The organism is Pseudomonas sp. Sample_20 (assembly GCF_004307585.1).
In the GTDB taxonomy this organism is placed as follows: domain Bacteria; phylum Pseudomonadota; class Gammaproteobacteria; order Pseudomonadales; family Pseudomonadaceae; genus Aquipseudomonas; species Aquipseudomonas atacamensis.
This window is the reverse complement of sequence record NZ_RCOA01000022.1, coordinates 1-114155: the sequence shown is the minus strand read 5'-3', so window position 1 is coordinate 114155 and position 114155 is coordinate 1. Positions and strand designations below refer to the sequence as shown.

Annotated in this window: 107 protein-coding genes, 1 tRNA gene, 1 other RNA gene and 1 pseudogene (1 of these 110 running past the window's edge); 73 read left to right on the top strand and 37 right to left on the bottom strand. The window is 59.9% G+C overall.

Going from position 1 to position 114155, the window contains the following annotated elements; genetic code table 11:
• A protein-coding gene (locus D8U70_RS06525) for a penicillin-binding protein activator (RefSeq protein ID WP_130928509.1) crosses the window boundary here: on the bottom strand, positions 1 to 188 show its start. It extends 1624 nt beyond the left edge of the window; the window shows 188 of its 1812 coding nt (coding positions 1-188); its start codon is at positions 186 to 188; its stop codon lies beyond the left edge, outside the window.
• A gap of 209 nt (positions 189 to 397) precedes the next feature.
• Here D8U70_RS06525 and rsmI point away from each other — a divergent pair, with 209 nt between their 5' ends.
• From rsmI to lpxC, 18 genes are all read left to right on the top strand, one after another.
• Positions 398 to 1270: a 16S rRNA (cytidine(1402)-2'-O)-methyltransferase gene (gene rsmI, locus D8U70_RS06520; RefSeq protein ID WP_130928508.1), complete on the top strand. Its 873-nt coding sequence runs from the start codon at positions 398 to 400 to the stop codon at positions 1268 to 1270.
• 73 nt (positions 1271 to 1343) lie between these two features.
• Positions 1344 to 1697, top strand: an RNA gene (gene rnpB, locus D8U70_RS06515) — RNase P RNA component class A.
• 402 nt (positions 1698 to 2099) lie between these two features.
• Positions 2100 to 2555, top strand: coding sequence for a division/cell wall cluster transcriptional repressor MraZ (gene mraZ, locus D8U70_RS06510; RefSeq protein WP_007917012.1), 456 nt, complete (start codon positions 2100 to 2102; stop codon positions 2553 to 2555).
• Between the two features lie 2 nt (positions 2556 to 2557).
• Positions 2558 to 3499: a 16S rRNA (cytosine(1402)-N(4))-methyltransferase RsmH gene (gene rsmH, locus D8U70_RS06505; RefSeq protein WP_110603100.1), complete on the top strand. Its 942-nt coding sequence runs from the start codon at positions 2558 to 2560 to the stop codon at positions 3497 to 3499.
• A complete protein-coding gene (gene ftsL, locus D8U70_RS06500) occupies positions 3496 to 3789 on the top strand; it encodes a cell division protein FtsL (RefSeq protein WP_016773269.1) in 294 nt (97 codons plus the stop codon). Before rsmH ends, ftsL begins: the two co-directional genes overlap by 4 nt.
• Positions 3789 to 5528: a penicillin-binding protein 2 gene (locus tag D8U70_RS06495; RefSeq protein ID WP_174823877.1), complete on the top strand. Its 1740-nt coding sequence runs from the start codon at positions 3789 to 3791 to the stop codon at positions 5526 to 5528. The genes ftsL and D8U70_RS06495 overlap by 1 nt, the downstream gene beginning before the upstream one ends.
• A complete protein-coding gene (locus tag D8U70_RS06490; RefSeq protein WP_016773271.1) occupies positions 5528 to 6991 on the top strand; it encodes a UDP-N-acetylmuramoyl-L-alanyl-D-glutamate--2,6-diaminopimelate ligase in 1464 nt (487 codons plus the stop codon). Before D8U70_RS06495 ends, D8U70_RS06490 begins: the two co-directional genes overlap by 1 nt.
• Complete coding sequence (murF, locus tag D8U70_RS06485) at positions 6984 to 8351, top strand: UDP-N-acetylmuramoyl-tripeptide--D-alanyl-D-alanine ligase (RefSeq protein ID WP_024014246.1); 1368 nt, start codon at positions 6984 to 6986, stop codon at positions 8349 to 8351. The genes D8U70_RS06490 and murF overlap by 8 nt, the downstream gene beginning before the upstream one ends.
• Positions 8351 to 9433, top strand: coding sequence for a phospho-N-acetylmuramoyl-pentapeptide-transferase (gene mraY / locus D8U70_RS06480; RefSeq protein ID WP_016773275.1), 1083 nt, complete (start codon positions 8351 to 8353; stop codon positions 9431 to 9433). The genes murF and mraY overlap by 1 nt, the downstream gene beginning before the upstream one ends.
• A gap of 5 nt (positions 9434 to 9438) precedes the next feature.
• On the top strand, positions 9439 to 10785 hold the full coding sequence (gene murD / locus D8U70_RS06475; RefSeq protein ID WP_071173551.1) for a UDP-N-acetylmuramoyl-L-alanine--D-glutamate ligase: 1347 nt from the start codon (positions 9439 to 9441) through the stop codon (positions 10783 to 10785).
• A gap of 2 nt (positions 10786 to 10787) precedes the next feature.
• On the top strand, positions 10788 to 11999 hold the full coding sequence (gene ftsW, locus D8U70_RS06470) for a putative lipid II flippase FtsW (protein WP_172667897.1): 1212 nt from the start codon (positions 10788 to 10790) through the stop codon (positions 11997 to 11999).
• Positions 11989 to 13059 carry an undecaprenyldiphospho-muramoylpentapeptide beta-N-acetylglucosaminyltransferase gene (gene murG, locus D8U70_RS06465; protein ID WP_016773277.1) on the top strand — a complete coding sequence of 357 codons (1071 nt, stop codon included), beginning with the start codon at positions 11989 to 11991 and terminating at the stop codon, positions 13057 to 13059. The genes ftsW and murG overlap by 11 nt, the downstream gene beginning before the upstream one ends.
• Entirely contained in the window at positions 13052 to 14512 is a 1461-nt protein-coding gene (gene murC, locus D8U70_RS06460; protein ID WP_024014243.1) for a UDP-N-acetylmuramate--L-alanine ligase, read from the top strand. The genes murG and murC overlap by 8 nt, the downstream gene beginning before the upstream one ends.
• A complete protein-coding gene (locus tag D8U70_RS06455; protein ID WP_016773280.1) occupies positions 14509 to 15483 on the top strand; it encodes a D-alanine--D-alanine ligase in 975 nt (324 codons plus the stop codon). The genes murC and D8U70_RS06455 overlap by 4 nt, the downstream gene beginning before the upstream one ends.
• A gap of 4 nt (positions 15484 to 15487) precedes the next feature.
• Positions 15488 to 16354 (top strand): cell division protein FtsQ/DivIB, encoded by an 867-nt coding sequence (locus tag D8U70_RS06450; protein ID WP_073473459.1) that lies wholly within the window; start codon positions 15488 to 15490, stop codon positions 16352 to 16354.
• Positions 16355 to 16369: 15 nt separating this feature from the next.
• A complete protein-coding gene (gene ftsA / locus D8U70_RS06445) occupies positions 16370 to 17629 on the top strand; it encodes a cell division protein FtsA (RefSeq protein WP_016773282.1) in 1260 nt (419 codons plus the stop codon).
• A gap of 103 nt (positions 17630 to 17732) precedes the next feature.
• On the top strand, positions 17733 to 18929 hold the full coding sequence (ftsZ, locus tag D8U70_RS06440; protein WP_016773283.1) for a cell division protein FtsZ: 1197 nt from the start codon (positions 17733 to 17735) through the stop codon (positions 18927 to 18929).
• 112 nt (positions 18930 to 19041) lie between these two features.
• Positions 19042 to 19953 carry a UDP-3-O-acyl-N-acetylglucosamine deacetylase gene (gene lpxC / locus D8U70_RS06435; RefSeq protein ID WP_007916984.1) on the top strand — a complete coding sequence of 304 codons (912 nt, stop codon included), beginning with the start codon at positions 19042 to 19044 and terminating at the stop codon, positions 19951 to 19953.
• Positions 19954 to 20132: 179 nt separating this feature from the next.
• On the opposite strand, the gene D8U70_RS06430 is transcribed toward lpxC, so the two are convergent.
• The 7 genes from D8U70_RS06430 to D8U70_RS06400 all read right to left on the bottom strand — a co-directional run bounded on the left by D8U70_RS06430 (position 20133) and on the right by D8U70_RS06400 (position 30182).
• Entirely contained in the window at positions 20133 to 21641 is a 1509-nt protein-coding gene (locus tag D8U70_RS06430) for a sensor domain-containing diguanylate cyclase (RefSeq protein ID WP_130928507.1), read from the bottom strand.
• A gap of 199 nt (positions 21642 to 21840) precedes the next feature.
• On the bottom strand, positions 21841 to 23157 hold the full coding sequence (locus D8U70_RS06425; RefSeq protein WP_130928506.1) for an OprD family porin: 1317 nt from the start codon (positions 23155 to 23157) through the stop codon (positions 21841 to 21843).
• Positions 23158 to 23351: 194 nt separating this feature from the next.
• Complete coding sequence (locus tag D8U70_RS06420) at positions 23352 to 23573, bottom strand: hypothetical protein (protein ID WP_016773285.1); 222 nt, start codon at positions 23571 to 23573, stop codon at positions 23352 to 23354.
• A gap of 299 nt (positions 23574 to 23872) precedes the next feature.
• Complete coding sequence (locus tag D8U70_RS06415; protein WP_130928505.1) at positions 23873 to 25237, bottom strand: heavy metal sensor histidine kinase; 1365 nt, start codon at positions 25235 to 25237, stop codon at positions 23873 to 23875.
• Complete coding sequence (locus D8U70_RS06410; protein ID WP_016773287.1) at positions 25227 to 25904, bottom strand: heavy metal response regulator transcription factor; 678 nt, start codon at positions 25902 to 25904, stop codon at positions 25227 to 25229. Before D8U70_RS06410 ends, D8U70_RS06415 begins: the two co-directional genes overlap by 11 nt.
• 7 nt (positions 25905 to 25911) lie before the next feature.
• Entirely contained in the window at positions 25912 to 29025 is a 3114-nt protein-coding gene (locus D8U70_RS06405) for a multidrug efflux RND transporter permease subunit (RefSeq protein WP_130928504.1), read from the bottom strand.
• Positions 29022 to 30182 (bottom strand): efflux RND transporter periplasmic adaptor subunit, encoded by a 1161-nt coding sequence (locus D8U70_RS06400; protein WP_130928503.1) that lies wholly within the window; start codon positions 30180 to 30182, stop codon positions 29022 to 29024. Before D8U70_RS06400 ends, D8U70_RS06405 begins: the two co-directional genes overlap by 4 nt.
• A gap of 191 nt (positions 30183 to 30373) precedes the next feature.
• Between D8U70_RS06400 and D8U70_RS06395 the strand changes: the two genes are divergently transcribed.
• From D8U70_RS06395 to D8U70_RS06385, 3 genes are all read left to right on the top strand, one after another.
• Positions 30374 to 31003, top strand: a complete 630-nt coding sequence (locus tag D8U70_RS06395; protein WP_071173543.1) for a nucleotidyltransferase domain-containing protein — start codon at positions 30374 to 30376, stop codon at positions 31001 to 31003.
• Complete coding sequence (locus D8U70_RS06390; RefSeq protein WP_130928502.1) at positions 30966 to 31385, top strand: hypothetical protein; 420 nt, start codon at positions 30966 to 30968, stop codon at positions 31383 to 31385. Before D8U70_RS06395 ends, D8U70_RS06390 begins: the two co-directional genes overlap by 38 nt.
• A gap of 139 nt (positions 31386 to 31524) precedes the next feature.
• Positions 31525 to 31764 carry a hypothetical protein gene (locus tag D8U70_RS06385; protein ID WP_039761398.1) on the top strand — a complete coding sequence of 80 codons (240 nt, stop codon included), beginning with the start codon at positions 31525 to 31527 and terminating at the stop codon, positions 31762 to 31764.
• 123 nt (positions 31765 to 31887) lie between these two features.
• Here D8U70_RS06385 and D8U70_RS06380 read toward each other — a convergent pair whose 3' ends face one another.
• The 5 genes from D8U70_RS06380 to norR all read right to left on the bottom strand — a co-directional run bounded on the left by D8U70_RS06380 (position 31888) and on the right by norR (position 36460).
• On the bottom strand, positions 31888 to 32637 hold the full coding sequence (locus tag D8U70_RS06380; protein WP_110646181.1) for a YkgJ family cysteine cluster protein: 750 nt from the start codon (positions 32635 to 32637) through the stop codon (positions 31888 to 31890).
• 83 nt (positions 32638 to 32720) lie between these two features.
• Complete coding sequence (locus D8U70_RS06375) at positions 32721 to 33047, bottom strand: hypothetical protein (RefSeq protein WP_130928501.1); 327 nt, start codon at positions 33045 to 33047, stop codon at positions 32721 to 32723.
• 145 nt (positions 33048 to 33192) lie between these two features.
• On the bottom strand, positions 33193 to 33675 hold the full coding sequence (locus tag D8U70_RS06370) for a GNAT family N-acetyltransferase (protein ID WP_122706632.1): 483 nt from the start codon (positions 33673 to 33675) through the stop codon (positions 33193 to 33195).
• Between the two features lie 3 nt (positions 33676 to 33678).
• Positions 33679 to 34581 carry a chemotaxis protein gene (locus D8U70_RS06365; protein ID WP_016773296.1) on the bottom strand — a complete coding sequence of 301 codons (903 nt, stop codon included), beginning with the start codon at positions 34579 to 34581 and terminating at the stop codon, positions 33679 to 33681.
• Positions 34582 to 34897: 316 nt separating this feature from the next.
• Entirely contained in the window at positions 34898 to 36460 is a 1563-nt protein-coding gene (gene norR / locus D8U70_RS06360) for a nitric oxide reductase transcriptional regulator NorR (RefSeq protein ID WP_130928500.1), read from the bottom strand.
• Between the two features lie 163 nt (positions 36461 to 36623).
• Here norR and hmpA point away from each other — a divergent pair, with 163 nt between their 5' ends.
• Both hmpA and D8U70_RS06350 read left to right on the top strand, forming a co-directional pair.
• On the top strand, positions 36624 to 37805 hold the full coding sequence (hmpA, locus tag D8U70_RS06355; RefSeq protein ID WP_130928499.1) for an NO-inducible flavohemoprotein: 1182 nt from the start codon (positions 36624 to 36626) through the stop codon (positions 37803 to 37805).
• A gap of 223 nt (positions 37806 to 38028) precedes the next feature.
• Positions 38029 to 38538 carry a disulfide bond formation protein B gene (locus tag D8U70_RS06350; RefSeq protein WP_016773299.1) on the top strand — a complete coding sequence of 170 codons (510 nt, stop codon included), beginning with the start codon at positions 38029 to 38031 and terminating at the stop codon, positions 38536 to 38538.
• 141 nt (positions 38539 to 38679) lie between these two features.
• Here the strand turns inward: D8U70_RS06350 and D8U70_RS06345 are convergent, their stop codons facing one another.
• A complete protein-coding gene (locus tag D8U70_RS06345) occupies positions 38680 to 39015 on the bottom strand; it encodes a hypothetical protein (RefSeq protein WP_130928498.1) in 336 nt (111 codons plus the stop codon).
• 350 nt (positions 39016 to 39365) lie between these two features.
• Between D8U70_RS06345 and cyoA the strand changes: the two genes are divergently transcribed.
• The 6 genes from cyoA to D8U70_RS06310 all read left to right on the top strand — a co-directional run bounded on the left by cyoA (position 39366) and on the right by D8U70_RS06310 (position 44928).
• Entirely contained in the window at positions 39366 to 40307 is a 942-nt protein-coding gene (gene cyoA / locus D8U70_RS06335) for a ubiquinol oxidase subunit II (protein WP_024014231.1), read from the top strand.
• A 3-nt stretch (positions 40308 to 40310) separates the two neighbouring features.
• Positions 40311 to 42341 (top strand): cytochrome o ubiquinol oxidase subunit I, encoded by a 2031-nt coding sequence (gene cyoB / locus D8U70_RS06330; protein ID WP_016773302.1) that lies wholly within the window; start codon positions 40311 to 40313, stop codon positions 42339 to 42341.
• 3 nt (positions 42342 to 42344) lie between these two features.
• On the top strand, positions 42345 to 42968 hold the full coding sequence (gene cyoC / locus D8U70_RS06325) for a cytochrome o ubiquinol oxidase subunit III (RefSeq protein ID WP_024014230.1): 624 nt from the start codon (positions 42345 to 42347) through the stop codon (positions 42966 to 42968).
• Positions 42968 to 43303, top strand: a complete 336-nt coding sequence (gene cyoD / locus D8U70_RS06320) for a cytochrome o ubiquinol oxidase subunit IV (RefSeq protein WP_011335842.1) — start codon at positions 42968 to 42970, stop codon at positions 43301 to 43303. The genes cyoC and cyoD overlap by 1 nt, the downstream gene beginning before the upstream one ends.
• 10 nt (positions 43304 to 43313) lie before the next feature.
• Positions 43314 to 44201, top strand: coding sequence for a heme o synthase (gene cyoE / locus D8U70_RS06315; RefSeq protein WP_016773305.1), 888 nt, complete (start codon positions 43314 to 43316; stop codon positions 44199 to 44201).
• A 235-nt stretch (positions 44202 to 44436) separates the two neighbouring features.
• Entirely contained in the window at positions 44437 to 44928 is a 492-nt protein-coding gene (locus tag D8U70_RS06310) for a RidA family protein (RefSeq protein ID WP_110646186.1), read from the top strand.
• A 258-nt stretch (positions 44929 to 45186) separates the two neighbouring features.
• On the opposite strand, the gene D8U70_RS06305 is transcribed toward D8U70_RS06310, so the two are convergent.
• The 3 genes from D8U70_RS06305 to D8U70_RS06295 form a co-directional block, all read right to left on the bottom strand.
• A complete protein-coding gene (locus tag D8U70_RS06305) occupies positions 45187 to 45888 on the bottom strand; it encodes a hypothetical protein (RefSeq protein ID WP_016773307.1) in 702 nt (233 codons plus the stop codon).
• 133 nt (positions 45889 to 46021) lie between these two features.
• Positions 46022 to 46426 carry a GNAT family N-acetyltransferase gene (locus D8U70_RS06300; protein ID WP_110646187.1) on the bottom strand — a complete coding sequence of 135 codons (405 nt, stop codon included), beginning with the start codon at positions 46424 to 46426 and terminating at the stop codon, positions 46022 to 46024.
• Between the two features lie 38 nt (positions 46427 to 46464).
• Entirely contained in the window at positions 46465 to 47385 is a 921-nt protein-coding gene (locus D8U70_RS06295; RefSeq protein WP_110646188.1) for a LysR family transcriptional regulator, read from the bottom strand.
• Between the two features lie 102 nt (positions 47386 to 47487).
• Between D8U70_RS06295 and D8U70_RS06290 the strand changes: the two genes are divergently transcribed.
• Positions 47488 to 48675, top strand: a complete 1188-nt coding sequence (locus D8U70_RS06290) for an aspartate aminotransferase family protein (RefSeq protein WP_130928497.1) — start codon at positions 47488 to 47490, stop codon at positions 48673 to 48675.
• Here the strand turns inward: D8U70_RS06290 and D8U70_RS06285 are convergent.
• The 5 genes from D8U70_RS06285 to D8U70_RS06265 all read right to left on the bottom strand — a co-directional run bounded on the left by D8U70_RS06285 (position 48669) and on the right by D8U70_RS06265 (position 52612).
• Entirely contained in the window at positions 48669 to 48923 is a 255-nt protein-coding gene (locus D8U70_RS06285; RefSeq protein ID WP_073473381.1) for a Txe/YoeB family addiction module toxin, read from the bottom strand. The two genes, D8U70_RS06290 and D8U70_RS06285, sit on opposite strands and share 7 nt — an antisense overlap.
• Positions 48920 to 49174, bottom strand: coding sequence for a type II toxin-antitoxin system prevent-host-death family antitoxin (locus D8U70_RS06280; protein ID WP_042608352.1), 255 nt, complete (start codon positions 49172 to 49174; stop codon positions 48920 to 48922). The genes D8U70_RS06285 and D8U70_RS06280 overlap by 4 nt, the downstream gene beginning before the upstream one ends.
• Positions 49175 to 49404: 230 nt before the next feature.
• Positions 49405 to 51324, bottom strand: coding sequence for an alkaline phosphatase D family protein (locus D8U70_RS06275; protein ID WP_130928496.1), 1920 nt, complete (start codon positions 51322 to 51324; stop codon positions 49405 to 49407).
• A 71-nt stretch (positions 51325 to 51395) separates the two neighbouring features.
• Complete coding sequence (locus tag D8U70_RS06270; RefSeq protein ID WP_130928495.1) at positions 51396 to 52148, bottom strand: hypothetical protein; 753 nt, start codon at positions 52146 to 52148, stop codon at positions 51396 to 51398.
• Between the two features lie 92 nt (positions 52149 to 52240).
• Entirely contained in the window at positions 52241 to 52612 is a 372-nt protein-coding gene (locus D8U70_RS06265) for a hypothetical protein (protein ID WP_110646191.1), read from the bottom strand.
• 162 nt (positions 52613 to 52774) lie between these two features.
• On the opposite strand from D8U70_RS06265, the gene D8U70_RS06260 reads away from it, so the two are divergent.
• Positions 52775 to 53143 (top strand): PH domain-containing protein, encoded by a 369-nt coding sequence (locus tag D8U70_RS06260; RefSeq protein ID WP_130928494.1) that lies wholly within the window; start codon positions 52775 to 52777, stop codon positions 53141 to 53143.
• An 18-nt stretch (positions 53144 to 53161) separates the two neighbouring features.
• Here D8U70_RS06260 and D8U70_RS06255 read toward each other — a convergent pair whose 3' ends face one another.
• On the bottom strand, positions 53162 to 53491 hold the full coding sequence (locus tag D8U70_RS06255) for a hypothetical protein (protein WP_122706599.1): 330 nt from the start codon (positions 53489 to 53491) through the stop codon (positions 53162 to 53164).
• Positions 53492 to 53712: 221 nt separating this feature from the next.
• On the opposite strand from D8U70_RS06255, the gene D8U70_RS06250 reads away from it, so the two are divergent.
• The 4 genes and pseudogenes from D8U70_RS06250 (at position 53713) to D8U70_RS06235 (ending at position 55171) form a co-directional block, all read left to right on the top strand.
• A complete protein-coding gene (locus D8U70_RS06250; protein ID WP_232245565.1) occupies positions 53713 to 53931 on the top strand; it encodes a DUF6429 family protein in 219 nt (72 codons plus the stop codon).
• Positions 53932 to 54131: 200 nt separating this feature from the next.
• Positions 54132 to 54251: pseudogene (locus tag D8U70_RS06245) on the top strand (PAAR domain-containing protein); the annotation flags it as partial.
• A gap of 67 nt (positions 54252 to 54318) precedes the next feature.
• Complete coding sequence (locus D8U70_RS06240; RefSeq protein ID WP_130928493.1) at positions 54319 to 54675, top strand: hypothetical protein; 357 nt, start codon at positions 54319 to 54321, stop codon at positions 54673 to 54675.
• Positions 54676 to 54883: 208 nt separating this feature from the next.
• Entirely contained in the window at positions 54884 to 55171 is a 288-nt protein-coding gene (locus D8U70_RS06235; protein WP_130928492.1) for a hypothetical protein, read from the top strand.
• Between the two features lie 211 nt (positions 55172 to 55382).
• Here D8U70_RS06235 and D8U70_RS06230 read toward each other — a convergent pair.
• Positions 55383 to 55467, bottom strand: a tRNA-Leu gene (locus tag D8U70_RS06230).
• 108 nt (positions 55468 to 55575) lie between these two features.
• Between D8U70_RS06230 and queA the strand changes: the two genes are divergently transcribed.
• From queA to D8U70_RS06200, 6 genes are all read left to right on the top strand, one after another.
• Positions 55576 to 56640, top strand: a complete 1065-nt coding sequence (gene queA, locus D8U70_RS06225) for a tRNA preQ1(34) S-adenosylmethionine ribosyltransferase-isomerase QueA (RefSeq protein WP_016773315.1) — start codon at positions 55576 to 55578, stop codon at positions 56638 to 56640.
• Positions 56641 to 56654: 14 nt separating this feature from the next.
• Positions 56655 to 57770: a tRNA guanosine(34) transglycosylase Tgt gene (tgt, locus tag D8U70_RS06220; RefSeq protein WP_160768392.1), complete on the top strand. Its 1116-nt coding sequence runs from the start codon at positions 56655 to 56657 to the stop codon at positions 57768 to 57770.
• Between the two features lie 43 nt (positions 57771 to 57813).
• Positions 57814 to 58152, top strand: coding sequence for a preprotein translocase subunit YajC (yajC, locus tag D8U70_RS06215; protein ID WP_016773317.1), 339 nt, complete (start codon positions 57814 to 57816; stop codon positions 58150 to 58152).
• Positions 58153 to 58217: 65 nt separating this feature from the next.
• Positions 58218 to 60086 carry a protein translocase subunit SecD gene (gene secD, locus D8U70_RS06210; protein ID WP_016773318.1) on the top strand — a complete coding sequence of 623 codons (1869 nt, stop codon included), beginning with the start codon at positions 58218 to 58220 and terminating at the stop codon, positions 60084 to 60086.
• Positions 60087 to 60095: 9 nt separating this feature from the next.
• Positions 60096 to 61010, top strand: coding sequence for a protein translocase subunit SecF (gene secF / locus D8U70_RS06205; RefSeq protein ID WP_016773319.1), 915 nt, complete (start codon positions 60096 to 60098; stop codon positions 61008 to 61010).
• 121 nt (positions 61011 to 61131) lie between these two features.
• Positions 61132 to 61680 carry a glycine zipper 2TM domain-containing protein gene (locus tag D8U70_RS06200; RefSeq protein ID WP_007916907.1) on the top strand — a complete coding sequence of 183 codons (549 nt, stop codon included), beginning with the start codon at positions 61132 to 61134 and terminating at the stop codon, positions 61678 to 61680.
• 237 nt (positions 61681 to 61917) lie between these two features.
• Here the strand turns inward: D8U70_RS06200 and suhB are convergent, their stop codons facing one another.
• Positions 61918 to 62736: an inositol-phosphate phosphatase gene (suhB, locus tag D8U70_RS06195; protein ID WP_016773320.1), complete on the bottom strand. Its 819-nt coding sequence runs from the start codon at positions 62734 to 62736 to the stop codon at positions 61918 to 61920.
• Positions 62737 to 62881: 145 nt separating this feature from the next.
• On the opposite strand from suhB, the gene trmJ reads away from it, so the two are divergent.
• The 21 genes from trmJ (at position 62882) to D8U70_RS06090 (ending at position 81877) form a co-directional block, all read left to right on the top strand.
• Positions 62882 to 63652, top strand: coding sequence for a tRNA (cytosine(32)/uridine(32)-2'-O)-methyltransferase TrmJ (gene trmJ, locus D8U70_RS06190; RefSeq protein WP_041479930.1), 771 nt, complete (start codon positions 62882 to 62884; stop codon positions 63650 to 63652).
• Positions 63653 to 63655: 3 nt separating this feature from the next.
• Complete coding sequence (gene cysE / locus D8U70_RS06185) at positions 63656 to 64432, top strand: serine O-acetyltransferase (RefSeq protein ID WP_024014221.1); 777 nt, start codon at positions 63656 to 63658, stop codon at positions 64430 to 64432.
• 176 nt (positions 64433 to 64608) lie between these two features.
• The gene (iscR, locus tag D8U70_RS06180) at positions 64609 to 65100 is read left to right on the top strand and encodes a Fe-S cluster assembly transcriptional regulator IscR (RefSeq protein WP_016773323.1); all 492 of its coding nucleotides are present in this window, start codon (positions 64609 to 64611) and stop codon (positions 65098 to 65100) included.
• Between the two features lie 50 nt (positions 65101 to 65150).
• Positions 65151 to 66365, top strand: a complete 1215-nt coding sequence (locus tag D8U70_RS06175; RefSeq protein WP_016773324.1) for an IscS subfamily cysteine desulfurase — start codon at positions 65151 to 65153, stop codon at positions 66363 to 66365.
• Positions 66366 to 66465: 100 nt separating this feature from the next.
• The gene (gene iscU / locus D8U70_RS06170; protein WP_003227907.1) at positions 66466 to 66852 is read left to right on the top strand and encodes a Fe-S cluster assembly scaffold IscU; all 387 of its coding nucleotides are present in this window, start codon (positions 66466 to 66468) and stop codon (positions 66850 to 66852) included.
• 34 nt (positions 66853 to 66886) lie between these two features.
• The gene (gene iscA / locus D8U70_RS06165; RefSeq protein ID WP_003227904.1) at positions 66887 to 67210 is read left to right on the top strand and encodes an iron-sulfur cluster assembly protein IscA; all 324 of its coding nucleotides are present in this window, start codon (positions 66887 to 66889) and stop codon (positions 67208 to 67210) included.
• Positions 67211 to 67218: 8 nt separating this feature from the next.
• On the top strand, positions 67219 to 67740 hold the full coding sequence (hscB, locus tag D8U70_RS06160) for a co-chaperone HscB (protein WP_016773325.1): 522 nt from the start codon (positions 67219 to 67221) through the stop codon (positions 67738 to 67740).
• Positions 67741 to 67786: 46 nt separating this feature from the next.
• The gene (hscA, locus tag D8U70_RS06155) at positions 67787 to 69652 is read left to right on the top strand and encodes a Fe-S protein assembly chaperone HscA (RefSeq protein ID WP_130928491.1); all 1866 of its coding nucleotides are present in this window, start codon (positions 67787 to 67789) and stop codon (positions 69650 to 69652) included.
• The gene (gene fdx / locus D8U70_RS06150; RefSeq protein ID WP_076564048.1) at positions 69652 to 69993 is read left to right on the top strand and encodes an ISC system 2Fe-2S type ferredoxin; all 342 of its coding nucleotides are present in this window, start codon (positions 69652 to 69654) and stop codon (positions 69991 to 69993) included. The genes hscA and fdx overlap by 1 nt, the downstream gene beginning before the upstream one ends.
• 14 nt (positions 69994 to 70007) lie before the next feature.
• Positions 70008 to 70208, top strand: coding sequence for a Fe-S cluster assembly protein IscX (iscX, locus tag D8U70_RS06145; protein WP_122507802.1), 201 nt, complete (start codon positions 70008 to 70010; stop codon positions 70206 to 70208).
• A gap of 87 nt (positions 70209 to 70295) precedes the next feature.
• Positions 70296 to 70721, top strand: a complete 426-nt coding sequence (ndk, locus tag D8U70_RS06140; protein WP_024014216.1) for a nucleoside-diphosphate kinase — start codon at positions 70296 to 70298, stop codon at positions 70719 to 70721.
• Positions 70722 to 70749: 28 nt separating this feature from the next.
• A complete protein-coding gene (gene rlmN / locus D8U70_RS06135) occupies positions 70750 to 71898 on the top strand; it encodes a 23S rRNA (adenine(2503)-C(2))-methyltransferase RlmN (protein WP_024014215.1) in 1149 nt (382 codons plus the stop codon).
• Between the two features lie 12 nt (positions 71899 to 71910).
• A complete protein-coding gene (gene pilW / locus D8U70_RS06130; protein ID WP_073473307.1) occupies positions 71911 to 72669 on the top strand; it encodes a type IV pilus biogenesis/stability protein PilW in 759 nt (252 codons plus the stop codon).
• On the top strand, positions 72669 to 73688 hold the full coding sequence (locus D8U70_RS06125) for a RodZ family helix-turn-helix domain-containing protein (protein WP_130928490.1): 1020 nt from the start codon (positions 72669 to 72671) through the stop codon (positions 73686 to 73688). The genes pilW and D8U70_RS06125 overlap by 1 nt, the downstream gene beginning before the upstream one ends.
• 3 nt (positions 73689 to 73691) lie before the next feature.
• Positions 73692 to 74801 (top strand): flavodoxin-dependent (E)-4-hydroxy-3-methylbut-2-enyl-diphosphate synthase, encoded by a 1110-nt coding sequence (ispG, locus tag D8U70_RS06120; protein ID WP_016773332.1) that lies wholly within the window; start codon positions 73692 to 73694, stop codon positions 74799 to 74801.
• A gap of 22 nt (positions 74802 to 74823) precedes the next feature.
• Positions 74824 to 76113: a histidine--tRNA ligase gene (gene hisS / locus D8U70_RS06115; protein WP_024014212.1), complete on the top strand. Its 1290-nt coding sequence runs from the start codon at positions 74824 to 74826 to the stop codon at positions 76111 to 76113.
• Positions 76114 to 76154: 41 nt separating this feature from the next.
• Complete coding sequence (locus tag D8U70_RS06110) at positions 76155 to 76796, top strand: tetratricopeptide repeat protein (protein ID WP_056790153.1); 642 nt, start codon at positions 76155 to 76157, stop codon at positions 76794 to 76796.
• On the top strand, positions 76789 to 77940 hold the full coding sequence (gene bamB, locus D8U70_RS06105; protein WP_051600540.1) for an outer membrane protein assembly factor BamB: 1152 nt from the start codon (positions 76789 to 76791) through the stop codon (positions 77938 to 77940). The genes D8U70_RS06110 and bamB overlap by 8 nt, the downstream gene beginning before the upstream one ends.
• Positions 77941 to 78075: 135 nt before the next feature.
• The gene (der, locus tag D8U70_RS06100; RefSeq protein ID WP_024014210.1) at positions 78076 to 79548 is read left to right on the top strand and encodes a ribosome biogenesis GTPase Der; all 1473 of its coding nucleotides are present in this window, start codon (positions 78076 to 78078) and stop codon (positions 79546 to 79548) included.
• A gap of 401 nt (positions 79549 to 79949) precedes the next feature.
• Complete coding sequence (locus D8U70_RS06095) at positions 79950 to 81098, top strand: pyridoxal phosphate-dependent aminotransferase (protein ID WP_130928489.1); 1149 nt, start codon at positions 79950 to 79952, stop codon at positions 81096 to 81098.
• Positions 81086 to 81877: an amidohydrolase gene (locus D8U70_RS06090; protein ID WP_130928488.1), complete on the top strand. Its 792-nt coding sequence runs from the start codon at positions 81086 to 81088 to the stop codon at positions 81875 to 81877. The genes D8U70_RS06095 and D8U70_RS06090 overlap by 13 nt, the downstream gene beginning before the upstream one ends.
• Positions 81878 to 82056: 179 nt before the next feature.
• Here the strand turns inward: D8U70_RS06090 and leuA are convergent, their stop codons facing one another.
• The 3 genes from leuA to xseA all read right to left on the bottom strand — a co-directional run bounded on the left by leuA (position 82057) and on the right by xseA (position 86404).
• Positions 82057 to 83736, bottom strand: a complete 1680-nt coding sequence (leuA, locus tag D8U70_RS06085; protein WP_016773339.1) for a 2-isopropylmalate synthase — start codon at positions 83734 to 83736, stop codon at positions 82057 to 82059.
• Positions 83737 to 84199: 463 nt separating this feature from the next.
• Positions 84200 to 85021: a peptidoglycan DD-metalloendopeptidase family protein gene (locus tag D8U70_RS06075; RefSeq protein ID WP_073473296.1), complete on the bottom strand. Its 822-nt coding sequence runs from the start codon at positions 85019 to 85021 to the stop codon at positions 84200 to 84202.
• Between the two features lie 3 nt (positions 85022 to 85024).
• A complete protein-coding gene (xseA, locus tag D8U70_RS06070; RefSeq protein ID WP_024014206.1) occupies positions 85025 to 86404 on the bottom strand; it encodes an exodeoxyribonuclease VII large subunit in 1380 nt (459 codons plus the stop codon).
• A 223-nt stretch (positions 86405 to 86627) separates the two neighbouring features.
• Here xseA and D8U70_RS06065 point away from each other — a divergent pair, with 223 nt between their 5' ends.
• The 4 genes from D8U70_RS06065 to guaA all read left to right on the top strand — a co-directional run bounded on the left by D8U70_RS06065 (position 86628) and on the right by guaA (position 91357).
• Positions 86628 to 87395 (top strand): sulfite exporter TauE/SafE family protein, encoded by a 768-nt coding sequence (locus D8U70_RS06065; protein ID WP_130928487.1) that lies wholly within the window; start codon positions 86628 to 86630, stop codon positions 87393 to 87395.
• Between the two features lie 135 nt (positions 87396 to 87530).
• Complete coding sequence (locus D8U70_RS06060) at positions 87531 to 88079, top strand: sugar ABC transporter ATPase (RefSeq protein ID WP_073473288.1); 549 nt, start codon at positions 87531 to 87533, stop codon at positions 88077 to 88079.
• Between the two features lie 105 nt (positions 88080 to 88184).
• Positions 88185 to 89654 (top strand): IMP dehydrogenase, encoded by a 1470-nt coding sequence (gene guaB, locus D8U70_RS06055; RefSeq protein WP_016773343.1) that lies wholly within the window; start codon positions 88185 to 88187, stop codon positions 89652 to 89654.
• Between the two features lie 125 nt (positions 89655 to 89779).
• Positions 89780 to 91357 carry a glutamine-hydrolyzing GMP synthase gene (gene guaA / locus D8U70_RS06050; protein WP_016773344.1) on the top strand — a complete coding sequence of 526 codons (1578 nt, stop codon included), beginning with the start codon at positions 89780 to 89782 and terminating at the stop codon, positions 91355 to 91357.
• Between the two features lie 77 nt (positions 91358 to 91434).
• Here the strand turns inward: guaA and D8U70_RS06045 are convergent, their stop codons facing one another.
• From D8U70_RS06045 to treR, 3 genes are all read right to left on the bottom strand, one after another.
• Positions 91435 to 94563 (bottom strand): membrane-targeted effector domain-containing toxin, encoded by a 3129-nt coding sequence (locus tag D8U70_RS06045; RefSeq protein WP_130928486.1) that lies wholly within the window; start codon positions 94561 to 94563, stop codon positions 91435 to 91437.
• Between the two features lie 116 nt (positions 94564 to 94679).
• A complete protein-coding gene (locus D8U70_RS06040) occupies positions 94680 to 96890 on the bottom strand; it encodes a TerD family protein (RefSeq protein ID WP_241664636.1) in 2211 nt (736 codons plus the stop codon).
• 83 nt (positions 96891 to 96973) lie between these two features.
• Positions 96974 to 97678, bottom strand: coding sequence for a trehalose operon repressor (gene treR / locus D8U70_RS06035; RefSeq protein WP_110647051.1), 705 nt, complete (start codon positions 97676 to 97678; stop codon positions 96974 to 96976).
• 235 nt (positions 97679 to 97913) lie between these two features.
• Between treR and treP the strand changes: the two genes are divergently transcribed.
• From treP to tadA, 7 genes are all read left to right on the top strand, one after another.
• Positions 97914 to 99356, top strand: coding sequence for a PTS system trehalose-specific EIIBC component (gene treP / locus D8U70_RS06030; protein WP_130928485.1), 1443 nt, complete (start codon positions 97914 to 97916; stop codon positions 99354 to 99356).
• Positions 99357 to 99377: 21 nt separating this feature from the next.
• Positions 99378 to 101024, top strand: coding sequence for an alpha,alpha-phosphotrehalase (gene treC / locus D8U70_RS06025; protein ID WP_130928484.1), 1647 nt, complete (start codon positions 99378 to 99380; stop codon positions 101022 to 101024).
• 107 nt (positions 101025 to 101131) lie between these two features.
• On the top strand, positions 101132 to 102355 hold the full coding sequence (locus D8U70_RS06020; protein ID WP_122706574.1) for a carbohydrate porin: 1224 nt from the start codon (positions 101132 to 101134) through the stop codon (positions 102353 to 102355).
• Between the two features lie 50 nt (positions 102356 to 102405).
• A complete protein-coding gene (gene ptsP, locus D8U70_RS06015) occupies positions 102406 to 104934 on the top strand; it encodes a phosphoenolpyruvate--protein phosphotransferase (protein WP_130928483.1) in 2529 nt (842 codons plus the stop codon).
• Positions 104935 to 104936: 2 nt separating this feature from the next.
• Entirely contained in the window at positions 104937 to 105227 is a 291-nt protein-coding gene (locus tag D8U70_RS06010; protein ID WP_076564036.1) for a PTS transporter subunit EIIB, read from the top strand.
• Between the two features lie 117 nt (positions 105228 to 105344).
• Positions 105345 to 106721 (top strand): multicopper oxidase family protein, encoded by a 1377-nt coding sequence (locus D8U70_RS06005; protein WP_024014196.1) that lies wholly within the window; start codon positions 105345 to 105347, stop codon positions 106719 to 106721.
• Positions 106721 to 107221 carry a tRNA adenosine(34) deaminase TadA gene (tadA, locus tag D8U70_RS06000; protein ID WP_071173476.1) on the top strand — a complete coding sequence of 167 codons (501 nt, stop codon included), beginning with the start codon at positions 106721 to 106723 and terminating at the stop codon, positions 107219 to 107221. The genes D8U70_RS06005 and tadA overlap by 1 nt, the downstream gene beginning before the upstream one ends.
• A gap of 166 nt (positions 107222 to 107387) precedes the next feature.
• Here the strand turns inward: tadA and cmoB are convergent, their stop codons facing one another.
• From cmoB to lon, 6 genes are all read right to left on the bottom strand, one after another.
• Entirely contained in the window at positions 107388 to 108344 is a 957-nt protein-coding gene (gene cmoB / locus D8U70_RS05995; RefSeq protein WP_130928482.1) for a tRNA 5-methoxyuridine(34)/uridine 5-oxyacetic acid(34) synthase CmoB, read from the bottom strand.
• The gene (cmoA, locus tag D8U70_RS05990) at positions 108341 to 109084 is read right to left on the bottom strand and encodes a carboxy-S-adenosyl-L-methionine synthase CmoA (RefSeq protein ID WP_016773355.1); all 744 of its coding nucleotides are present in this window, start codon (positions 109082 to 109084) and stop codon (positions 108341 to 108343) included. The genes cmoB and cmoA overlap by 4 nt, the downstream gene beginning before the upstream one ends.
• Positions 109085 to 109272: 188 nt before the next feature.
• On the bottom strand, positions 109273 to 109692 hold the full coding sequence (locus D8U70_RS05985) for a hypothetical protein (RefSeq protein WP_073473263.1): 420 nt from the start codon (positions 109690 to 109692) through the stop codon (positions 109273 to 109275).
• A gap of 164 nt (positions 109693 to 109856) precedes the next feature.
• Complete coding sequence (locus D8U70_RS05980; RefSeq protein WP_073473261.1) at positions 109857 to 110249, bottom strand: protease inhibitor I42 family protein; 393 nt, start codon at positions 110247 to 110249, stop codon at positions 109857 to 109859.
• 299 nt (positions 110250 to 110548) lie between these two features.
• Positions 110549 to 111553 carry a hypothetical protein gene (locus D8U70_RS05975; RefSeq protein ID WP_130928481.1) on the bottom strand — a complete coding sequence of 335 codons (1005 nt, stop codon included), beginning with the start codon at positions 111551 to 111553 and terminating at the stop codon, positions 110549 to 110551.
• A gap of 169 nt (positions 111554 to 111722) precedes the next feature.
• Entirely contained in the window at positions 111723 to 114137 is a 2415-nt protein-coding gene (gene lon / locus D8U70_RS05970) for an endopeptidase La (protein ID WP_024014191.1), read from the bottom strand.
• Positions 114138 to 114155: the final 18 nt, after the last annotated feature.

Sequence of the window (114155 nt, the reverse complement as noted above, 5' to 3'; positions counted from 1 at the left end):
GCCGCGCTCAGGCGCAGCAGCGCGGCTTGTTCCGGGGTTTTAGCCTGGGCAGCCTGTTCGAGCAGTTGCTCGATGCTGGCGTCCGGAGTCCGTGGAAGTTCGCCAAGGCTGGAGGAAGGGGAGCTGGCACACGCGGCCAACAAGGCAGCGAGGCAGAGGGCAGTGAACAGCCGCAGGCAAGCGATCATGTAAGTGTTCCTGATACTCGATCAAATTAGCGTGGAATTGTACCCAAGCACTGGCCGGGGCGCGATGTTAGTGGCGTGAATCGATCAATTTAGCTTGCGCAATTGTTGCTGTGCGGCACAAAACGCGGCAAAAGCGAGCATTGCTCACGCGTATCGCAAGCGCCGCTACGGGTTACAATGCCCGCTTTATCGATCATGAGGTGTGCGCTTTGACTGCTCCAGGTGCTTTGAATTCCGCTGCTGGCTCGCTTTATGTGGTGGCGACGCCCATCGGCAACCTGGACGACATCAGCGCCCGGGCCTTGAAGATCCTTCGTGAGGTGGCCCTGATTGCAGCGGAAGACACGCGGCATTCGGCGCGCCTGATGCAGCACTTCGGCATCGGCACGCCGCTGGCCGCATGTCACGAACACAACGAACGGGATGAGGGTAGCCGCTTTATTACCCGGTTGCTGGCGGGCGACAACGTCGCGCTGATCTCTGATGCCGGCACGCCGCTGATTTCCGATCCGGGTTATCACCTGGTGCGTCAGGCCCGTGCGGCCGGCATCAACGTGGTGCCGGTGCCGGGTGCCTGCGCGTTGATCGCGGCGCTGTCGGCGGCGGGATTGCCGTCCGACCGTTTTATCTTCGAAGGTTTTCTGCCGGCCAAGTCGGTCGGGCGCAAGGCGCGTCTGGAAGCAGTCAAAGAAGAGCCGCGCACCCTGATTTTCTATGAGGCGCCGCATCGCATTCTCGAATGCCTGCAGGATATGGAAGCGGTGTTTGGCGGCGAGCGTCAGGCTCTGCTGGCGCGGGAAATCACCAAAACCTTCGAAACCCTCAAAGGCCTGCCGCTCAGCGAACTGCGTGCGTTCGTCGAGTCCGACAGCAATCAGCAGCGCGGCGAGTGCGTGGTTCTGGTGGCCGGCTGGACCGCGCCGGAGTCGGAGGACGCGGTCAGCAGCGAAGCCATGCGCATCCTCGATCTGCTATTGGAGGAAATGCCGCTCAAGCGCGCCGCCGCACTGGCAGCGCAAATCACCGGCGAGCGCAAAAACGTGCTGTATCAGGTCGCGCTGGATAAACAGAAAGGCGTGTAAGCCGTCGCCCATGGCGGTCTGGAGGGTTTTAGCGCTTGTTCTTCCGGCGCTCTGCCGTTAACCTTCGCGGCGGAGAGTCGATCGGACAGTCGCTGCCCTCTATGAAAATTAGGGGGGGGAGGAAAGTCCGGGCTCCATAGGGCGAAGTGCCAGGTAATGCCTGGGAGGCGTGAGCCTACGGAAAGTGCCACAGAAAATAACCGCCTAAGCGCGCAAGCGCCGGTAAGGGTGAAAAGGTGCGGTAAGAGCGCACCGCACGTCTGGCAACAGTTCGTGGCTAGGTAAACCCCACTTGGAGCAAGACCAAATAGGGTCCCAAGGCGTGGCCCGCGCTGGGACCGGGTAGGTTGCTAAAGATGTCCAGTGATGGCCATCGTAGACGAATGACTGTTCAAGACAGAACCCGGCTTACAGATCGACTCTCCACCTTTTTCTTTCCCTGCTTGAAACAAAGAAGACGCGGCTGTGTAATATCAGCCGGCCTGGTCTGAAACTCCGGCAGCGGCAAACGCGGTAATAGCCTTTTCCCACCCTGCTTCAATCAACAGCCGAAGCGCCTTTGTAATACCGAAAAAATCTTACTCTTAACAAACTACTTTAACTTTCGAGCGCAGCGTTCAGTGCTGCATCAAGTTATTGGTCGAAACTTCACGTCAGATTCTCGTTGAGCCTCCTTTTACGTCGCTAAATCTCCGTTCTGTAAGGCTTTTCCTTTAATCCGCGCCTTGACGGTGTGGTGGGCGCATTCCTATAGTGTGCGCAAGTGGCGGAAAGTGGCATGAAGTGGGTTTTTTGAGCTCAAAACGATAAAAATTGGAGAAACGCTGACGTGTTTCGCGGAGCTAACGCTATCAGTCTCGATGCAAAGGGCCGTCTCGCCATGCCGAGCCGGTACCGTGACGAGCTCGATTCGCGCAGTTCCGGCCAATTGATCGTGACCATTGATGCCGTTGATCCATGCCTGTGTGTCTATCCGCTCGATGAGTGGGAAATTATTGAAACCAAGTTGCGCGCACTCCCTTCGCTTCGCGAAGAGAACCGTCGCCTGCAACGTTTATTGATTGGTAATGCCGTCGACCTCGAACTCGATGGCAGTGGTCGTTTCCTGGTTCCGCCGCGTTTGCGCGAATACGCCAAGCTCGATAAGCGCGCGATGCTGGTCGGCCAACTGAACAAGTTCCAATTGTGGGACGAGGATGCATGGAACGCGGTATCTGCCGCTGACCTTGCTGCTATTCAACAACCGGGCGCGATGCCTGATGAACTGCGTGATTTGATCCTGTGACTATTGATAGCGGCTTTAACCACATCACCGTACTGCTTGACGAAGCCGTCGAGGCTCTCGCCGTACGTCCTGATGGCTGCTATCTGGACGGCACGTTCGGGCGCGGCGGGCACAGTCGGTTGATCCTTAGCCAGCTCGGGCCGGACGGTCGACTCATCGGATTCGACAAGGATCCTCAAGCGATTGCCACCGGGCAAACGCTAGCGGCCGAAGACGGCCGCTTTGTCGTTGTGCAGCGCAGCTTTGCCGAGCTCGGTTCGGTGGTTGCCGAGCAAGGCCTGACCGGCAAGGTCAGCGGCATTCTGCTCGACCTCGGCGTGTCGTCGCCGCAGCTCGATGACGCCGAGCGCGGCTTCAGTTTCCTCAATGACGGGCCGCTGGACATGCGCATGGACCCGTCCCGTGGCATCAGCGCTGCCGAATTCGTCAACACCGCGCCGGTGGAAGAAATCGCCCGGGTGTTCAAGGAATACGGCGAAGAACGTTTCTCCGGGCGTATGGCCCGTGCCGTTGCCGAGCGCCGTGACATCAAGCCGTTCGAGCGCACCGCCGATCTGGCCGAAGTGCTGAAAGTCGCCAACCCGGCGTGGGAAAAGGGCAAGAACCCGGCCACCCGCGCATTCCAGGGTTTGCGCATTCACGTCAATAACGAACTCGGCGATCTGGAAGCCGGCCTCGACGCCGCGCTGGAAGCGCTGGAAGTTGGCGGCCGTCTGGTGGTCATCAGCTTCCACTCGCTGGAAGACCGCATCGTCAAACTGTTCATGCGCAAGCTGGTGAAAGGCGAGGCCGACAATCTGCCGCGCAACCTGCCGGTTCGCCACGTCGCCTTCGAACCGAAAATCAAAATCCACGGCAAAGCGCAGACGGCCTCCGACGCCGAACTCAAAGCCAACCCACGTTCCCGTAGCGCCGTCATGCGTGTCGCGGAGAAGTTGCGGTGAGCAAGCTTTTCGCCAAACCACTGCCCGGCGGCAGCTTTCTGATGCTGCTGCTGTTTATCGGCGTGCTGTTTTCGGCCATTGCCGTGTCGTACAGCGCGCACTGGAACCGGCAGTTGCTCAACACCCTTTATAACGAACTCAGCGTGCGCGACAAGGCGCAGGCCGAGTGGGGGCGGCTGATTCTCGAGCAGAGCACCTGGACCGCGCACAGCCGCATCGAAGTGCTGGCCACTGAACAACTGAAAATGCACATCCCTGGCGCGGCTGACGTGAAGATGGTGGCGCCATGATGAAACTCGAAGGCGCACTGTTCCCATGGCGCTTCCGCCTGATGGTGGCGCTGCTCGGTCTGATGGTCGCGGCGATCTGCTGGCGCATCATCGACCTGCAAGTGGTCGACCGTGACTTCCTCAAAGGGCAGGGCGACGCGCGCAGCCTGCGGCACATTCCGATTCCGGCGCACCGTGGCCTGATCACCGACCGTAACGGCGAGCCTCTGGCGGTCAGTACGCCGGTGACCACGCTGTGGGCCAACGCCAAGGAAATGCAGTCGGCCAAAGAGAAGTGGCCGGCACTCGCCGCCGCGCTGGGCCAGAACCCGAAAGCCCTGAGCGAACGCCTCGAAGCCCAGGCCAACAAAGAATTCATTTACCTGGTGCGCGGGCTGACCCCCGAGCAGGGTCAGGCTGTGCTCGATCTGAAAGTGCCGGGCGTCTACGGCATCGAAGAATTCCGCCGCTTCTACCCGGCCGGTGAAGTCACCGCGCACATGGTCGGCTTTACCGACATCGACGATCACGGTCGCGAAGGCGTCGAGCTGGCCTATGACGAATGGCTGGCCGGGGTGCCGGGCAAACGACAAGTCATCAAGGATCGCCGTGGCCGGTTGATCAAGGATGTTCAAGTCACCAAGAACGCCAAGGCCGGCAAGCCCTTGGCGTTGTCGATTGACCTGCGTCTGCAATACCTGGCCAACCGCGAGTTGCGCAACGCGATCATCGAGAACGGCGCCAAGGCCGGCAGTCTGGTGATCATGGACGTGAAGACCGGCGAGATTCTGGCCATGGTCAACCAGCCGACCTACAACCCGAACAACCGTCGCAACCTGCAACCGGCGATGATGCGCAACCGCGCCATGATCGACGTGTTCGAGCCGGGTTCGACCATGAAGGCCATTTCCATGAGCGCGGCGATCGAAACCGGCCGCTGGAAACCGAGTGACACCGTCGAGGTGTATCCGGGCTCGTTGCAGATCGGCAAATACACCATCAAAGACGTGTCGAAGACCGAAGGGCCGGTGCTCGATCTGACCGGCATCCTGATCAATTCCAGTAACGTCGGCATGAGTAAAGTCGCCTTCGATATCGGCGGCGAAACCATTTTCCGTCTGGCGCAGAAAGTCGGCCTCGGCCAGGACACCGGCCTAGGCTTCCCCGGCGAACGTGTCGGCAATCTGCCCAACTACCGCGAATGGCGCAAGGCTGAAACTGCAACCTTGTCTTACGGCTACGGTATTTCCGTGACTGCGATCCAGCTGGTGCACGCGTTCTCGGCACTGGCCAACAACGGTCGTCTCGCGCCGCTGACCCTGATCAAAACCGACAAGATGCCGCAGACTACCCAAGTGCTGCCGGAAGCCGTGGCGAAAACCATGCAGGGCATGTTGCAGCAGGTAATCGAAGCGCCGCGCGGCGTGTTCCGTGCGCAGGTGCCGGCTTATCACGTCGGCGGCAAGTCGGGTACCGCGCGCAAGACCTCGGTCGGCACCAAAGGCTACGCGGAAAACTCCTACCGTTCGCTGTTCGCCGGCTTCGGCCCGATGAGCGATCCGCGTTACGCGATTGTTGTGGTGATTGATGAGCCGACCAAGGCCGGTTACTTCGGTGGTCTGGTGTCGGCGCCAGTGTTCAGCCGTGTGATGTCCGGCACCCTGCGCCTGATGAACGTGACCCCGGACAACCTGCCGACCACCCAACAGGCCAATGCCACCCCGGTCGTTCCGCTGAAAGCCAATGGAGGGCGCGGCTGATGTCATTAAGTCTGAACAAGATATTTCCCCACGCCGGCCACGATCTGTTGATCCGTGAACTGGCGCTGGACAGCCGCAACGTGCGCGCCGGCGACTTGTTTCTCGCCGTGCCCGGCGGCCGTTTCGATGGCCGTGCGCATATCGCCGATGCCTTGCAACGCGGCGCAGCTGCCGTGGCGTATGAGGTCGAAGGCGCCACCGTATTGCCGATCACTGACGTGCCGCTGATCCCGGTCAAGGGCCTGGCGGCGCAGCTGTCGGACATCGCCGGGCGTTTTTACGGTGAGCCGAGTCACCATCTGAACCTGATCGGCGTCACTGGCACCAATGGCAAGACCAGCGTGACCCAATTGGTCGCGCAGGCGCTGGATCTGCTCGGCCAGCATTGCGGCATCGTCGGTACGCTGGGTTCCGGTTTCTATGGCGCGCTGGAAAGCGGCCTGCACACCACGCCGAATCCGATTGCCGTGCAAGCAACCCTGGGTGACCTGAAAAAGGCCGGCGCGAAAGCCGTGGCCATGGAAGTGTCGTCCCACGGTCTGGATCAGGGCCGGGTCACCGCGCTGGCGTTCGACGTGGCGGTGATGACCAACCTGTCCCGCGATCATCTGGATTATCACGGCACCATGCAGGCGTACGCCGAGGCCAAGGCCCGGCTGTTCGCCTGGAATGACCTGAAGTGCCGCGTGGTCAACCTCGACGACGATTTCGGCCGGCAACTGGCGGCGGAAAAGCGCGAGTCGCGTTTGATCACCTACAGCCTGCTCGACAGCAGTGCCTACCTGTTCTGCCGCGAAGCGCAGTTCGACGACCATGGTGTACGCGCCACGCTGGTCACGCCGCAGGGCGAGCATCACCTGCGCAGCACATTGCTCGGGCGTTTCAACCTGAGCAACGTGCTGGCCGCAGTCGGCGCCTTGCTTGGCCTGGATTACGCCCTCGACGAAATTCTCAAAGTGCTGCCGAAGCTCGAAGGCCCGGCCGGGCGCATGCAGCGTCTGGGTGGTGGTACGCAGCCGCTGGTGGTGGTCGATTACGCCCACACGCCCGATGCGCTGGAAAAGGTTCTCACTGCGCTGCGCCCGCACGTCAAAGGCCAACTGCTGTGCCTGTTCGGCTGCGGCGGTGATCGCGATCGTGGCAAACGTCCGTTGATGGCCGAAGTGGTCGAGCGCCTCGCCGACCAGGTGCTGGTCACCGATGACAACCCGCGCACCGAAGATCCTGCGGTGATTTTCGACGACATCCGTGCCGGTTTCACCGCTGTGGATAAGGTCACCTTCGTAGCCGGTCGCGGTCAGGCCATTGCGCAATTGATTGCCGGCGCAACCGCTGACGACGTGATTGTGCTGGCCGGCAAAGGTCACGAGGACTATCAGGAAATCAACGGCGTGCGCCATGCGTTTTCCGATCTGGTCGAGGCCGATCATGCCCTGACCGCGTGGGAGGTGGCCCATGCTTAAGGCCCTGACACTCAGTGAACTGACCAACGCCCTCGAAGCCCGTTTGATCGGCGCTGACGCGAGTTTCGACGGCGTCAGCATCGACAGCCGCGCCATTCAGCCCGGCCAGTTGTTCATCGCCCTGACCGGCCCGCGTTTCGACGGTCATGACTACCTGAACGACGTCGCCGGCAAAGGCGCCGTAGCGGCACTGGTCGAGCGCGAAGTCGCCGACAGCGCGTTGCCGCAATTGCTGGTCAAGGACACCCGTCAGGCCCTCGGCCAACTCGGCGCGTTGAACCGTGCTGCGTTCACCCAGCCAGTGGCGGCGGTGACCGGTTCCAGTGGCAAGACCACGGTCAAGGAAATGCTCGCGAGCATCCTGCGCACGCGCGGTCCGGTGCTGGCGACCCGTGGCAATCTGAACAACGACCTCGGCGTACCGCTGACCCTGATCGAGCTGGCGCCGGAACACACCTCGGCTGTCATCGAACTGGGCGCTTCACGTCTGGGCGAGATCGCTTACACCGTCGGCCTGACCAAGCCGCACGTGGCGATCCTGAACAACGCCGGCACCGCTCACGTCGGTGAGTTCGGCGGTCCGGAAAAAATCGTCGAAGCCAAAGGCGAAATCATCGAGGGTCTGGCCGCCGATGGCATCGCCGTGCTCAACCTCGATGACAAGGCTTTCGGTATCTGGAAGACCCGCGCTGCCGGTCGTCAGGTGCTGACCTTCGCCCTGAGCAACAGCGAGGCGAATTTCCACGCCAGCGATCTGGCCACCGATGCCCGCGGTTGCCCGGCGTTCAATCTGCACACCCCTGAAGGCAGTGAGCGCGTGCAACTGAATCTGCTCGGTACCCATAACGTCGCCAATGCCCTGGCTGCCGCCGCTGCTGCCCACGCCTTGGGCGTTTCGCTGTTCGGCATCGCCACTGGGCTGGGCGCGGTGCAACCGGTCAAGGGGCGCACCGTCGCGCAACTGGCGAAAAACGGCATGCGCGTGATCGATGACACCTACAACGCAAACCCCACCTCGATGTGTGCGGCCGTTGATATACTCGCCGGCTTTTCCGGCCGCACCGTCCTGGTGCTCGGAGATATCGGCGAGTTGGGCGACTGGGCGGAGCAGGGGCACCGCGACGTGGGCGAGTACGCCCGAGGCAAGGTTTCCGCGCTTTACGCGGTCGGGCCGAACATGGTCCACGCGGTAAACGCTTTCGGTGAGCAGGCGCAGCACTTCGGCACCCAGGCCGAGCTGATCCAGGCCCTCGCCGCCGAGCAGGACACAAACACCACCATTTTGATCAAGGGTTCGCGCAGCGCAGCGATGGAAAACATCGTTGCGGCTCTGTGCGGGTCCAGTCTGGAGAAACATTAATGCTGCTGCTGCTAGCGGAGTATCTGCAACAGTTCTACAAAGGCTTCGCGGTCTTCCAGTACCTGACCCTGCGCGGGATTCTCGGTGTACTGACCGCGCTGGTCTTGTCGCTGTGCTATGGCCCGTGGATGATCCGTACTCTGCAGAACCGTCAGATCGGCCAGTCGGTACGTAACGACGGCCCGCAATCGCACCTGTCCAAATCCGGTACGCCGACCATGGGTGGCGCGCTGATTCTGTCTTCGATCGGCGTCAGCACTCTACTCTGGGCTGACCTGAGCAACCGCTACGTCTGGGTGGTGCTGCTGGTGACCCTGCTGTTCGGCGCCATCGGCTGGGTCGACGATTACCGCAAAGTCATCGAAAAGAACTCCCGTGGCCTGCCGAGCCGCTGGAAATATTTCTGGCAGTCGGTGTTCGGCCTCGGCGCTGCGATCTTCCTTTATATGACTGCCGCGACGCCGGTGGAAACCACGCTGATCCTGCCGATGCTCAAGGACTACAGCATTCCGCTGGGCGCCGGTTTCATCGTGCTGACCTACTTCGTGATTGTCGGTTCGAGCAACGCGGTCAACCTGACTGACGGCCTCGACGGCCTGGCGATCATGCCAACCGTGATGGTCGGCGGCGGCCTGGGGATTTTCTGCTACCTGTCGGGTAACGTGAAATTCGCCGAATACCTGCTGATTCCTTACGTGCCGGGCGCGGGCGAGCTGATCGTGTTCTGCGGCGCGCTGATCGGTGCCGGCCTCGGTTTTCTCTGGTTCAACACCTATCCAGCGCAAGTGTTCATGGGCGACGTCGGTGCCCTGGCACTCGGCGCGGCACTGGGCACCATCGCGGTGATCGTCCGTCAGGAAATCGTCCTGTTCATCATGGGCGGCGTGTTCGTGATGGAAACCCTGTCAGTGGTCATTCAGGTTGCCTCCTTTAAGCTGACCGGTCGCCGCGTGTTCCGCATGGCGCCGATACACCACCACTTTGAACTCAAGGGCTGGCCCGAGCCGCGCGTGATCGTCCGTTTCTGGATCATCACCGTGATTCTCGTACTGGTCGGCCTTGCCACCCTGAAGCTGAGGTAGAACGAGTGTCTCTGATCGCTTCTGACCACTTCCGCATCGTTGTCGGCCTCGGCAAGAGCGGCATGTCCCTGGTTCGCTTCCTGGCGAACCGGGGCACGTCGTTCGCTGTGGCCGACACGCGGGAAAATCCACCGGAACTGGCCACGCTCAAGCGTGACTATCCGCACGTGGAAGTGCGTTGTGGCGAGCTGGACGTCGAATTCCTCTGCCGTGCCGACGAGCTCTACGTGAGCCCCGGCCTGGCGCTGGCGACCCCGGCCCTGCAAGCCGCCGCCGCCCGTGGCGTGAAAATGTCCGGCGACATCGAGTTGTTCGCGCGTAACGCGCGGGCGCCGATCGTGGCCATTACCGGCTCCAACGCGAAAAGCACCGTGACTACTCTGGTTGGCGAGATGGCGGCTGCGGCCGGCAAGCGCGTCGCCGTTGGCGGCAACCTCGGCACCCCGGCGCTGGACCTGCTCAGCGATGACGTCGAGTTGTATGTGATGGAGCTGTCGAGTTTTCAACTGGAAACCACTGACCAGCTCAACGCCGAAGTCGCCACCGTGCTGAACATCAGCGAAGACCACATGGATCGCTACAGCGGTCTGCCGGCCTATCACCTGGCCAAGCACCGGATCTTCCGGGGCGCGAAGCAGTTTGTGGTCAACCGTCAGGACGCCCTGAGCCGTCCATTGATCGGCGAAGGCCAGCCATGCTGGACCTTTGGCCTGAGCAAACCGGATTTCAAAGCGTTCGGGATCCGCGAAGAAGACGGCGAGAAGTACCTCGCCTTCGAATTCCAGAACCTGATGCCCGTGCGTGAACTGAAGATTCGCGGTGCGCATAATCAGTCCAACGCTCTCGCCGCATTGGCACTGGGTCACGCGGTGGGCCTGCCGTTCGACGCCATGCTCTCTGCATTGCGTACGTTTGCCGGCCTCGAGCATCGCTGCCAGTGGGTGCGCGATCTCGACGGCGTGGCCTATTACAACGATTCCAAAGCCACCAACGTTGGCGCCGCTCTGGCGGCCATCGAAGGTTTGGGCGCAGACATCGACGGCAAGGTCATTCTGATCGCCGGTGGTGACGGCAAGGGCGCCGAATTCAATGATCTGCGTGATCCGGTGGCGGCCAACTGCCGCGCCGTGATCCTGATGGGCCGCGACTCCGACAAGATCGGCGCAGCCATCGGTGATGCCGTGCCGCTGATCCGCGCGTCCTCGCTGGTCGACGCCGTCGCGCAATGCCGCGCCGCTGCCCAACCGGGCGATGTGGTGCTGCTGTCTCCGGCCTGCGCCAGTTTCGACATGTTCAAGAATTACGAAGACCGTGGTCACCAGTTCGTCCGCGCTGTGGAGGAACTGGCATGAACCTGAGAAACATCATCAAGCCGTACCCGTCGCCGCTGATCACCGGGCGTGGCATCGACCTCGACTTCCCGATGCTCGCCGGTTGCCTGGCGCTGCTTGGTCTGGGCCTGATCATGATCGCCTCGGCGTCCACCGAAGTGGCGGCGGCGCAGTCGGGCAGTCCGCTGTATTACATGATTCGCCACCTTATCTATGTAGTGCTGGGCCTGGGTGCGTGCATCGTCACCATGATGATCCCGATCGCCACTTGGCAGCGCCTCGGCTGGATGATGCTGATCGGTGCGTTCGGCCTGCTGGTGATGGTGATCATCCCCGGCATCGGCCGCGAAGTGAACGGTTCGATGCGCTGGATCGGTTTCAGCTTCTTCAACGTGCAGCCGTCGGAAATCGCCAAGGTGTTCGTGGTGATCTACCTCGCCGGTTATCTGGTGCGCCGGCAGAAAGAAGTGCGCGAGAGCTGGATGGGCTTCTTCAAGCCGTTCATCGTCCTGCTGCCGATGGCCGGTCTGTTGCTGATGGAGCCGGACTTCGGTGCCACCGTAGTCATGATGGGCGCGGCGGCGGCGATGCTGTTCCTTGGCGGGGTCGGGCTGTTCCGTTTCTCGCTGATGGTGGTGCTGGCGGTTGGCGCGGTGGTTTTGCTGATCCAGATGCAGCCCTATCGAATGGCGCGTCTGACCAACTTCGCCGACCCGTGGGCCGACCAGTTCGGCGCCGGTTATCAGTTGTCGCAGGCCTTGATCGCGTTCGGTCGCGGCGAGTGGCTGGGCGTCGGCTTGGGCAACAGCGTGCAGAAACAGTTCTACCTGCCGGAAGCGCACACCGATTTCGTGTTCTCGGTACTCGCCGAAGAACTGGGCGCCGTGGGTTCGTTGTGCACCGTCGCGCTGTTCGTGTTCGTGTGTATTCGCGGCATGTACATCGGCCTGTGGGCGGAGAAGGCCAAGCAGTTCTTCGCCGCTTACGTGGCTTACGGCTTGTCGTTCCTGTGGATTGGTCAGTTCCTGATCAACATCGGTGTGAACGTCGGCCTGCTGCCAACCAAGGGTCTGACCTTGCCGTTCCTCAGTTACGGCGGCAGCTCGCTGGTGATCTGCTGCGCCTGTCTGGGCCTGTTGCTGCGCATCGAGTGGGAGAGTCGGACCCACCTGGGCAGCGAAGAGATGGAATTCCAGGAGAGCGACTTCGCCGAGGAGCCGACTCATGGGCGCTAACGTATTGATCATGGCCGGCGGTACCGGCGGCCACGTGTTCCCGGCGCTGGCCTGTGCCCGCGAGTTTCAGGCGCGCGGCTACACCGTGCACTGGCTCGGCACGCCACGCGGGATCGAAAACGAACTGGTTCCGGCGGCAGGGCTTGAACTGCACCGGATCAATGCCAGCGGTCTGCGCGGCAAGGGCAAGCTGTCGCTGCTCAAGGCGCCGCTGATGTTGCTCAAATCGGTGTGGCAGGCGCGGGCGATCATGCGCCGCCTGAAACCGGTGTGCGTGGTTGGCTTTGGCGGATATGTGACCGGCCCTGGTGGTCTTGCCGCGAAACTGGCTGGCGTGCCGGTGATCGTTCACGAGCAGAACGCTGTCGCCGGCACCGCCAATCGGTTGCTGGTGCCGTTCGCCGCCCGAGTGTGTGAAGCGTTCCCCGACACCTTTACTCTGTCGGACAGCCGCCGTACCACCGGTAATCCGGTGCGCAGCGAGCTGTTCCTCGACACATCGCGACCGGCGCTGGCCGGGCGCAAAGCGCGTTTGCTGATCCTTGGCGGCAGCCTGGGCGCAGAACCGTTGAACAAATTGCTGCCTGAAGCCCTGGCCCAAGTCGCTGCCGACCTGCGCCCGGAAGTGTTTCATCAGGCCGGCAAAAATCACGATGAAGTGACTGCCGAGCGTTACCGCGCCGTGGGTGTGGAAGCGCAGGTGCAGCCGTTCATCAAAGACATGGCCCAGGCCTATGGCTGGGCTGACCTGGTGGTGTGCCGCGCTGGCGCGTTGACCATCAGTGAGCTGGCGGCCGCCGGTCTGCCCTCGATGCTGGTGCCCTTGCCCCACGCGATCGACGATCACCAGACCCGCAACGCCGATTATTTGGCCCGCGAAGGCGCTGCCTTCCTGATGCCGCAAAGAACGACTGGTGCCGCGGATCTTGCCGCGCGCCTGACAGAGGTCTTGATGCAACCGCAACGACTCGAAGCAATGGCCCAAGCGGCCCGCCGACTGGCCAAACCCGATGCCACCCGTAGCGTGGTCGATACCTGTCTGGAGGTGGCCCATGGTTGAGAATCAGAAAGCCATGCCACAACCGGAAATGCGCCGCATCCGCCGCATCCACTTCGTCGGCATCGGCGGCGTGGGCATGTGCGGCATCGCTGAAGTGTTGTTGAACCTGGGCTATCAAGTCTCCGGTTCCGACCTGAAAGCGTCGCCGGTCACCGAGCGCCTAGAAACCTTCGGCGCGCAGATCTTCATCGGTCACCGTGCCGAGAACGCCGCTACCGCCGACGTGCTGGTGGTGTCGAGCGCAGTGAACACGTCCAACCCGGAAGTGGCGACTGCCCTTGAACGCCGCATTCCCGTAGTGCCGCGTGCAGAAATGCTCGCCGAGCTGATGCGCTATCGCCACGGCATCGCCGTCGCCGGTACCCATGGCAAAACCACCACCACCAGCCTGATCGCTTCGGTGTTCGCGGCCGGTGGTCTGGACCCGACATTCGTGATTGGTGGTCGCCTGAATGCGGCAGGCACCAATGCCCAGCTCGGCACCAGCCGTTACCTGATCGCCGAAGCCGACGAAAGCGATGCGAGCTTCCTGCATCTGCAGCCGCTGGTGGCCGTGGTCACCAACATCGACGCCGACCACATGGCGACCTACGACGGTGACTTCAACAAACTGAAGAAAACCTTCGTCGAATTCCTGCACAACCTGCCGTTCTACGGTTTGGCGGTGATGTGCCTGGACGATCCGGTGGTGCGTGAAATCCTGCCGCTGGTGAAACGTCCGACCGTGACCTACGGCTTCAGCGAAGACGCCGACGTACGCGCAATCAATGTCCGTCAGCAGGGCATGCAGACCTTCTTCACCGTGCTGCGCCCGGATCGCGAGCCGCTGGACGTGTCGGTGAACATGCCCGGCAACCACAACGTGCTCAACTCGCTGGCGACCATCTGCATCGCCACCGACGAAGGCGTCAGCGATGAAGCCATCGTTCAGGGCCTGTCAGGCTTCCAGGGTGTTGGCCGACGCTTCCAGGTCTACGGCGAACTGCCGGTAGACGGCGGCAACGTGATGCTGGTCGACGACTACGGTCACCACCCGACCGAGGTCGCTGCGGTGATCAAAGCCGTGCGCGGTGGCTGGCCGGAGCGTCGTCTGGTGATGGTCTACCAGCCGCATCGCTACAGCCGCACCCGTGATCTGTACGACGACTTCGTCAATGTACTGGCCGACGCCAACGTGCTGCTGCTGATGGAAGTCTATCCGGCCGGCGAAGAGCCGATCCCGGGCGCCGACAGCCGCAAGCTGTGCAACAGCATCCGTCAGCGCGGTCAGCTCGACCCGATCTACATCGAGCGTGGCGTCGATCTGGCACCGCTGGTCAAGCCGCTGCTGCGCGCCGGCGACATTCTGCTGTGCCAGGGCGCTGGTGATATCGGCGGTCTCGCGCCGAAGCTGTTGAAAAGTGAATTGTTCGCCGGCGCCGTGGCGGCGCCGGTCGAGGGGAAGTTGAAATGACTGCTGCCTACGCCAAGCTGTTCTCCACCATCGCGCCGAAAGACTTCGGCCGCGTCGCCGTGCTCTTCGGCGGCCTGAGTGCCGAGCGTGAGGTTTCGCTGAAATCCGGCAACGCCGTGCTCGAGGCGCTGCAAAGCGCTGGCGTCGACGCGTTCGGTATCGATGTGGGCGAAGACTTCCTGCAGCGTCTGCTCAGCGAAAAGATCGACCGCGCGTTCATCATTCTCCACGGTCGCGGCGGTGAAGACGGCAGCATGCAGGGCCTGCTCGAGTGCGCCGGCATCCCGTACACCGGCAGCGGCATTCTTGCTTCCGCACTGGCGATGGACAAGCTGCGCACCAAGCAGGTCTGGCACAGCCTCGGGATTCCGACGCCGCGTCACGCCGTACTGTGCAGCGAAGCCGATTGTATTTCCGCAGCGACGGAACTGGGCCTGCCTTTGATCGTCAAACCGGCGCATGAAGGTTCAAGTATCGGGATGGCCAAAGTGAATTCTGCGTCCGAGTTGATCGACGCATGGAAAGCGGCCAGTACCTACGATTCGCAAGTGTTGGTCGAGCAATGGATTCAAGGTCCGGAGTTCACCATCGCCACCCTGCGTGACCAGGTGTTGCCTCCTATCGCCCTGGGTACACCGCACACGTTCTACGACTACGACGCCAAGTACATCGCCAACGATACCCAGTACCGCATTCCGTGCGGGCTCGACGCGGCCAAGGAACAGGAACTCATGGAACTCACGGCCAAGGCCTGTGAGGCGCTGGGTATCGCCGGTTGGGGCCGGGCGGACGTGATGCAGGACGCCGACGGGCAGTTCTGGTTCCTCGAAGTCAATACCGCACCGGGCATGACCGATCACAGCCTGGTGCCGATGGCGGCGCGGGCTGCCGGTCTGGATTTCCAGCAACTGGTTCTGGCCATTCTGGCCGCCAGCGTTGAAGACGCAGGCGCAACAGAGGCGCGAGGTTAAGACCATGCAAGGCGCTCATCTCAGACATCAGCCACCCGCACCCGGCCGCAAGCCGGTGCCGCGGGGTGCCAGCCGAATGGTGGCGAAAGAGCCGATGTCCGCGCGCCTGCCGAAAGCCAATTTCGGCTTTCTGAAAAGTCTGTTCTGGCCGGTGCTGCTGGTAGCACTGGGCTTTGGTACGTACGAAGGCGCGCAGCGTTTGCTGCCGTACGCCGACCGGCCGATCAGCAAGATCGCGGTGCAGGGCGACCTCAGCTACATCAGCCAGCAGGCGGTGCAGCAGCGGATCGCGCCGTTCGTGGCGTCGAGCTTCTTCACCATCGACCTCGCCGGTATGCGTACCGAGCTCGAGCAGATGCCCTGGATCGCCCACGCCGAAGTGCGTCGGGTGTGGCCGGATCAGGTAGTGATCCGCCTCGAAGAGCAATTGCCGGTGGCGCGTTGGGGCGACGAGTCGTTGCTCAACAACCAGGGCCAGGCGTTCACGCCCAAGGAACTGGCGAATTATGAACACCTGCCGCAGCTGTTCGGCCCACAACGGGCTCAGCAGCAGGTGATGCAGCAGTATCAGGTGCTGAGCCAGATGCTGCGGCCGCTGGGTTTTTCGATCGCACGCCTGGAATTGCGTGAACGCGGCAGCTGGTTCCTGACCACCGGTGCAGGCAGTTCCGGCCCCGGCATCGAGTTGCTGCTGGGACGCGGCAACCTGGTGGAAAAGATGCGCCGCTTCATCGCCATCTATGACAAGACGCTGAAAGAGCAGATTACGAACATTGCGCGCATCGATCTGCGCTACGCCAACGGCCTCGCTGTTGGCTGGCGGGAACCCGTAGCGCCGACGACAGCCCAACCCGCTGTCGCAAAGAATTAAGAAGAGGCAGGACCCATGGCAAACGTGCAAAGCGGCAAAATGATCGTCGGTCTGGATATCGGCACCTCCAAAGTGGTGGCGCTGGTAGGCGAGGTCGCGGACGACGGCCAGCTGGAAATCGTCGGGATCGGCACGCATCCGTCCCGCGGCCTGAAGAAGGGCGTGGTGGTCAACATCGAATCCACCGTGCAGTCGATCCAGCGCGCGATCGAAGAAGCCCAACTGATGGCCGGCTGCCGCATTCACTCCGCGTTCGTCGGCGTGGCCGGCAATCACATCCGCAGCCTGAATTCTCACGGCATCGTTGCGATCCGTGATCGCGAAGTCAGCTCGGCTGACCTTGAGCGTGTGCTCGACGCCGCCCAGGCCGTGGCGATCCCGGCGGACCAGCGCGTGCTGCACACCCTGCCGCAGGATTACGTGATCGATAACCAGGAAGGCGTGCGCGAGCCACTGGGCATGTCCGGCGTGCGTCTGGAAGCCAAGGTTCACGTGGTCACCTGCGCCGTCAACGCTGCACAGAACATTGAAAAATGCGTGCGTCGCTGCGGTCTGGAAATCGACGACATCATTCTCGAGCAACTGGCCTCGGCCTACTCGGTGCTGACCGACGACGAAAAAGAACTGGGCGTGTGCCTGGTCGACATCGGCGGCGGCACCACCGACATCGCGATCTTCACCGAAGGCGCGATCCGTCACACCGCCGTAATCCCGATTGCCGGTGATCAGGTGACCAACGACATCGCCATGGCGTTGCGCACTCCGACCCAGTACGCCGAAGAGATCAAGATCCGTTACGCCTGCGCCCTGGCCAAACTGGCCGGTGCCGGTGAAACCATCAAGGTGCCGAGCGTTGGCGACCGTCCACCGCGCGAACTGTCGCGTCAGGCCCTGGCCGAAGTGGTCGAGCCGCGTTACGACGAACTGTTCACCCTGATCCAGGCCGAGCTGCGTCGCAGCGGCTACGAAGACCTGATTCCGGCGGGCATCGTGCTCACCGGTGGTACGTCGAAAATGGAAGGCGCCACTGAACTGGCCGAAGAAATCTTCCACATGCCGGTGCGCCTTGGTGTGCCGCATGGCGTGAAAGGTCTGGATGACGTGGTGCGCAACCCGATTTATTCCACTGGCGTCGGTTTGTTGATGTACGGCCTGCAGAAGCAGTCCGACGGAGTTTCGTTCTCCGGCATCGGCAGCCGCGACAGCTACAGCAGCGAAGAGCCTCAGGCGCCGCTGCTGGACCGACTGAAAAAGTGGGTTCAGGGCAATTTTTAAAAGCAGCCTGGAGCGACAAGCTTCAAGCGGCAAGCAACTGCAGTAGATACACCGCTACAAACAGCAGTAGGCGAAAAAACTAGAGAATGTAAGGAGAGGGAAAATGTTCGAACTCGTAGACAACATCCCCGCAAGCCCGGTAATCAAAGTTATCGGTGTCGGCGGTGGCGGCGGCAACGCTGTCAATCACATGGTCAAGAGCAACATCGAAGGCGTTGAGTTCATCTGCGCCAACACCGATGCTCAAGCGCTGAAAAACATCGGCGCGCGGACCATCCTGCAACTGGGCACTGGCGTGACCAAGGGCCTGGGTGCCGGCGCCAATCCTGAAGTCGGCCGTCAAGCCGCTCTGGAAGACCGCGAGCGCATCGCTGAAGTGCTGGCCGGCACCAACATGGTGTTCATCACCACCGGCATGGGCGGCGGTACCGGTACCGGTGCAGCGCCGATCATCGCCGAAGTGGCCAAGGAAATGGGCATCCTGACCGTTGCGGTCGTGACCCGTCCGTTCCCGTTCGAAGGCCGCAAGCGTATGCAGATCGCCGATGAAGGCATTCGCATGCTCTCGGAAAGCGTCGACTCGCTGATCACCATTCCGAACGAAAAACTGCTGACCATCCTCGGCAAAGACGCAAGCCTCTTGTCGGCTTTCGCCAAGGCTGACGATGTACTGGCCGGTGCCGTTCGCGGTATCTCCGACATCATCAAGCGTCCGGGCATGATCAACGTCGACTTCGCCGACGTGCGCACCGTGATGAGCGAAATGGGCATGGCGATGATGGGCACTGGCTGCGCCAGCGGTCCGAACCGTGCACGTGAAGCCACCGAAGCGGCAATCCGCAACCCGTTGCTGGAAGACGTCAACCTGCAAGGCGCGCGCGGTATTCTGGTGAACATCACCGCCGGTCCTGACCTGTCCCTGGGTGAGTACTCCGACGTTGGTTCGATCATCGAAGCCTTTGCTTCCGAGCACGCGATGGTCAAGGTCGGTACCGTTATCGATCCGGACATGCGCGACGAGCTGCACGTGACTGTGGTTGCCACCGGTCTGGGCGCGAAAATCGAGAAGCCTGTGAAGGTCATCGACAACACCGTTCACACCTCCATGGCCTCGGCGCAGGTGCAACAACCGGCTCCGGCCCGTCAGGAGCAGCCAGCGGTTAACTACCGTGATCTGGACCGTCCGACCGTCATGCGCAACCAGGCTCAGGCCGGTGCTGCGGCTGCCGCGAAGATGAATCCGCAGGATGACCTGGATTACCTGGACATTCCGGCATTCCTGCGTCGTCAGGCCGATTGATGGAATGTATCAGGGCTATGAAGGTGATTGGTGTTCAGCAAAGGCATGGTCTGCTATCATCGCCAGCCTTTGTTGATACCAGTTCGCAATTTGCGCTGAAGCGGCCCAAGCCATGATTAAACAACGCACACTGAAAAATATTATCCGTGCCACAGGTGTAGGCCTGCACTCCGGTGAGAAGGTCTATCTGACCCTCAAGCCTGCGCCTGTCGACACTGGCATTGTGTTTTGTCGCGCTGACCTCGACCCTGTGGTGCAGATTCCTGCCCGCGCGGAAAACGTCGGTGAAACCACTATGTCGACGACGCTGATCAATGGCGACGTCAAAGTGGACACGGTAGAGCACTTGCTCTCGGCCATGGCTGGCCTGGGCATCGATAACGCCTACGTCGAGCTCTCCGCGTCCGAAGTCCCGATCATGGATGGCAGCGCTGGACCCTTCGTATTCCTGATTCAATCGGCAGGCCTGGAAGAACAGGACGCCGCCAAGAAATTCATCCGCATCCTGCGTGAAGTGACAGTGGAAGATGGCGACAAGCGCGCCACTTTCGTCCCTTTCGAAGGTTTCAAGGTGAGCTTCGAGATCGATTTCGATCACCCGGTATTCCGGGACCGCACCCAGAGTGCAAGCGTGGATTTTTCCAGCACTTCGTTCGTTAAAGAAGTCAGCCGCGCTCGTACCTTTGGTTTCATGAGTGACATCGAGTACCTGCGCAAGCACAACCTCGCACTCGGCGGCAGCGTGGAAAACGCGATCGTGGTCGACGCTGATGGCGTGTTGAACGAAGACGGTCTTCGTTATGAAGACGAATTCGTCAAACACAAGATCCTCGACGCGATTGGCGACCTGTACCTGCTGGGCAACAGCCTGATTGGTGAGTTCAAAGGCTTCAAGTCCGGTCATGCACTGAACAACCAGCTGCTGCGCAAATTGATTGAGCAGACAGACGCTTGGGAAGTGGTGACGTTCGAAGACGCCAGCACCGCACCAATCTCTTACATGCGCCCGGTTGCGGCGGTGTAAGTAAAAAACCTCTCTAGTTTTTTGAAGGCCATCCTCGGATGGCCTTTTTTTATGCCTGTGGTTTCTCTAGTGCCTGATCAGGCCTCTTCGCGAGCAGGCTCGCTCCCACCTTTGAAAAGCATTCCAACCGTGGGAGCGAGCCTGCTCGCGAAGGCGCCGGTGCCTTCACCCTGGAAACATCAGGCTGACACCACAACGCGATTACGCCCGCCTTCCTTGGCCTGATACAACGCCTTGTCCGCTGCAAACAACAACTGCTCCAGTGTCATCTCGCTTGCCGATGTCCAGGTGGCGATGCCGATACTCACGGTCATCGCCCGCTCAGCGCCTTCGACCAAGGGCAAGTCTTCCACAGCCTGGCGAATCTGCTCGGCGATCTGCTGCGCTCCTGCGCTGTCGGTCTCGGCGAGAATCACCGAAAATTCTTCACCGCCATACCGCGCGACCAGATCCGCCGGACGCCGCACGTTCGCGGTGATTACCTTGGCCAGTTCGCGCAACACCTGATCCCCAGCCTGATGGCCATGGCGATCATTGAAGGCCTTGAAGTGGTCGGCATCGATCATCATCACCGACAGCGGCTGGCCCGAGCGTTGCGCGCGGAACCACTCATGGCGCAGGGTCTGGTCGAGCATGCGTCGGTTGGCAACGCCGGTCAGATCATCGGTGGCAGCCAGTTGCGCCAGTTCGCGTTCGGCGCGATGGCGCAAACGCAGTTCCCGAGCGAGCAGCCACGTCAGCCACAACAGCCCCAGGCACAACACGCCGGTGGCGCCGCTGATCAGGATCGCCGTGCGCCGCCAGGTGCCGAACACTTCCTCGCTGGACAGCGCCACCATCACGGTCAACGGCAGATTGCCGACCCGCGAGTAGGTATAGAGCCGCCGTTGTTTATCCATGCTAGAGGTGCTGGTGAAACTGCCGCTGCCATCGCGGTCGCTGAGAATCCGCACGACGTTGGGCCGGTTGCCGAAACTCTTGCCGACCGAATCGCTCTGCAGATACGGCTTCTGCGCAAGCAGCACGCCATCGCTATTGATGATGTTCAACGTGCTGTCGGTGCCGATGTCGAGGCTTTTGAACAGGTCGTCGAAATAGTCGAGTTTCAGCGACGCCACCGCCACGCCGAGGAATTCACCGGTCTGCGAGGAGATGCGCCGGCTGAAGCTGATGCGCCACTGATCGGCCTCTTCGCAATCGCAGCGGGTCTTGAACGGGCGGCTGATGAACATGCCGATATCGCGGTTGAATGCGTGAGCGAGAAAATAATCGCGGTCGGCGAAATTGCCCGGTTTCGCTTCGATGCGCGAGGAATCGGCGATCACCTCGCCATGCTTGTCGAGCAGCAGGATGTCGCCCTTGAAGCGCGCGGTGGCAGAGCGATCGAACAGCGCCAGATGACGGATCTGCGGCGAGACGTTCTGCAGGTCGTCACGCTGAGCGGCGGCGATCAGCCCTTGCAGCGTCAGGTCGTACAGCTCGACGGTGCGCAGCACATCGGCATCGATCAATTGCGCGATGGTCGTGGCGCGGCGCGTGGCGACTTCCTGCGCACTGGCGTACTCGCGGATCAGCAGGAAGGTGACGATGCACACCATCGCAATCACGGTCAGCAGGCTGCCGAGGATCAGCAGGCGCTCGGGGCGACCGGTAAGGCCTGTGATGGAAGGCGTGCGGCTGGCGATCATGATGGGGAGCCGGTTGAAGTGGTTTCATAAGCTTAGTTGGGCTGACGCCGGACGAACCTGTGGGAGCGAGCCTGCTCGCGAAAGCGGTGTGTCATTCAACACAGATGTTGACTGACAATCAGCTTTCGTCGGAACGCCGCCCGGAGCAGGCTCGCTCCCACAGGGTAGATCACAGGATCTGAAAAACGCAGCGCCGATCTTAGAAGACGTTGACCGGGTAGTCGATGATCACGCGGTATTCATCTGTATCCGAATCAATCGCGCCGTAGCCGTTGCCGCCCCGGTTGGTGGCCCATTGCAGGCGCACCGCGAGATCCTTGGCCTGGCCGCTTTGCACGACGTACTGCAAATCGATGTCGCGTTCCCAATGCTTGGCGTTATGGCCGTCGGCGCTGTACCAGCTGGAATAGCCTGCGCTGTTCGGGTCGGCTTTGGTCAGATCCACCGTGCCGCGTGAATAGGACAGCGCCGAGGTCAATCCGGGCATGCCGAGGCCAGTGAAGTCGTAAGCGTACTTGAGCTTCCAGGAGCGTTCGTTCGGGCCGTTGAAGTCCGAATACTGCTGCGAGTTGTCCAGATAAACGCTGTCGCCCTGGCTGATGTAGTCGAACGGCGTGTTGCCGTTGACCCGCTGATACGCGGCAGTGACGCTGTGGTTGCCGATGCCGACGGTGAGATGCGTGCTCCAAGTGTTGTTGTCGATGTTGCCGAGCAGCGCATCACCGGTGTCTTGCGTGTGATAGAAGTGCAGGCCCGGGTTGAGGCTGACCAGATCGTTCAGTTGCCAGGTGTAGTCGAGGTCGTAGTAGTACTGGTTCCAGATGTCCTTGAGCTCGGAGGCGTAAAGACTGCTGGTCAGGCCCTCAACGCCGCTCCAGGCCACACCGGCCCAGTTCAGGTGCTGGCTTTCGTCGCCGTCGGCGAGGGTGCCGTATGACGTTCCGATGCGGGTATGACCACTCTGGTTATAGGGCTTGGTGAAACTGGCCTGGCCACCTTCGATCAGCCAGCCGTCGAAGCTGCGGTTACTCAGGCTGATGCCACGAAACGTCTGCGGCAGCATCCGCGTGTCGCCGCCGGCAATCACCGGGTTGGTGAGGAACAGGTCACCGGCCTTCAGCTCGGTATCGAAGGCGCGCATCTTCAACGTCCCGCCTGCGGTGGAGAACGAGCCCGGCGCTTTGCCGTTGCCATCGCTGATCGGCAGGATGCTCGAACCGTCGGTACCGCCACCACCGTCGAGTTTCAGGCCGAGCATGGCGTGGGCATCGACGCCGAAGCCGACCGTGCCTTCGGTGTAGCCGGACTGGAACACGCCGAGAAAACCCTGACCCCACTCGATATTGTCGTCCGCCTTCTGCAAGCGGTTGCGATTCATGTAGTAGTTGCGGGCGTTGAGGTTGAGGCTCGAGCCTGCGACGAAGCCCTGTTGGGCAGACTCGTCGGCGTGGGTGGCGGGAGCAATCGTTGCGGCAATTGCAATGAACAGCGGGGTGAGGCGGGCAGGGTAAAACACGTGCGGTGGAGCTCCTTGGGTCAGCGGGCCGCTCTGGTTCTTGAGCGGCTTGATGTTTCTTGTTGTTACAGACGCGCCAGACGGCTTTCAGACCACAACGAAAAAAGGCCGCTGAATAACAGCGGCCTGGAGTGACGACGGTTGAACGGGAAGAGCCAAACAACCGCGTCGAGGGAAACCTTTCGCGGTGCGACTCAGCTGTCTTTCTCGAGCGCTTGAGCCTGGGAAGTGGCGGCCTGCGGGGATTGCGTCGCGTCTTGAGCCTTGGCCATCACTTCGGCCTGATGCTGATCGAATGCCTGCGCGCGAGCGACGTTGTGCGCCACGAACGCTTGCGATTCTTCAGCCATCGCCATCGGCGACAGGATCAATGAGGACAAAACGAATGCGCTGGCAATACCCATACTGTTGGACATCTTGAAAACCTTCTCGCTTGGCGAGTGCTGTTTGGTGCGGGCAAAGATAAGGTTGCCGGGGTTTGGGAAACAGCGTGATTTTCATAAATGACTGTTACAGCAAAAGCAAAGATCGGCACGGGTAACAACCCGGTCTGTGCGTGATGGTGGCCTGTGGCGAGGGGATTTATCCCCGTTGGGCTGCGAAGCGGCCCCAAGAATTCCAGCCTCAAAGATTCTTGGACCTTGTGCACAGGATTTGCGACTGCTGCGCAGCCGAGCGGGGATAAATCCCCTCGCCACAGGGCTTGGCTGAGCATTCAGACCGGAAGGTGAATGCCGAAGGTGTTCATGCCCCGGTCACTGCGCACAAACACATCCCCGCCATGCATCAGCGCAATCGCCTTGACGATGGCCAGCCCCAGCCCGTGGTTATTGCCGCTGTTGCTACGCGAGGCATCAACCCGATAAAACCGCTCGAACAACCTCGGCAGATGCTCGCTGGCAATCGGCGTCCCGGGATTGGCCACGCCAATGCTCACCTGGTGTTCTTCAACCTCGATGCGCACCTCGATCACCTGGCCCGGTTCGGTATGCTGCACCGCGTTGCTGAGCAAGTTGATCAACGCCCGGCGCAGGTGTGCGACCTCGATCTGCACTTGCGCATCGCCGCTGACCTGCACTTCAACCTGCGCGTCTTCAAGGATGAAATCCAGATAGTCCAGTGTCGTCGCGACCTCATCAGCCAGTGACGTCGAGGTCAGTTTGGTCGCCTTGTTGCCTTGATCGGCGCTGGCCAGAAACAGCATGTCGTTGATGATCGAGCGCAGTCGCTCCAGCTCTTCGAGGTTGGATTGCAGCACTTCGAAATAGTGTTCGGCGGAGCGCCCGCGAGTCAGCGCGACCTGGGTCTGGCCGATCAGGTTGGTCAGCGGCGAACGCAGTTCATGGGCGACGTCGGCGTTGAACGATTCCAGCCGCGAATAGGCCAGTTCAACCCGTTCCAGAGTTGAGTTGAACGATTCGACAAACTGCTCCAGTTCCGGCGGCAGCGGCGACAGACGCAAGCGCCCGGCGCGCAGCGGTGGTGCCAGACGCTGGGCTTCCTGCGATAGTTTGATCAACGGCTTCAGACCGATTCTTGCGACCCAATAGCCCAATGCAGAGGCCAGCAGCACCCCGACAATCGCCAGACTGATCAGGGCGATGAGCAAGTGATGCTGGGTCTGATGCAATGTCTCGGTGTCTATGCCGATCATGAAGCGCAACGGCGGGCGCTGGTCCTTGGCGGGGAACTGACTGACCAGCACTTTCAGTGGGTAGGATTGATCGGGCAGTTGCAGATCGTGCATGCCCAACGGGCCGTTGATGGCCGCGCGAATCTGCGGCGTAAGGTTGCCGTATTCGTAGCGCGGATCACCGCTGCTGATCCAGAAGCTGATGCGCTTGTCTTCTTCGCCGAGCAGCTTGAGCTTGTTGTTGATCTTCACCCAATGCTCCGGCGTGCCGTAACGGCCGACGGTGGATTCGAGCACGCTGTACCGCGCATCCAGCTCGGCTTCGGGCAACAATCCCAAGCCCTTGTCGACCTGCTGATACAGCGCGCCGCCAATCAACAGAAACACCACCAGCGCCACCAGCGTGAACATGCCGCTCAGGCGCAAGGCAATCGAGTTACTGGACACCACGGCTCTCCAGCACATAACCCATGCCGCGGATCGTGTGCAGCAGCTTTTCGTTGAACGGCCCGTCGAGCTTGGCGCGCAGGCGTTTGATCGCGACTTCGACGACGTTGGCGTCACTGTCGAAATTGATGTCCCAGACCATTTCCGCGATTGCGGTCTTCGAAAGGATTTCGCCCTGGCGACGGGCGAGCACGCTGAGCAGGGAAAACTCTTTCGCGGTCAGATCCAGGCGCGTGCCGGCGCGGGTGGCCTTGCGGCTGATCAGGTCGATCCACAGGTCGGCGATGGTCACTTGCACCGGCTCATGGCCGCCGCTGCGGCGAGTCAATGCTTGCAGGCGGGCGACCAGTTCGAGAAAGGAAAACGGTTTGCCGAGGTAATCGTCGGCGCCGTCGCGCAGGCCCTTTATCCGATCTTCGACGCGCTCGCGGGCGGTGAGCATGATCACCGGGGTCTGCTTGCGCGCACGTAATGCGCGCAGTACGCCGAAGCCATCGAGCCCCGGCAACATCACGTCGAGGACGATTACGGCGTAGTCGCATTCCAGCGCCAGATGCAGGCCTTCGACACCGTCGCGGGCAAGGTCGACGGTGTAGCCCTGTTCGGTCAGGCCACGGTGCAGATAATCCGCGGTTTTTTCTTCGTCTTCGATAATCAGAACGCGCATGACCGCCTCAGTCTGTGGTCGCCAGTGCCGTTGCGGGCGTTGGAGCTGGTGGGTGTGAGTGCCGGTGAAACAGCCGCTCGAGCCATAAGTATATGACCGGCGTGGTGAACAGCGTCAGCATCTGGCTGACCAGCAAACCGCCGACCACGGCAATGCCCAACGGCTGGCGCAGTTCGGCGCCGGTGCCGTAACCGAGCATCAGCGGCAACGCACCGAGCAGGGCGGCGAGGGTGGTCATGATGATCGGCCGGAACCGGGTGATGCACGCTTCGAAAATCGCCTCCTGCGGCGGCAGACCGCGCTGGCGCTGCGCCTCGAGCGCGAAGTCGATCATCAGGATGCCGTTCTTTTTGACGATGCCGATCAGCAGCACCAGGCCGATCAACGCCATGATCGAAAAGTCCTGGCCGCAGATCCACAGCATGATCACCGCGCCGAGGCCTGCCGCCGGCAGGGTCGAAATGATCGTCAGTGGATGCACGAAGCTTTCATAAAGCACTCCGAGAATGATGTACACCGCCACCAGCGCCGCCAGAATCAGCCACGGCTGGCTGGCCAGAGAACTCTGGAACGCTTGCGCCGCACCCTGGAAATTGCCGCTGATCGCGGTGGGCATGCCGATCTCGGCCTTGGCCTGGTTGAGCTGAATCACCGCATCGCCCAATGCCACGCCGGGGGCGAGGTTGAATGACATGTTGGCGGCGGGGAACATGCCGTCATGGGCAATCGACAACGGACCGATGGTTGGCGCGTCAAACCTTGCCAGCGCCGACAGCGGCACCATCTCGCCGCTCAGTGGCGAGCGCAGGTAAAAATAGTTGAGGCTTTCGGCCTTGCCGCGCTGCTTGGTGTCCAGTTCCAGAATCACGTTGTACTGGTTGACCTGGGTCTGGAATTCATTGATCTGCCGTTGGCCGAATGCATCGTACAGCGCCTCGTCAACATCGCTGGCGGTCAGGCCGAAACGCGCGGCGGCGCTGCGGTCGATGCTGATGTGAGTGATGCTGCCGCCCAGTTGCAGATCGTTGGAAATGTCGCGAAACGCCGGGTTGCTGCGCAGTTTCTCGGTCAGGCGCTGGGTCCAGGTGGCGAGGGTCGCGCCGTCGTTGCTCTTGAGTACGTATTGGTACTGCGCACGGCTCGGGCCGGAGCTGAGGTTGATGTCCTGCCCGGCGCGCAAATAAAGGACGATGCCGGGCACTTTCATCAGTTGCGGGCGGATGCGATCGATGAACTGGCTGGCGCTGACATCGCGATCGCCACGTTTTTTCAGGGCGATCCAGAAGCGCCCGTTGGCGATAGTCTGGTTGCTGCCGGAAACCCCGACGGAGTGCGAGAAGGCCTGCACCGCCGGATCGGCCGCGACGATTTCGGCCATCGCCAAGTGTTTTTTCACCATATCGCCGTAGGAGATATCCGCAGCGGCTTCGGTGGTGCCGAGGACAAAACCGGTGTCCTGCACCGGGAAGAATCCCTTGGGAATGAAAATGTACCCGGCGACCGCCAACGCCAGCGAGAGACCGAACACGCCGATCATCAATTTCTGATGATCGAGGGCGCGGCGCAGGCCCTTTTCGTACCAGCCGAGCAGGCGTTCGCTGAAACCGGGTTTGGCGTTGGCGTGATGTACCGGCTTACGCATAAACAGCGCGGCAAGGGTTGGCGCCAGGGTCAGCGACACCACCACGGAAATCATGATCGTCGAAGTCGCTGTCAGGGCGAATTCCTTGAAAAGGCGCCCGACCACACCGCCCATGAACAGCAGCGGAATGAACGCCGCCACCAGTGAGAAACTGATCGAAACGACGGTGAAGCCAATCTCGCCGGCTCCCTTGATCGCCGCCTCGCGCATATCATCGCCGGCCTCGAGATGGCGATGGATGTTTTCCACCACCACGATCGCATCGTCCACGACGAAGCCGACCGCGACGACGATCGCCACCAGCGTCAGGTTGTTCAGGCTGAAACCGAGGACGTACATCAGGGCGAAACTGGCGATCAGCGAGACACCGAGCACCGCCGAGACAATCAGCGTCGCCGACAACTGGCGCAGGAACAGCGCCATCACCGCGACCACCAGCAGGATCGCGATCAGCAAGGTGATCTCGACTTCGTGCAGCGAGGCGCGAATGGTCTGCGTGCGGTCGATCAGGGTTTTCACCTGCACCGAGGCCGGCAGCATCGCTTCGAGGCCGGGCAGGGCGGCCTGAATGCGGTCGACGGTTTCAACAATGTTGGCGCCGGGCTGGCGGAAAATCACCAGATTCACACCGGGGCGATCTCCGGCCCAGGCCTGCACGTAGGCATCTTCCGCACCGTTGACGACGTTGGCGACATCGCGCAGGTGAACCGGGGCGCCATCCTTGTAGGAAACGATGAGCTCGCTGTAGTCCTCGGGGTGGAACAACTGGTCGTTGGTCGACAACGTGGAAATGCTCGACTCGCCGTACAGCGCACCTTTGGCCAGGTTGAGGCTGGTCTGCTGAATCGCCAGCCGAATGTCGGCCAGCGTCAGGCCAATCGCCGCGAGTTTGTCCGCCGAGGCCTGTACTCGGATCGCCGGGCGTTGCTGACCGGTGATGTTGATCTGGCCGACGCCGTCGACCTGACTGATCTGACGCGAGAGCAGGGTTTCCACCAGGTCGCTGAGTTCGGTGCCGGGCATCTGTGTCGAGCTGACGCTGAGAATCAACACCGGACTGTCGGCCGGGTTGACCTTCTTCCACGTGGGCAGTGTCGGCATGTCTTTGGGCAACTTGCCGGCGGCCGTGTTGATCGCCGCCTGTACTTCCTGGGCGGCGGTGTCGATGCTTTTGTCGAGAGTGAACTGCAAGGTCAGCAGGGTTGAGCCCAGCGCGCTGCTGGAGGTCATCTGGGTCATGCCGGGGATGGCGCTGAATTGCACCTCCAGCGGCGTGGCCACCGAGGAAGCCATGGTGTCGGGGCTGGCGCCGGGCAACTGTGCCGAGACCTGGATCGTAGGAAATTCCGCTTCCGGCAGTGGCGCAATCGGCAAACGCGGGAAGGCAATTACACCGACCAGTACCAGAGCGAACGTCAGCAAAATCGTCGCCACCGGGTGATCGATGCACCAGGTCGAGATGCCTTTGTGCGAGTTCATGGCTTCGGCTCCGCCTGCACCACTTGCGGCGGCTCGCTCATGACTTGCACGCTCGAGCCCGGCTTGAGTCGCGACTGGCCGTCGGTCACCAGCACGTCACCAGCGTTGACACCTTTGATGATGTCCTGGCCGCTGCCCTGATAAACCATTTGCACCGGCACCGCCTCGACCTTGTCGTCCTTCACGCGGTAAACAAAGTGTTGTTCGAGGCCACGCTGTACGACGGTGGGCGGAACCACCAGCGCATCTTTATCCACAGCCGTCTGAATTTTTACCGTCACCAGCAAACCCGGCCAGAGCTTCTGGCTGGCATTGGCGAATTCGGCCTTGGCGCGGATGGTGCCAGTGTTGGCGTTGATCTGATTGTCGATCAGGGTCAGCTGACCTTCGCCGAGCAGATTGCCGGTTTCGCCATCGGTGTCGGCGCCGATGTAAGCCTTGACCAGTGCGCGTTGCGGATCGCTGATCAGACTCTGCAGGGTCGGCAGCATCTGCTGCGGCAGGGAGAATTCGACGGCGATCGGGTCGATCTGCGTGACGGTGAACAGGCCCTGGGTGTCGGTCATGCGCAGGAAATTGCCTTCATCGACCGTACGAATACCGACGCGCCCGGTGACCGGGGAGCGAATCTGCGTGTAGGACAGTTGCACCTGCGCCGCATCGATCGATGCCTGATTGCCTTGCGCAGTGGCTTTGAGCTGGTTGACCAAGGCCTGTTGCTGGTCGAAGGTCTGTTTCGATACGCCGTCGTCGACGCTGAGCAGTTTGTAGCGCTTGAGATTGACCAGCGCGACCTGCAACTGCGCCTGACTCTCGCCCAACTGCGCCCGGGCCTGGTCGAGGCTGGCGCGGATCGAGCGGTCGTCGATGGTGGCGAGCAGGTCGCCTGCTTTGACCCGTTGGCCTTCCTTGACCAGAATCTTCGTCAGAATGCCGTCGATCTGCGGGCGCACCACCACGCTGTGCAGCGAGAGCACCGAGCCGATGCCGCTGGTGTAGCGCGGCACGTCTTTGGCGCTGACCGTCACCACCCGCACCGGGATGGCAGTCGGTGTAGCCAGTTTGGCCGGCGCCGGTTTCAGCGCGAACCACAGGCCGGTGGCTGCCAGCAGAATCAGGAGAGTGGCCAGCAGGATTTTGTTTTTCTGGATGGACATGCGCGGCGCCGAAGTCTGGAGTTTGGGCAGATTGACCAGTTATAAACCGCTCAGGCGGTCGGCAGGGTGACGGCTGGCTGTCAGGATTGTCAGTTTCCGACGTTAATTGCAGTGGCTGCGATTACCGTTGAGTTGATAAGTCCCTAAAAGGGACCTATCGTTCCTTTTTTGGGACTCTTCGGTTTGCGCCAGTGGAAAACCTTTCTTTAAGCGAAGCCCTGTTCACCGCCACCCAGCAAAAAGTGTTGGGATTGTTGTTCGGCAAGCCTGACCAGACGTTCTACGCCAACGAAATTGTGCGCTGGGCACAGGTTGGCAAAGGCGGCCTGATGCGTGAACTCGATCGATTGCAACGAGCCGGGATTCTCAGCATGACTCGAGTGGGTAACCAGACCCATTACCAGGCCAACCCCGCATGTCCTATCTACGCGGAGCTTCTGGGCATCACGCGCAAGACATTCGGTTTTGCCGAGCCTCTTCGTCAGGCATTAGAACCGTTTGCCGAACAGATCACTTGGGCGTTCGTGTATGGCTCCATCGCCAAAAACTCGGCGAACACACTCAGTGACATAGATCTCATGCTGATTGGCGAAGGCCTGCACTACAGTGAGTTGATGGAGCGACTCATGCCGTTGGAGGAGCAATTGGGGCGTCCCATCAACCCGACGCTATACACCCCGCAAGACTGGGCCAGGAAGCTGGCGGCACAGAACAGTTTTGTCACGCGGGTGATGCAGCAGGAAAAAATCGATCTGTCAGGGGCAAACCCTTTGGAGTCCAAGGATGGGCAGCAACGAGAGTCTGGAGAATCTTCTACGTAGCGGTGTACTGAAAGCGGAGCCACCTGACCGCAAGGAGTGTGAGGGGCTGATGCGCTCGGCTCTGGATAGGCTCAAGGATGCGCACACCTGCACACTGTCGTTTTCCAGCCGGTTCGATTTGGCCTACAACGCCGCTCACGCGCTGGCGCTGACAGCTCTTCGCTTGAGTGGCTATCGATCGGACAAGCGCTATCTGGTATTCCAGTGCCTGATCCATACCACGCAAAGCAGCAAAATTCAGGTGCGATTGTTTGCGTTGTGCCACGAGCGGCGCAATCTCGCCGAATACGAAGGCTATATGGATGAAGATGACGCGCTTCTTGAGCAGTTGCTGGAGAGCACCTCGCAATTGGTGGGTGACGTTCAGCATCGCATGAACTGAAATATCATCACGCAGTGTCAGTGCCAGGCAGCCATTCAGCGCATCGCGCAAATCTTCAGATGCCGAGCCAGAGCGCACAGGTATACTGCGCGCCTTTGCGGCTCACTGATCGGGCCGACTTTTTGTTCCCGGAGCTTTTATGACTTCCCCGACCCAACCGCCGGTTGACGACGCTGTGAGCGACGTCCCGGCTGAAGTGGCTGACACCAGCGAAACCAAGGCCGAGATCCCGGCGTTCAAGTTCCCGTTCAAGCCGGGCGAGCTGGCTTCGGCGAAAGGCTCGAATCAGCCGTGGTACAAGAATGGCGCGAAGAATGGCCACACCAAAACCCCGGGCATGGCGCCGCCGGGTACGCGTCGGTCGATGGGCAAGCGTTGAGATAACGCGCTGTGTGGGTATGGGTGCCGGCCTCTTCGCGAGCAGGTTCTCTCCCACGCGCAGATCCAATGTGGGAGCGAGCTTGCTCGCGAAGGCGGCAGCCGCTACACGACGAATGTCAGATCAAGCCGCGCGCAATGAAATAAACGCATAAGTCTGCGCCGGTTCCGTCACCACTTGCCCGCCCGCAGCCAGCACTTGCCCGGCGACATCATCGCCAGACAAATGAAACAGCCATTCACTGGTTCGCGCCGCCAGCGGTTGCGCGCTCACTTGGTCAATCACTGCCGCAAAGGCATCCATGTTCGGCAAGTACGCGGTGAACCCGTCGCCCTTGAGCGCCGTGGTGCGAATTCCCAGGGTTGCGCAGATCGCATCCTTGAGTCTGATGTCATCCCGATCCGCCTGACGTGAACGCTGAATCAACTCAACCAGTTCCCGATCAACCAGCTCGCCTGCCACAATCAACTCCGGCCCCTGCTCCCAGGACTCTGGCGGGCAATCCTTGGCAGCTGGATTGAGCGGGATGTGCGGATTGATTTCCGCCGGGTAAATCCGGCACACCAGCGGGCGCCGCTCGTAGATCCGGCAGCGCTTTTCGTCGTCAAGATTCCGGCAGGGGCCGACGTTGTAGGCGGCAAAGGTGATCGCCACGTGAGCATCAGTAGTGCCACTGCGGACCACCGCCGAACGGCGCTCGGCATGTTCGCGCTGCTGCGCCGGCAGGCCCAGGCCATTGCCGAGAAACGCCTCGACCAGCACGATCACCTGACCGCCATCGGCCGCCCACATGCGGGCTTCGGCGAGCGTCAGCGGGACATGGTGGTCGGTGCAGCATTTGCCGCAACCTACGCAGGAAAATGTCGTATTCATTGAGCGATCTGTCTTCAATCAGGGTGTGAAACGGTGGCGGAAAACCACCGCACAGGGCCGGGTCGAAGCAAGTTGTGCGCCATTCACTGAGGTTTGGCGGTCGGGCGAATCGAATCCCACTCGGTGACGTACGCGGTTTTCGACTGTTTGTTGTACAGGCACAGCTCGCTGCCTTGCTGGCCTTTCATGTGTTTTTGCGGGTATTGGCCTTGCAGCAGGACAGCGGTGTAACCGACGCGGTCATCGAATTGCGCAGGTGTGCCGACCGGTTTGACGTTTTTCAGGCCACTGGCCTTGGTGCAACTGGCGAGTACGGTCTTGTCATAGGCAGCCCAGGCGTCGGGGCTGGAAGCGTGGGCCTGGGAGGCGAGGGTGGTGAGGCTGAGCAGGGCCAGGGTGATGGCTTTCATGGTTGGGGCATCCTTGGGTATGGCCAAGGTTGGAGTCTGTCGGATAGCGGAAGTTGCCAGTGCTGCCCCTTTGCGAGCAGGCTCGCTCCCACAGTTTGAAATGCAATCCATCTGTGGGAGCGAGCCTGCTCGCGAAAGCGGTAGATCAGTCGGGCACAAGCTCGCGCCGAACCACAACCATCCCGACACTCTCATACAACCGCCGCGCCCGCAGGTTGTCCTCCAGAACCCTTAAATCGACAAATCCCTCGCGGCGCTGTTGAAAGACGCTGAAGGCATGCAACAACAACGCGCGTCCAAGCCCCCGGCCCTGCATTCGCGGGTGCACCACCAGATTCTTGATATAGGCACTGGTCCAGCACTGCGCCACGCCCACCACGCCCTCGGCATCGCAGGCCACGAAACACAGCGCTGGATCGTATTCGGGGTCGCTGGCAAAGCGCTGACGCCAGTCGTGCAGTGACGGCACTCGACCGCCACCTTCCAGCTGTCCGAGCTGCATCAACTGGTGCACTGCTGGCGCCAGTTCCTCGCGGTAGACGGACAGCTCAATCCCGTCCGGCCACTGCGCGTCCGGCAGAACCCCACTCAAGTCGCGCCGCAGCAGAAAGCAAAACGTCTCGGCCAAGACTCAGTGCCCATTGGCCGCGACGTGCTTGGCGGCTTCGATCAGACGTTGGGTCAGCTCCGGCGAGGAGAACTTGGTCAGTACCGCATTGGCACCGGCCAGTCGGGCCTTTTCACTGTTCATCGCGCTGTCGAGCGAGGTGTGCAGCAGCACGTACAGGTGAGCAAAGTCCGGGGTCTCGCGCAGGGTACGGGTGAAGGCGTAGCCGTCCATTTCCGACATTTCGATGTCGGAGACGATCAGGTTGATCTGCTGCGCGGTGCCTTGCAGGTCGAGCAGGCAGTCGATGGCTTCCTTGGCACTGCGCGCGGTGTGGCATTGCAGGCCGAGGTTGCGCAGGGTGTGTACCGATTGCTGCAGGGCCACCTGGCTGTCATCGACCACCAGAATGCGCGCGTTGCCGAGCACTTCAGCGTCTTCCATGGTCAGGTCGGTCGGCGCCATTTCGATCTGCGCCGGGGCGATGCTGTGGATGACTTTTTCGATATCCAGCACCTGTACCAGCGTGCCGTCCACCGAGGTCACGCCGGTGATGTAGGCGCGTGAGCCGCCAGAGCCGAACGGTGGTGGCTTGATGTCGGTGGTCAGGCAATGGACGATCTTGCTCACCGCCTGCACATGCAGACCCTGCTTGGAACGGCTGACATCGGTGACGATCAGGCAGCCACCGTTGGGATCTTCCAGCGGCCGCTCGCCGATCGCGCGGCTGAGGTCGATCACCGACAGCGATGCACCGCGCAGGGAGGCGATGCCTTTGACGTGCGGGTGCGACTCCGGCAGCTTGGTCAGCGGCGGGCAGGGGATGATTTCACTGACTTTCAGCAGGTTGATCGCCATCAGCTTGCCGCTGCGCAAGGTAAACAGCAGAAGCGAAAGTGAATCTGCGCGGGCTTTGGTGGAGGACATAAGAACCTTCTGTGGGGCGAGAGTGGAAATCGCCAGAAACCTTTGATGCCGTGTTATCGGCGTTAAAGGGGTGGGCTTTAGGTAAGTTGTCGGGTAGTCGGCTTGAGTTGATCGCTGTTCTCTCTATCACTGCCCCTCACCCCAGCCCTCTCCCAGAGGTAGAGGGGGCCGACGGAGGTGTCTGGCGTCTTACACCGACCTGAACGACCGAGTCGATTATGGATTCGGAAGAAATCTTTCACGTCAGTGGAGTTCTTCAATATCCCCCAATCAGTCCCCTCTCCCTCTGGGAGAGGGCTAGGGTGAGGGTGTGCTTTTAGCTCTTCATGCCTAGTCGTTTGGCCATCCGCCCCAGATTCGCCCGATCCACCCCCAACTCCCGCGCCGCACTCGCCCAGTTATCCTGATGACGCTCCAGCGCTGCACTGATCAGGCGCCGCTGAAACTCATCGGTGGCAGTGCGCAGATCCCCGCTGATCATCGGCAGTACATTGGTCAAGTCGGTACTGGCAGGCGCAACCACGTTATCCACAACCTCACGGGGCAAATCCAGATCCGCCGCGCTCAAACTCAGAATTTTCGGCCGCACTTTGCAGTTACCCAGCGCCTTCAGCGCACTGCGTCCGATCAAATGCTCCAGCTCTCGGACATTGCCCGGCCAGGTGTAGGCCAGCAGTGCTTCCTGAGCATCACTGTTCAAGCGCAGGCTATTGAGGCCCATGCGCGAGCGGTTCTGCTCGAGAAAGAAGCCACTGAGCAGCAACACGTCGCGCCCGCGATCGCGCAGGGCCGGCACCCGCAGCGGGTACACGCTCAAGCGGTGATAGAAGTCGGCACGGTAGCGACCGCTGCGCACTTCTTCGGCCAGATCACGATTGGTCGCGGCAATCAGACGCACGTCGACCTGGTGCTCTTTGTCCGAGCCCAGGCGCTGCAATTGACCGCTCTGCAATACGCGCAGCAACTTGGCCTGGACCGTCAGCGACAGCTCGCCGACTTCATCAAGAAACAGCGTGCCGCCATTGGCCAGTTCGAACTTGCCGCGCCGGTCGCTGGTGGCGCCGGTGAAGGCGCCGCGCACGTGGCCGAACAGTTCGCTTTCCACCAGCGTGTCGGGGAGGGCGGCGCAGTTGAGGCTGATGATCGGTTTGTCGGCGCGCGCGGAGGCGGCGTGGATCGCTTGGGCTACCAGCTCTTTGCCGACCCCGGTTTCGCCGGTGATCAGAACGGTCAGATCACTGCCGCCGACCAGATTGATTTCTTCCACCAGACGTTTATGCGCCTTGCTCTGGCCGATCATTTCGCGGTGCTGCTGACCGCTGGCCTGACGGTAGACCTCGGCGCGCTGATGTTCGTCTTCGGCGCGGGTGGCCAGACGTTCGATGCGTTCGGCCGCATTGACCGTGGCCGAGGCGAGGCTGGCGAAGGCTTGCAGTGCGTCGAGTTCGATCGGCTCGAAACGCTCCGGGTCCAGCGCGTCGAGCGTGATCAGGCCCCAGAGTTTTTCATCGACGAATAAAGGACAGCCGAGGCAGTCGTGAACTTCAAGATGATCGTCGAGGCCATCGACCAAACCGTCATAAGGATCGGGCAAGTCGCTGTCGGCAGCGAAGCGCGTCGGCCCGGCGCCGGCCAGCAGGATTTCAAAACGCGGATGCTCGCTGACCTTGAAGCGCCGGCCGAGGGTGTCGGTACTCAAGCCATCCACCGCCAGCGGCACCAATGATTCGCCATCCAGACGCAACAACGCGGCGGCATCGCAGGGCAACAAGGCGCGCATGGCCTCGAGCAAACGCCGGTAGCGCTCACCTTCGGGCAGTTCGCGGGAGAGGTCGGCGACCAGAGGCAGCAGGGCGGTAAGCAGGGATTTAGCGGTCATGGTTATGTAGTCAAAGAGACAAGGTGTAGTCGCGATGACTATACGTTCATTTGTGTCTAAATGACTAAGTAGGTTTCAAGCTGTTGAATTCAATGGATTAATTAGTTGGCACGAAAGCTGATATCCCTAATGCAATCTTTCAAGAAAGCGCAGGAGTCACCTTATGCTTAGCGTCCAGGATCGTGCCATCATCAAATCCACCGTGCCTCTGCTGGAAAGCGGCGGCGAGGCGTTGATCACACATTTCTACCGCATGATGCTCTCCGAATACCCGCAGGTGCGGCCACTTTTCAACCAGGCGCATCAGGCCAGTGGCGATCAGCCGCGTGCCTTGGCCAACGGCGTGCTGATGTACGCCCGGCACATCGATCAGCTCGACCAGTTGGGCGATCTGGTGGCGAAGATCATCAACAAACACGTCGCCCTGCAAATTCTGCCAGAGCATTACCCGATCGTCGGTACCTGCCTGCTGCGCGCCATTTCCGAAGTGCTCGGCGAAGAGATCGCCACACCAGAGGTGATGAGTGCCTGGGGCGCTGCGTACGGGCAACTGGCCGACATCCTGATCGGCGCGGAAACCGCGATCTATGACCAGAAGGAACAAGCGGTCGGCGGCTGGCGCGGTGCGCGGGAATTCATCGTCGCGGCGAAAGTGCAGGAGAGCGCCGAAATCACCTCGTTCTACTTCGAACCGGTGGACAAAGGGCCGATTCTTGCGGCCGAACCGGGTCAGTACATCGGCATGAAATTGATCCTCGACGGAGAAGAAATCCGCCGCAACTATTCGCTCTCGGCACTGGCCAATAACGGTCAGTACCGCATCAGCGTCAAGCGTGAACCGAATGGTCGCGCGTCCAACTATCTGCATGATCAACTGCACGTCGGCGCGAGCATTCAACTGTTCCCGCCGTCGGGCGAATTCACCCTGGCGGCCAGCGACAAGCCGCTGGTGCTGATCAGCGGCGGTGTTGGCATCACGCCGACTCTGGCGATGCTGGAAGCAGCGCTGGCCACCGAACGTCCGGTGCATTTTATCCACTGCGCGCGCAACGGCAGCGTCCACGCGTTCCGCGACTGGGTCGATGGGCTGGCGGCGCGTCATCCGCAACTCAAGCGCTTCTATTGCTACGCCGAAGAAGATGGTGTCAGCCCGGCGGCGGACAAGGTTGGCCTGCTCAACGAAGAACTGCTCGGCCAGTGGCTGCCGGCGCAGCGTGATGTCGATGCTTACTTCTTGGGACCGAAAGGGTTCATGGGCGCGATCAAACGGCACCTGAAAGCGTTGGGCGTGCCGGAGAAGCAGAGCCGTTACGAGTTCTTCGGCCCGGCTGCTGCTCTGGAGTGATCCGAGACCGCCTTGTCTCGTTCGCGAGCAGGCTCGCTCCCAGCGGATTTGCGTTCGACGCAGATCCATTGTGGGAGCGAGCCTGCTCGCGAATCTTCTGCGCGCCGCAAAAGCCATGTTGGTTAATCATTCCTTAACCGCTCTATCGTTTATTGCCCCGGTGTAGACTTGCGACAATTTCAGCCGCCGGCCGGCTGGACCATGGACTTACAAAGGAAAGGCAATGAGCGAGGAAACGATGCGGTTGGGGCGTGAGCGGCGCTATCTGGTGTTGCTGGGGATCATCTGCCTGGCGTTGATCGGCGGCGCACTTTACATGCAGGTCGTGCTCGGCGAAGCACCTTGCCCGCTGTGCATCCTGCAGCGCTATGCACTGTTGCTGATTGCACTGTTCGCCTTCATTGGCGCGGGCATGCGCAGCCGTCGCAGCATCACTGTGTTCGAGACGCTGGTAGTGATCTGTGCGATCGCCGGGGCCGGTGTGGCCGGGCATCACGTCTATACACAGTTCTATCCGGCGGTGAGCTGTGGCGTCGATGTGCTGCAGCCGATTGTCGATGATCTGCCGCTGGCAAAGATTTTCCCGCTGGGCTTCCAGGTTGACGGTTTCTGCTCGACGCCGTATCCGCCGATCCTCGGTCTGTCGCTGGCGCAATGGGCGCTGGTGGCGTTCGTGCTGGTGGTGATTCTGGTGCCTCTGCTGACTTCGCGTAATCGAAAAGCGCTGCGCTGAGTCAACTTCTCGGCACAGCTGCCGATAAACAAAACGCCCCGATTTTCGTTGATGAAAATCGGGGCGTTTTGCATTTCAGAGCGTTTGTGAAAACACCGTGACGAACGGCAATGAAGCGTGCGGCAAATGTGCGACATGTTGTCACACAGGGGCTGTCGCAGTGGCTCGGGATGCGGCGGATTGGCCGCCTGTTACATAAAAACATTGGCCAGTTTTAGTGTTTTCGGGCTTGAGCACGGACGTACCAGAGCAGGCAGTTTTAACAAGCGCCGGCAGATGGACGAAGCCCTTGGAACATCGGGCTTTGCGCCGCTCCAGCGTTTGTAGATCGGGTGCAGAGCTGTCTGATTTGAGGCGGTTACGCTGGCAGATTTTGCCGCTTTTATTGAGAAACGCTTTCGATAACTTGCGCAACTTTTGCAAAAATGGCGATGGATTGTTGCTCTGAGTGATAAAAATTATTTCGGGATAAGACATGGTGTATAGGGCGCTACCTATCTACAATCGCCCGCACTGAATTCCCGACGCTGTTCAGCCTTTATCAAGGAACTGATCAGGAGGTCGGGTGTCGAGCGAGCCGCGAGGTTTTCGAGACACCCTGGTGTCGGTGCCTTTCCAATTTTCCGCACCAAATGGAATTGGTCTGTAACAAGGCCTTTGACCACGAATTCGAATAAGAACTGAACGCTGTCCCAAGGTTTTGTCGAGCGTCAGACGCGCGACGGGCGGCCCTTATTCAATCCAAAGAAAATGCCAACCCTTGGCAGGGTGAAGTGTTGGCGATCAAAACCCAACTGCATTGCGCAAGCTGCTTTAGAGGTCGTGAGATGAGTAAAAACAGGTACCCCAGATTACTAGGCCTAGTGCCGCTGCTCGGCACGTTGTTGCTGGGAGGCTGCAACATGACCTTGCTCAATCCAACGGGCCAGGTCGGCCTGGAACAGCGCAACCTGATCATCACCGCCACGCTGCTGATGCTGTTGGTCGTCGTGCCGGTCATCGTCATGACCTTCCTGTTTGCCTGGAAGTACCGCGCTTCGAACAAGAACGCCGTCTATACGCCGAAGTGGTCGCATTCGACCAAGATCGAAGTGGCCGTATGGACCATCCCGGTGCTGATCATCATCGCCCTGGGCTACATCACTTACATCTCGACTCACGAGCTGGACCCGTATCGTCCGATCGAGTCTGACGTCAAGCCGGTGACCATCGAAGTCGTCGCGCTGGACTGGAAGTGGCTGTTCATCTACCCGGAACAAGGCATTGCCACGGTCAACAAGATCGTGTTCCCGGCGCACACGCCAATCAACTTCAAGATCACCTCCGACGCCGTGATGAACTCGTTCTTCATCCCGGGCCTGGGCGGCCAGATCTACGCGATGGCGGGCATGCAGACCAAGCTGCACCTGATCGCTGACCGCAACGCTGAGATGGACGGTATCTCCGCCAACTACAGCGGTGCCGGTTTCACCGGTATGAAATTCAAGGCTATCTCCACCACTCAGGAAGATTTCGACGCCTGGGTAAGTGAAGTCAAGAAGTCGCCTAAACAGCTTGATCAGGCTGAATACGCGGCCCTGGCCAAACCGAGCCAGAACAACCCAGTCGAACTCTACTCGTCGGTCACGCCGAACCAGTTCCAGATCATCGTCGACAAGTACGAAGGTATGAAGCCGGGCAAGCCGCTGAAGCACGAGAAGAAAGAGAAAGAAGTGGCGGCCACGGATATTGACGCGGGTTCGCATTCAGCTGCCGGGGCAGAGGAGTAAACGATGTTTGGTAAATTAAGTTGGGAAGCAGTCCCATTCCACGAGCCGATCGTGATGGTGACCATCGCCATGATCGCCCTCGGTGGTCTGGCGCTGTTCGCTGCGATCACTTACTTCAAGAAGTGGACGTACCTGTGGACCGAGTGGCTGACTTCGGTCGACCACAAGAAAATCGGCGTGATGTACATCATCGTCGCCATGGTCATGCTGCTGCGCGGCTTTGCCGACGCGATCATGATGCGTACCCAGCTGGCCATGGCCACCGAGGGTTCGCCTGGCTACCTGCCACCTGAACACTATGACCAGATCTTCACCGCTCACGGTGTGATCATGATCATCTTCATGGCGATGCCATTCTTCACCGGCCTGATGAACCTTGCAGTGCCGCTGCAGATCGGCGCGCGTGACGTTGCGTTTCCGTTCCTGAACTCCTTGAGCTTCTGGCTGCTGGTGTCCGGCGTTGTGCTGATCAACCTGTCGCTGGGTATCGGTGAATTCGCCAAGACCGGTTGGGTTGCGTATCCGCCGCTGTCGGGTCTGCAATACAGCCCTGGCGTGGGTATGGATTACTACATCTGGGCGCTACAGCTATCCGGATTGGGTACGACGTTAACCGGGGTCAACTTCCTCGCGACCGTACTGAAAATGCGTACCCCTGGCATGAAACTGATGGACATGCCGATCTTCACCTGGACCTGCACCTGGGCAAACGTTCTGATCGTGGCTTCGTTCCCGATCCTGACCGCTACCCTGGCACTGCTGACCCTTGACCGTTACATGGATTTCCACATTTTCACCAATGAACTTGGTGGCAATCCGATGATGTACGTCAACCTGTTCTGGGCGTGGGGTCACCCTGAGGTTTACATCCTGATCCTGCCGGCCTTCGGCATCTTCTCGGAAGTGATCTCGGCCTTCACCGGCAAGAAACTGTTCGGCCACCACTCGATGATCTACGCCTCGGGCGCGATCTCGGTACTGGGCTTCATGGTCTGGCTGCACCACTTCTTCACCATGGGTTCGGGTGCTAGCGTCAACGCCTTCTTCGGTCTGGCGACGATGCTGATTTCCATCCCGACGGGTGTGAAGCTGTTCAACTGGCTGTTCACCATCTACCAGGGCCGTCTGCGCTTCACCAGCCAGGTAATGTGGACTTTGGGCTTCATGGTGACCTTCGCCATCGGCGGCATGACCGGCGTACTGCTGGCCATCCCGGGTGCTGACTTCGTGCTGCACAACAGCCTGTTCGTGATCGCGCACTTCCACAACGTGATCATCGGCGGTGCGGTATTCGGTTACATCGCTGGCTTCGCGTTCTACTTCCCGAAAGCGTTCGGCTTCAAGCTGCACGAAGGCTGGGGTAAAGCAGCGTTCTGGTTCTGGATCTCGGGCTTCTTCGTCGCGTTCATGCCGCTCTATGCACTGGGCTTCATGGGCATGACCCGTCGTCTGAACGCCACCACCAACCCTGAGTGGGTACCGTACCTGTACGTTGCCATGTTCGGCGCGGTGATGATTGCTGTGGGTATCGCCTGCCAACTGATCCAGCTGTACGTCAGTGTGCGTGACCGCAACAAGCCAGAGAACGTTTGCGATCACGGTGACCCGTGGAATGCACACACCCTGGAATGGTCGACCTCGTCGCCACCACCGTTCTACAACTTCGCTGTGCTGCCTAAGGCTGACTGCATCGACCCGTTCACCGAGGCCAAGGAAAACGGTACTGCGTACCAGCGTCCGGCCAAGTACGAGCCGATCCACATGCCGAACAACACCGCCACTGGCGTGGTGATGGGCGCGCTGTTGACCGTCTTCGGTTTCGCGATGATCTGGCACATCTGGTGGCTGGCGATCGCGAGCCTGGTGGGCACCGTCGTTTACTTCGTGATCCACGCTGCACGTGACGATCAGGGCTATATGGTTCCGGTTGAAACGATCGAGCGTATCGAAGCCGAGCAGCACAAGCGTCTGGTCGCGGCAGGGAAAATCCCGGCCAATGCCACCCGTGTTGAAACCTCGTTGGAACAGGCTTAAACCATGTCGAACTTAGTGACCAATGTTGGACACGCCCATGGTGACCATGGGCACGATGACCACCACCACGACTCGGGCGAGATGACCGTATACGGTTTCTGGCTCTACCTGATGACCGACTGCATTCTGTTTGCGTCGATCTTCGCGGTGTACGCAGTACTGGTAAACAACGTTGCCGGTGGCCCGTCGGGCCACGAGATCTTCGAACTGCCTTACGTGCTGGGCGAAACCGCTCTGCTGTTGTTCAGTTCGATCACCTACGGCTTCGCCATGCTGGCGTTGTACAAGGGCAAGAAGCAGGCGGTCCTGGGCTGGTTGTTCATGACCTTCCTGCTCGGCGCGGGCTTCATCGCCATGGAGATCAACGAGTTCCACCTGCTGATCTCCGAGGGCTTTGGTCCTAGCCGTTCGGGCTTCCTGTCGGCGTTCTTCACCCTGGTCGGTACCCACGGTCTGCACGTTTCGGCCGGTCTGATCTGGATGGGCATCATGATGTATCAGGTCAACAAGCATGGCCTGACGTCGACCAACAAGACCCGTCTGAGCTGCCTGAGCCTGTTCTGGCACTTCCTGGACGTGGTCTGGATCTGCGTCTTCACCGTTGTTTACCTGATGGGGACTCTGTAATGGCTAACGCACACTCCCATGACAGCCACGATGCTGGCCACGGCAGCGTCAAGTCGTACGCCATCGGCTTCATCCTGTCGGTAATCCTGACCGTCATTCCGTTCGGTCTGGTGATGTACCCGACCCTGCCGAAGTCGACGACGCTGGCAATCGTTCTGCTGTTCGCAGTGATCCAGGTGATCGTTCACCTGTATTACTTCCTGCACCTGGACCGTTCCATTGCACAGCGTAACAACGTGATCGCATTCGTCTTTACGGCGATCGTGATCGTGCTGCTGGTTGGCCTGTCGCTGTGGATCATGTTCAGCATCCACACGTACATGATGGCGAAGTGAGGTAGACCCGATGTCGCTCAAGCACTTTATCCAAATCACCAAACCGGGGATCATTTTCGGTAACGTGCTTTCTGTGGCAGGCGGGTTCTTCCTGGCCTCGAAAGGGCATGTCGATCTGGCGGTGTTTCTGGCCGCCATGATCGGTACTTCCCTGGTCGTGGCCTCCGGTTGCGTGTTCAACAACTGCATCGACCGCGACATCGACCTGAAGATGGAACGCACCAAGAACCGTGTGCTGGTCCAGGGCCTCATCTCCCTGAAACTGGCGCTGGTTTACGCGACCATTCTGGGTGTTCTCGGCGTTGCCTTGTTGTACAAGGTGGCCAACCCGTTGGCTGCCTTGTTCGCAGTAATCGGCTTCATCATCTACGTCGGCTTCTACAGCCTGTACCTCAAGCGCAAGTCGGTTCACGGCACGCTGGTGGGCAGTCTGTCGGGCGCCATGCCGCCAGTGATCGGTTACGTTGCCGTGACCAACAGCTTCGACATGGCCGCACTGACCCTGCTGGTGATGTTCAGCCTGTGGCAGATGCCGCATTCCTACGCCATCGCGATTTTCCGTTTCAACGATTACCTGGCCGCATCGATTCCGGTGCTGCCAGTGAAACGCGGCATTCAAGTGGCGAAGAAGCACATCCTGCTCTACATCCTGGCGTTCCTCGTGGCGACCTTGATGCTGACCTTCAGCGGCTACGCCGGCATGAGCTACCTCGCCGTCGCCGCCGCCATGGGCATGTACTGGCTGTACATGGCCTGGACCGGCTACAAGGCAGTCGATGACACCGTCTGGGCACGCAAGCTGTTCGTGTTCTCGATCTTCACCATCACTGCATTGAGCGTCATGATGTCCCTGGACTTCAAGGTGCCGACAGAGCTGTTGCTGACGTACGCGCCGTAAGTTTGCAGGCTTCAGGAAAAACCCCGCACGTTGAGAGATGTGCGGGGTTTTTTGTTGGTTGAAATATGCTCGTTCGGGGTGCTGCCATTCGCGAGCAGGCTCGCTCCCACAGTTTGCGGTTGCGGCCATTCGGTAAAAGACCTAGATTCGGATCCAACCACGACAGTAGTAGCTCCAAGCCATCCTTCGGTGCTCGACTGTCTCAACCCGTGCATTGATCAAAAGGCTGGGCGCAATGACCGAACGGATGACCTGCGATGAGCGCTTTATCGCCCTGGCTGAAGAACTCAACTACGACATCTATGGCGAGAACACCGCCGGTGGCAATTACGCGCCGCTGATCCGTCATCACGACGAGCTGTACATCAGCGGGATGGTGCCGCGGGCCAATGGCAAGATTCTCTATCCCGGTCGCGTGGGGCTGGAACTGAACCTCAAGGATGCACAAGCAGCGGCGAGCATCAGCGCCATGCGTTGCCTGGCGCTGATCGTCGATGCGGTCGGTTCGCTGGACAAGATTCGCGCGTTGTTGCGTGTCACGGTGTATGTGAAGTCGACTGCTGACTTTGTCGACCTGAGCGAAGTGGCGAACGGCGCTTCGGATGTGTTCAGCCATGTGCTGGGCGATGCCGGACGGCATACGCGCACGACCATCGGCGTGTATCAGTTGCCGAAGAATGCAGCGATTGAAGTGGACATGATTGCGGCGTTGCATCCTTCGGCTTGAGGGGGGGGTAGCGGTTTGCCCTCACCCTAACCCTCTCCCGGAGGGAGAGGGGACTGACTGAGGGGCTCTCAAGATATACGCCGACCTGAAATACCGAGCCGAACTCAGGTTTGAAAATCACACAAGTCGGCTCCCTCTCCCTCGGGAGAGGGCTGGGGTGAGGGGCGACGATTTTCGCTTCCTCACGAATCACAAGCCGGACAACAAAAAGCCCCGCCTGAATCTCAGCGCGGGGCTTTTTCACAAGCGCTTGGCAGATTACTGCGCCGCGATGCTGTAACCATCAAACGCCGTCTGCTGCTGCAGCGCGGTGATAATGTTCTTGCGGTTCACCGCCTGTTCCGTACCGGCGTTATCGACGAAGGTTTCGCTCTCCAGCTCGGCTTCATCGCCTTCACCGACGAAGGTGAAACCGAGGAATTCCAGTGCCTCACGATCAACATTCAGGCGCGAACGCGGCGTGCGCATTGGCAGGGTCACGCTGGCGCCGTCCTTGCTGATGGTGAAGATTTCCACTTCTTTCTTCTTCGCAGCTTTGCTCTTGCCGCCGCTCGGATTGCTGATCGCCTGATGGGTCTGATTCAGCACTTTCAGCGCCAGGCCATAAACGATTTCCTGAAACGCCGGATCGTCCTTGAAGCTGGACAGAATGCGCCCGATCGAGAACTTGCTGCTCAGGTCTTCCAGCGCGGCAATGTCCGCTGCCTCGGCGTCTTTCAGGCGCTTGAGTTCGCCCATCAGCTCGTACGCCTTGTCGTCATCAAAGCTGTCATGCGCCTGACGGATCGCCGCACGCAATTCGCGGATCTGGTCGCTCTCGCGGGTCGACTGGAACGCGTCCAGGACCATCTCGCTGATGATTTTGGCTTGTGGCAGGTGTTGTGAAAGATTGATGGAGTTTTCGTATTCCGCTTTGGACGACTGGGTGACTACGGATTCAGCGGTGTTGAAATCGGACATTGAAATTTCACTACTTTTTAACTTGAGTTTAGGCGAGAAAGCACGAGGTCTTTTTCAGGCCGACTAATTTAGGGGAGCGGGGCGGCGTTGTCACGGAGCAACGGTCTGGTGGTCGGGATTTTTCCACTGCGCGCTATTTGCGGCGCTGACGTTCCATGGCAATGACTGAGGTCTGGAAGCCCAGACTGGCGAAAAAAGCTTCAGCGCCTTCGCGTCCAGCGCGCAGCACCCAGGTTATGTCCGGGTTGTCACCCATGACGTACTCCACCAGTGCCCGCCCGATTCCTTTGCGCCGATGCTGGTCATCGACCACCACCATAGACAGATAGCCGTTGGAGACCTCATCGGTAATTGCTCGAGCGAAACCGACAATTTGCTCGCCTAAGAGCGCAACAGCTGTGCGCTGCGAATTGTGAATCAAACGAGCAAAAGAGTCGGCATCACCGGTGCGATGGCCCCAGCCATGCTGGCCAAGAAACAGCCTTGCTGATTCTGTTTCGCCGGGATGCAAGTCGCGCACGGTAAGGCTGTCGTTCATGGGATATTCAAGTCCTTATCAATTTCCATCGTGATTGATTACGGCCGGCCGACGTCAGGTTTCCCCCACGTACGCATCGCAAACTCGACAAAGCGTCTCAGCTTCGGCAATCGATAGCGATCCTGCGCATACAACAGATGCATCGGCCTGCTCGGCGGTTGGTAGTCCGTCATTACCCTGACCAGTTTGCCGTCGCGCAGATCCTGCTCCACCAGCGCGTCGGGCAGCATCATGATGCCCATGCCGTTGCGCGCCGCCTGGTGCAAACCGGCGGAGCTGTTGATCAGCATCGGCCCGCTGACGTCGACGAGGACTTCGCCTTCCGGGCCACTGAGACGCCAGCGTTTTTCCACCGATTGCCAGTCATCGCCAGCCGGATAGGCGAAGGACAGGCAATCGTGTTGCTGCAAATCCTGTGGCGTGTGCGGCATGCCGCGCCGCGCGATGTATTCGGGGGAGGCGCAGACCGTCAGGGTGTAGTCGATCAAGGGCCGGGCGATCAGGTTGGATTGGTCGAAATTGCCCAGGCGGAATGCGACATCGAGGCCGTTCTCCAGCAGATCCGGGCGGCTGTTGGTCAATACCACGTCGAGTTTCACTTGCGGATACAGCAAGGAATATTCGCTCAGGGCCGGGGTCAGTCGTTCAACGCCGAAGGTCAGCGGCGCGGTGATACGAAGCAAACCGCGCGGCTCGTCCGACGCTTGTTCAGCAAGGCGTTCGGAGTCGGCCACCAGGCCGAGCACTTCCAGGCAGCGCTGATAATAGACGCTGCCGAATTCGGTCAGGCGCTGGCGGCGCGTGGTGCGTTGCAGCAGTTGCACGCCGAGCCGTTGCTCCAGCGCGCGCAGATGATTGCCCACCATCGTCGTCGACATTTCGCACTTCGCAGCGGCGGCCGTCATGCTCCCGGTTTCGACCACTTTGACGTACACGCCCATCGACTGAAACAAGTCCATTATCAAGCCCGGCTTTTAAATGATTGAAGTTTTTCCGAGTTTATCCAGCTCAGGTGGCTAACCATACTGGAAAAACCCCGACCTGCAATGGAGTTTTACGTCATGACCGCCGCCCTGATGAACACCTACCAACCACTGGCCCTGAGTTTCACCAAGGGCCTGGGCACGCGTCTGTGGGATCAGGCGGGGCGCGAATATCTGGATGCCGTTGCCGGTGTGGCAGTGACCAATGTCGGCCACTCGCATCCGCGCATCGTTGCGGCGATCAGCGAGCAAGCGGGATTGCTGTTGCACACCTCCAACCTATACAGCATCGACTGGCAACTACAACTGGCCAAACGGCTGACGGCGTTGTCGGGGATGGAGCGCGCGTTCTTCAACAACTCCGGCGCCGAAGCGAACGAGACGGCACTGAAACTGGCGCGCCTTTACGGCTGGCGCAAAGGCATCGAGCAGCCGCTGGTGGTGGTCATGGCCAACGCGTTTCATGGCCGCACCCTCGGCACGCTGTCTGCCAGCGATGGCCCGGCGGTGCGCCTGGGCTTCAACGAACTGCCGGGGGATTTCGTCAAAGTGCCGTTCGGCGATCTCCCGGCGCTGGAGCAAATACAGCGCAAACACGGCGCGCGCATCGTGGCGATTCTGGTCGAACCGATCCAGGGCGAAAGCGGCGTACAAATCGCACCGCCGGGTTATCTCAAAGCCCTGCGCGACCTGTGCAATCGCCACGCGTGGCTGCTGATGCTCGATGAAATCCAGACCGGCATCGGCCGCACCGGGCAGTGGTTCGCCTTTCAGCACGAAGGCATCGTGCCCGATGTCATGACCCTGGCCAAAGGCCTCGGCAATGGCGTGCCGATCGGCGCCTGCCTGGCCCGTGGCCGCGCGGCGGATTTGTTCACCCCGGGCAGCCACGGCAGCACTTTCGGCGGCAATCCGCTGGCCTGCCGGGTCGGCTGCACGGTGCTGGACATCATCGAAGAGCAAGGCCTGCTGGAGAATGCGCGGGTGCAGGGCGCGCGGTTACTGGAACGCCTGCGCGCCGAATTGGCAGACAACCCGAACGTGCTGGCAATCCGGGGGCAGGGCCTGATGATCGGTGTCGAGCTGAAACAACCGGTGCGCGACCTGACGCTGATCGCCGCGCGGGATCATGGCTTGTTGATCAACGTGACTCGTGGCAAGACCATCAGGTTGCTCCCGCCGCTGACGATTGATGAGCGCGAGGTGGGGATGATTGTCAGAGGGGTTGGACGCGCTCTGATGACTGATTCAGCTCAGGTTCAATAGTGATACCGGCAACTGATGACGCAGATTTCGCCGTCCTCAACCCTGTACACCAGACGATGTTCGGCCGTTATTCGGCGTGACCAGAGGCCGCTCATATTATGTTTGAGCGCCTCTGGTTTACCGACACCCTCAAACGGTTCGCGCTTGATTGCTTTGATCAGAAGATTGATACGCTTGAGCCCAGCCTTGTCGTTTTGCTGAAACCACAAATAGTCTTCCCAGCCTGTGGGCGTGAACTCGATTTTCATTCTTCGATCAATTGCCTGACTTTGGCTTTGCCGGCGCGCAACTCACCGATGGATTTCATCAGCCTTTCGGCGTTGGCAGGGGAGCGAAGCAAGTAGGCTGTTTCTTCCAACGCGTTGTATTCGGCCAAAGACATCATCACTACGGGTTCACCTTTCTGCCGAGTGACCAATAGCGGCGCACGATCTTCATTGACACGGTCCATCGTCTCGGCCAAATGCGCACGGGCGGTGGTGTAGTTGATGGTTTGCATATTGAAGTCCTCGCTGGATGCAGAGAACGTACAGAAATGAGTACAGGATGACAAGTCGACACCTACCAGTGGTTGTGTCGCAGCAGGGCTGACTGCGACTTCAATCAGTATCGCTCAGGAATATTCGAGACGTTTCTGAGAAGGTTGTAATCCTCCTCGCTCCTGTTCAGTGTCGCGAAGCCCTTATCTCGTCATACCGTGCCCAGCCGATGTAGGAAATGGTTACTGCTTCAATCCAGCCCATCCCCCAACTCCGGCGCCAGCATCCTCGTCTTCATCGCCCCATTCGAGTTGTGCTGAACAATCTCGCTCGGCTGCCCCTGTTCATTGAAAAACACCTGTCCGATCCCCGCCGAATTCCACAACCGTTCCCCGGCCTCGGCATGTTCCGGCGTATACGGGACGATGCGCATCAGGCGGCGTTTGGTGAACCAGTTCAACGGTGAGCGTGGTGAGTAGAGCCAGCGGTTGAGGCGGTCGAACCATTCCAGCAGCGTTGGTGGGAATTCATTCTTGATGCCGCTGCTGGTGATCTGCCAGATCCGGGGGCCGGCCTTGCGGTGGCGGATCAGGACTTCGTAGACGAAGGAATAATGCACATCGCCGGACAGCACCACGTAGTTTCCGGGTGTGCGCGAGTGTCGGAAAATGTTCAGGATCACCTGTGCCGCGCCGCGATGGGCCATCCAGTTTTCCGCGTCGACCAGCAGCGGGTAACCGCACCAGCTGAACACCTTCTGCACGGTTTCAATCAGCTTCACGCCAAAGATCGGCGCCGGCGACACGATGATCGCCGAAGGGTGATCGAGCAGTTCCTGTTGCAGTTCGCTCAAGGCTTCCCAGTCGAGCAGGCCCGACGGTTGCTTGAGGGCCATCTCGCTGCGCCAGCGCCGGGTGCGCGTGTCGATCACCACCAGTGCCGGACTGCTCGGCAGCACGAAATGCCACTGTTGAAAACGCAGCAACTGATCAATCAGATCGTCCTGCACCGGCATGTCCAGATAGCCGTCGTCGCCACTGGCGCTCAGTTGCGCGGTCTGCTCCAGCATTCCTTTGAAGGCATCCGGATTGTTGCCCCAGCCCTGACACAACAGATAAGCAATCAGCGCGTTGCCGATGATGCGTTTGGAGAACGGATGGCCGTAGGCGGTTTCCTCCCATTGCGCAGAAAGATTCCAGTCATCGGTGATGTCGTGGTCATCGAAAATCATCAGGCTCGGCAGATGCGCCAGCGCCCGCGCGACGTTGCCCAGGCCCGCCTTGAAGGCATCGATGCGCGTCTGCTCGAGGTTGTAGCGCTTGCGGCGTTCCGGCGTCAGCGTCGGCGCGCTCGGATTGATCAGCGACCACGGCGTCGGCGACCACACCAGCATGTACATGGCCATGACTTCGGCGAATGTCACCAGGTGATTGTCGGCGCTGCTGCTGGTGAAAATCGGCTTACGCGCGCCACCGAAAAATCGCTCGCGCAAGGTCTCGTTGCTCTCTAGCGCCGGTAACAAATCCGCACGGTGGTAATAGCTTGCCGGGTGTTGATAGAGCTTGGCGCTGTCGCTGACCACGGCACCGTCAAGGTGCTCATCGAACAGACCCAGACGCTCTATCAAGGCATGAATCGCCCGCAGCATCGGCCCGGCGACGTCGTCGGCATAGACCTGATCACCGCTCATCATCAGCAACGCCGGACGTTGCTGCGCATCGGTTTCGTCGGCCAGCAATTGATCGACGCAGAGCAAACCGTCGGTTGCCGGATGATGCGGCTTGCGGCAGGAGCCGTGGAGCAATTGATCGATCCGCGAACGCACGACGAGGTTCGCGCAGGTGGCGCCGGGATAAAGCAGGTGCGGTGCCCACTCAGCCATACCGATGGCGTCATCGATCAGCAGGTCGTAATCGATAAACGTGTCGCAGGGCAGGGCGCATTCGAGTTGGACGTCGATCAGATGCACGAACGCATGACGGCCTACGGCAATGACCGTGCATTTCTCTGAGTCGAGCGGAATATCTCCTACACCTTGCAGGCGCAAGGTCAGCGACAGTTCACGCGAGCCCACCAGCCACAGCACCAGGCGCGTCGGCTCCAGCCGCCGCAGCAGCGGGCCGGCCAGGACAGGAGGCAGCGAGATCAGGTTATCGGGTGTTGAAAACATCGAGGGCAAAGCTCAAGGCGCACAGGCCGGCGATGATAGCGCAGCCGGCGCCTTGATCCCTTAAATGAGTCTTAAGAGTCGACCTTTTTCAACTTCAGGCCGAGCAGTCGCCATGCGGCCTTGTCAGGATTGTTGCCGTCCACTTGCTGAACTGAACAATCGTAGGCATAGGAGACATCGTCGCCCAACATGTTGCGAGCGGTCAGGGTGCCGTCAATGCTGTAAGTCTGATCTTTGAACCGATGGCTGCTGGCGCTCTCGGCACCTGCGACGGAAGTCGCTGCTGCAAAACGCATGGCGCGCTTTATGAAGGGCTCGCACATCATGAACGCCATCAACGATCTGTCCGCATTCGCATTGCTGCCCGCCAGCCGGCGCGACACGACAAAGTCATTGCCCATGATGTCCTTGAAATCCCTTTCGAGCAGCGAAGAGGGCAGGCGTTCGCTGTAGTTCGGCAACAGCGCGGACTCGGGCGGAGAGGGCTCGTTCTGAGGTGCGCTGGCGACATAGTCGACAAGGTTATCGGAGGTATCCGGCGTGGAGGCGATCACTGGCATCAACCTGGACACGGTTTGTGTAACGGGCGCGGGGGAAGAAGAAGAGATTTCAGCCTTGTCGCTTTGCGTTGGTTCCACAGGGGAGCGCGGCGCCAGAGGGAATAGGGCGAGGGTGATCGACAGTACCACTAGGGCGACGATGAACCCGGCCAGAACACCAGCGAACGTGCCCAAGAACAGGTTCCAGCTGCCGCGGTTTTTCATCACCCAGCGCCACATGAGGCCCCAGACGAGCAAAAACAACAGGAAATACAGAAACTCCATTTGATCCTTTTCCTCAAACCTTGAAATTCTTTAGATCACACACGAATCATTCCAACAGGGCTGCACGATAGCAAACCTGTTGGTCCGCCCTATCAGGCACTCAAAGGAATGAACCGAGTGAGCAGCATCAGCGTATCGAAACCAGCAAAAATGCCAAAAGCAGCGCCAATGATATGGCGTGTCAACTTGCTCGTGGGGCGTTTGCGTTGCACCACCCAAATCCAAACGCCGGCGAACGCGCCAAGGCTGCTGAGCACCATCAGCAGGGATCGCACAACGTGTGGCGACGATTGCATGCTTGTGTCGCCCACGAAACCCTCGTACACCGCTTTCACTACCAAGCCGACAACCCAACCAGCGAAACACCCGGCGAGGTTGGCCGTCACCAGGTTCCAATCACCTCGTTCGCCTACGACCCATACCCACGTTACGACCAGAGCTAGTACAAAAAGCCACCCGTCCATTGCAATCCACTCCAGAAAAACGCTTTGATCGGGTAGGCGCCAGTGCCTCTCGAAAGATTTGGGCGCAAGATAACAAAATACTGGCATCGCGCCACTTTCGCATTAAGGGCGCGTCATTGAGCCAAAGCTTTACCGGGAGTTTTTTACTCAGAGGATGGACAGATGATCGACTTCAACAACAAAGGCTTCTTCAAACTCAAGCAGAACGACGAATACGCCGAGCGCGTCACTGCGCTGCTACTGGAAGGTGAACAAGTCATCGATTCCTACAAAGCCATGCGCGACGGTGTGGTCTTCACCAACAAACGCATCATTGCCGTCAACGTCCAAGGTATCACCAGCAGCAAAAAGGACTTCACCTCCCTGCCATACAAAAACATCGTCGCCTACTCCGTGGAAACCTCGGGCACGTTCGACTTGGATTCCGAGCTGGAAATCTACTTTTCGTCGCTGGGCAAAGTGAAATTCGAATTCACCGGCAAGACCTCGATGGTGGAAATTTCCAAGTACATCTCGAGCTATCTGCTGTAAGCATCGATTGCGCGGCACTCAAAGAATGTCGCGCAGATACCCCTTCAGCGCGAGCAGCGGCTGACCCAGCTGCTCCACCGACCGTGCCTTAGCCAACTCCGCCGACAACTTGCGCAACTCCCGCCCCAACGGCTTCTCGACCCCACCCAAAGCATCCAGCGCCAGGTTCAGGCATTCGTTCATCTTGAACTGAATGGCCTCGACATCGCCGCGTTTCACCAGTAACTCGAAAACATCTTTCTGATAATTGCCCATGACCATGTCATCGCGCAGGATCGGGCTCAGGCCCTCTTCCTCGTAGGCGAGTTTGAGGGAGAAGAGGGCGACGGTTTCCAGTGAGGTTTCCATGGGGATGTCTGTCAGTGAAGTGAAGGGTTTGAAACCAATGCGCGAAAGGCCAGAGGAGGTTTGCCGTGCGGGCGTGATTATACGGGCGGGGATCGCATGCGAGGCAACCAGCAATCGGGCATCTAAAACCTACAAGCTCGCGCAGCATTGACATCCACTTTGATACGACGCTTTGATTACAAACACTGAACATCAGCGGAGTGACCATCATGGAATACGACATGAAACTGATCGACGACGCCGTCCTTGCTCTCCTGGCAGCTTATAGCTCCGACGACGGCAATGCGTGGAAGGGCTATGACTTCGAGATCATGAACCGCTTGCACGAGCAGGGTTTGATCAGTAATCCGGTGAACCGGAACAAATCGATATGGTTGACGGAGGAAGGGTTGGAGCGGGGGCGGGAGATTGCTGAGCGGATGTTTGCAGTCAAGGAGTAGGGAGGAGCCGCGTCCCATTCTGAAACCTGAGTTGATGGCAAGGTAGAAAACGCCAGCGAAGTACCAACCGCGTTAACCCAAGCAACAGGTAGCGCGGTCTGGTGATCGAGCACTTTTTTGAATGATCGGATGCGGCCGTCCAGGCTGAATTTCGTGATAGGTTTATCTTTCGAAAAGGATTTTTTTGACAGGAGTCATCCATGGCTAACCCAGCCGCTCGTAAAAGCGATCCCTCCAGCTGTCCTGTTCCAGGGCACGGAACGAACCCCATCGCGACAGGTTCGCCTGACGTTTTCTTCGATGGTTTGCCCGCAACTCGCCTGCCGGTGGTATTGCAGGCGAAGCGGTAGCGAGTTCACTGGATGAAGAGTTAGAGGAGCTCACACATTGGGACATCTTCTGACCGAGCCACAACTGACAAAAGTTAGAGCCGCTCTTTCCGAGCCATTCAATGATTTTCCCGTGGAATATGATTATTTGGCGAATAAGGTGAGAGGTGTCGACCCTGAAATCCTTTACTCAATTCTTTATTCAGAGGTCGCGCCGGTGTGCTTTACCAATCTCGTTGCACCTGTGCCTCCGATATGGACGGGTTTCGACCCCGACATACTCAGAAAATCGATTGAGGAAAGGCTGGCAGCTAGAGAGCGAAACTGGTTTCGTCGCCAGTTCGATAAAGTGCTGGTTCGTTGGTTGAAGTACAACTACGCGTACATCTGGGAGGAAATCGAAAGTAGGCTTTGAGCTCGAATTGGTATGGGAATGGGCGATGGTGACGAGGAGTTGGTTGTGGCAAAACCTGCGGCACGTAACGATCCGGCCAGTTCCCAACGCCAGGATATGCCAAGGCCATTTTTGCGGGTTTTACAGAGGTATTTTTTAATGGGCTTGCTGCGCGTAGAAGATTGGAGGCTTGGCCATGCGGTGGCGCGTTAGTTCCAGCGCCGCAAGAATGAAGAAGCTGATTGCCCTGATTGTTTTGGTTCTGGTGACAATGCTCTACGTCGGGTATTACCAAGCGCTCGATGATGGAGACATCGAAACCATCCTGTTCATCAAGAAGCATCCGACGTTTCAGATGAAGTTTTACAACATCCACGCCAATGACGGGGAGATTCGACAAGTCGAGCGACTCACGGAGCAGGAGCGTAAATGGATTATTGATTACTGCAGGTATCGGCTTGGCATCGACACCGATCTGAAAACACAAAACGATGTTGAGATCTGCCGGAAAAAATAGCTTGTTGGGATAAAGAGAGGGCCTCTTCGCAGGCCTTTTCTCATCGAGCGCTAATTGCTCAGCCTTATGCTTGGTTATCCATGCTTCCAGCATCTCGGGATTGGCCTCCTTGGTGAGCGCAAGCCTCTACGTGTCACATTGGCAAAAGCCGATCTCCACTTTTCTCCGGACAAAAAAAGGCCTTGCTTTCGCAAGACCTTTTTCTCTGTGTTGGTGCCCCGAGGGAGACTCGAACTCCCACTCCTTTCGAAAACGGATTTTGAATCCGCCGCGTCTACCAATTCCGCCATCAGGGCTCAATGGCGGCGAAGTATAGAGAGGTGATTACCGTTGGTCAATCACGTTTCATGGTCAATTTTTGATATTTCCGCTAGACTTTCCGGCCCTGCTAGACGAACCCCATCATGCGCGTTGCTGACTTTACTTTCGAGCTTCCTGATTCGCTGATCGCCCGCCATCCGTTGGCCGAGCGTCGCGGTAGTCGCCTGCTGACCCTCGATGGGCCGAGCGGCGCCCTGGCACACCGTCAATTCACTGATTTGCTTGAGCATTTGCGCCCGGGCGATTTGATGGTGTTCAACAATACCCGGGTGATTCCGGCGCGGCTGTTCGGGCAGAAAGCGTCCGGCGGCAAGCTGGAAATTCTCATCGAGCGCGTGCTCGATGCGCACCGCGTGCTGGCCCATGTGCGCTCCAGCAAGTCGCCGAAGCCGGGTTCGAAGATCCTTATCGACGGCGGTGGCGAAGCCGAGATGCTGGCGCGTCATGATGCGTTGTTCGAGCTGGGTTTTGCCGAGGAAGTGTTGCCGCTGCTCGACCGTGTCGGGCACATGCCGTTGCCTCCTTATATAGACCGCCCGGATGAAGGCTCGGATCGCGAGCGTTATCAGACCGTGTATGCCCAGCGTCTGGGTGCGGTGGCGGCGCCGACGGCGGGGCTGCATTTCGATGAGCCGCTGATGCAGGCGATTGCTGCCAAGGGTGTCGAGACTGCGTTCGTGACGTTGCACGTCGGCGCGGGGACGTTTCAGCCGGTGCGTGTCGAGAAGATCGAAGATCACCACATGCACAGCGAGTGGCTGGAAGTCGGCCAGGATGTGGTCGATGCGGTCGCTGCGTGCCGTGCGCGTGGCGGTCGAGTGATTGCGGTCGGCACCACCAGCGTGCGTTCGCTGGAAAGCGCAGCGCGCGATGGCGTGCTCAAGCCATTCAGTGGCGACACCGACATCTTTATCTATCCGGGCCGGCCGTTTCATGTGGTCGATGCCCTGGTGACCAATTTCCATTTGCCGGAATCCACGCTGTTGATGCTGGTTTCCGCGTTTGCCGGTTATCCCGAAACCATGGCCGCCTACAAGGCCGCCGTGGAAAACGGATACCGCTTTTTCAGTTACGGGGATGCGATGTTCATCACCCGCAATCCCGCTCCAACTGCCCCTGAACAGACAGGCCCAGAGGAAACAGAATGAGTCGCGAATGTCGAATGTCCTTTGAGCTGCTGGCCACCGATGGCAAGGCTCGTCGTGGTCGCCTGACCTTTCCCCGTGGCACCGTCGAGACCCCGGCATTCATGCCGGTCGGCACCTACGGCACGGTCAAGGGCATGCTGCCGCGCGACATCGTCGCCACTGGCGCGGAAATCATTCTGGGCAACACCTTTCACCTGTGGCTGCGTCCCGGCACTCAGGTGATTAAGGAGCACGGCGACCTGCACGATTTCATGCAGTGGAAAGGCCCGATTCTCACCGACTCCGGCGGTTTCCAGGTGTTCAGCCTCGGCGCGATGCGCAAGATCAAGGAGGAGGGCGTGACCTTCGCTTCTCCAGTCGACGGCGCCAAAGTGTTCATGGGCCCGGAAGAGTCGATGCAGGTGCAGCGCGATCTCGGTTCCGACATCGTGATGATCTTCGACGAATGCACGCCGTATCCGGCTGACGAAGACGTTGCGCGCGTATCGATGGAATTGTCGTTGCGCTGGGCGCAGCGTTCGAAGAATGCCCACGGCGACAACACCGCAGCGCTGTTCGGCATCGTCCAGGGCGGGATGCATGAAAACCTGCGCATGCGCTCGCTCGAAGGCCTCGACAAGATCGGCTTCGACGGCCTCGCCATCGGCGGTCTGTCGGTGGGCGAACCGAAGCACGAAATGATCAAGGTGCTGGATTATCTGCCGGGCCAGATGCCCGCTGACAAACCTCGTTACCTTATGGGCGTTGGCAAACCGGAAGATCTGGTTGAGGGTGTGCGCCGCGGGGTGGACATGTTCGATTGCGTGATGCCAACCCGTAATGCCCGCAATGGGCATCTGTTCATCGATACCGGTGTGCTGAAGATCCGTAACGCGTTCCATCGCCATGATGAATCGCCGCTGGATCCGACCTGCGATTGCTACACCTGCCAGAACTTCTCGCGCGCTTATCTGCATCACCTGGACAAGTGCGGCGAAATGCTCGGCAGCATGCTCAATACCATCCATAACTTGCGCCATTATCAGGTGCTGATGGCTGGTTTGCGCGAGGCTATTCAACAGGGTACATTGGCCGCCTTTGTCGATGCCTTCTACGCCAAACGCGGACTTCCCGTTCCGCCTTTGGACTGAGTTTTCTGACCCCAAGATTCAACATTTGCAACTGGAGTGCTAAATGAGCTTTTTTATCTCTAACGCCATGGCTGACGCAGCTGCACCGGCTGCTGCAAGCCCAATGGGCGGCGGCTTCGAGTGGATTTTCCTGGTCGGCTTCCTGGTCATCTTCTACCTGATGATCTGGCGTCCACAGGCCAAGCGCGCCAAAGAGCAGAAGAACCTGCTGAGCAGCCTGCAGAAGGGCGACGAAGTCGTCACCACTGGCGGCATCGCCGGCAAGATCACCAAGGTTGCCGATGACTTCGTGGTTCTGGAAGTGTCCGACACCGTGGAAATGAAGTTCCAGAAAGGCGCCATCGCCGCCACGCTGCCAAAAGGCACGCTGAAAGCGATCTAAGAGCAACAACTTCTACTCAATCGACGGGGCGCGCAAGGCGCCCCGCGTTCATAACGGGCGGCGTGATGCTGAACAAATACCCTCTGTGGAAATACATTCTGATCCTGGCGGTGCTGGCGATCGGTCTGATTTATTCCGCTCCCAATCTTTACCCCGATGACCCGGCGATTCAGATCAGCGGCGCCAGCACGGCTCTGCAGGTCAATGACGCCGATCTGGCTCGCGTCAGCACGGCGCTGAAAGAGTCCGGCATCAACGTCAAGGCGGCAACGCTGACGGCGGGCGGCAAGGGCGGTCTGATCCGTCTGAGCAAGGCTGAAGATCAGCTGCCGGCCAAGGACGTTGTGCGCAAGGCGTTGGGTGATGACTACGTCGTCGCGCTGAACCTGGCACAGACCACCCCGCAATGGCTGCGCAACCTAGGTGCGCACCCGATGAAGCTGGGTCTGGACTTGTCCGGTGGTGTGCACTTCCTGCTCGAAGTGGACATGGACAAAGCCCTCGATGCACGCCTCAAAGTCTACGAAGGCGACGTCAAGAGCCTGCTGCGCAAAGAGAAGCTGCGCTATCGCAGCCTGCCGCAACTGGGCGGTGCCATTCAGTTGGGCTTCAGCGATGAAGATTCCCGCGAACAGGCCCGTGCGCTGATTCGCAAGAATTTCAACGATTTCGACATTGTTCCGGCCGACCTCAACGGTCAACCGGTGCTGCGTCTGGCGATGACCCCGGCCAAGCTGGCGGAAATCCGTGAATACTCCATCAAGCAGAACCTGACCACGGTACGTAACCGCGTCAACGAGCTGGGTGTTGCCGAACCGATCGTGCAGCGTCAGGGCGCCAACCGCATCGTGGTTGAGCTGCCGGGCGTGCAGGACACTGCCGAAGCCAAGCGTATTCTTGGCAAGACGGCCAACCTCGAGTTCCGTCTGGCCGCCGAGCCGGGCGCTTCGAAAGCTACTTCCGAGTCGTTCGAATTCCGCGAAGGCAACCGTCCGCCAGCGCAGATCGAGCGTGGTCTGATCATCACTGGTGACCAGGTCACCGACGCCAAGGCCGGTTTCGGTGAACATGGCACGCCTGAAGTGAACATCCGTCTGGATGGCCACGGTGGCGAGTTGATGAGCCGTGCGACCCGTTCCAACGTCGGCCGCAGCATGGCGGTGATCTTCATCGAACAGCGTCCGGTCACCACTTACACCAAGCAAGTGGTTGATGGCGTCGAGAAAGACGTCGCGGTGCAGACGTTCAAGGAAGAGAAGAAGATCATCAGCCTGGCGACCATTCAGTCGCCGCTGGGTGCGCAATTCCGCATCACTGGCCTGAACGGTCAGGGCGAGTCGTCCGAGCTGGCGCTGCTGCTGCGTGCCGGTGGTCTGGCTGCACCGATGTACTTCGCTGAAGAGCGCACAATCGGTCCGAGCCTGGGTGCTGACAACATCACCAAAGGTATCGACGCTTCCCTGTGGGGCATGCTGTTCGTGTCGCTGTTCATCATCGCCATCTACCGCTTCTTCGGCGTCATCGCCACCGTTGCGCTGGCGGTGAACATGGTGCTGCTGCTGGCATTGATGTCGTTGCTGGGTGCCACGCTGACCCTGCCGGGTATCGCCGGTATCGTCTTGACCATGGGTATGGCGGTCGACGCCAACGTGCTGATCTTCTCGCGGATTCGTGAAGAGATCGCCGCCGGCATGACTGTGCAGCGGGCAATCAACGAAGGCTTCGGCCGGGCATTCACCGCGATTCTCGACGCCAACCTGACCACGTTGCTGGTCGGCGGCATTCTCTTCGCCATGGGCACCGGCCCGGTGAAGGGGTTCGCAGTGACGATGTCCCTCGGGATCTTTACCTCGATGTTCACGGCCATCATGGTGACCCGCGCAATGGTCAACCTGATCTTTGGCGGACGTGACTTCAAGAAGTTGTGGATTTAAGGGGCTGCCATGTTACGTACAATCAACTTCATGGGCGTTCGCAACTTCGCGTTCGGCGTCACATTGCTGCTTACCGTCATTGCCTTGTTCAGTGTTGCCACCAAGGGCATGAACTGGGGCCTGGACTTCACCGGCGGTACGCTCATCGAGCTGACCTACGAGCGTCCGGCCGACGTCACCAAGGTGCGCGAGCAACTGGCGACTTCCGGTTATCACGAAGCCGTGGTGCAGAACTTCGGTGCGACCACCGACCTGCTCGTGCGCATGCCGGGTGAAGACCCGCAGTTGGGCCATCAAGTAGCGGAAGCGCTTCAAAAGGTCGGCGGTGACAACCCGGCGACGGTCAAGCGTGTCGAGTTCGTCGGCCCGCAGGTCGGTGAAGAACTGCGCGACCAGGGCGGCCTCGGCATGCTGCTGGCGCTCGGCGGCATCCTGATCTACCTGGCGTTCCGCTTTCAGTGGAAGTTTGCGGTCGGCGCCATTGTGTCGCTGATCCACGACGTGATCGTGACCGTGGGTATCCTCTCGTACTTCCAGATCACCTTCGATCTGACAGTACTGGCGGCAGTGCTGGCGATCATCGGTTACTCGCTGAACGACACCATCGTGGTCTTCGACCGGGTACGTGAGAACTTCCGTGTGCTGCGCAAGGCGACGCTGATCGAGAACATCAACATCTCGACCACCCAGACCCTGCTGCGCACCATGGCGACCTCGATCTCCACCCTGCTGGCAATCGCGGCACTGTTGTTCTTCGGCGGCGACAACCTGTTCGGCTTCTCCATCGCGCTGTTCATCGGTGTATTGGCGGGTACCTACTCGTCGATCTACATCGCCAACGTGGTGCTGATCTGGCTGAACCTGACCACCGAGGATCTGATTCCTCCGGCCAACACCGATAAGGAAGTCGACGACCGTCCATAACGGCCAGCGATGTCCCGACTGTCAGCCAACAAAAGGCGCGAGTTGAACTCGTGCCTTTTTTTGTGCTCCAAGGCTGGGAGAAGCGCGGGCGCGTCCCGCATGTGATGGTCAGGAGGTTCATGTGAACAAGTCGTTGCTGGTTGGTGCGGTATTGGGTGCTGTCGGTGTCACAGCCGGGGGTGCTGTTGCCACCTACAGCCTGGTTAAAAGCGGCCCTGAGTATGCGCAAGTATTAGCCGTTGAGCCGGTCAAGACACAGATCAAGACTCCACGTGAAGTATGCAAGGATGTAACGGTGACCCGTCAGGCGCCGGTAAAAGATCAACACCAGATCGCCGGTACCGTGGTCGGCGCGCTGGCCGGTGGTTTGCTGGGTAACCAGATTGGCGGCGGTACCGGCAAGAAGATTGCCACGGTGGCCGGTGCGGTCGGTGGCGGTTATGCGGGCAACAAGGTGCAGGAGGGCATGCAGGAGCGTGACACCTACACCACTACGCAAACTCGCTGCAACACGGTCAATGACATCAGCGACAAGGTCGTCGGTTACGACGTGCGTTACTCGCTTGATGGCAAGGAAGGCAAAGTGCGGATGGATCGCGATCCGGGCAACCAGATTCCGGTCGACAAGGAAGGCAAGCTGATCCTGTCGCAGAATGAGCCGGCTCAGTAAGGCTCCAGAGTTGTGAAAGAAGCACCCTGCGGGGTGCTTTTTTTATACCCGCGTTTCAGGGCTACCCATGACCCTATGTGGGAGCGAGCCTGCTCGCGAATACGGTCCAACAGTTGATAGTTCCTTTGCTGGCACGCCCATTCGCGAGCAGGCTCGCTCCCACAGGGAATTGTGCTGTTTGGAATTGCAGGCACAAAAAAAGCACCCCGAAGGGTGCTTTTTGGTTTCGCGTAAAGCTTAGCGCTTCAGCGAGGCCGGCAGGTGCGGCTGGATCGCCGTCAGCACTGCCTTGAAGCATTTGGTGTTGCCGGCAACGATGTGGCCTTTTTCCAGGAAGTCGTGACCGCCGGTGAAGTCGCTCACCAGGCCGCCGGCTTCTTGAATCAGCAGGGCGCCTGCAGCCATGTCCCACTCGGACAGGCCCGATTCCCAGAACGCATCGAAACGACCGGCAGCTACGTAAGCCAGGTCCAGGCTCGCCGAACCGGCGCGGCGGATGCCGGCAGTCTGGCCAACCAGAGCGCGGAACATGCCCAGGTAGTTGTCGAGGTTGTCCATCTGATCGTCACGGAACGGGAAGCCAGTGCCGAGCAGAGCGCCGTCGAGGCTGGTGCGACCACTGACGCGCAGACGACGACCGTTCAGTTGAGCGCCGCGACCACGGCTGGCGGTGAATTCTTCCTGGCGGACCGGGTCCAGAACCACTGCGTGTTCCAGGCGACCACGATATTTGCAGGCAATGCTCACTGCAAAGTGCGGAATGCCACGGAGGAAGTTGGTGGTGCCGTCCAGCGGATCGATGATCCACAGGTACTCTTCGCCTTCGATGCCGGTGCCAGCGTGCAGGCCGGTTTCTTCACCCTGAATCGAGTGATTCGGGTAAGCCTTGCGCAGGGCATCGATGATTTTCTGTTCAGCGGCGCGATCGACCTCGGATACGTAATCCTTGGCGTCTTTTTCGTCGACCTTGATGGTATCCAGGCGCTCGATGGAGCGGAAGATCAGTTCACTGGCGCTGCGGGCGGCGCGCAGCGCGATATTCAGCATGGGCTGCATGGATGTGTCACCTAAGGTTGTTAAAGAAAGCCGCGCATTCTATCAGAACTTTTCTTCAGGTGAAGGACGCTGTTCGCTTTCATAGCTTAACGGTAGGCTGTTCTGTAAGATTTGCCCCCCTTTCCTGTGTCCGAGAGCGCCTCCCTTGCTGCAGAACATTCGTGTCGTCCTGGTCAACACCAGCCACCCCGGCAACATCGGCGGGGCCGCGCGCGCCATGAAAAACATGGGTCTGTCGCGACTGGTGCTGGTCGATCCGCGGGTCTTCCCGCACCACGAGGCCGATGCCCGCGCCTCTGGTGCCGGTGACATCCTTGAAAACGCGCAAGTCGTCGCCACCTTGGAAGATGCTCTGGTCGGCTGCAATCTGGTGCTCGGCACCAGCGCCCGCGACCGGCGCATTCCCTGGCCACTGCTGGACCCGCGCGAATGCGGCAACAAGGTGGTCGAGGAAGCCGGGCAGGGCGCCGAGATCGCTTTGGTGTTCGGCCGTGAAGATTCCGGCCTGACCAACGAAGAGCTGCAGCGATGTCATTTTCACGTGCACATCCCTTCCGACCCGACCTTCAGTTCGCTGAACCTCGGGGCGGCGGTGCAGGTGTTGAGTTATGAAGTGCGCATGGCTTGGCTGGCCGCACAGGGTCAGCCGAGCAAGGTCGAGAAAGAAGAAGTGGCCTCGGTGAAAAGCGCCGAGCTGGCGACCATGGATGAGCTGGAGCGATTCTACGAGCACCTGGAGCAGACGCTGGTTGCCATCGAATTCCTCGACCCGGAAAAGCCTCGGCACTTGATGGCGCGCCTGCGCCGGTTGTACGGACGCAGCTCGGTCAGCCGGGCGGAAATGAATATTTTGCGTGGCATCCTCACGGAAACCCAGAAAGCGGCCCGTGGCGAGCTTCTAAAGCGGAAGGATTAAATGATGTTTGAGCGTTTGCGTGAAGATATCCAAAGCGTATTCCATCGAGACCCGGCGGCGCGTAACGCTTTTGAAGTCCTGACCTGCTACCCCGGCATGCATGCGATCTGGATTCATCGTCTGGCCGGCATGCTCTGGCGCAACGAGTTGAAGTGGCTGGCGCGACTGGTGTCGAACTTCGGTCGCTGGCTGACCGGGATCGAGATTCATCCGGGCGCCAAGGTCGGTCGGCGTTTCTTCATTGACCACGGCATGGGCATCGTTATTGGTGAAACCGCCGAGATCGGCGACGACGTCACCATCTATCAAGGCGTGACCCTCGGCGGCACCAGCTGGAACAAAGGCAAGCGCCACCCGACTCTCGGAGACGGCGTTGTAGTCGGTGCCGGGGCCAAGGTTCTCGGTCCGTTCACGGTGGGTGCCGGCGCCAAAGTCGGCTCCAACGCTGTGGTCACCAAGGAAGTGCCGCCGGGCGCCACGGTGGTGGGGATTCCGGGGCGGATCATCGTCAAGACCGATGAAGAGCAGGACGCCAAGCGCAAAGCCATGGCGGAAAAGATCGGTTTCGACGCCTACGGTGTCAGCGAAGACATGCCTGACCCGGTGGCCCGCGCCATCGGCCAATTGCTCGATCATCTGCAAGCAGTGGACGGGCGCCTGGAAGGCATGTGCGGCGCGCTGAAGGATCTGGGCAGCAATTACTGTGCGAAAGATCTGCCTGAGCTGCGCGAAGAAGATTTCGCTTGCGTCAAGGGCAAGGACGAATCGAAAGCCGGCTGAACCGCGGCGCTGCTTTTCGCGAGCACGCGGTTGCGCTGGCTGTCCGCGCCCCGTCTTTGCTATAGTGCGCGCGCTCTTTTGCGGGTAAACCCGACTAAAGCACTAGGTCTTATAGTTGACTTAAATGCTCGGGAATTGCATACTCCCGCCCATTCCGAACTCCGTGGTAACTGTCCATGCGACTGACTACAAAAGGCCGATACGCCGTGACCGCCATGCTTGACCTGGCGTTGCACGCGCAGCACGGGCCGGTGTCTCTGGCCGATATCTCCGAGCGCCAAGGCATCTCCCTGTCCTACCTCGAACAGCTGTTCGCCAAGCTGCGCCGCAGCAACCTGGTTTCCAGCGTTCGCGGTCCGGGTGGTGGCTACCAGTTGTCCCGCGACATGCAGGGCATCCAGGTCGCCCAGGTGATCGATGCGGTGAACGAATCGGTCGATGCCACCAAGTGCCAGGGCCAGGGCGATTGCCATTCCGGTGATACCTGCCTGACCCATCACCTGTGGTGCGACTTGAGCCTGCAGATTCACGAATTTCTGAGCGGTATCAGCTTGGCCGACCTTGTGACTCGCCGTGAGGTACAAGAAGTGGCCCAGCGTCAGGACCAGCGCCGTTGCAGCAGCAAGGCGCCACGCCTGGACAAGATTGAAGCGTCCGCCGTCGAATGACAGCCGAAGAGCTACCCGCGGCACGCCAGCCCTGATTTAGGAGATAGTCCATGAAATTGCCGATTTACCTTGATTACTCTGCAACCACCCCGGTTGATCCGCGCGTTGCGCAGAAAATGAGTGAATGCCTGCTGGTCGACGGAAACTTCGGTAACCCGGCGTCCCGCTCCCACGTGTTCGGCTGGAAGGCTGAAGAGTCCGTCGAAAACGCCCGTCGTCAGGTGGCCGATCTGGTCAATGCCGACCCGCGCGAAATCGTCTGGACCTCCGGTGCCACCGAATCCGACAACCTGGCGATCAAGGGCGCGGCACATTTCTACGCCTCCAAGGGCAAGCACCTGATTACCAGCAAGATCGAGCACAAGGCTGTCCTCGACACCATGCGCCAGCTGGAGCGTGAAGGTTTCGAAGTGACCTACCTCGAGCCGACCGAAGACGGTCTGATCACCCCGGCAATGATTGACGCCGCACTGCGCGAAGACACCATTCTGGTGTCGGTGATGCACGTCAACAACGAAATCGGCACCATCAACGACATCGCTGCCATCGGCGAAATGCTGCGCGCCAAAGGCGTGCTGTTCCATGTCGACGCGGCTCAGTCCACTGGCAAGGTCGAAATCGATCTGCAGAAGCTGAAAGTCGACATGATGTCGTTCTCCGCCCACAAGACTTATGGCCCTAAAGGCATCGGCGCGCTGTACGTCAGCCGCAAGCCGCGTGTGCGCATCGAAGCGACCATGCACGGCGGCGGTCACGAGCGCGGCATGCGTTCCGGCACCCTGGCGACCCACCAGATCGTCGGCATGGGCGAAGCGTTCCGCGTAGCCAAGGAAGACATGGCCGCTGAAAACGTGCGCATCAAAGCCTTGAGCGATCGCTTCTACAAGCAGGTCGAGCACCTGGAAGAGCTGTACGTCAACGGCAGCCTGACCGCCCGCGTTCCGCACAACCTGAACCTGAGCTTCAACTACGTTGAAGGCGAGTCGCTGATCATGGCGCTCAAGGATCTGGCGGTATCGTCCGGTTCGGCCTGCACCTCGGCGTCGCTGGAGCCTTCGTACGTACTGCGCGCCCTGGGCCGCAACGACGAACTGGCACACAGCTCGATCCGCTTTACCTTCGGCCGTTTCACCACCGAAGAAGAAATCGACTACGCCGCGCAGAAAGTCTGCGAGGCCGTTACCAAGCTGCGCGCTCTGTCGCCGCTGTGGGACATGTACAAAGACGGCGTCGATATCTCGAAAATCGAGTGGGCGGCACACTAACTATAGAAGCCGCCGGATACAGATCCTGTAGCGACGCGGCGTTAACGCAGCGCAGTTGCAGGGTCTCAAGAGCGGCCCTGATGAGTGAGGATTGAGAATCATGGCTTACAGCGAAAAGGTCATCGACCACTACGAAAACCCGCGCAACGTCGGCAAGATGAACGCGGAAGATCCTGATGTCGGCACCGGCATGGTCGGCGCTCCGGCGTGCGGCGACGTGATGCGTCTGCAGATCAAGGTCAACGATCAGGGCGTTATCGAAGACGCCAAGTTCAAGACCTACGGTTGCGGTTCGGCAATCGCCTCCAGCTCCCTCGCTACCGAGTGGATGAAGGGCAAGACCCTGGACGAAGCCGAAACCATCAAGAACACTCAGCTGGCCGAAGAACTGGCTTTGCCGCCAGTGAAAATCCACTGCTCCGTGCTCGCTGAAGACGCTATCAAAGCGGCTGTTCGCGACTACAAGCAGAAGAAAGGCTTGATCTGAATTTCAAGATTCGGCGACGAGTAAGGAGTCAACGATGGCTATCAGCATGACAGAAGCGGCTGCTCGACACGTGCGGCGCTCCCTCGATGGGCGCGGCAAAGGTGAAGGGATTCGTCTGGGTGTTCGCACCACAGGCTGTTCCGGCCTTGCCTACGTGCTGGAGTTTGTCGACGAGGTAGTGGCGGAAGATCAGGTGTTCGAGAGTCACGGCGAAAAAGTGATCATCGACCCGAAAAGCCTGGCCTACCTGGACGGCACCGAGCTCGACTTCGTCAAGGAAGGGTTGAACGAAGGCTTCAAGTTCAACAACCCCAACGTGCGCGGTGAATGTGGCTGCGGCGAAAGCTTCAACATCTGAGGCTGGTCGTGGGTATTCCTTGTCATTTTGCTTTATTCGAGCTGCAACCGAGCTTCCGCCTGGATCTCGAGCAGTTGGCCACGCGCTACCGTGAGTTGGCGCGCGGCGTCCATCCTGACCGTTTTGCCGATGCATCCGAGCGCGAGCAGCGCTCGGCACTCGAGCAATCGGCGCGGCTCAACGACGCCTACCAGACGCTCAAGAGCCCGGCCCAGCGCGCACGCTACCTGCTGAAAATCAGCGGGCATGAAGTGCCGATGGAAGTCACCGTCCACGATCCCGAATTCCTTCTGCAGCAGATGCAATGGCGCGAAGAGCTCGAAGATCTGCAGGACAGTGCCGACCTCGACGGTGTCGCCGTGTTCAAGCGTCGCTTGAAGGCGGCTCAGGAGCAGCTCAACGAAAGCTTCGCAGCCTGTTGGGATGATGCAGCGCAACGCGAGCAGGCCGAACGCCTGATGCGACGCATGCAGTTCCTCGACAAGCTCACCTACGAAGTGCGCCAGCTGGAAGAGCGCCTCGACGATTAACCCAGTGCTGCCCTGATTGCACGCTGACAGACAAGACCTGATCACCATGGCTCTACTGCAGATCGCCGAACCCGGCCAAAGTCCTCAACCGCACCAGCGTCGTCTGGCTGTGGGCATCGACTTGGGTACTACCAATTCGCTGGTCGCTGCGCTGCGCAGTGGTCTTTCCGAACCGCTGGCCGACGCCAACGGGCAGGTCATCCTGCCGTCCGCCGTGCGTTATCACGCCGACCGCGTCGAAGTCGGTGAGCCCGCCAAGCTGGCGGCAGCCTCCGATCCCCTGAACACCGTGCTCTCGGTCAAGCGCTTGATGGGTCGTGGTCTGTCCGACGTCAAGCAATTGGGCGAGCAACTGCCGTACCGCTTTGTCGGCGGCGAATCGCACATGCCGTTCATCGATACCGTGCAAGGCCCGAAAAGCCCGGTTGAAGTCTCCGCGGATATCCTCAAGGTCCTGCGTCAGCGCGCTGAAGCGACCTTGGGTGGCGAACTGGTTGGTGCGGTAATCACCGTTCCTGCCTACTTCGACGATGCGCAGCGTCAGGCCACCAAAGACGCTGCCAAACTCGCCGGTCTGAACGTGTTGCGTCTGCTCAACGAGCCGACTGCTGCCGCTGTAGCGTACGGTCTGGATCAACACGCTGAAGGCCTGGTTGCAATTTATGACCTTGGTGGCGGTACCTTCGATATTTCGATTCTGCGTCTGACTGGCGGCGTTTTCGAAGTTCTGGCCACTGGCGGCGACAGCGCGCTGGGCGGCGATGACTTCGATCATGCGATTGCCGGCTGGATCATCGAGAGTGCTGGCCTGTCCGCCGATCTCGATCCGGGCGCACAGCGCAATCTGCTGCAAACTGCCTGTGCGGCCAAAGAAGCTTTGACCGACGCCGCCAGCGTTGAGGTGGCCTACGGCGACTGGAAAGCGCCGCTGACCCGCGAAGCCTTCGATGCGCTGATCGAGCCAATGGTCGCGCGCAGTCTGAAAGCCTGCCGCCGCGCGGTTCGCGATTCCGGTATAGAACTGGAAGACGTGCACGCCGTGGTCATGGTCGGCGGTTCGACCCGCGTGCCACGTGTTCGTGAAGCCGTTGCCGAAGCCTTCGGTCGTCAGCCATTGACGGAAATCGACCCGGATCAAGTGGTGGCCATCGGGGCCGCGATCCAGGCTGATACGCTGGCTGGCAACAAACGCGATGGCGGCGAACTGCTGCTGCTCGACGTGATTCCGCTTTCCCTTGGTTTGGAAACCATGGGCGGTCTGATGGAAAAGGTGATTCCGCGCAACACCACCATTCCCGTCGCCCGCGCTCAGGATTTCACCACGTATAAAGACGGCCAGTCGGCCATGGCGATCCACGTGTTGCAGGGTGAGCGCGAGCTGATCAGCGATTGCCGCTCTCTGGCGCGCTTCGAATTGCGCGGCATTCCGGCGATGGTGGCCGGTGCGGCGAAAATTCGCGTGACCTTCCAGGTCGATGCCGACGGTCTGCTCAGCGTGTCTGCCCGTGAATTGGGCTCGGGCGTTGAGGCGAGCATTCAGGTCAAACCTTCCTATGGTCTGACCGATGGCGAAATCGCCAAGATGCTCAAGGATTCGTTCCAGCATGCCAATGACGACAAGGTCGCCCGCGTTCTGCGTGAGCAGCAAGTCGATGCCCAGCGCCTGCTCGAAGCGGTGCAGGGCGCGCTGGAGGCCGATGGCGAGCGTCTGCTCGACGCCGAAGAGCGCATGGTCATCGAACTGCAAATGCAGGAACTGGCCGAACTGATGAAAGGTACCGATGGTTACGCCATCGAGCAGCAGACCAAACGTCTGTCGCAAGTGACCGATGCTTTTGCTGCCCGCCGCATGGATCTGACGGTGAAAGCCGCTCTGTCGGGGCGCAACCTGAATGAAATCGAGGATATCTGATGCCCCAGGTCATTTTTCTGCCCCACGAGAAGTTCTGCCCTGAAGGCATGGTGGTCGAGGCTGCGCCCGGCACATCGATTCTCGAACTGGCCCACGAACACCATATCGAGATGGAAAGCGCGTGCGGCGGCGTCTGCGCCTGCACCACGTGCCATTGCATCATCCGCGAGGGTTTCAACTCGCTGGAAGAGGCCGACGAGCTGGAAGAAGACTTCCTCGACCGTGCCTGGGGCCTTGAGGCGCAATCACGTCTGGCTTGCCAGGCCATCGTCGGTGAGGAAGACCTCACCGTCGAGATTCCGAAATATTCGCTTAACCATGCGGCCGAAGCGCCGCACTGACTGGTAAGACTGTCATGAGCTACGGTTGGAATGATGTTCAACGCATTGCAGAAGAGCTGGCCGAGGCCCACCCGGGTACCGATCCGTATTCTGTTGGTTTCGTCAAACTGCAGCAGATGATCAAGTCACTCCCCGATTTTGACGACACCTCTGGTCGCGTTGGCGAGAAGGTGTTGGAAGCGGTCCAGACCCTTTGGGCCGCAGAATTGGACTGATCGTCTCGCAGGTTAGGCAATACCCAAGAACCCGCGTATAATTCGCGGGTTTAATTTTTCGCAAATTACCGTTTCTGGAGTTACACCATGGCTGTTCAACGTACTTTCTCCATCATCAAGCCTGACGCCGTTGCTAAAAACGTGATCGGCAAGATCACCACTCGCTTCGAAGACGCTGGCCTGCGCGTTGTAGCTTCGAAACTGAAGCAACTGTCCAAAGCCGAAGCCGAAGGCTTCTACGCTGAGCACAGCGAGCGCGGTTTCTTCGGTGACCTGGTTGCATTCATGACTTCCGGTCCGGTTGTCGTTCAGGTTCTGGAAGGCGAAAACGCTATCGCTCGCAACCGTGAGCTGATGGGCGCTACCAACCCTAAAGAAGCTGCTGCCGGCACCATCCGTGCTGACTTCGCTGAATCGATCGACGCCAACGCCGTTCACGGTTCGGACTCCGAAGCTGCTGCCGCTCGCGAAATCGCTTACTTCTTCGCAGCTACTGAAGTAACCACTCGCTAAGCATTGCTTGCAGAGTGAAGGTGAATCCATGACTACATCGACTGTTAAAACAAACCTGCTGGGTCTGACCCAGCCGGAAATGGAAAAATTCTTCGACTCAATCGGGGAGAAGCGTTTCCGTGCCGGTCAGGTAATGAAATGGATTCACCACTTTGGCGTCGATGATTTCGACGCCATGACGAACGTCAGCAAAGCCTTGCGCGACAAGCTCAAGGCCATTGCTGAAGTGCGTGGTCCGGAAGTGGTCAGCGAGGACATCTCCAGCGACGGCACCCGTAAGTGGGTGGTGCGCGTGGCGTCCGGCAGCTGCGTCGAGACCGTGTACATTCCCCAGGGCAAGCGCGGCACTCTGTGCGTTTCGTCCCAGGCAGGCTGTGCCCTGGATTGCAGTTTCTGCTCCACCGGCAAGCAAGGCTTCAACAGCAACCTCACCGCCGCCGAAGTCATCGGTCAGGTGTGGATTGCCAACAAATCTTTCGGCAGCGTCCCGGCCACCGTCGACCGCGCTATCACCAACGTGGTGATGATGGGCATGGGCGAGCCGTTGCTGAACTTCGACAACGTCGTCGCCGCCATGCATCTGATGATGGATGACCTCGGCTACGGGATCTCCAAGCGCCGCGTGACCCTGTCCACCTCGGGCGTGGTGCCGATGATCGATGAGCTGGCCAAGCACATCGACGTATCCCTGGCGTTGTCCCTGCACGCACCGAATGACGCATTGCGTAACCAATTGGTGCCGATCAACAAGAAATATCCGCTTAAGATGCTGCTCGAGTCGTGCCAGCGCTACATGTCCGCCCTTGGCGAGAAACGTGTGCTGACCATCGAGTACACCTTGCTCAAGGACGTCAACGACAAGCTTGAGCACGCGGTGGAAATGATCGAGTTGCTTAAAGATATCCCGTGCAAGATCAACCTGATTCCATTCAACCCGTTCCCGCACTCCGGGTACGAGCGGCCGAGCAACAATGCCATCCGCCGCTTCCAGGATCAGTTGCATCAGGCCGGTTTCAACGTCACCGTGCGCACCACCCGTGGTGAAGACATCGATGCCGCATGTGGTCAATTGGTAGGGCAGGTGCTGGATCGCACCCGTCGCAGCGAACGTTACATCGCCGTGCGCGAGTTGAGCGCCGACAGCGATCTGGCACAGAACGCCGCGAACACTAACTAAGAGAGGATCTCTATGTCCCTGCGCTTTGCGCTGCTGTTGCTGTTGGCCAGCCTGTGTGCTGGTTGTGTCCTGTCGGGTGACTACAACCCGATGAAGACCAGCAAGGGCCGCGATGAAGCGCGGGCTGCCTACGTGCAGCTGGGGCTGGGCTACCTGCAGCAGGGCATGACCGAGCGCGCCAAGGTGCCTTTGAAGAAAGCGCTGGAGCTGGACGGTTCCGACCCCGATGCCAATGCGGCCCTCGGTCTGGTGTTCCAGGCGGAAATGGAGCCGGCACTGGCCGACGAGCACTTTCGCAAGGCCTTGTCCTCACGTCCCACCGATGCACGCATCCTCAACAACTACGGCAGTTTTCTCTACGAAGAACAGCGCTACAAGGAAGCCTACGAGCGTTTTGAACAAGCGGCCGCCGATACCCTGTATCCTGAGCGCTCGCGGGTCTTCGAAAATCTCGGCATGACCGCCGCCAAGCTTGGCCAGCGTGATCTGGCCCAGCAACAGCTGGAAAAGGCGCTGCGCCTGAACCGCCAACAACCGCGCGCATTGCTGGAAATGGCTGAGTTGTCCTTCGAAGACAGGCATTATGTGCCCGCGCGTGACTATTACGACCGTTTCAGCCAGCTCACCGAACAAAATGCACGTAGTCTGTTGCTCGGCGTTCGGCTGGCAAAAGTGTTTGAAGATCGCGACAAGGCAGCCAGTTACGGTCTGCAATTAAAACGACTCTATCCCGGTACGCCGGAATATCAGCAATACCTGTCGGAGCAATGATGAAAGCGGCGCATCCCGAAGTTGTAGCAGCGAATCGCGTAAATCCCGGTGAGACCCTGCGCCAGGCCCGCGAAAGCAATGGCTGGTCGCTGGCCGAAGTGGCCCTCAAGCTCAACCTCACCGTGACATCCCTGAGCAATCTTGAAGCCGGCGCTTTCGACAAGCTGCCGGGGCATACCTTCGCTCGCGGTTACATTCGCGCCTATGCCAAATTGCTCGGCATGGACCAGACCGTTCTGGTTCAGCAATTCGACCAGTCCACCGGCACCGACTCCCAGGGCAGCAACGTTCACGCCCTCGGTCGTATCGAAGAGCCGGTGCGGGTTTCCCACACCATTTTGCGTATCGTCAGCCTGTTGTTGCTGATTGCGGTCATCGGCGGCGGTTTCGTCTGGTGGCAGGATCAGACCTCGCAGCGCACCCGCGATCTGACCAGCCTCGCACCGGAACACGTCGAAGTCGAAGGCGCGGACGGCACCACGCAGATCCACCCGATCGACGAGCCGGAAGATCAGGCTGTCGCCGAAAATCAGGCCGACAGTTCGACATCGCTGGCCTTGCCGCAGTCGGAAACCAGTGCCGAATCGACCGCCGCCGAATCTGCTGCGCCAGCTACCGAGCCAACTGCGCCGGCAGTTGCGCCAAGCGCTCCGGCACAGACGCCCGCGCCAGTGGTGGCGGCTCCGGCCACTCCAGCGCCGAATGTCCCAGCGACACCTGCCCCGACCGCGCCGGTTGCTCAAGCGCCAAGCGCTGAAGCAGCTGCTCCGGTTGCCGGCGAAGGCCAGGTGCACTTGCAGTTCACCGGCGATTGCTGGGCACAGGTGACCGATGGCCGTGGCAAAGTGATTTTCAGTGGTCTGAAGCATAAAGGCGACAGCGTGAGCGTTTCCGGCAAACCGCCGCTCAATGTGCGTCTGGGCGTTGCCCGCGCAGCACAGGTCAGCTACAACGGCCAACCGGTCGATATCGCTCCGTTCACCAGTGGCGAGACTGCTCGCCTGAAGTTGGGTCAATAAGTCATGCACGGCGAATCTCCAATCAAACGTCGCGAATCGCGCAAGATCTGGGTCGGCAACGTACCGGTGGGCGGCGACGCGCCGATCGCTGTGCAGAGCATGACCAACAGCGACACCAATGACGTCGCCGCGACCGTGGCGCAGATCAATCGTCTGGAAGCCGCCGGCGTCGACATCGTTCGCGTCTCGGTGCCGGACATGGACGCCGCCGAGGCGTTCGGCAAGATCAAGCAACTGGTCAAAGTGCCGTTGGTGGCTGACATCCACTTCGACTACAAAATCGCCTTGCGCGTGGCCGAACTGGGTGTGGATTGCCTGCGTATCAATCCGGGCAACATCGGTCGCGAAGACCGCGTGCGTGCCGTGGTCGATGCCGCCCGTGATCGCGGCATTCCGATCCGCATCGGCGTCAACGCCGGTTCGCTGGAAAAAGACCTGCAAAAGAAATACGGCGAGCCGACCCCGGCGGCGCTGGTTGAATCCGCGCTGCGCCACGTTGAACACCTCGAACGCCTGAATTTCCAGGACTTCAAGGTCAGCGTTAAGGCCTCCGACGTGTTCATGGCCGTCGAAGCGTACCGTTTGCTGGCGAAAGAAATCGTCCAGCCGCTGCACCTCGGCATCACTGAAGCTGGCGGTTTGCGTTCGGGCACGGTGAAATCCGCCGTGGGCCTAGGTATGCTGCTCGCCGAAGGGATTGGCGATACTATCCGCATCTCGCTGGCGGCCGACCCGGTCGAGGAAGTGAAGGTCGGTTACGACATTCTCAAGTCTTTGCATCTGCGTTCCCGTGGCATCAACTTCATCGCCTGCCCGAGCTGCTCGCGGCAGAACTTCGATGTGGTGAAAACCATGAACGAGCTGGAAGGGCGCCTTGAAGACCTGCTGGTGCCGCTGGATGTCGCGGTCATCGGTTGCGTGGTCAACGGCCCCGGCGAAGCCAAGGAAGCCCATATCGGCTTGACCGGCGGCACGCCCAACCTGATTTACATCGACGGCAAGCCGTCGCAGAAGCTGACGAATGACAATCTCGTGGACGAGCTGGAAAAGCTGATCCGCCAGAAAGCGGCCGAAAAGGTCGAAGCTGACGCTGCCGTTATCGCGCGCGGCTGATCGAACGAATTAAGGAAATTTTGTGAGCAAGTCTCTGCAAGCCATTCGTGGCATGAACGACATCCTGCCCGAACAGACCCCGCTGTGGCGTTATTTCGAAGGCACTGTGGCGCGTCTGCTGGATAACTACGGTTACAAGCAGATCCGCATGCCCATCGTCGAATTCACCGAGCTGTTCAAGCGCTCGATCGGCGAAGTCACCGATATCGTCGAAAAAGAGATGTACACCTTCGAAGACCGCAACGGCGACTCGCTGACCCTGCGCCCGGAAGGCACCGCAGCCTGCGTACGTGCAGTGCTCGAGCACGGCATCACCGGCGGCGGTCAGGTGCAGAAACTCTGGTACATAGGCCCGATGTTCCGCCACGAGCGTCCGCAGAAAGGCCGTTATCGCCAATTCCACCAGATCGGTCTGGAAGTGTTCAACCTCGACGGTCCGGACATCGACGCCGAGCTGATCATCATGACCTGGCGCCTGTGGGGCGAGCTGGGCATCCGTGATGCGGTCAAGCTCGAACTCAACAGCCTCGGCACCAGCGAATCTCGTGGTCGCTATCGTGAAGCGCTGGTCGAGTACCTCTCGGCGCACCACGACAAGCTCGACGAAGACAGCCAGCGTCGTCTGAAAACCAATCCGCTGCGCGTGCTCGACACGAAAAATGCCGACACCCAGGCCGTGCTGGTCGATGCGCCGAAAATGGCCGATTACCTCGACGACGAGTCCCGCGCTCACTTCGAAGGCCTGAAGGCGCGTCTGGATGCCGTCGGCATTCCTTACGTGCTCAATCCGAAACTGGTGCGTGGCCTCGATTACTACAGCAAAACCGTTTTCGAATGGGTCACCGACAAGCTCGGCGCCCAGGGCACCGTGTGCGCGGGCGGCCGTTACGACGGTCTGGTCGAGCAGATGGGCGGCAAGCCAACCCCGGGCGTCGGTTTCGCCATGGGCATCGAGCGTCTGGTATTGATGCTCGAAACCCTTGAGCAGATCCCGCAGGAAATTTCCCGTCAGGTCGACGTCTACCTCTGCGCCTTCGGTGAAGAAGCCGAGCTGGCCGGTCTGGCCCTGGCCGAACGGGTTCGCGATGAACTTCCAAACCTGCGCCTGCAAGTCAATGCCGGCGCCGGCAGTTTCAAAAGCCAGTTCAAGAAGGCCGACAAGAGCGGTGCGCTGTACGCATTGATCCTCGGTGACGACGAAATGGCCCAGCAAGTGGTAGGTTTCAAACCCCTGCGTGGCCAGGGCGAACAACAAAGCATTGCCTGGGATGCGCTCGCCGCTCACCTGGCCACCTGCGTCGTGCAGGGTTGAAGCTGTCTTAACAGCCGATTTAGCGATTAAGGAGTATTGGGGTGTCGAGTACCGAAGACGAACAGTTGGCGGATTTGAAGGACTGGTGGACACGCAACGGCAAACCTCTGGTCACCGGCGGCCTGTTGGCGCTGGTCATCGTGTTCGGCTGGCAGGCCTGGCACAAATATCAGAGCAACCAGTCGCAAGGCGCCTCGGTGCTCTATCAGCAATTGCTGGAAACCACGCTGACGCCTGACGGCAAGCCTGATGCCGCCCGCGTTGCGGACCTGGCCGGCAAGCTCAACAGCGAATACGGCGGTTCGGCCTACGCGCAGTACGGCAGCCTGTTCGTCGCCAAAGTAGCGGTCGACAGCGGCAAGCTGGACGACGCGGCAACCGAACTCAAAGCCATCGTCGACAAACCGGCCAACCCGGCGCTGGGCGAAATCGCCCGTCAGCGTCTGGCGCAGGTGCTGGGCGCGCAGGACAAGGCCGAAGACGCCCTGAAACTGCTCGACGGCGATGCCGACAAAGCGTTCCTGGCCACTCGCGAAGAACTCAAGGGCGACCTGCTGGTGCGCTTGGGCCGTACCGATGACGCGAACAAGGCGTATCAAAAAGCCAAGGCGGCACTGTCGGATGAAGCGGCGGTCGGTGGCCTTCAAATCAAGCTCGACGACCTGGCCAAAGGGGATGCGTGACGTGATCCGTTGGAAGCATGCAGCATTGCTGGCTCTGGCCCTTCTGGCCGCGGGTTGCAGCAGCAACAGCAAGAAAGAATTGCCACCGGCCGAACTGACCGACTTCAAAGAAGAAGTCGTTTTGCAGAAGCAGTGGAGCCGCTCGATCGGTGACGGTCAGGGCGAAACCTACAACATGCTGGTGCCGGCGATCGACGGTGACACCATCTATGCCGCCGATGTTACCGGTGTCGTAATGGCCATGGATCGCAGCAATGGCGACGTGAAGTGGGACCAGGATCTGGAACTGCCTGTCTCCGGCGCCGTTGGCGTGGGTTACGGTCTGGTACTGATCGGTACCCTGCGTGGCGAAGTCGTCGCTCTGGACACCAGCAACGGTGAAGAGAAGTGGCGTGCCCGCGTCAACAGTGAAGTCCTCGCGCCGCCGGCCAACAATGGCGACGTGGTAGTGGTGCAGACCCAGGACGATCGTCTGATCGGTCTGGACGCTGCCACCGGCAACCAGCGCTGGGTGTATGACAGCACCCCGGCGGTCCTGACCCTGCGTGGCACCAGTGCTCCGCTGGTGACCAACCGTCTGGCCGTAGCTGGCCTGTCGACCGGTAAAGTGGTCGCGCTGGACATCTCCAACGGCGTGCCGGTGTGGGAACAACGCATCGCCATTCCACAAGGTCGTTCGGAACTGGAGCGCGTGGTCGACATCGACGGCGGTCTGCTGCTGTCCGGCGGTACGCTGTACGTGGCCAGCTATCAGGGTCGCGTTGCGGCACTGGACCTGGAAAGCGGTCGTCAACTGTGGCAGCGCGATGCGTCGAGCTATGCCGGTATCGCTCAAGGTTTCGGCAGCGTCTACGTGAGCCTGTCTTCGGGCACCGTTGAAGGCGTCGACGAGCGTTCCACCACCGCACTGTGGAGCAACGACTCGCTGGCTCGCCGTCAACTGTCGGCACCGGAAGTGTTCTCCAGCTACGTAGCTGTGGGTGATCTGGAAGGTTATCTGCATCTGCTGAGTCAGGTCGACGGTCGTTTCGTCGGCCGTGAGCGCATCGACAGCGACGGCCTGCGTGCCCGTCCGCTGGTGGTGGGCGACACGATTTATGTGTATGGCAACAGCGGCAAACTGGAAGCCCTGACCATCAAGTAACAACTATGCTTGGGGTTCATCCCCAAGCGGCCCTGCATCAGCAGGGTTTGCAGCGCCCCCGGGTGTTGCCCCGAGCACCAGCCGCTGCCTCGCAGCGGCTTTTGTATTTTCTGAAATAACGAAGTGGAGAGCCGCATGGTTCCCGTAATCGCCCTGGTGGGCCGACCGAACGTCGGCAAGTCCACCTTGTTCAACCGCCTGACCAGGACTCGTGACGCCATCGTCGGCGACCTGTCCGGTCTGACCCGTGATCGCCAGTACGGTGAGGCCAAGTGGCAAGGGCGTTCCTACATTCTGATCGACACCGGCGGTATCTCCGGTGACGAACATGGTATGGACGAAAAAATGGCCGAGCAGTCGCTGCTGGCCATCGAAGAAGCCGATGTGGTGCTGTTTCTGGTAGATGCCAAGGCCGGTTTTACCGCTGCCGACCAGATGATCGCCGAGCATTTGCGCAAACGTAACAAGCGTTCCCACGTGGTTGCCAACAAGGTCGACAACATCGACCCGGAAATGGCCCGCGCCGAATTCGCCCCGCTGGGCATGGGCCACGCGATCCCGATCGCCGGCGCCCACGGCCGTGGCATCACGCAATTGCTCGAAGCCGCTCTGAGCGAATTCCCGCGCGATGATGACGAGCCGGCTGAAGGCGAAGAGGAAGAAGTCGTTGCCGAAGGCGAGGAAGCCAAGCGCATTCCTGGTCCGAGCGAAAAAGACGGGATCAAGATCGCCATCATCGGTCGTCCGAACGTCGGCAAGTCGACCTTGGTCAACCGCATGCTCGGTGAAGACCGGGTCATCGTGTATGACCAGCCGGGCACCACCCGCGACAGCATCTACATTCCGTTCGAGCGCAATGAAGAGAAGTACACGCTGATCGACACCGCCGGTGTGCGCAAGCGCGGCAAGATCCACGAAGAAGTCGAAAAATTCTCCGTGGTCAAAACCCTGCAGGCGATCAAAGACGCCAACGTGGTGATCTTCGTGATGGACGCCCGCGAGGGTGTGGTCGATCACGACTTGAACCTGCTGGGCTTCGCGATCGAATCCGGTCGTGCGCTGGTCATCGCGATCAACAAGTGGGACGGCATGACGCCGAGCGAGCGCGACTTCGTCAAAGTCGAGCTGCAACGCCGGCTGTTCTTCGTCGACTACGCCGACATTCACTTCATCTCGGCCCTGCACGGCACGGGCGTGGGCAACCTCTACGCCTCGGTGCAGAACTCGTTCAAGTCGGCGGTTACCCGCTGGCCGACCAACCGTCTGACCCAGATTCTCGAAGATGCAGTGGGCGAGCACGCGCCGCCGATGGTCAACAACCGCCGGATCAAGCTGCGTTACGCTCACCTCGGTGGTGCGAACCCGCCGATCATCGTGATCCACGGTAACCAGATCGAGAAAGTGCCGAAGTCGTACGTGCGCTATCTGGAGAACACTTACCGTCGTGTACTCAAGCTGGTCGGTACGCCGATCCGCATCGAGTTCAAGGGCGGCGAGAACCCGTACGAAGGCAACAAGAACACGCTGACCGACCGCCAGGTCAACAAGAAGCGTCGCTTGATGTCGCACAACAAGAAAGCCAGCAAGAAGCGCCGCGACAAGAAGTGATCCGAGGCCCTGCACAATTTTGTGTGGGGCTTTTGTGGCGAGGGGATTTATCCCCGATGGGCTGCGCAGCAGCCCCAAAACCTGTGTCCGCGGTGTATCAGTCAAACCGCATTCAACGGGTTTGCGACTGCTTCGCAGCCGGAACGGGGATAAATCCCCTCGCCACAGGATTGATCGTTCCCACGCTCCGCGTGGGAATGCATCCCGTGACGCTCCGCGTCACAAAGCGAGGGACGCAGAGCGTCCGTGGCGGCATTCCCACGCAGAGCATGGGAACGATCGGTCATTGTTGAATCAAAGAAGGGCGCCGTTTGGCGCCCTTTTTTTATGGGCGCCGGATGGGCTATCCTCGGGCTCTCCCGCGCCGTCGTCAGAGCCGGGTGTTGAGCAGAGAACCCCCGATGATCACCAGCAAGCTGCCGAATGTCGGCATCACTATTTTCACGCAGATGTCTCAGCTCGCGGCGCAGACCGGCGCGATCAACCTGTCCCAGGGTTTCCCGGATTTCGACGGCCCGCAGTCGTTGCGTGATGCGGTCGGGCGGCATATCGCCAGTGGCCATAACCAGTATTCGCCGATGACCGGTTTGCCGGCATTGCGTCAGCAGATCGCGGCCAAGATCGCCCGCAGCTACGGCGTGACTGTCGATGCCGATCATGAAGTGACGGTAACGCCCGGCGCGACCCAGGCGATCTTCTGCGCGATTCAGGCAGTGATTCACAGCGGCGATGAAGTCATCGTCTTCGATCCGTGCTACGACAGCTACGCACCGGCAACGGAGCTGGCGGGTGGTCGTTGCGTGCATGTGCAACTGAATCCGGACGATTTCTCCATCGATTTCGATCAACTCGCAGCGGCCCTCAGTTCGCGCACGAAAATGATCGTCATCAACACCCCGCACAACCCTAGCGGCGCGTTGATCAGCCGCGACGAGCTCGAGCAACTGGCGGCATTGATCCGCGATCGCGACATCTATCTGATCAGCGACGAAGTCTACGAACACCTGGTCTTCGACGGCGTGCCGCATGTCAGCGTGCTGGCCCATGAAGAGCTGTATCAGCGCGCGTTCGTGGTCAGTTCGTTCGGCAAGACGTACCACGTCACCGGCTGGAAAACCGGCTACGTCGTCGCCCCGCCAGCGCTGACGGCCGAGCTGCGCAAGGTGCATCAGTACGTCAGTTTCTGTGGCGTCACACCGCTGCAATACGCGCTGGCCGATTACATGGCCGAGCAACCGGAACACGTTGAAGAGCTGCCGGGTTTCTATCAGGCCAAGCGCGATCTGTTCTGCGATCTGCTTGCGCCGTCGCGCTTCAGCTTTACCCGAGTCACCGGCACCTATTTCCAGTTGGTCGATTATTCGCAGATCCGTCCGGATCTGAACGATGTCGACATGGCTATGTGGATGACTCGCGAGCACGGTGTCGCGAGCATTCCGGTGTCGGTGTTCTACCAGAATCCACCGCAAGGCCAGCGCCTGATACGCCTGTGCTTTGCCAAACGCGAGGAGACGCTGCGTGAAGCGGCGGCGAAACTATGCGTGATCTGAGTGCATTGCCAGACCTGACTCTGGCGTTGATCCAGACCAGCCTGGCCTGGCACGATCGCCAGGCCAACCTCGAGCATTTCGAGCTGCTGCTGGAGCAGGCCCGGGGCGCCGATCTGATCATCCTGCCGGAGATGTTCACCACCGGATTCTCGATGGAATCAGAAACCCTCGCCGAAGCCGAAAACGGCCCGACCAGTAAATGGCTGCGGGCGCAGGCAGCCAAGTTCGATGCGGTCATCACTGGCAGCGTGATCATCCAGGCGGCTGACGGCAGCCATCGCAACCGCTTGCTGTGGGCGCGGCCGGACGGTGAAGTGCTGCATTACGACAAGCGTCACCTGTTTCGTATGGCCGGCGAGCACAACCATTACACGCCCGGCGAGCGGCAGGTGCAGTTCGAGCTCAAGGGTTGGCGGATTCGTCCGCTGATCTGCTACGACCTGCGCTTTCCGGTGTGGAGCCGCGATGCGCAGGACACCGATCTGCTGCTGTACACCGCCAATTGGCCGGGCGCACGGCGTCTGCACTGGAACCGCCTGCTGCCGGCACGAGCGATTGAAAATCTCTGCTACGTGGCAGCGGTAAATCGGGTGGGCAGCGATGGCAAAGGCTTCGCCTATACCGGCGACAGTCAGGTGCTGGATTTCCAGGGCGAGACGTTGCTGGCGGCGGGGGAGGCGGATGGCGTGTTCAAGGTGATTGTGGAAGCGGCGCCGTTGGTGGCGTATCGCGAGCGCTTTCCGGCGAACCTGGATGCCGACACTTTCGAGTTCACCTAACGCAGCCGATTGTTCCCACGCTCTGCGTGGGAATGCAGCCCGTGACGCTCCGCATCACTGGACGCGGAGCGTCCCTTGAGGCATTCCCACGCGGAGCATGGGAACGATCGCATCCTTTGATCTACAAAAAAAGGCCCCGGAGCTCACACTCCGGGGCCTTTCGCATTTCAGCGGTCGGATTACGCCGCTTTCGCCTCTGGCTGGCTCAGCGAGCGGTTCAGTGCGCTGAACAATGCCTTGAAGCTGGCGGTGGTGATGTTTTCATCGATACCCACGCCGTGCACCGCACGTTCACCGTTCACCCGCAGTTCGATGTAGGCCGCTGCTTTGGCATTGGTGCCCGCGCCGATTGCGTGTTCGTTGTAGTCCATGATTTCCACCGGAATCGGCAGGCCGGCGACCAGTGCTTCCAGCGCGCCGTTGCCCTTGCCGCGCCAGTGCAGGTTGGTTTCGCCCTGACCTTTGCTGGCCACTTCGACTTCGACGGCGCTGTTGCCGTTCTCTTCCTGCAAACGATGGCTGACCAGCGCGTACGGGGTGTTGGCCTGCAGGTATTCGCTGATCAACAGCGAGTGAATTTGCTTGGCCGTCATCTCCAGGCCCAGGCGATCGGTCTCACGCTGTACGACCTGGCTGAACTCGATCTGCATGCGCCGTGGCAGGCTGATGCCGTATTCCTGCTCCAGCAAGTAAGCGATACCGCCCTTGCCCGACTGGCTATTGACGCGGATCACCGCCTCGTAGCTGCGACCGATGTCGGCCGGATCGATCGGCAGGTACGGCACCTCCCACAGGGTGTCCGGTTTCTGCTGGGCGAAGCCCTTGCGGATTGCGTCCTGGTGCGAGCCGGAGAACGCGGTGTGCACCAGGTCGCCAACGTACGGATGACGCGGGTGGACCTGGATCTGGTTGCACTCTTCGACAACCTTGCGCACGCCATCGATATCGGAGAAGTCCAGCTCAGGGTCGACGCCCTGGGTGTACATGTTCAGCGCGACGGTGACGAGGTCGACGTTGCCGGTGCGCTCGCCGTTGCCGAACAGGCAGCCTTCGACGCGATCAGCGCCGGCCATCAGGCCCAGCTCTGTGGCCGCGACGCCAGTACCACGGTCGTTATGGGTGTGCAGACTGATGATCACGCTGTCGCGACGGTTGATGTTGCGACCGAACCACTCGATCTGGTCGGCGTAGACGTTCGGCGTCGCGCATTCAACCGTGGCCGGCAGGTTGAGGATCATCTTGTGCTCAGGCGTCGGGTTCCACACCTCGATCACGGCGTCGCAGACTTCCTTGGCGAATTCCAGCTCGGTAGCGCTGAAGGTTTCCGGCGAGTATTCGAAGGTCCACTCGGTTTCCGGCTGCATGGCTGCGTATTTGACGAACAGCTTGGCAGCGTTGACCGCGATGGCCTTGATGCCGTCCTTGTCCTGGTTGAAGACGATGCGACGGAAAGAAGGCGAGGTGGCGTTGTACAGGTGAACGATGGCTTTCTTCGCCCCGCGCAGGGATTCGAAGGTGCGCTCGATCAGGTCTTCACGGCCTTGGGTCAGTACCTGAATGGTGGTGTCGTCGGGGATGTGGCCTTCTTCGATCAGCGTGCGCACGAAGTCGAAGTCGGTTTGCGACGCGGCGGGGAACGATGCTTCGATTTCCTTCACACCGACTTGCACCAGGGTTTTCCAGAAGCGCAGCTTCTTCGCCGCGTCCATTGGCTCGATCAGCGACTGGTTGCCGTCACGCAGGTCGGAGCTGCACCAGATCGGCGCGGCATCGATGGTCTTCGACGGCCAAGTGCGATCCGGCAGGTTGATGACGGGAAACGCGCGGTATTTCGAAGACGGGTCTTTGAGCATGCTCATCGGGAAATTCCTTGTTGTCTGGGCCGAAAAGAGGCGGCCTGCCGGTTGAACGAATGTTCTTGGAAAAGCGTGGGACGAGGCGCAGCGATTCAGCCTGGCAGTCGTGCGCTGACGAGGCACAGGCTGCGGTGCTGGCGAAGCTGAATGAGGGTGTGAGAGGTTTTCATGGCTTCAACCCTAACCGCGAGGGGAAAGGATGGCAAGCAGTCGGAAAAAATTGAGAGGAATACCCGGAAAGCGGGATTTTGCGCGATTTTATTGTGCTTAAGTCAGTACATGTTGTTGATGTTTGCGTGAGGGTAGATTGAGGCGCAATTGAGAGCGGTCGGGTGCCAGCGGTATTTGTAGGTTGGATAGGCCGCCTTCGCGAGCAAGCTCGCTCCCACATTGGATTGCATTCATAAACAAATCCCTGTGGGAGCGAGCTTGCTCGCGAAGAGGCCATCAGCCCTGTTGGATTTCTTTAAGGTTGGAAAGCACCAATGAAAATCGCCGGATCCACCCGCGCATCATTCAGGCTGACGTTCCAGTGCATATGCGGCCCGGTTGCCCGGCCAGTCGCGCCGACTTTGCCGACCACTGCGCCACGGGCCAGTTGCTGGCCGTTCTTCACGTCGATCTTCGACATGTGGCAGAACATGCTGATAAAGCCCTGGCCATGGTCAACGAACACCGTGTTGCCGTTGAAGAAGTAATTGCCGATCAGAATCACCTTGCCCGCCGCCGGGGTCTTGATCGGCGTGCCCGCGGGCACTGCGAAATCGAGACCGGCATGAGGATTACGTTCTTCGCCATTGAAGAAGCGACGCACGCCAAACTTGCTCGACAGCGGCCCGTTGACCGGTTTGTCCAGCAGCAGATTGCTCGGCGTGTTCGGGCTGAAACTGCGGTAAGCCGCGATCTGTTCCGCCAGTTCACCCTCGATGCGCTTGAGGTTGTCGGCGTTCGGATTGACCTGCTGTTTGTTCTTCAGGGTGATGTGCTGTTCCGGATATTTCTTGCTGCCCACGGTGAAGGGCAGATTGCGCCCGCCACTGCTGATCTGCTGCGTGCCGGGCTTGACCGTCAGCGGCACGCCAACGATCGCCAGCCAGTTGTTCTGCTCTTTGACCACCAGCACCGGTTTGCCTTGATAAGTAGCTTTCGGCGCCTGCGCGGCAGTGCCCAGATCCACCACGGCGACGCCGCCCGGCACCGGTTTGTTCAGCAGCCGGGTGATGTAACTGTCGGCGTGGGCGTTGAAGGTCAGGCAGAGCAACAGCAGCGGAGCGAGAAAGCGCGGCATGGATCAGTCCAGTAAAGAGAGGGTGACGGGCGTCAGGTGATTGTCCTCGACGCGCACTTGCAGTTCGCCTTCGCCGAGCTTGGCTTTCAGGCGCTGGCCGGTGTGGGTCTGCGCAGCGTTGCGGATCGCGTGGCCGCGCTCGTCGAGCAGAATGCTGTAACCCCGGCCGAGAGTCGCCAACGGGCTGACCACGTGCAGGGTCTGCATCTGACTGTGCAATTGCTGCCGACGCTGTTTCAGAGCATCGCGCATGGCCCGGGGCAGGCGCTCGGCGAGGCTGTCGAGGCGCTGGCGAAGCATCGCCAGTTGGCGTCCCGGATGTTGCCCGGCGAGACGGGTTTCCAGACGGATCAGGCGTTCTCGACGCGTATTGAGGCTGCGCTCGAAAGCGCGGCGCATGCGCATGTCGAGATCGTCCAGACGTTGCGCCTGCTGGCGCAGACGTTCGCCGGGATGGCGCAACCGTCGCGCCATGCCTTCCAGACGCAGGCGATCACGCATCAAGCGATCACGCATGCGCATCACCAGACGCCGGTGCAGGCTCTCGACCTGACGGATCAGATGGCTGGAATCCGGGGCGAGCAGTTCGGCGGCGGCCGAGGGTGTTGGTGCGCGGACGTCGGCGACAAAATCGCTGATCGAAACATCGGTTTCATGACCGACGGCGCTGACGATCGGCGTGACACAGGCATCGACCGCGCGCGCCACCGCTTCCTCGTTGAAGCACCAGAGGTCTTCCAGCGAGCCGCCGCCACGGGCGAGGATCAGCGCGTCGAAGCCGCGGGCATCGGCCATTTTCAGCGCGCGGACGATTTGCGCGGTGGCCTCGCGGCCCTGCACGGCGGTCGGAATCAGGGTCAGTTGCACCTGCGGCGCACGGCGGCGGAACACGCTGATGATGTCGCGAATCACCGCGCCTGTCGGCGAGCTGATGATGCCGATGCGCTGCGGATGCGCGGGCAGCGGCACTTTGCGTTCGGCACTGAACAGGCCTTCGGCGCTGAGCTTTTCCTTCAGTGCATCGAAGGCCAGACGCAGCGCGCCGTCACCGGCCGGCTCCACGGTGTCGAGGATCAGCTGATAGTCGCCACGGCCTTCGAACAGCGAAACCTTGCCGCGCACCTTGACCGCCAGACCGTCCTTCAACGCTTGGCGCACGCGGGCGGCGTTCTGCCGGAACAACGCGCAACGCACCTGCGCGCCGCTGTCCTTGAGGGTGAAGTAGACGTGGCCGGACGCCGGGCGTGCGAGGTTGGAGATTTCGCCTTCGACCCAGATGTTGCTGAACACGTCTTCAAGCAACACCCGCGCGCGGCCGTTGAGCTGGCTGACGGTCAGGACTTCACGGTCCAGGCCAAGTCTTGCAAAGGGATCTTTAATCATGGGGCGCAGTTTAAAGGCATTTGCCCGCCAATCACCATGACGCGACATAAATCCCCATGTGGGAGCGAGCCTGCTCGCGAAGGCGTTGGGTCAGCCCACACCTGCTGTGGATCAAGTACCGCTTTCACGGGCAGGCTCGCTCCCACATGAGATCAATTTGATATCTGGTCGTGCCGTGCGCTTCTAGCTACAGTCAGCCCAGTCTTATAAAGGATGCAGACCGATGGATGTGATGGAGCTGTTCGGCACATGGTCGTGGGGCGCTGGCGGGTGGGCGGTGATTGGCTTGGCCATTGCCCTGGCCTACGTCGTTTTCGGCATCGCCGGTTTCGGCACGGCGCTGGTCGCGGGGCCGATGCTGATCCTGTTCATGCCACTGTCGAAAATCGTGCCGCTGCTGGTGCTGCTGGATTTCGTCGCGGCATTCGGCAATCTGCTGCCCTCGCGGCGCGACGTCGCCAAGCCAGAATTGCTCAGGCTGCTGCCGTGCATGGCGATCGGCTGCACGCTGGGGGTGATCTTCCTGCTGAATCTGAAATCCGATCTGTTGCTGCTCTTGATGGGGCTGTTTATCAGTGCCTATGCGGTTTACAGCCTGGGGGTCAAAGCGCGGCCCGCGCAGTTGTCGGCGGCGTGGGCGGCGCCGATGGGCACGGTGGGTGGGTTGTTCGGCGCGTTGTTTGGCAGTGGCGGCTTTCTTTACGCGATCTATCTGAACAGCCGCCTGCCCAAGGACGCGGCGCGGGCCACGCAAAGTGCGTTGATCAGTTGCAGCACCGTGGTGCGCTTGAGTCTGTTTGTCATCGCCGGTGTGTATGCCGAGCTACCCTTGTTGATGCTGGCGCTGTGTCTGTTGCCGGCCATGGCGCTGGGCTTGTGGATCGGCCGGCGGCTTACCATGAAATTGTCGCGCGAGGCGTTTGTGCGGCTGGTGACGTGGCTGGTGCTGGCCAGCGGCATCGCGTTGATCGTGCGCTATTTCAGCACTTGACCGGATTTCTTCAGGGATTAAGCTGCCGGCCTTCAGGGCCTCTTCGCGAGCAAGCTCGCTCCCACATTGGCATGCAATCTCTGTGGGAGCGAGCTTGCTCGCGAAGGCGTCAGAAGTCACACCGCAGGATTTCCCATGAACTCGCAAAGCATCATCGTCCCGAAAATCTCCACCCTGCCGGTGCACGAGCCCCGGGCGCGGGCGATCGTGCGCTGGCTGGTGCGCAAGAACATCATCGAAGAACAGCTGACCACCTGCGGCCGCACCGGCAACCGCATGGCGCACGCCATCGCTGATGGTGCTCGCGCTGTGGTGCTGTACCCCGAAGCGCTGCCGTTCGGCGAGCCGATCAATGGCCTGGAGATCGTCACCAAACGCTGCATCTACACACCGGCCAAGGGCTTTCTCGAAGAGGCCGGTTGCGCGCAGTGCCGCCGCGAAGTGGGTGAGGCGCTGTTCGAAAGTCTCGAAGACTGGTTTCCAGGCCGCACCGACAATTTCACCTGCCCGGAGTGCGGGCACGAGGACGACATCAACGGCTTCCTGTTTTTGCAGGAATGCGCGTTTTCCAACCTCGGCTTCATTTTCAACAATTGGCTGGAGGCGGGGTTCAAGCAGAGCTTTATCGACGAGTTCGCCGATTGGCTCGATCAACCTGTCTCTTGGGTCAAGGTGGAGCTGTAGGGCCGGGCTTTTCCATCTATCAATTAGGCTGAGTTTTACATTGAACAGCAGGGGGTGTCTGACTATAATGGCGCGCTTCCATTTTCCCGCTCGGGAGCCCCCGCGATGCTGCGTATCAGCCAAGAAGCTCTGACATTCGACGACATTCTCCTAGTGCCCGGTTATTCCGAGGTGCTTCCCAACGAAGTCAGTCTCAAGACCCGTCTTACCCGTGGCATCGAACTGAATATTCCTCTGGTTTCTGCCGCCATGGACACCGTTACTGAAGCCCGTCTGGCAATCGCCATGGCTCAGGAAGGTGGCATCGGCATTATCCACAAGAACATGACCATCGAGCAGCAAGCTGCCGAAGTGCGCAAGGTCAAGAAGTTCGAAGCCGGTGTGGTCAAGGATCCCATCACCATCGAGGCCGATGCCACGGTGCGTGATCTGTTCGAACTGACCCGTCTGCACAACATTTCCGGCGTTCCGGTCCTGCACGATGGCGACCTGGTCGGCATCGTCACCTCCCGCGACGTACGTTTCGAAAACCGTCTGGAAGCCACTGTCCGCGAAGTGATGACGCCTAAAGAGCGTCTGGTCACGGTCAAGGAAGGCGCCGACAAGAACGACGTCCGTGAACTGCTGCACAAGCACCGCATCGAGCGCGTGCTGATCGTCGACGACAAATTCGCCCTCAAAGGCATGATGACCGTCAACGACATCGAAAAAGCCAAAGCCTACCCGCTGGCCAGCAAGGACGACCAAGGTCGTCTGCGCGTCGGCGCTGCGGTCGGCACCGGTAAAGACACCGGCGATCGCGTCACTGCACTGGTCAATGCCGGCGTGGACGTGGTGGTGGTCGATACCGCACACGGTCACTCCAAAGGCGTGATCGACCGCGTACGCTGGGTCAAAGAGAACTTCCCTGAAGTGCAGGTGATCGGCGGCAACATCGCCACCGGCGCTGCCGCCAAGGCCCTGGCCGAAGCGGGCGCCGACGCAGTCAAGGTCGGTATCGGCCCTGGCTCGATCTGCACCACCCGTATCGTTGCTGGTGTCGGCGTGCCGCAAATCAGCGCCATCGCCAACGTCGCCGCTGCCCTTGAAGGCACCGGCGTGCCGTTGATCGCCGACGGCGGTATCCGTTTCTCCGGTGACCTGTCCAAGGCCATCGTGGCCGGTGCGTCCTGCGTGATGATGGGCTCGATGTTCGCCGGTACCGAAGAGGCCCCGGGCGAGATCGAACTGTTCCAGGGTCGTTCGTACAAGGCTTATCGCGGCATGGGTTCGCTGGGCGCCATGTCCCAGGCTCAAGGCTCGTCCGACCGTTACTTCCAGGACTCCTCGGCAGGCGCCGAGAAACTGGTTCCGGAAGGCATCGAAGGCCGTGTGCCGTACAAAGGCACCCTGAGCGCGATCATTCACCAGTTGATGGGCGGCCTGCGTTCCTCGATGGGTTACACCGGCAGCGCCAACATCGAAGAAATGCGTACCAAGCCCGAGTTCGTGCGGATCACCGGTGCCGGCATGGCCGAGTCCCACGTTCACGACGTGCAGATCACCAAGGAAGCGCCGAACTACCGGGTCGGCTGACGCCGACAGCTCTAAGCCACAAGTTACAAGCTGCAAGCGGTGCTGCGTCAGAGCAGTGCCGCTCGGCTTCCGATTACTTGCAGCTTGCAGCTTGAAGCTTGCAACTGCTTTTCAGAGTTTCTTTCATGGCCCTCGACATTCACGCTCACCGCATCCTGATCCTCGACTTCGGTTCGCAATACACCCAACTGATTGCCCGCCGCGTGCGCGAGATCGGCGTGTACTGCGAACTGCACCCGTTCGACATGGACGAAGATGCGATCCGCGAATTCGCTCCTAAAGGCGTCATCCTCGCCGGCGGCCCCGAGTCCGTGCACGAAGCCAACAGCCCGCGCTGCCCGCAGGCAGTGTTCGACCTGGGCGTTCCGGTGTTCGGCATCTGCTACGGCATGCAGACCATGGCCGAGCAACTGGGCGGCAAGGTTGAAGGTTCCGAACTGCGTGAGTTCGGTTACGCCCGCGTTGACGTGGTCGGCAAGAGCCGCCTGCTCGACGGCATCGAAGACCACATCGACGCCGACGGCCTTTTCGGCCTCGACGTGTGGATGAGCCACGGTGACAAAGTCACCAAGATGCCGGAAGACTTCCACATCCTCGCCAGCACCCCAAGCTGCCCGATCGCCGGTATGTTCAACGACGACCGCGCTTACTACGGCGTGCAGTTCCACCCGGAAGTGACCCACACCAAACAGGGCGGTCGCATCCTGTCGCGCTTCGTGCTCGACATCTGCGGCTGTGAAGCCCTGTGGACGCCGTCGAAGATCGCTGAAGACGCCATCGCCAACATCCGCGCCCAGGTCGGCACCGACAACGTGCTGCTGGGCCTGTCCGGCGGCGTTGACTCCTCGGTGGTTGCCGCGCTGCTGCACAAGGCCATCGGCGATCAGCTGACCTGCGTCTTCGTCGACAACGGCCTGCTGCGTCTGCACGAAGGCGAGCAAGTGATGGCCATGTTCGCCGAGAACATGGGCGTCAAGGTAATCCGCGCCAACGCTGAGGAGCAGTTCCTCAACAACCTGGCCGGCGAAGCCGACCCGGAAAAGAAGCGCAAGATCATCGGCCGCACCTTCATCGACGTGTTCGATGCCGAATCCTGCAAGCTGGACAACATCAAGTACCTGGCTCAGGGCACCATCTACCCGGACGTGATCGAGTCGGCAGGCGCGAAAAGCGGCAAGGCCCACGTGATCAAGTCGCACCACAACGTGGGCGGCCTGCCGGAAGAAATGAACCTGAAACTGGTCGAGCCACTGCGCGAGTTGTTCAAGGACGAAGTCCGTCGTCTGGGCCTGGAACTCGGCCTGCCGTACGACATGGTCTACCGTCACCCGTTCCCGGGCCCGGGCCTGGGCGTGCGCATCCTCGGTGAAGTGAAGAAGGAATACGCCGACCTGCTGCGTCGCGCCGACCACATCTTCATCGAAGAACTGCGCAAGGCCGACTGGTACCACAAGGTCAGCCAGGCGTTCGTAGTATTCCAGCCAGTCAAATCGGTCGGCGTGGTCGGCGATGGCCGTCGTTACGCCTGGGTCGTGGCCCTGCGCGCCGTGGAAACCATCGACTTCATGACTGCACGTTGGGCGCACCTGCCTTACGAACTGCTGGAAACCGTTTCCGGCCGCATCATCAACGAAATCGAAGGCATCTCCCGCGTCACTTACGACGTGTCGAGCAAGCCGCCGGCGACGATTGAGTGGGAATGATCCCGCTGCGGTTCGAATAACGAAAAACCCTTGGTGTGAAGCCAAGGGTTTTTTCGTTTCAGGCCCCTGCAAACAGGTCAGGCGGGTAAACGACTTTGCAGGGTCATGCCGAGCTCGATCAGGCGCTCGGCTACTGCGGCGATGTCGCGGAATATCATGCCGGTGATGCGGCGCATCGACTGGTCCCAGATATAAAACCGGCCATCTGCGGTGCAATGCACCCTTGTTTGCACGATGTTGCTGGCGCTGTTGCGCCGCACGAGTGTGTATGTGCTGGGTTCTGTTTTCCGTATCACGAACATGCCATTGCGATGCAGAAGCTTTTCCAGCGTAGCGTCATTCCATGGCGGCACGGGGGCCTTGACTTGCAATCGCAGGTCAGCGAACAGAGGGTCGAAGGCGTTGCTTGTCGTGGCCCCGTTGTGAAATGGACCGCGAGCGACTTCCACGCCCGGGTCAATCCTGACGTCGGCTGCCTCGTCGGGCCAGATTTCTTCGATGCGCAAACCGATACCGCCCCTGAGTTCGCTTATGCCTGGCAGGTCCCTGAAGGTATTGGTGTTCGTGGCATCGACCAGAGCCACCCACTTGCCGGGTCTGTTGAGGAGCTTGTCGCGCTCCATGATCTGCGTTGCCAGGCGGGTCTTGATCATCTGCTCTTCGATCGAAGTGAGTGGGACTTTCAGCGTGCAGGTTTGTGCTGCGTCCAGTCCATGGACGCGGACGCCATTGGCTTGGGCAGACCTGATCAATTCGAGCATATTGAACCGGTTCTCAGGGTCGGTACCCAGGCTGGACAAATAGGTAGTGAGGTCCTCTGACATGTCTCCAGAGAGGTAGAAATGGTTGAGGTCATCCTGGGCGAAATCACTCAGCAATCCACGCACGTAGAGCGTTCTGATATGCCGCGCGAATGTTGGCATGTTCTCGATCATGAAGCGCATGCTGGCGATGCGATCGAGGGTTTCACCGACCGCCAGTCCATCGGTATTGGCAAACATCAGCTCTATCAGCTCTTCGGTTTGCATCAAGGGATCGATTTGCGGAATGAGCGGCCGTCCCGGCAGATTTGTCCATTTCAGCTCTCGAAAGAATTCTCCGGCGTTGTTCAGCAGTGCTGTTCGTTGTTCGCTGAAATGCGCCTGGTAACGGTCGGTAGCCAGTAAATAACGGCGTCCAGCGCTTGTTGACTCGGCAGAAGCGTTGGGCAAGTTCATTGCCCATCTCCTCATTCCGGGTTTTTCCGTCTCTGAAATATCTTTGAGCGCCGTAACCAGGCGCAGCGGGCACGGAACGCCTGGAAGCGGTTCGACGCGTGGCAGATCCACCGATGGTGTTGCCTCAGAAGGGCTCAAATCTGTCTCCGGCGCACACGCCTTGCCCACGCATTGGCCGCCTCCGCGCAGCCGCAGCGCAGGCATGCGCTCCCACTTGCCAGCGCTTCCCAGGCGGACCGGTAACGAATAAGCGAACTGATTGGGGCGCTCGGGATTGATGATTGCCCAGTTGCCGCTGTCCTGCGAGTCGGCGAAGTAGCGCACGTAATAGGCGGCGCCATCCATTTCGATGGCATGACCGGGCTCGTTGTCGAGGCGGTAGATGCCTTCGTATTTCCCCGGCGTCGCCTCTACGGAATGTTGCGCAAGTAACTCGTTGCATCGATAGCTGGCAGGTACTTGTGGAAATGTCGAACCTTGCCGTGTGGCAGGCGTATTCAAGGGCTCAGTGACGTCGACCAATGTCGCCCCGCTGGGGATCTTGTTTGCCAACTCGCTGCTTGCTTCTTCAGCCGCTGTGACGGGTGGCGGATCCACAGGTGGCAATAATCGCGTGTCAGCCGAGGCAAGCTCGACCAGACCACGCATCTCTTCAGCCTCGGCATACTCGACCTGTGGTCCAACTTCCAGTTGCGCGCCGGTGCCGATCAGGAACGGCACATTGAATACGGTTTCGATAGCGCTGAGCACCGCACCGATCACCCCGGCTCTACGTTCGGTCGCCGTAATGCCGTTGATCGCCTGATCGATGTTCAGCCCCATGTTCGCGACGCCGGCGCCGATCAAGGGCAAAGCCACAGGCCAGCCCACGGCCGCCATCGGGCCGAACACTTTCAGCCCGGCGCTCAGATACCCGGTCCAGAGTTTCCTGCGTAGCTCACTGTTGGACGTGAGCACCAGATGCGCCTCGGCAATCATGCCCGCGCGAGTCGACTCGCTTAACCACGTGAAGGCGTCACCGCTGATCGCAACGTTGCTGCGGTTGATCATCCGGTGATCGCTGTGGCCCCAAGTGCTCACCAGGCGGTTCATCAGATCAGTGATGTTCTCAGTGATGTGATTGCTATCAGCCAGCGAGAAGTGCTTCAGAAACAAAGAGCGTTTCTGCTCTGAATTCATCTGCTCAAGCAACCACCAGTGCAGATCCGCCGCAGTGTCCATCAACCGAAAGGCCTGGGCTTGTCCCGGCAGGTAAAGGGTCTGCCGGCCACTGTCTTCGACCAGACGCAGCACGTTGGTGGCGACGTGACCGTCCAGATCCAGCGTGCGCACCTGCGCGCCGACCGGGTACGTCGATCGGAGCATTTGCAGGGTTACCGGCCAGGTCACGGGGCCGATCAGCGAGGTGACGATGCGTTGAAAATCATTGCCGTCAACGTCCCCCTGTTGCAGCGCCTGCACCGCCTGACCGAGGAAGTTGCACTTGGCCAGGGCGCGGAAATCTTCCGACGAGGTTTGCCAGAATTTGGCCAATTGATCGCTGTAACGCGTGCTGAAATCAACGGCCCAGAATGCCTTCAGCATATCGCTGCCAAGCAGTCGCACTTCGTTGCTCTGATTGAAATTCTCCGCGTCCGGGCCATCCGAGTAGAAGCCACAGTAAAGGCCCAGCAAATCTGCGTTGTCTTGATCGGTCGCACGAAATCGATGGATCACCAACTGCGTGAGGGTGAGCGTTTCATAAGGCTTTTCCAGCAAGTGTTCCCAACCGGTAAAGGTCAGCGTGCTGCTTTGCGCCGTTTTGAATCGATGGAAATAAACCTGGTCGGGATCGAGGCCGGATAGCCCTTTGTCGGTCAGCAGTTCGATCGCAACTTGCCTGGCCGCATCGAGCAGGCTCGGGCAGTTCTGCACAATGGTCGTGGCGATGGCTTTGAGGGCGGTTTTGTCCGCTGCGTTTGGCAGCAGACGACGTTCGGGAGCGGTCATGCGGGTGTTCATCCTTGAGACACAAAGGCGGAAGATGACCGATGTGCTCAAGGGGAGGGTGTTACTCGGCTATTGCGTGTTGTCCTTTTGAAAGTGAGCCAGTGCTTTCGCAGATATCAAAGATATTCAGACCGAATCAGATCCGTATCGAACGGAGTCAGACCTTGTTCAGGTGCGAACACCCTCTGCGCCTGCTCTGCAGAGGGCACTCGTTCGCCTCGTGCCCGCACATGTAAATCGAAAAGCGTGTGCAGATCCGGCCTTGGTGTATGCACCAGGGCGCGCAGCATCAACGAAACTCCGCTGAGGTTGTTGTCGACGTTGTTCCAGCGGGGCGATGAAGTCAGCCCCAGATCGGCCCAGATCATGCGTCGCTCCTCCAGGTCCATCACGAATGGCAGGCAGATACTCGTGTCGGAGGCGATATCGATGCGGTCGACCACGGTGCGCGGCTCGAACACTTCGCCAGATGCCGTGTCGGCGCGGGCCATCCAGCCTGCGAAGCATTCCGGAAGATCACAATATGGCTGCCAGGTAAACGAATTGAGGGACGTGACGACATAGCGGACGCCCTTTTTGACGAGAACATCAAGGTCGAGGTCGATGAATTCGGAGGCGCCGTTGGGCGCGTCGACGATGTCGCCGCTGTGGTAACCGCCATAACCTTTGAGGTTGTAATAGGCGATCGCTTCCTTGAAGACGAAGTCGGTGTCGAAGAAGGCGGCCGACAAGTCGATGTCCGTACGGTCACGACCATTCTTCCACCACAGGAACAGGCGAATGAATCGCGTGTCCGGCATTGGCAACCGACTGCCGCGTACCAGTGTTCGCAGCGACTTCGCTGCGGCGCGCTGTGCCAGTGGCACCCGGTATTCGCGCAACGCCGGATCGATGAAACAACGCCCCAGTGGTGGCAGCAACGTGAAACGCGCGATCAGGGCGTTCTCGCAAATCTGTGCGGCACGTGCCAATACCTGCGGTGCGATCGACTCTCGACGATCAGCAGTGCCGAAGACTTTCGCCAGCGCTCCTTTTGGTGTGAACGCCCGCAAGGGCAGGGGGCGCGGGGCATTTACCTGGGCCAGCAATTGCAGCAGCACAGGTGAGGACACTTGCGCCGCGACAGCCGCAAAGGCGTCGAGCACCGCGTCCGGTTCTGTGGCACGCCGTAACATCACGTCCAGACGGCGCGCGAATTCTCCGGGACGATCCTGCAGCATCGGCATAAGCGCGGCGATCTGGCGTTGGGCAAGCATGGTTTCGACACGCGACCCGAACGAGGCCGGCGGATCATTGCGTCGCGCTGCGGTGATGGCCGCAAATGCTCGCGGATACTTCTCAGCGTAATCGCCTGGATGCAGGACTTCGGCCAGGCGTTTCCAGCGTTCGGCCTGGCGCATCACATCTTCCGTAACGTTGGGCGTGCGGTCGAGCAGGCGCAACAGCTTGCGCCGCATCGAACGTTTCAGTTTGCGAAAGCGCGTCTGCGCTGTCGCCAGCGACACGTCTCCACCATGCAGTGTGATCGCCACGCGCAGCACGTCCGTTGCCGTTTCGACATTTTGCTCAAGGAATTCCTCGACCCGGGCATCGTCACCGATATGCAGGATCAGCGCGCCGCCGACCAGCGCGCGAATCTCGCGGAACGGGATGGTATCGGGCAGCAGACGGAACACGTCGTTTCTGTAAGTTCGGATAAACCAAGTGACATCCGCGGCTTCCTCTTCGGACAGCGAGGTGCGCGATGAGACCAGCGGCTCCAGCAATGCCTCGAACTCGCTGACACTTCCCGGTTCGATAACCCAATGGATGAAGTTGCCTTCAAGCATGGCTGGCCGAACCTGTTCGCTGGGTGGCAGGCGCCGAAGTGTGTGGTAGTGAATGACGGCGTTGAGATACAACTCCGCCTCTGTCGCTTCGAGGACCTGATGGGGGAAGTCAGGATAGAACGGTCGGTGATGTACATGAGCACCGCTGCGACGCCGCAGGACTCGAATGACTTCACGCAGCCAATTCTTGAGTTCGACCGCAGATAGCATGCCGATTCGCTCGATTAGCGGTTCAGAGAGTACATATCGAAACGCCGCGACTTCTTTGACCGCTGATGCGACCTGCGCGCGTGTGACTCCGCCAGAGCCGGCAGGGACGTGAAGTTTTGTACGGCGCCGCAGGAACAGCTCCTGATTCATCATGATTTCTTCCTTGGTCGCCGTTTCCAGTGAGCTGAAGCTCACCTGTGCAATCGATACGAAAACGCCTGCAATAAGCAGGCGCGGTGTGGAGAGCGGAACCCCTAGTTCATGGAGGATAGAAGGAAGGTGTTCCATAGCCACGGCGGCATACTACCGGAGGTCATCGCGGCTTGTCAGCGAATCACATATTTTGAAATGGGCTCGCCTGTTGGCGAACGTCAGCGCCGCGCCACATCCGAAAAATAGAACTTGTCCAGCGTATGCCGCGATTCGGTGTATTCGAACTGGCGGCCGTCCTGCAGGAAGGTCTGGTTGCTGACCACGATGACATGGCTCTGGCCGTCGAGATCCAGGTGTTGTTGGTCGTCCTTGCTGCACGGCACGGCTTCGATGGTGCGCTGGGCGTAGGCGATCTGCAGTTGCAGGGTCTGTTCGATGTGGGCGTAGATCGAATGTTCGGCGATGTCTGCTGACAGGTCGGGGATCACGTCGCTGACGAAGTGGTTGATGTCGAGGATGACCCGTTTGCCGTCGATGCGCCGTACCCGCTTGATCCGGGTGATCGGGCTGCCGGGTTCGGCATTGATGTGTTCGAGCAGCGCACCTTCCAGCGGCACCTGACACATCTCGACCACTTCGGTGCTGACGTCGTTGCCCAGTCGCGGGTGGGTCTCCTGGAAACTGACGATGCCGCCGAGCTGGAATTCGATCGGGTTGGTCGACAGCACGAACGCGCCTTTGCCGTGAATCTTCTGAGCGAAACCGCGCTCCTGCAACTGGTCGATGGCCTTGCGTACCGTGCCACGGCTGGCCTGATAGGTGTCCATCAGCTCGGTTTCGGAAGGCAGCCGGGCGCCGCGCTCCAGGCGCTGCGTGGTGATGCTGGCAAGCAAATCGCTGTAGATCTGGTTGTATTTGCTCATGGCTGGACTCTGTGCCGACGGTGCTCAAAACCCCGAACCTTAAGGGCAGGGTAGGGGTTTGTCCATGCGGACGAAGGAAAACATCTTAGGTCAGAGTAGGAAGAATCCGCGTTTTTCTGACGTTCATCCACGGATGCAAACTCGTACAGACGAGTTGTTGCATTAACTCGTACAGACGAGTATTTTTCGTTTCGGCGTGCTGCCAATAACAACAATCCACGACGGAAGAACAAGCATGAGCCATGACTATCCGAACATCGCCAAGGAGCTGCTGGAAAGCCTTGGTGGCCGTGACAACATCGAGCAGGCGGCGCATTGCGTGACGCGTTTGCGCCTGGCGCTGAAGAACCCCGCGCTGGTGAATGTGGCCGCGCTCAATGGCGTCGATCTGGTCAAGGGTTCGTTCTTCACCGGCGGGTTGTATCAAGTGGTCATCGGCCCGGGTGATGTTGAAAAGGTTTACGCCCAACTGCGCCAGCAGACTGGCCTTGCGGCATCAACCATCGCCGACGTTAAACAGAAAAGCGCCGAGAAGATCAACGCCATGCAGCGGCTGGTGCGGGTGTTTTCCGATGTGTTCATGCCGATCCTGCCGGCGCTGATCATTGCCGGCCTGTTGATGGGCATCAACAACCTGCTCGGCGCCAAGGGCATGTTCATCGAGGGCCAGACCCTGCTCGATGCCTATCCCAACCTCGACGGGTTATGGAGCCTGATCAATCTGATGGCCAACACCTCGTTCGTGTTCCTGCCGGCGCTGGTCGGCTGGTCGGCGGCCAAGCGTTTCGGCGGCAGCGAAATCCTTGGCATAGTCCTCGGACTGATGCTGGTGCACCCGGACCTGCTCAACGCCTGGAATTACGGCAAGGCCGTGGCCGGGCTGGACGGGCAGCAACTGCCGTACTTCGACATCCTCGGCCTGTTCCAGGTGGAAAAGGTCGGTTACCAAGGGCAGATCCTGCCGATCCTGCTGGCGGCGTACGTAATGAGCGTGATCGAAAAATGGCTGCGCGCACGCGTGCCCAACGCGGTGCAGTTGCTGGTGGTGCCGATCACTACCATCGTTGTCACTGGCGTGCTGGCGTTGGCGATCATCGGCCCGGTGACCCGGCATATCGGCATCTACATCACCGAAGGGCTGGTGATGCTGTTCGATCTGGCGCCGTTGGTGGGCGGTCTGATTTTCGGCCTGTTGTATGCGCCGCTGGTAATCACCGGCATGCACCACATGTTCCTCGCCGTGGACCTGCAATTGATTTCCAGCCAGGGCGGCACCTTCATCTGGCCGATGATTGTCATGTCCAATCTGGCGCAGGGCAGCGCGGCCCTGGCGGTGTTCTGGATGACGCGCAATGCGCGAGACAAGAGCATGGCCTCGACCTCGGCGATTTCTGCGTATTTCGGCATCACCGAGCCGGCGATGTTCGGCGTCAACCTGCGCTACAAGTTTCCGTTCTACGCCGCGCTGGCCGGTTCGGCGCTGGGTTGCATGTTCCTCTCGCTGAACAAGATCCAGGCCTCGGCCATCGGCGTCGGTGGCTTGCCCGGTTTCATCTCGATCGTTCCGCAGTTCATCCCGATGTTCGTCATCGGGATGCTGATCGCCATGCTCGTGCCGTTTGCCCTGACCTGCGTGCTGAGCATGAAGATCGTCCGTCCGGGTTACCGGGTTGCCTGAAATCAATAAAGGAGTCGCGCCATGCAAGACTGGCAACGTTCGGTGATCTACCAGATCTACCCGAAGAGCTTTCACAGCCATACGGGCAACGCCACCGGCGATCTGCTCGGCATCGTCGCCAAGCTCGATTATCTGCAATGGCTGGGGGTCGATTACCTGTGGATCACGCCGTTCCTGCGCTCGCCGCAGCGCGACAACGGCTACGACATCAGCGACTACTACGCGGTCGATCCGAGCTACGGCAGCATGGCCGACTGTGAACTGCTGATCGCCGAAGCGGGCAAACGCGGGATCAAGCTGATGCTCGACATCGTGGTCAACCACACCTCGATCGAGCACGTCTGGTTCCAGCAGGCCCGCAGCAGCCTCGACAACCCTTACCGTGACTTCTACATCTGGCGCGACCAGCCGAACAACTGGGAATCCAAGTTCGGCGGTTCGGCCTGGGAATACGAAGCGCAGACCGGCCAGTATTACCTGCACCTGTTCGACCACACCCAGGCCGACCTCAATTGGGACAACCCTAAAGTCCGCGACGAAGTATTCAAAATGATGCGTTTCTGGCGCGACAAGGGCGTCGGTGGTTTTCGTCTGGACGTGATCAATCTGATCTCGAAACCGGCGGACTTCCCCGAGGACGACAGCGACGGTCGGCGCTTCTACACCGATGGGCCTAACGTGCATGCGTACTTGCAGCAAATGCACCGCGAAGTCTTCGAAGGGCATGAGCTGATCAACGTCGGCGAGATGTCCTCGACCCGCCTCGAACACTGCATCCGCTACTCCAATCCGCAGTCGAAAGAATTGTCGATGACCTTCAACTTTCATCACTTGAAGGTCGATTACCCGAACCTGCAGAAATGGGTGCGCGCGGATTTCGACTTCCTCCAGCTCAAGCAGATCCTGTCCGACTGGCAGACCGGCATGCAGGCGGGCGGTGGCTGGAATGCGCTGTTCTGGTGTAATCACGATCAGCCGCGCGTGGTCTCGCGATTCGGCAACGACGGCGAATACCGCGAGCTGTCGGCGAAGATGCTCGGCACTGCGCTGCACTTTCTGCAGGGCACGCCCTTCGTCTATCAGGGCGAAGAATTGGGAATGACCAATCCGGGGTTCGAGAGCATCGAGCAATACCGTGACGTCGAAACCCTGAATATCTTTCGCCTCAAGCGTGAAGCCGGCACCAGCGACCTCGACAACATGGCGGCGATCATGCAGAAGTCCCGCGACAACGGGCGCACGCCGATGCACTGGCACGCCGGGCACAACGCCGGCTTCACGCGCAGCGAACCATGGATTGGCGTGCCGGCCAATGCCGCACAGATCAATGTCGCGCATCAACTGCACGACCCGGAGTCGGTGCTGCATCACTATCGGCGCCTGATCGCTTTACGCCGCACTGAAGCGTTGATCTCCGATGGCATCTATCGGCAGTTGTTGCCGGAGCATCCACAGGTCTGGGCGTACCTGCGCGAGGGGACGGGAGAACGCTTGTTAGTGGTGAACAATTTCTATGGCACCGCCTGTGAGGTCGAGCTACCGGCGCTGATCGACGAAGCCCAGGAGCAGCGCCTGTTGATCAGCAACTACCCGGACTGCCCGCAACGCTCGCGATTGCTGCAGTTGCGACCTTACGAATCCTTCGTGCTGCACCTGACCGACCCCTGATTTTTTAACTGAATAACAACCTTTGAAAAAACACGCAGAACGCTGCGCGGGGGATTTGTGCGCGCTGAATTCCTGCAACCACACAATAAAAACAACGGGTGGCATATATGAGAGCAACCATAAATTACAGTCTGGCAGTCGCGGGGATTTTTCTGGCAATGCCGACGTCCTCACAGGCGCTGGAGTTCGGCGGCTATCTGCGCAGCGGTGTCGGTACTTCGGTCAACAGCGGCAGCCAGTCGTGTTTCCAGTTGCCCGGCGCGCAGACCAAATATCGCCTCGGTAACGAGTGCGAGCAGTACGGTGAGCTCGAGCTGCGCCAGGATCTGTATACCCTCGACGACGGCTCGGTGCTGAGCGTCGACGGCATGGCATCGCTGTACAACCGTTACGACCGCAGCCTGACGTTCAAGGAAGAAAACGGCTCGATTCGCCTGCCGCAGGCGTATGCGCAATGGTCGGCGATGCCCGCGCTCAACGGCGGCTCGCTGTGGGCCGGGCGGCGTTACTACAAACGTAACGACATCCATATTTCCGATTTCTATTACTGGAACCAGAGCGCCACCGGTGCAGGCATTGAAGACGTGTTGCTCGGTGGCCTGAAATACAGCTACGCCTTTTCACGCAAGGACAACCTTTATCAGAAGGATTACATCAACCGCCACGACTTCAACGTCGGCGGTTTCAACAGTAACCCGGGCGGTGAACTTGAGTTCGGCCTCAGCTACATCGACAAGCCCGACAGCCGCGACGCCCACCGTGGCTGGGCGATTACCACTCAGCACGTGCAGCAGGACTTTCTCGGCGGCAAGAACAAACTGGCGCTGCAATACGGTGAAGGGCCGGGCACCGGATTGGGCTATACCGGTAACGTCAGGCTTGATGACCGCAACAAGAGTTATCGGATCGTCGAGTTCTTCGACTGGCAACTGACGCCACGTTTTGGCGGACAATTCCAGGCGGTGTATCAGAAAGATATTCGTCAGGGCGGCGCCGATCAGAACTGGCTGTCACTCGGTGTGCGTCCGGCCTATGCACTGAGCGAGCAGTTCAAACTGGTGACCGAACTGGGTCACGATCAGGTCGAGGCGGCGGACGGCACGCGCAAGCTGAGCAAGTTCACCTTCGCGCCGACCTGGTCACCGAAAGGCCCGGAATTCTGGGCGCGGCCCGAGGTGCGTCTGTATTACACCTATGCCAGCTGGAACCAGGCAGCCAAGCGTGCCGCCAACCTGTTGGCCAAAGGTTCGGCGCTGTCCGACACGGGCGCCTTCGGCAACGCACGGCACGGCGCCAATGTCGGCTTGCAGGTTGAATACTGGTGGAAATAAGCAAAGCGGCTGCGACCGCTCATTCAATCAATACAAGCTCAGGTGATGTCATGGCCACACCCCAACAATTGCAGCTGCTGGCTCCTTTATCCGGCGTGCTGATGGCGCTGGACCAGGTGCCCGACCCGGTGTTTGCCGGGCGGATCATCGGCGACGGTTTGTGCATCGACCCGACTTCGTCAACGCTCTGCGCACCGTTGGCCGGTGTGGTCAGCGATGTGCAGACCAGCGGGCACGCGCTCACCATCACCAGTGACGCGGGTGTGCAGGTGTTGATGCATATCGGCCTGGACACGGTGAATCTCGCCGGCGAAGGATTCACCCGCCGCGTTGAAGCGGGGCAGCGGGTCGAAGCGGGGCAGGCGCTGATCGACTTCGATGCTGACTATATTGCCCTGCACGCGCGCAGTTTGTTGACCTTGATGCTGGTGGTCAGCGGCGAGACGTTCGATTCACTCGTTGGCTCAACCGGGTTGGTCGAGGTGGGCCAGCCAGTGCTGGACGTCGTGGTCGGCGCAGCCGCCGGCGAACATCCAGCGCCGGTGCCGGGCGACGCGGTGTTCTCGCAGCCGATCCATCTGCCCAATCCCAATGGCCTGCACGCGCGGCCTGCGGCAGTATTCGCCCAAGCGGCCAAAGCATTTTCAGCGACCATCCATCTGCACAAGCTGCAAGCCCAAGCCAACGGCAAGTCCCTGGTGGCAATCATGGCGTTGCAGACGGCCCATGGCGACAGTGTGCAGGTCAGCGCCGAAGGTGAAGATGCCGAGGCAGCGGTCGCGGCGCTGACACGCTTGCTGAACGAAGGCTGCGGCGAAGCGGTGACAGCGCCTGCACCGGTCGAAGCCAACGCAGCAGAAATGCCGAACATCCTGCGCGGTGTCTGCGCCTCGCCCGGTTCGGCGTTGGGACAAGTCATGCAGATCGTCGAAGCGTCGCTCACGGTCAACGAGTTCGGCGCCGAGCCGCCAATCGAACTGGAGGCGTTGAGCCAGGCCCTGATCGAAGCCGACATGGCTCTGCAACATCTGCGTGACACCGCCAGCGGCCAGGCGCAGGCGGAGATCTTCAAGGCGCATCAGGAACTGCTGGCCGACCCGAGCCTGCTGGATCAGGCCAGGGCGCTGATTGACGCGGGCAAAAGCGCGGCGTTTGCCTGGAAGACCAGCACCGATGCAACGGCGGCGATGTTTCGCTCGCTGGGCAATGCCTTGCTGGCCGAGCGCGCGGCGGATCTGGATGATGTCGGCCAGCGCGTGCTGAAGCTGATCCTTGGTGTTCACGAGCAAGCGCTGGAGTTGCCGGACGACACCATTCTGGTCGCCGATCAGTTGACCCCGTCCCAGACCGCCGGGCTCGATACGCGCAAAGTGCTCGGGTTTGCCACCGTCGGCGGTGGCGCCACCAGCCATGTCGCGATCCTCGCGCGGGCCTGTGGCTTGCCGGCGATCTGTGGCATGCCATTGCAAATGCTCGGGCTCGGCAACGGCACGCGGGTGCTGCTCGATGCCGACAAAGGCGAATTGCAGTTGCACCCGGACGCCGAGTCCATTGACCAATTGCGCACGCGGCATGAGCGCCAGCGCCAGCGTCATCAGCAGGAACTGGCGCAGGCCAGCGAGGCGGCCTGCACCCGTGACGGTCAGCACATCGAAGTCACCGCCAACGTTGCCTCGCAGGAAGAAACCGCCCAGGCCATGGAGCTGGGCGCGAATGGCGTGGGGCTGCTGCGTTCGGAATTTCTCTACCTGGGCCGTCAGCAATCGCCGAGCCATGACGAACAGGTGGCCACTTACAGCGCCATCGCGCGCACCATCGGGCCGGCACACAATCTGGTGGTGCGCACCCTCGATGTCGGTGGCGACAAACCGCTGGCCTACGTGCCGATGGACAGCGAAACCAATCCCTTCCTTGGTTTGCGCGGCATTCGCCTGTGCCTTGAGCGACCGCAACTGTTGCGTGAGCAGTTCCGCGCAATCCTCGCCTGCTGTGAACTGACGCGTCTGCACATCATGTTGCCGATGGTCACGAATCTGGCCGAGCTGCGTCTGGCGCGGCAGATCCTCGAAGAGGAGGCGCGAGTAGTCGGCATTAGGCACATGCCAAAGCTGGGAATCATGATCGAAGTGCCAGCCGCCGCGCTGATGGCCGATGTGCTGGCCCCGCACGTGGATTTTTTCTCCATCGGTACCAACGACCTCACCCAATACACCCTGGCCATGGATCGCGATCATCCGCGTCTGGCCAGTCAGGCGGACAGCTTTCACCCTTCGGTGCTGCGCCTGATCGCGATGACGGTTAAGGCGGCCCATGCCCACGGCAAATGGGTCGGCGTCTGCGGCGCCATGGCGTCTGAACGCCTTGCGGTGCCGTTGCTGCTGGGGCTCGGTGTGGATGAATTGTCGGTAAGCGTGCCGTTGATTCCGGCGATCAAGTCGGCGGTGCGGGAGGTGAATCTGGCCGACTGTCGAATCATCGCCGAACAGGTTTCGAATCTGGAAAGCGCCGCCGACGTGCGCGCAGCCTTGCAGCAGTTTCATGGGGCGAAAGTCGATGCCTCGCCGGTAATGGAGAATTGAACATGTTCGACAAATTGCAGCAGGCATTCTGGAAAGCACTGACGCCGGATCTGGTCCCGGATGAGGTGAAAGCCGTCGCCGAACCGATTGCCGGCCTGAGCGCCGAGATTGTTGCGGCGCTGGGCGGTGTGGATAACCTCAAGTCGCAGCAACCGGTGGCGCTGACTCGGGTGCGCGTGGCGCTGCACGACGAGGCCCGTGTCGACCGTCAGGCCCTGAGTGTGGCCGGTGTGGCGGGCGTCATGCCGCTTGAGGGCGGCGTGCTGCACCTGATTACCGGGCTGCGCGCATAAGGCCGACAAGACGTGCGGCCGCAGGTCGCCCTTACTGTTTCTCAACTGCGGGTGTATCGTATTCGCCTTTTGCGGATCCCTCGGGGTCTGTCGCTGATACGTGAGGTAGTTGAGTTCATGTCCTTTACCCGTCGCCAAATCCTCGGTGGCCTGGCCGGTCTTGTTGTCGTTGGCGTGGGCGCGGGAGGCGCGTCGCGTTACTGGCTGGGCAAGATGGCCGACGCCGAGGCCGGCCACGACTATGAACTGATCGCCGCGCCGCTCGATGTCGAGCTGGTGCCGGGCCACAAGACCGAAGCCTGGGCGTTCGGCCCGTCGGCGCCGGGCACCGAGTTGCGTGTGCGTCAGGGTGAATGGCTGCGGGTGCGCTTCATCAATCACCTGCCGGTGGCGACTACCATTCACTGGCACGGCATCCGCCTGCCGCTGGAGATGGACGGCGTGCCCTACGTATCGCAACTGCCGGTATTGCCGGGCGAATACTTCGACTACAAATTCCGCGTGCCGGACGCCGGCAGCTATTGGTATCACCCGCATGTCAGCAGCAGCGAGGAACTGGGGCGCGGGCTGGTCGGGCCGCTGATCATCGAAGAACGCGAGCCGACCGGGTTCAAGTACGAGAAAACCCTGAGCCTGAAGAACTGGCACATCGACGAGCAAGGCCAGTTCGTCGAATTCAGCATCCCCCGCGAAGCGGCCCGTGGCGGTACCGCTGGGCGCCTGTCGACGATCAATGGTGTGCCGTTGCCGGTGATTGATCTGCCGGCCGGGCAGATCACCCGGGTGCGTTTGCTCAATCTCGATAATACCCTGACCTATCGCATCAACATCCCCGGTGTCGAAGCGAAGATCTACGCGCTGGATGGCAACCCGGTCGAGCCCCGCCCGTTGGGCAAGGAATACTGGCTCGGCCCCGGCATGCGCATTTGCCTGGCGATCAAGGCCCCGGCGGCGGGTGAAGAGTTGTCGCTGCGCAACGGCCCGGTGCGTCTGGGCACGCTACGTTCGGTCGCCAACACCGACGCGCCGACGGACTGGCCGAAAGCCCTGCCGGCCAACCCGGTGGCCGAGCCGGACCTGGCCAATGCCGAGAAACTCAACTTCAATTTCGAATGGGTCGGCTCGGTCTCGGTGAACACCGAAAACGGCAAACCGCCGAGCCTGTGGCAGATCAACGGCAAGGCTTGGGACATCACCGACAAGACCTGTGCTGACCGACCGATTGCCAGCCTGAAACTGGGTCAGAGCTATATTTTCGAATTGAAGAACATGACCCAGTACCAGCACCCGATCCACCTGCACGGCATGAGCTTCAAGGTGATCGCATCGAACCGGCACAAAGTCATTCCGTATTTCACCGACACCTATCTGCTGGGCAAGAACGAGCGTGCGCAAGTGGCGCTGGTGGCGGATAACCCGGGGGTGTGGATGTTCCACTGCCATGTCATCGACCACATGGAAACCGGCCTGATGGCCGCGATCGAGGTGAAGTGATGCGCCAGATCCGCCCGGCGGCGATCATCGACCGCAGCCGCGACCGCGACTTCATGCGCGAAGCCCTGACCCTCGCCGCACAGGGCGCCGCCCTCGGTGAGGTGCCGGTGGGCGCGGTGCTGGTGCACGATGGCGTGATCATCGGTCGCGGCTTCAATTGCCCGATCAGCACCAGTGACCCGAGTGCCCACGCCGAAATGGTCGCGATCCGCGCCGCCGCGCAGGCAGTGGATAACTATCGCCTGCCGGGCAGCACGCTGTATGTGACGCTGGAACCGTGCAGCATGTGCGCCGGGCTGATCGTGCATTCGCGGGTGGCGCGGGTGGTGTACGGCGCGCTGGAACCCAAGGCCGGGATTGTGCAGAGTCAGGGACAGTTTTTTACCCAGGGCTTTTTGAATCACCGGGTGCTGTATGAGGGCGGGGTGCTGGCTGAAGAGTGTGGTGCGGTGCTGACCGAGTTTTTCCGCGCCAGACGCACCAAAAGCCCCTCACCCTAACCCTCTCCCAGAGGGAGAGGGGACCGACCGAGTTGGATGGACCAAGTCCGCCGACCTGAAATACCGAGTCGGACTCAAGTTTTGAAAAGCTCAACAATCAGCTCCCTCTCCCTGGGGAGAGGGCTGGGGTGAGGGGCAGGCCCACCGCGGTCATGGGAAAATACGCTTACTTCCTGGCGACGATAACTGCCCGCATCGGCGCCGGCAGCCCTTCAATGGTTTTGCTGTGATCCTCAGGATCCAGAAAATCACTCAGCGACTGATACTTCATCCACTCCGTCCCGCGTTGTTCTTCCACCGTCGTGGTACTGACATCCACACAACGAATATCGCTGAATCCGGCTCTGCGCAGCCACAATTCCAGCGCCGGCACCGACGGCAAAAACCACACGTTGCGCATCTGCGCGTAGCGATCTTCCGGCACCAGCACCTGATGCTTGTCGCCTTCGACCACGAGGGTTTCCAGCACCAGTTCCCCACCCTTGACCAGGCAATCCTTCAGCGCCAGCAAATGCTCGATCGGCGAGCGACGGTGATAGAACACGCCCATGGAAAATACTGTGTCGAAGCCTTCCAGATTCGGCGGCAGGTCTTCAAACGGGAACGGCAGGTGCCAGGCATTCGGCTCGGACAAGTAACGCTGCACAGCCTGGAACTGGCAGAAGAACAGCCAGTTCGGGTCGACACCGATCACGCTGTCGGCACCGGCGCCGAGCATGCGCCACATGTAGTAGCCGTTGCCGCAGCCGACATCGAGGATGCGTTTGCCCTTCAGGTCGAGGTGCGGGGAGACGCGCGACCACTTCCAGTCCGAACGCCATTCGGTGTCGACATGCACACCGAACAGGTCGAACGGCCCTTTGCGCCATGGCGAGAGGCCCATCAGCGCGGTGCGCATCTGCGCGCGGGTGTCGTCGTCGCAATCGGTGTCGAGTTTCAGGCCGTTGAGCAGGTCGATTTCGCTTGGCTGGATTTTCGGCAAGGCGTCCAGCGCACTTTGCCAGCGCTCCAGATCGCCGTGGCCCTTCTCCATTTTCTTGTCGAGTTGCGCTTGCAGGGAGTTGGCCCATTCGGCCAGCGGTGTGCCGGCCAGACGGCGGGCGAGGGGGGACAGATCAATCATGGCAAGGCAATCAACGAGGCAAAGTTAAGACACTGGAACCACGGCACGACTTTCGAGAACCCGGCGGCCAGCAGGCGTTCGCGGTGTTCTTCGAGGCTGTCGGGCTTCATGACGTTTTCGATGGCGCTGCGCTTCTGGGCGATTTCCAGTTCGCTATAGCCGTTAGCGCGTTTGAACGCCACGTGCAGGTCGGTGAGCAGGGCGTGTTCTTCGGCATCGTTGAAGCGCAGCTTTTCCGAGAGAATCAGCGCGCCGCCGGGCAACAACGATTGGCGAATGCGCGAGAGCAACGCGGTGCGCTGGTCCGGGGCGATGAATTGCAGGGTGAAGTTCAGCGCCACCACCGAGGCCGGTTGAAACTCCAGCGCGAGGATATCGCCCTCGATCACCTCGACTGGCAGCAATTCCTGAAACATCGAATCCTGACCATTGAGGTACTCACGGCAACGCTCGACCATCGCCGCCGAGTTATCCACAGCGATGACCCGGCAACCGTCAGTGCGCACATGACGGCGCAGGGCTTGAGTGACTGCCCCGAGCGACGAACCGAGGTCGTAGAGCACGCTGTTCGGCTGGGCGAACTGCGCCGCGAGCACGCCGAGGTTTTCGACGATGGTCGGGTAACCCGGCACCGAGCGCTTGATCATGTCCGGGAATACCCGCACCACGTCTTCATTGAAGGCGAAGTCAGGCACCTGGGCCAAAGGCTGGGCGAATAGGCGATCGGGTTCTTTGCTCACGGCGGCGTCCGGCGGTGTCGGTGGAAAAGGCCGGCATTTTAGCCAAAGTGCGGCATGGATGCTTGAATTGCTGATAAGCCGCTTCGGTGCGGTTAAAGACGGGTGATTCGGCGACTTTGAGTCGCCGCGCACGAGGCGATCTGAAGTTGTGAGTCACGCTCTGCGCAGCTCAGCGGGCCAAGGCTGTCTCAGCTGTCGATATAATTGACTGCGAAATTCCCGTTCAGCTTGATTCCAGGGGTTATCACACCGCCGTAGTCCTGGACCGTATCGATGGCATATACGCCGGAGACGGACTTGGAGAAATGGTCAACGGTCAGCTTCAGGGTCATGCTGATCGGCGTATATCGTATGTTGGCCTTCCCCGTCTCGGTGTCGACCTTTACCTTGGCATGGCCGAGGTTGTATTCGGCAGTCACGATGTCGTTATCGAAAGTGAACTCAATCTTGTAAATATCCTGATCAAGTGGGAGATAGTCGGCGCCCGTGATGGTAATTCGCTCGGTGCGGAACGCAGTGACTAACGGAAAGCTGAACGCCTCTGCGCCTTCAATCTGGCAGGTGAAGGCGTTGGCTTGGGGTTTGGAATCCTTGTCTTGAGTGCTCATGGCCGTTCCTTGAATACGCGACAGCTCATGGGGAGCTGCTCTGCGTCCACTCTAAACGTGAGTGCGAAGGACTGGTAACTGACAGAAATGACAGTTTTTTATACTAATAGATCATGGAATCGTGCGCGGTTATCGCGAATGTCAGGAAGGATTCGCGAACCCGATCATTCCACGGAAATGGCGCAGTCAAAGGTTTCCACTGGCAGCACTTCCGGAGCCCACGGTTGTTGCGAAGTCAGGCGCAAACGCCCGGTGCCGGCCGCGAAGGCCTGGAAGCGCCAGGTCGAAACCCCCGCTGCGCCCACCACGCCGGCATCTTCCGGATTGCTGTAAACCTCGGGGCTGAGGGCGCGCAACACGCCGCCAGCCGAATCCTGAATCGCCCAGCGGTAGCCGGTGGTCGGGTTGCTTGGCAGGCTGATGATCAGGTTTTGCCCGACGTTGAGCCGCACGGGGCATTCGCTTTGTTTTTCCACGGTCACGTTGTGTTTCGGTTGCGTGGCGCAGGCCGCCAGCAAGGAAAGGGCGAGGGGGACAAACAGGCGAATGGGGGACATAAGGTCAGCAGCTCCGGCGGTTACGACGAACGGCGAGCATAACTGAAGATGAGACAAAGTGTGACAGTCAGGGAGAGGGGTGTTGCAAGAGCTGACGCCTTCGCGAGCAGGCTCGCTCCCACAGTGATCAGCAGTGTCGACAGATTTTGTGTTCACTGCATCACCGTGTGGGAGCGAGCCTGCTTGCGAAGGAGGTATAGCAATGATCATCAGAAGAGAACCCTCGCCGCGTCCCCAAGCTTCTCAACGAAACGCACGGTATCGCCTGTCTCTGCTGATGAAGACATGGGTTGCCTCAGTCAATCCTTGGCCAGGTAAATATCGAAATCTGCGTTGATGTTCAAAATCAACCCGTTGGGTGTTTTGGCTTTTACCAACAAGGTCTTCGCGTGGTAGCGACGTTCATCGGTAACTTCCAGTTCAAGCGTTGCTTCAAGTATGTCCAGGCTCCAATTTATATATCCATCGCCCACGTAGCGCATTTCGCTATATTGCAACAGCGTAAATGGGCCCCCCACGCTTGGATAGTGATAGGTTCCAGAAGTGATTTCTTTCTTCAGGTGAACTGAAAATGAGCGCGCATCACTGGTTATATAAGTGTCTTGGTAAACTGTTCCGCTTTGGGTGTTGAAGTTAATGTCTTCCAGAAAAAATGCATCAGTGTAGTTTAGGCCCGAAGAGTGAAATGGAGCTCGTGCAAATGACGTTTCGCCCGGTTCCGCAGAAACAGGAAACGTCGCGTTGAATTCTCCGGTCAGGTTTTGCAATCTCGTGCTTGCTGGAGTTCTTTTAGACTGCATGCTGCTTGAAACTGTCGGACTGCTGTTGAAGGTCACTAGAACGTCAAAGCGCGACGTGATTCCAAGGATTTCTCCGTTGATCAGCACTTCGAATCGGAGCTCACCAGAGTAACGGCGCCCGTCTTCAGTAATGCTCAACTCAAGTTCAGCCTTGGTTGCCTTGTGAACCACGAAGTTGAAATTGGTGTCGGAGTTTTGAAATTCTCCATAGGTTACCTGGACCACTGAAGCGTCCCGCGGAAATACGTAGGTGCCCGATGCGATCTCTGATTTAAGCGTAATGCCTATGCTTCGATGGTCGCTGGTTGTCGTGGGTAATGGCTGCGTGCCCGAGTTGCTATCAAAGTTCAGATACTCAAGGGATCTGGCCATTCGGTTGTGCACTGTCTGCGAGTGATAGGGATAGCGTGCTTCGCCTGGATCGCCGGGTCTGGTGAATGAAGCTTCGAAGCGTCCGCAAAGGTTATGCATGTAGCGGGTATGAAGCGCGTTGTGATTGTTCATCAGGTACTCACGAGTAGACGACAAATAGAACAATCAGTGTGGGTAGTGCGCATGAAAAAAAGTACTGTCAGAGTTGACAGTACTTTAGATTCCTATGCTTGGATCTGACTGGTTTTAACAGCAGATTCATATAAGCGCTGCGGTACGCCCCGCAGCACTTAAACTCGCGTTAGAACAAGACTTTCGCCACATCCGCAAACCGCTTGGCAAAGTGCACGGTAATCCCTTCCTTCAGATAATCCGGCAATTCCTCAAAGTTACCCCGGTTCGGCTCCGGCAGAATCAGCTCGAAAATCTTCTGCCGGCGCGCTGCGATCACTTTCTCGCGCACGCCGCCGATTGGCAGTACATGCCCGGTCAGGGTCAGTTCGCCGGTCATCGCCACGCCTTTTTTCGGTGGCTGATTACGTGCGAGGGAGAGCAGGGCGCTGGCCATGGTTACGCCGGCGCTCGGGCCGTCCTTCGGCGTTGCGCCTTCGGGCACGTGCAGGTGGACGAAGGCTTCGTCGAAGAACTTCGCGTCACCACCAAACTGCTTGAGGTGCGAGCTGACGTAGCTGTAGGCGATCTCCGCCGATTCCTTCATTACATCGCCGAGCTGCCCTGTGAGCTTGAAGCCACGATTCAAGGTATGAATCCGCGTGGCCTCGATCGGCAAGGTCGCGCCGCCCATGCTGGTCCAGGCCAGGCCGGTAATCACGCCGGTGCCGGACAGCACTTGTTCGTTGCGGAATACGGGATGGCCCAGCGAGGCTTCGAGGTCTTTCGGCCCGAGTTTGATCACCGCTTTCGGATCGTCGATCAGCTTCATCACCGCTTTGCGCACCAGTTTGCCCATCTGCTTTTCCAGCTGCCGCACGCCGGCTTCACGGGCATAGCCGTCGATCAGGGCTTTGAGCGCGGTGTCGCTGATGCTCAGGCTGCCTTTTGATACGCCGGCCTTTTCCAGCAGTTTCGGCCACAGGTGACGCTTGGCAATAGCGACTTTTTCTTCGGTGATGTAGCCCGACAGGCGAATCACTTCCATACGGTCCAGCAACGGGCCGGGGATCGAGTCGAGGGTGTTGGCGGTGCAGACGAACAGCACCTTCGACAGATCCATGCGCAGGTCGAGGTAGTGGTCGAGGAATTCAACGTTCTGCTCAGGATCGAGGGTTTCCAGCAGCGCCGAGGCCGGGTCGCCCTGGTAGCTCTGGCCCATCTTGTCGATCTCGTCGAGCATGATCACCGGGTTCATCACCTCGACGTCTTTCAACGCCTGCACCAGTTTGCCCGGCTGGGCGCCGATGTAGGTGCGGCGGTGGCCCTTGATCTCGGCTTCATCGCGCATGCCGCCGACGCTGAAGCGGTAGAACGGCCGGCCGAGGGATTCGGCAATGGATTTGCCGACGCTGGTCTTACCCACGCCTGGCGGGCCGACCAGCAACACGATCGAGCCGCTGATCTCGCCTTTGTACGCACCAACAGCGAGGAATTCGAGGATGCGATCCTTGATGTCGTCCAGACCGGCGTGATGCTTGTCGAGGATTTTGCGTGCGTGCTTGAGGTCGAGTTTGTCCTCGCCGTACACGCCCCACGGTACCGATGTTGCCCAGTCCAGATAATTACGCGTAACCGCGTACTCCGGCGAGCCGGTTTCCAGGATCGACAGTTTGTGGGTTTCTTCCTCGAGGCGTTTCTGCACCTGCGCCGGCAGGGTTTTACCTTCCAGACGCTGTTGGAACTGTTCGAGGTCGGCGCTGCGGTCGTCCTTGGTCAGGCCGAGTTCCTGCTGAATGACCTTGAGCTGTTCCTTGAGGAAGAACTCACGCTGATGCTCGCCGATCTTGCGGTTAACTTCTGCGGAAATCTCTTTTTGCAGGCGCGCGACTTCGACTTCCTTGCGCAGCATCGGCAGGACTTTCTCCATGCGCTTGAGCATCGGCACGCAGTCGAGCACTTCTTGCAGCTCGGGGCCGGTGGCGGAGGTCAGGGCGGCGGCGAAGTCGGTCAGCGGCGACGGGTCGTTGGGGCTGAAGCGGTTGAGGTAATTTTTCAGCTCTTCGCTGTACAGCGGGTTGAGCGGCAGCAGCTCCTTGATCGCATTGATCAGCGCCATGCCGTAGGCCTTGACCTCGTCGGTCGGCTCGGTGGGCTGGTGCGGGTATTCGACTTCGACCAGGTACGGCGGTCGGTGGTGCTTGAGCCAGGTCTTGATGCGCACACGGCTCAGGCCCTGGGCGACAAATTGCAGTTTGCCGTTTTCGCGGCTGGCGTGGTGGACCTTGACCAGCGTGCCGTATTCGGGGAGGGCGCCGGTGTCGAAATGGCGCGGGTCTTCCTGGGGCGTGTCCATGAAGAACAGGGCCAGGGAGTGGTGTTCGGATTTGCTGACCAGTTCGAGGGTTTCGGCCCACGGCTCTTCATTGACGATGACCGGCAGGACCTGGGCCGGGAAGAACGGACGGTTGTGGATCGGGATGATGTAGACCTTGTCCGGCAGGTTTTGCCCGGGCAGTGCCAGGCCGGTGCCGGAGGAGGTGTGTTCGATGTGGTCGGTTTCGTAATCGTCGTGGTTGTCCGGGCGATCTTGCTGGTCGGTCATGGGGCACCTGCGCAATGG

Excerpts from the sequence above, each read along its gene's own strand:
- ispG (WP_016773332.1), top strand. The coding sequence starts at position 73,692 with ATGCACGGCGAATCTCCAATCAAACGTCGCGAATCGCGCAAGATCTGG.
- guaB (WP_016773343.1), top strand. The coding sequence starts at position 88,185 with ATGCTGCGTATCAGCCAAGAAGCTCTGACATTCGACGACATTCTCCTA.
- D8U70_RS06295 (WP_110646188.1), bottom strand. The coding sequence starts at position 47,385 with ATGGACTTGTTTCAGTCGATGGGCGTGTACGTCAAAGTGGTCGAAACC.
- bamB (WP_051600540.1), top strand. The coding sequence starts at position 76,789 with ATGCGTGACGTGATCCGTTGGAAGCATGCAGCATTGCTGGCTCTGGCC.
- D8U70_RS06005 (WP_024014196.1), top strand. The coding sequence starts at position 105,345 with ATGTCCTTTACCCGTCGCCAAATCCTCGGTGGCCTGGCCGGTCTTGTT.
- D8U70_RS06255 (WP_122706599.1), bottom strand. The coding sequence starts at position 53,491 with ATGGAAACCTCACTGGAAACCGTCGCCCTCTTCTCCCTCAAACTCGCC.
- cmoB (WP_130928482.1), bottom strand. The coding sequence starts at position 108,344 with ATGATTGATCTGTCCCCCCTCGCCCGCCGTCTGGCCGGCACACCGCTG.
- pilW (WP_073473307.1), top strand. The coding sequence starts at position 71,911 with ATGTCCCTGCGCTTTGCGCTGCTGTTGCTGTTGGCCAGCCTGTGTGCT.
- treC (WP_130928484.1), top strand. The coding sequence starts at position 99,378 with ATGCAAGACTGGCAACGTTCGGTGATCTACCAGATCTACCCGAAGAGC.
- hscA (WP_130928491.1), top strand. The coding sequence starts at position 67,787 with ATGGCTCTACTGCAGATCGCCGAACCCGGCCAAAGTCCTCAACCGCAC.
- D8U70_RS06365 (WP_016773296.1), bottom strand. The coding sequence starts at position 34,581 with ATGTCCTCCACCAAAGCCCGCGCAGATTCACTTTCGCTTCTGCTGTTT.
- D8U70_RS05985 (WP_073473263.1), bottom strand. The coding sequence starts at position 109,692 with ATGAGCACTCAAGACAAGGATTCCAAACCCCAAGCCAACGCCTTCACC.
- D8U70_RS06045 (WP_130928486.1), bottom strand. The coding sequence starts at position 94,563 with ATGACCGCTCCCGAACGTCGTCTGCTGCCAAACGCAGCGGACAAAACC.
- D8U70_RS06265 (WP_110646191.1), bottom strand. The coding sequence starts at position 52,612 with ATGGACGGGTGGCTTTTTGTACTAGCTCTGGTCGTAACGTGGGTATGG.
- iscX (WP_122507802.1), top strand. The coding sequence starts at position 70,008 with ATGAGCTACGGTTGGAATGATGTTCAACGCATTGCAGAAGAGCTGGCC.
- tgt (WP_160768392.1), top strand. The coding sequence starts at position 56,655 with ATGTCCTTTGAGCTGCTGGCCACCGATGGCAAGGCTCGTCGTGGTCGC.
- secD (WP_016773318.1), top strand. The coding sequence starts at position 58,218 with ATGCTGAACAAATACCCTCTGTGGAAATACATTCTGATCCTGGCGGTG.
- lon (WP_024014191.1), bottom strand. The coding sequence starts at position 114,137 with ATGACCGACCAGCAAGATCGCCCGGACAACCACGACGATTACGAAACC.
- murF (WP_024014246.1), top strand. The coding sequence starts at position 6,984 with ATGCTTAAGGCCCTGACACTCAGTGAACTGACCAACGCCCTCGAAGCC.
- cyoE (WP_016773305.1), top strand. The coding sequence starts at position 43,314 with ATGTCGCTCAAGCACTTTATCCAAATCACCAAACCGGGGATCATTTTC.
- D8U70_RS06400 (WP_130928503.1), bottom strand. The coding sequence starts at position 30,182 with ATGTCCATCCAGAAAAACAAAATCCTGCTGGCCACTCTCCTGATTCTG.
- D8U70_RS06305 (WP_016773307.1), bottom strand. The coding sequence starts at position 45,888 with ATGTCCGATTTCAACACCGCTGAATCCGTAGTCACCCAGTCGTCCAAA.
- D8U70_RS06125 (WP_130928490.1), top strand. The coding sequence starts at position 72,669 with ATGAAAGCGGCGCATCCCGAAGTTGTAGCAGCGAATCGCGTAAATCCC.
- D8U70_RS06495 (WP_174823877.1), top strand. The coding sequence starts at position 3,789 with ATGAAACTCGAAGGCGCACTGTTCCCATGGCGCTTCCGCCTGATGGTG.
- rlmN (WP_024014215.1), top strand. The coding sequence starts at position 70,750 with ATGACTACATCGACTGTTAAAACAAACCTGCTGGGTCTGACCCAGCCG.
- mraY (WP_016773275.1), top strand. The coding sequence starts at position 8,351 with ATGCTGCTGCTGCTAGCGGAGTATCTGCAACAGTTCTACAAAGGCTTC.
- murG (WP_016773277.1), top strand. The coding sequence starts at position 11,989 with ATGGGCGCTAACGTATTGATCATGGCCGGCGGTACCGGCGGCCACGTG.
- cysE (WP_024014221.1), top strand. The coding sequence starts at position 63,656 with ATGTTTGAGCGTTTGCGTGAAGATATCCAAAGCGTATTCCATCGAGAC.
- D8U70_RS06385 (WP_039761398.1), top strand. The coding sequence starts at position 31,525 with ATGACTTCCCCGACCCAACCGCCGGTTGACGACGCTGTGAGCGACGTC.
- D8U70_RS06275 (WP_130928496.1), bottom strand. The coding sequence starts at position 51,324 with ATGTTTTCAACACCCGATAACCTGATCTCGCTGCCTCCTGTCCTGGCC.
- D8U70_RS06235 (WP_130928492.1), top strand. The coding sequence starts at position 54,884 with ATGAAGAAGCTGATTGCCCTGATTGTTTTGGTTCTGGTGACAATGCTC.
- cyoC (WP_024014230.1), top strand. The coding sequence starts at position 42,345 with ATGTCGAACTTAGTGACCAATGTTGGACACGCCCATGGTGACCATGGG.
- D8U70_RS06075 (WP_073473296.1), bottom strand. The coding sequence starts at position 85,021 with ATGCCGCGCTTTCTCGCTCCGCTGCTGTTGCTCTGCCTGACCTTCAAC.
- der (WP_024014210.1), top strand. The coding sequence starts at position 78,076 with ATGGTTCCCGTAATCGCCCTGGTGGGCCGACCGAACGTCGGCAAGTCC.
- D8U70_RS06405 (WP_130928504.1), bottom strand. The coding sequence starts at position 29,025 with ATGAACTCGCACAAAGGCATCTCGACCTGGTGCATCGATCACCCGGTG.
- D8U70_RS06310 (WP_110646186.1), top strand. The coding sequence starts at position 44,437 with ATGACCGAACGGATGACCTGCGATGAGCGCTTTATCGCCCTGGCTGAA.
- D8U70_RS06065 (WP_130928487.1), top strand. The coding sequence starts at position 86,628 with ATGGATGTGATGGAGCTGTTCGGCACATGGTCGTGGGGCGCTGGCGGG.
- fdx (WP_076564048.1), top strand. The coding sequence starts at position 69,652 with ATGCCCCAGGTCATTTTTCTGCCCCACGAGAAGTTCTGCCCTGAAGGC.
- D8U70_RS06290 (WP_130928497.1), top strand. The coding sequence starts at position 47,488 with ATGACCGCCGCCCTGATGAACACCTACCAACCACTGGCCCTGAGTTTC.
- D8U70_RS06375 (WP_130928501.1), bottom strand. The coding sequence starts at position 33,047 with ATGAAAGCCATCACCCTGGCCCTGCTCAGCCTCACCACCCTCGCCTCC.
- ndk (WP_024014216.1), top strand. The coding sequence starts at position 70,296 with ATGGCTGTTCAACGTACTTTCTCCATCATCAAGCCTGACGCCGTTGCT.
- D8U70_RS06300 (WP_110646187.1), bottom strand. The coding sequence starts at position 46,426 with ATGAACGACAGCCTTACCGTGCGCGACTTGCATCCCGGCGAAACAGAA.
- hmpA (WP_130928499.1), top strand. The coding sequence starts at position 36,624 with ATGCTTAGCGTCCAGGATCGTGCCATCATCAAATCCACCGTGCCTCTG.
- cyoA (WP_024014231.1), top strand. The coding sequence starts at position 39,366 with ATGAGTAAAAACAGGTACCCCAGATTACTAGGCCTAGTGCCGCTGCTC.
- D8U70_RS06430 (WP_130928507.1), bottom strand. The coding sequence starts at position 21,641 with ATGATCGCCAGCCGCACGCCTTCCATCACAGGCCTTACCGGTCGCCCC.
- D8U70_RS06020 (WP_122706574.1), top strand. The coding sequence starts at position 101,132 with ATGAGAGCAACCATAAATTACAGTCTGGCAGTCGCGGGGATTTTTCTG.
- ftsA (WP_016773282.1), top strand. The coding sequence starts at position 16,370 with ATGGCAAACGTGCAAAGCGGCAAAATGATCGTCGGTCTGGATATCGGC.
- D8U70_RS06420 (WP_016773285.1), bottom strand. The coding sequence starts at position 23,573 with ATGTCCAACAGTATGGGTATTGCCAGCGCATTCGTTTTGTCCTCATTG.
- D8U70_RS06390 (WP_130928502.1), top strand. The coding sequence starts at position 30,966 with ATGGGCAGCAACGAGAGTCTGGAGAATCTTCTACGTAGCGGTGTACTG.
- guaA (WP_016773344.1), top strand. The coding sequence starts at position 89,780 with ATGGCCCTCGACATTCACGCTCACCGCATCCTGATCCTCGACTTCGGT.
- iscA (WP_003227904.1), top strand. The coding sequence starts at position 66,887 with ATGGCTATCAGCATGACAGAAGCGGCTGCTCGACACGTGCGGCGCTCC.
- D8U70_RS06455 (WP_016773280.1), top strand. The coding sequence starts at position 14,509 with ATGACTGCTGCCTACGCCAAGCTGTTCTCCACCATCGCGCCGAAAGAC.
- D8U70_RS06380 (WP_110646181.1), bottom strand. The coding sequence starts at position 32,637 with ATGAATACGACATTTTCCTGCGTAGGTTGCGGCAAATGCTGCACCGAC.
- D8U70_RS06270 (WP_130928495.1), bottom strand. The coding sequence starts at position 52,148 with ATGGAGTTTCTGTATTTCCTGTTGTTTTTGCTCGTCTGGGGCCTCATG.
- xseA (WP_024014206.1), bottom strand. The coding sequence starts at position 86,404 with ATGATTAAAGATCCCTTTGCAAGACTTGGCCTGGACCGTGAAGTCCTG.
- tadA (WP_071173476.1), top strand. The coding sequence starts at position 106,721 with ATGCGCCAGATCCGCCCGGCGGCGATCATCGACCGCAGCCGCGACCGC.
- D8U70_RS06450 (WP_073473459.1), top strand. The coding sequence starts at position 15,488 with ATGCAAGGCGCTCATCTCAGACATCAGCCACCCGCACCCGGCCGCAAG.
- murC (WP_024014243.1), top strand. The coding sequence starts at position 13,052 with ATGGTTGAGAATCAGAAAGCCATGCCACAACCGGAAATGCGCCGCATC.
- yajC (WP_016773317.1), top strand. The coding sequence starts at position 57,814 with ATGAGCTTTTTTATCTCTAACGCCATGGCTGACGCAGCTGCACCGGCT.
- D8U70_RS05980 (WP_073473261.1), bottom strand. The coding sequence starts at position 110,249 with ATGTCCCCCATTCGCCTGTTTGTCCCCCTCGCCCTTTCCTTGCTGGCG.
- D8U70_RS06250 (WP_232245565.1), top strand. The coding sequence starts at position 53,713 with ATGAAACTGATCGACGACGCCGTCCTTGCTCTCCTGGCAGCTTATAGC.
- cyoD (WP_011335842.1), top strand. The coding sequence starts at position 42,968 with ATGGCTAACGCACACTCCCATGACAGCCACGATGCTGGCCACGGCAGC.
- treR (WP_110647051.1), bottom strand. The coding sequence starts at position 97,678 with ATGAGCAAATACAACCAGATCTACAGCGATTTGCTTGCCAGCATCACC.
- D8U70_RS06350 (WP_016773299.1), top strand. The coding sequence starts at position 38,029 with ATGAGCGAGGAAACGATGCGGTTGGGGCGTGAGCGGCGCTATCTGGTG.
- D8U70_RS06260 (WP_130928494.1), top strand. The coding sequence starts at position 52,775 with ATGATCGACTTCAACAACAAAGGCTTCTTCAAACTCAAGCAGAACGAC.
- D8U70_RS06345 (WP_130928498.1), bottom strand. The coding sequence starts at position 39,015 with ATGTCTTATCCCGAAATAATTTTTATCACTCAGAGCAACAATCCATCG.
- D8U70_RS06010 (WP_076564036.1), top strand. The coding sequence starts at position 104,937 with ATGTTCGACAAATTGCAGCAGGCATTCTGGAAAGCACTGACGCCGGAT.
- suhB (WP_016773320.1), bottom strand. The coding sequence starts at position 62,736 with ATGCAGCCCATGCTGAATATCGCGCTGCGCGCCGCCCGCAGCGCCAGT.
- D8U70_RS06040 (WP_241664636.1), bottom strand. The coding sequence starts at position 96,890 with ATGGAACACCTTCCTTCTATCCTCCATGAACTAGGGGTTCCGCTCTCC.
- D8U70_RS06410 (WP_016773287.1), bottom strand. The coding sequence starts at position 25,904 with ATGCGCGTTCTGATTATCGAAGACGAAGAAAAAACCGCGGATTATCTG.
- ptsP (WP_130928483.1), top strand. The coding sequence starts at position 102,406 with ATGGCCACACCCCAACAATTGCAGCTGCTGGCTCCTTTATCCGGCGTG.
- secF (WP_016773319.1), top strand. The coding sequence starts at position 60,096 with ATGTTACGTACAATCAACTTCATGGGCGTTCGCAACTTCGCGTTCGGC.
- D8U70_RS06060 (WP_073473288.1), top strand. The coding sequence starts at position 87,531 with ATGAACTCGCAAAGCATCATCGTCCCGAAAATCTCCACCCTGCCGGTG.
- D8U70_RS06090 (WP_130928488.1), top strand. The coding sequence starts at position 81,086 with ATGCGTGATCTGAGTGCATTGCCAGACCTGACTCTGGCGTTGATCCAG.
- leuA (WP_016773339.1), bottom strand. The coding sequence starts at position 83,736 with ATGAGCATGCTCAAAGACCCGTCTTCGAAATACCGCGCGTTTCCCGTC.
- D8U70_RS06285 (WP_073473381.1), bottom strand. The coding sequence starts at position 48,923 with ATGAAAATCGAGTTCACGCCCACAGGCTGGGAAGACTATTTGTGGTTT.
- D8U70_RS06490 (WP_016773271.1), top strand. The coding sequence starts at position 5,528 with ATGTCATTAAGTCTGAACAAGATATTTCCCCACGCCGGCCACGATCTG.
- ftsZ (WP_016773283.1), top strand. The coding sequence starts at position 17,733 with ATGTTCGAACTCGTAGACAACATCCCCGCAAGCCCGGTAATCAAAGTT.
- queA (WP_016773315.1), top strand. The coding sequence starts at position 55,576 with ATGCGCGTTGCTGACTTTACTTTCGAGCTTCCTGATTCGCTGATCGCC.
- lpxC (WP_007916984.1), top strand. The coding sequence starts at position 19,042 with ATGATTAAACAACGCACACTGAAAAATATTATCCGTGCCACAGGTGTA.
- iscU (WP_003227907.1), top strand. The coding sequence starts at position 66,466 with ATGGCTTACAGCGAAAAGGTCATCGACCACTACGAAAACCCGCGCAAC.
- D8U70_RS06175 (WP_016773324.1), top strand. The coding sequence starts at position 65,151 with ATGAAATTGCCGATTTACCTTGATTACTCTGCAACCACCCCGGTTGAT.
- D8U70_RS05975 (WP_130928481.1), bottom strand. The coding sequence starts at position 111,553 with ATGAACAATCACAACGCGCTTCATACCCGCTACATGCATAACCTTTGC.
- treP (WP_130928485.1), top strand. The coding sequence starts at position 97,914 with ATGAGCCATGACTATCCGAACATCGCCAAGGAGCTGCTGGAAAGCCTT.
- iscR (WP_016773323.1), top strand. The coding sequence starts at position 64,609 with ATGCGACTGACTACAAAAGGCCGATACGCCGTGACCGCCATGCTTGAC.
- norR (WP_130928500.1), bottom strand. The coding sequence starts at position 36,460 with ATGACCGCTAAATCCCTGCTTACCGCCCTGCTGCCTCTGGTCGCCGAC.
- D8U70_RS06280 (WP_042608352.1), bottom strand. The coding sequence starts at position 49,174 with ATGCAAACCATCAACTACACCACCGCCCGTGCGCATTTGGCCGAGACG.
- cyoB (WP_016773302.1), top strand. The coding sequence starts at position 40,311 with ATGTTTGGTAAATTAAGTTGGGAAGCAGTCCCATTCCACGAGCCGATC.
- D8U70_RS06095 (WP_130928489.1), top strand. The coding sequence starts at position 79,950 with ATGATCACCAGCAAGCTGCCGAATGTCGGCATCACTATTTTCACGCAG.